The sequence below is a fragment of the Bowmanella denitrificans genome (genome assembly GCF_002887595.1).
GTDB classification, from domain to species: Bacteria; Pseudomonadota; Gammaproteobacteria; order Enterobacterales; family Alteromonadaceae; genus Bowmanella; species Bowmanella denitrificans.
This window is the reverse complement of record NZ_PEBU01000002.1, coordinates 461371-576713: the sequence shown is the minus strand read 5'-3', so window position 1 is coordinate 576713 and position 115343 is coordinate 461371. Positions and strand designations below refer to the sequence as shown.

At 49.4% G+C, this 115343-nt stretch carries 110 protein-coding genes, 1 tRNA gene and 2 pseudogenes (2 of these 113 only partly in view); 41 read left to right on the top strand and 72 right to left on the bottom strand.

Annotated elements, in window-relative coordinates:
- The 7 genes from proQ to acs all read right to left on the bottom strand — a co-directional run.
- A protein-coding gene (proQ, locus tag CSR04_RS06150) for an RNA chaperone ProQ (protein WP_102795366.1) crosses the window boundary here: on the bottom strand, positions 1 to 191 show its beginning. The gene continues 505 nt to the left of window position 1, outside the view; only the first 191 of its 696 coding nucleotides appear in the window; it begins with the start codon at positions 189 to 191; the stop codon falls past the left edge of the window.
- An 18-nt stretch (positions 192 to 209) separates the two neighbouring features.
- Positions 210 to 503, bottom strand: coding sequence for a hypothetical protein (locus CSR04_RS06145; RefSeq protein ID WP_102795365.1), 294 nt, complete (start codon positions 501 to 503; stop codon positions 210 to 212).
- On the bottom strand, positions 500 to 964 hold the full coding sequence (locus CSR04_RS06140) for a GAF domain-containing protein (protein ID WP_102795364.1): 465 nt from the start codon (positions 962 to 964) through the stop codon (positions 500 to 502). Before CSR04_RS06140 ends, CSR04_RS06145 begins: the two co-directional genes overlap by 4 nt.
- A 158-nt stretch (positions 965 to 1122) precedes the next feature.
- Positions 1123 to 1797, bottom strand: a complete 675-nt coding sequence (locus CSR04_RS06135) for an SIMPL domain-containing protein (RefSeq protein ID WP_102795363.1) — start codon at positions 1795 to 1797, stop codon at positions 1123 to 1125.
- A gap of 137 nt (positions 1798 to 1934) precedes the next feature.
- Positions 1935 to 2183, bottom strand: coding sequence for a hypothetical protein (locus CSR04_RS06130; RefSeq protein ID WP_102795362.1), 249 nt, complete (start codon positions 2181 to 2183; stop codon positions 1935 to 1937).
- A gap of 78 nt (positions 2184 to 2261) precedes the next feature.
- Positions 2262 to 2912: a response regulator gene (locus CSR04_RS06125; protein ID WP_102795361.1), complete on the bottom strand. Its 651-nt coding sequence runs from the start codon at positions 2910 to 2912 to the stop codon at positions 2262 to 2264.
- Between the two features lie 87 nt (positions 2913 to 2999).
- Positions 3000 to 4943, bottom strand: coding sequence for an acetate--CoA ligase (gene acs, locus CSR04_RS06120; RefSeq protein ID WP_102795360.1), 1944 nt, complete (start codon positions 4941 to 4943; stop codon positions 3000 to 3002).
- Between the two features lie 240 nt (positions 4944 to 5183).
- Here acs and CSR04_RS06115 point away from each other — a divergent pair, with 240 nt between their 5' ends.
- The gene (locus CSR04_RS06115; RefSeq protein ID WP_102795359.1) at positions 5184 to 6341 is read left to right on the top strand and encodes a DcaP family trimeric outer membrane transporter; all 1158 of its coding nucleotides are present in this window, start codon (positions 5184 to 5186) and stop codon (positions 6339 to 6341) included.
- Between the two features lie 96 nt (positions 6342 to 6437).
- On the opposite strand, the gene CSR04_RS06110 is transcribed toward CSR04_RS06115, so the two are convergent.
- From CSR04_RS06110 to thrS, 8 genes are all read right to left on the bottom strand, one after another.
- Entirely contained in the window at positions 6438 to 8813 is a 2376-nt protein-coding gene (locus CSR04_RS06110; protein ID WP_102795358.1) for a PKD domain-containing protein, read from the bottom strand.
- A 125-nt stretch (positions 8814 to 8938) separates the two neighbouring features.
- Positions 8939 to 11236, bottom strand: a complete 2298-nt coding sequence (locus CSR04_RS06105) for a TonB-dependent siderophore receptor (protein WP_172449248.1) — start codon at positions 11234 to 11236, stop codon at positions 8939 to 8941.
- A gap of 92 nt (positions 11237 to 11328) precedes the next feature.
- The gene (locus tag CSR04_RS06100; RefSeq protein WP_102795356.1) at positions 11329 to 12300 is read right to left on the bottom strand and encodes a FecR family protein; all 972 of its coding nucleotides are present in this window, start codon (positions 12298 to 12300) and stop codon (positions 11329 to 11331) included.
- Positions 12293 to 12796 (bottom strand): sigma-70 family RNA polymerase sigma factor, encoded by a 504-nt coding sequence (locus tag CSR04_RS06095; RefSeq protein ID WP_102795355.1) that lies wholly within the window; start codon positions 12794 to 12796, stop codon positions 12293 to 12295. Before CSR04_RS06095 ends, CSR04_RS06100 begins: the two co-directional genes overlap by 8 nt.
- A 172-nt stretch (positions 12797 to 12968) precedes the next feature.
- Positions 12969 to 13325: a 50S ribosomal protein L20 gene (gene rplT / locus CSR04_RS06090; protein WP_102795354.1), complete on the bottom strand. Its 357-nt coding sequence runs from the start codon at positions 13323 to 13325 to the stop codon at positions 12969 to 12971.
- A gap of 17 nt (positions 13326 to 13342) precedes the next feature.
- Positions 13343 to 13540 carry a 50S ribosomal protein L35 gene (rpmI, locus tag CSR04_RS06085; protein ID WP_102795353.1) on the bottom strand — a complete coding sequence of 66 codons (198 nt, stop codon included), beginning with the start codon at positions 13538 to 13540 and terminating at the stop codon, positions 13343 to 13345.
- Positions 13541 to 13625: 85 nt separating this feature from the next.
- Positions 13626 to 14183, bottom strand: coding sequence for a translation initiation factor IF-3 (gene infC / locus CSR04_RS06080; protein ID WP_102795507.1), 558 nt, complete (start codon positions 14181 to 14183; stop codon positions 13626 to 13628).
- On the bottom strand, positions 14164 to 16101 hold the full coding sequence (thrS, locus tag CSR04_RS06075; protein ID WP_102795352.1) for a threonine--tRNA ligase: 1938 nt from the start codon (positions 16099 to 16101) through the stop codon (positions 14164 to 14166). Before thrS ends, infC begins: the two co-directional genes overlap by 20 nt.
- Before the next feature lie 144 nt (positions 16102 to 16245).
- Here thrS and CSR04_RS24880 point away from each other — a divergent pair, with 144 nt between their 5' ends.
- The 5 genes from CSR04_RS24880 (at position 16246) to CSR04_RS06055 (ending at position 19468) form a co-directional block, all read left to right on the top strand.
- On the top strand, positions 16246 to 16419 hold the full coding sequence (locus CSR04_RS24880; protein ID WP_172449247.1) for a hypothetical protein: 174 nt from the start codon (positions 16246 to 16248) through the stop codon (positions 16417 to 16419).
- Between the two features lie 160 nt (positions 16420 to 16579).
- Entirely contained in the window at positions 16580 to 17440 is an 861-nt protein-coding gene (locus CSR04_RS06070; protein ID WP_102795351.1) for a fructosamine kinase family protein, read from the top strand.
- Positions 17441 to 17487: 47 nt separating this feature from the next.
- On the top strand, positions 17488 to 18219 hold the full coding sequence (locus CSR04_RS06065; RefSeq protein WP_102795350.1) for a pteridine reductase: 732 nt from the start codon (positions 17488 to 17490) through the stop codon (positions 18217 to 18219).
- 22 nt (positions 18220 to 18241) lie between these two features.
- Positions 18242 to 18442, top strand: a complete 201-nt coding sequence (locus tag CSR04_RS06060) for a CPXCG motif-containing cysteine-rich protein (RefSeq protein WP_102795349.1) — start codon at positions 18242 to 18244, stop codon at positions 18440 to 18442.
- Between the two features lie 6 nt (positions 18443 to 18448).
- Positions 18449 to 19468, top strand: a complete 1020-nt coding sequence (locus tag CSR04_RS06055; RefSeq protein ID WP_102795348.1) for a DUF3080 family protein — start codon at positions 18449 to 18451, stop codon at positions 19466 to 19468.
- Between the two features lie 583 nt (positions 19469 to 20051).
- Here CSR04_RS06055 and CSR04_RS06050 read toward each other — a convergent pair.
- Positions 20052 to 20143, bottom strand: a tRNA-Ser gene (locus CSR04_RS06050).
- Positions 20144 to 20364: 221 nt separating this feature from the next.
- Between CSR04_RS06050 and CSR04_RS06045 the strand changes: the two genes are divergently transcribed.
- Genes CSR04_RS06045 through CSR04_RS06025 form a run of 5 tightly spaced genes read left to right on the top strand, consistent with a single transcriptional unit; the run spans position 20365 to position 22436 of the window.
- A complete protein-coding gene (locus CSR04_RS06045) occupies positions 20365 to 21033 on the top strand; it encodes a Bax inhibitor-1/YccA family protein (RefSeq protein WP_102795347.1) in 669 nt (222 codons plus the stop codon).
- Between the two features lie 35 nt (positions 21034 to 21068).
- Positions 21069 to 21452 carry a sulfurtransferase complex subunit TusD gene (gene tusD, locus CSR04_RS06040; protein ID WP_102795346.1) on the top strand — a complete coding sequence of 128 codons (384 nt, stop codon included), beginning with the start codon at positions 21069 to 21071 and terminating at the stop codon, positions 21450 to 21452.
- Complete coding sequence (tusC, locus tag CSR04_RS06035; protein WP_102795345.1) at positions 21452 to 21808, top strand: sulfurtransferase complex subunit TusC; 357 nt, start codon at positions 21452 to 21454, stop codon at positions 21806 to 21808. Before tusD ends, tusC begins: the two co-directional genes overlap by 1 nt.
- Positions 21808 to 22098: a sulfurtransferase complex subunit TusB gene (gene tusB, locus CSR04_RS06030; RefSeq protein WP_102795344.1), complete on the top strand. Its 291-nt coding sequence runs from the start codon at positions 21808 to 21810 to the stop codon at positions 22096 to 22098. Before tusC ends, tusB begins: the two co-directional genes overlap by 1 nt.
- Positions 22098 to 22436, top strand: coding sequence for a TusE/DsrC/DsvC family sulfur relay protein (locus tag CSR04_RS06025; protein ID WP_102795343.1), 339 nt, complete (start codon positions 22098 to 22100; stop codon positions 22434 to 22436). The genes tusB and CSR04_RS06025 overlap by 1 nt, the downstream gene beginning before the upstream one ends.
- An 11-nt stretch (positions 22437 to 22447) precedes the next feature.
- On the opposite strand, the gene CSR04_RS25355 is transcribed toward CSR04_RS06025, so the two are convergent.
- From CSR04_RS25355 to lrp, 8 genes and pseudogenes are all read right to left on the bottom strand, one after another.
- Entirely contained in the window at positions 22448 to 22579 is a 132-nt protein-coding gene (locus CSR04_RS25355; protein ID WP_281259783.1) for a hypothetical protein, read from the bottom strand.
- Between the two features lie 121 nt (positions 22580 to 22700).
- Positions 22701 to 23990 (bottom strand): serine--tRNA ligase, encoded by a 1290-nt coding sequence (serS, locus tag CSR04_RS06020; RefSeq protein ID WP_102795342.1) that lies wholly within the window; start codon positions 23988 to 23990, stop codon positions 22701 to 22703.
- A 9-nt stretch (positions 23991 to 23999) separates the two neighbouring features.
- Positions 24000 to 24389 carry a fluoride efflux transporter CrcB gene (crcB, locus tag CSR04_RS06015; RefSeq protein ID WP_281259785.1) on the bottom strand — a complete coding sequence of 130 codons (390 nt, stop codon included), beginning with the start codon at positions 24387 to 24389 and terminating at the stop codon, positions 24000 to 24002.
- Entirely contained in the window at positions 24382 to 25701 is a 1320-nt protein-coding gene (locus tag CSR04_RS06010; protein WP_102795340.1) for a replication-associated recombination protein A, read from the bottom strand. Before CSR04_RS06010 ends, crcB begins: the two co-directional genes overlap by 8 nt.
- Positions 25698 to 26330 carry an outer membrane lipoprotein periplasmic chaperone LolA gene (gene lolA, locus CSR04_RS06005; RefSeq protein WP_102795339.1) on the bottom strand — a complete coding sequence of 211 codons (633 nt, stop codon included), beginning with the start codon at positions 26328 to 26330 and terminating at the stop codon, positions 25698 to 25700. The genes CSR04_RS06010 and lolA overlap by 4 nt, the downstream gene beginning before the upstream one ends.
- 100 nt (positions 26331 to 26430) lie before the next feature.
- Positions 26431 to 28335: pseudogene (locus CSR04_RS06000) on the bottom strand (DNA translocase FtsK); the annotation flags it as partial.
- A 3-nt stretch (positions 28336 to 28338) separates the two neighbouring features.
- A pseudogene (locus CSR04_RS25490) lies at positions 28339 to 28758 on the bottom strand (DNA translocase FtsK 4TM domain-containing protein); the annotation flags it as partial.
- Between the two features lie 236 nt (positions 28759 to 28994).
- Positions 28995 to 29480 (bottom strand): leucine-responsive transcriptional regulator Lrp, encoded by a 486-nt coding sequence (gene lrp, locus CSR04_RS05995; protein ID WP_102795338.1) that lies wholly within the window; start codon positions 29478 to 29480, stop codon positions 28995 to 28997.
- Positions 29481 to 29607: 127 nt separating this feature from the next.
- On the opposite strand from lrp, the gene ald reads away from it, so the two are divergent.
- Complete coding sequence (gene ald / locus CSR04_RS05990; protein WP_102795337.1) at positions 29608 to 30738, top strand: alanine dehydrogenase; 1131 nt, start codon at positions 29608 to 29610, stop codon at positions 30736 to 30738.
- A gap of 68 nt (positions 30739 to 30806) precedes the next feature.
- Here ald and CSR04_RS05985 read toward each other — a convergent pair whose 3' ends face one another.
- On the bottom strand, positions 30807 to 31460 hold the full coding sequence (locus tag CSR04_RS05985; protein ID WP_172449246.1) for a glutathione S-transferase family protein: 654 nt from the start codon (positions 31458 to 31460) through the stop codon (positions 30807 to 30809).
- A gap of 85 nt (positions 31461 to 31545) precedes the next feature.
- Here CSR04_RS05985 and CSR04_RS05980 point away from each other — a divergent pair, with 85 nt between their 5' ends.
- From CSR04_RS05980 to CSR04_RS05970, 3 genes are all read left to right on the top strand, one after another.
- Positions 31546 to 32070: a TetR/AcrR family transcriptional regulator gene (locus CSR04_RS05980; RefSeq protein WP_102795335.1), complete on the top strand. Its 525-nt coding sequence runs from the start codon at positions 31546 to 31548 to the stop codon at positions 32068 to 32070.
- Positions 32071 to 32135: 65 nt separating this feature from the next.
- Positions 32136 to 32417: a peptidylprolyl isomerase PpiC gene (ppiC, locus tag CSR04_RS05975; RefSeq protein WP_102795334.1), complete on the top strand. Its 282-nt coding sequence runs from the start codon at positions 32136 to 32138 to the stop codon at positions 32415 to 32417.
- A gap of 31 nt (positions 32418 to 32448) precedes the next feature.
- Positions 32449 to 33684 carry an APC family permease gene (locus tag CSR04_RS05970; RefSeq protein ID WP_102795333.1) on the top strand — a complete coding sequence of 412 codons (1236 nt, stop codon included), beginning with the start codon at positions 32449 to 32451 and terminating at the stop codon, positions 33682 to 33684.
- A 10-nt stretch (positions 33685 to 33694) separates the two neighbouring features.
- On the opposite strand, the gene CSR04_RS05965 is transcribed toward CSR04_RS05970, so the two are convergent.
- From CSR04_RS05965 to yceD, 22 genes are all read right to left on the bottom strand, one after another.
- Entirely contained in the window at positions 33695 to 34708 is a 1014-nt protein-coding gene (locus CSR04_RS05965) for a sensor domain-containing diguanylate cyclase (RefSeq protein WP_102795332.1), read from the bottom strand.
- 160 nt (positions 34709 to 34868) lie between these two features.
- Entirely contained in the window at positions 34869 to 35234 is a 366-nt protein-coding gene (locus tag CSR04_RS05960; RefSeq protein WP_102795331.1) for a DP-EP family protein, read from the bottom strand.
- 25 nt (positions 35235 to 35259) lie between these two features.
- Positions 35260 to 38550 (bottom strand): nSTAND1 domain-containing NTPase, encoded by a 3291-nt coding sequence (locus CSR04_RS05955; protein ID WP_102795330.1) that lies wholly within the window; start codon positions 38548 to 38550, stop codon positions 35260 to 35262.
- A 369-nt stretch (positions 38551 to 38919) separates the two neighbouring features.
- Positions 38920 to 39165 carry an EF-hand domain-containing protein gene (locus CSR04_RS05950; protein ID WP_102795329.1) on the bottom strand — a complete coding sequence of 82 codons (246 nt, stop codon included), beginning with the start codon at positions 39163 to 39165 and terminating at the stop codon, positions 38920 to 38922.
- A 69-nt stretch (positions 39166 to 39234) separates the two neighbouring features.
- Positions 39235 to 40242: an oxygen-dependent tRNA uridine(34) hydroxylase TrhO gene (gene trhO, locus CSR04_RS05945; protein WP_102795328.1), complete on the bottom strand. Its 1008-nt coding sequence runs from the start codon at positions 40240 to 40242 to the stop codon at positions 39235 to 39237.
- A 134-nt stretch (positions 40243 to 40376) separates the two neighbouring features.
- The gene (locus CSR04_RS05940; protein ID WP_102795327.1) at positions 40377 to 40850 is read right to left on the bottom strand and encodes a hypothetical protein; all 474 of its coding nucleotides are present in this window, start codon (positions 40848 to 40850) and stop codon (positions 40377 to 40379) included.
- A 110-nt stretch (positions 40851 to 40960) separates the two neighbouring features.
- Positions 40961 to 41566 (bottom strand): hypothetical protein, encoded by a 606-nt coding sequence (locus CSR04_RS05935; protein WP_102795326.1) that lies wholly within the window; start codon positions 41564 to 41566, stop codon positions 40961 to 40963.
- Complete coding sequence (locus CSR04_RS05930; RefSeq protein WP_102795325.1) at positions 41563 to 42159, bottom strand: sigma-70 family RNA polymerase sigma factor; 597 nt, start codon at positions 42157 to 42159, stop codon at positions 41563 to 41565. The genes CSR04_RS05935 and CSR04_RS05930 overlap by 4 nt, the downstream gene beginning before the upstream one ends.
- Before the next feature lie 9 nt (positions 42160 to 42168).
- Positions 42169 to 43782 carry a vWA domain-containing protein gene (locus CSR04_RS05925; RefSeq protein WP_245921396.1) on the bottom strand — a complete coding sequence of 538 codons (1614 nt, stop codon included), beginning with the start codon at positions 43780 to 43782 and terminating at the stop codon, positions 42169 to 42171.
- A 204-nt stretch (positions 43783 to 43986) separates the two neighbouring features.
- Positions 43987 to 44760, bottom strand: coding sequence for a TatD family hydrolase (locus CSR04_RS05920; RefSeq protein WP_102795323.1), 774 nt, complete (start codon positions 44758 to 44760; stop codon positions 43987 to 43989).
- Between the two features lie 2 nt (positions 44761 to 44762).
- Positions 44763 to 45653, bottom strand: coding sequence for a DNA polymerase III subunit delta' (holB, locus tag CSR04_RS05915; protein WP_102795322.1), 891 nt, complete (start codon positions 45651 to 45653; stop codon positions 44763 to 44765).
- Entirely contained in the window at positions 45650 to 46267 is a 618-nt protein-coding gene (tmk, locus tag CSR04_RS05910; RefSeq protein ID WP_102795321.1) for a dTMP kinase, read from the bottom strand. The genes holB and tmk overlap by 4 nt, the downstream gene beginning before the upstream one ends.
- A gap of 41 nt (positions 46268 to 46308) precedes the next feature.
- A complete protein-coding gene (gene mltG / locus CSR04_RS05905) occupies positions 46309 to 47298 on the bottom strand; it encodes an endolytic transglycosylase MltG (protein WP_102795505.1) in 990 nt (329 codons plus the stop codon).
- Positions 47294 to 48112 (bottom strand): aminodeoxychorismate lyase, encoded by an 819-nt coding sequence (pabC, locus tag CSR04_RS05900; protein ID WP_102795320.1) that lies wholly within the window; start codon positions 48110 to 48112, stop codon positions 47294 to 47296. The genes mltG and pabC overlap by 5 nt, the downstream gene beginning before the upstream one ends.
- Positions 48113 to 48185: 73 nt before the next feature.
- Entirely contained in the window at positions 48186 to 49424 is a 1239-nt protein-coding gene (gene fabF, locus CSR04_RS05895) for a beta-ketoacyl-ACP synthase II (protein ID WP_102795319.1), read from the bottom strand.
- Between the two features lie 78 nt (positions 49425 to 49502).
- Complete coding sequence (acpP, locus tag CSR04_RS05890; protein WP_102795318.1) at positions 49503 to 49742, bottom strand: acyl carrier protein; 240 nt, start codon at positions 49740 to 49742, stop codon at positions 49503 to 49505.
- Between the two features lie 192 nt (positions 49743 to 49934).
- Entirely contained in the window at positions 49935 to 50672 is a 738-nt protein-coding gene (gene fabG, locus CSR04_RS05885; protein WP_102795317.1) for a 3-oxoacyl-ACP reductase FabG, read from the bottom strand.
- A 13-nt stretch (positions 50673 to 50685) separates the two neighbouring features.
- Positions 50686 to 51609, bottom strand: coding sequence for an ACP S-malonyltransferase (fabD, locus tag CSR04_RS05880; protein ID WP_102795316.1), 924 nt, complete (start codon positions 51607 to 51609; stop codon positions 50686 to 50688).
- 133 nt (positions 51610 to 51742) lie between these two features.
- Entirely contained in the window at positions 51743 to 52702 is a 960-nt protein-coding gene (locus tag CSR04_RS05875) for a beta-ketoacyl-ACP synthase III (protein ID WP_102795315.1), read from the bottom strand.
- A 2-nt stretch (positions 52703 to 52704) separates the two neighbouring features.
- The gene (gene plsX / locus CSR04_RS05870) at positions 52705 to 53730 is read right to left on the bottom strand and encodes a phosphate acyltransferase PlsX (protein WP_102795314.1); all 1026 of its coding nucleotides are present in this window, start codon (positions 53728 to 53730) and stop codon (positions 52705 to 52707) included.
- 11 nt (positions 53731 to 53741) lie between these two features.
- On the bottom strand, positions 53742 to 53912 hold the full coding sequence (gene rpmF / locus CSR04_RS05865; protein ID WP_088328389.1) for a 50S ribosomal protein L32: 171 nt from the start codon (positions 53910 to 53912) through the stop codon (positions 53742 to 53744).
- A 3-nt stretch (positions 53913 to 53915) separates the two neighbouring features.
- Complete coding sequence (gene yceD / locus CSR04_RS05860) at positions 53916 to 54443, bottom strand: 23S rRNA accumulation protein YceD (protein WP_102795313.1); 528 nt, start codon at positions 54441 to 54443, stop codon at positions 53916 to 53918.
- 124 nt (positions 54444 to 54567) lie between these two features.
- Between yceD and CSR04_RS05855 the strand changes: the two genes are divergently transcribed.
- Positions 54568 to 55149: a Maf family protein gene (locus CSR04_RS05855; protein ID WP_281259782.1), complete on the top strand. Its 582-nt coding sequence runs from the start codon at positions 54568 to 54570 to the stop codon at positions 55147 to 55149.
- A 36-nt stretch (positions 55150 to 55185) separates the two neighbouring features.
- On the opposite strand, the gene CSR04_RS05850 is transcribed toward CSR04_RS05855, so the two are convergent.
- Positions 55186 to 55830, bottom strand: coding sequence for an HAD-IA family hydrolase (locus tag CSR04_RS05850; RefSeq protein WP_102795312.1), 645 nt, complete (start codon positions 55828 to 55830; stop codon positions 55186 to 55188).
- Positions 55830 to 56780, bottom strand: coding sequence for a 23S rRNA pseudouridine(955/2504/2580) synthase RluC (gene rluC / locus CSR04_RS05845; protein WP_102795311.1), 951 nt, complete (start codon positions 56778 to 56780; stop codon positions 55830 to 55832). Before rluC ends, CSR04_RS05850 begins: the two co-directional genes overlap by 1 nt.
- Positions 56781 to 57384: 604 nt before the next feature.
- On the opposite strand from rluC, the gene rne reads away from it, so the two are divergent.
- Positions 57385 to 60372, top strand: a complete 2988-nt coding sequence (gene rne, locus CSR04_RS05840; protein WP_172449245.1) for a ribonuclease E — start codon at positions 57385 to 57387, stop codon at positions 60370 to 60372.
- 147 nt (positions 60373 to 60519) lie between these two features.
- Here the strand turns inward: rne and pyrF are convergent, their stop codons facing one another.
- From pyrF to gyrA, 9 genes are all read right to left on the bottom strand, one after another.
- Complete coding sequence (gene pyrF, locus CSR04_RS05835; RefSeq protein ID WP_102795309.1) at positions 60520 to 61215, bottom strand: orotidine-5'-phosphate decarboxylase; 696 nt, start codon at positions 61213 to 61215, stop codon at positions 60520 to 60522.
- Positions 61216 to 62385 (bottom strand): lipopolysaccharide assembly protein LapB, encoded by a 1170-nt coding sequence (lapB, locus tag CSR04_RS05830; RefSeq protein WP_102795308.1) that lies wholly within the window; start codon positions 62383 to 62385, stop codon positions 61216 to 61218. It abuts the gene before it with no gap.
- Between the two features lie 5 nt (positions 62386 to 62390).
- A complete protein-coding gene (locus CSR04_RS05825) occupies positions 62391 to 62645 on the bottom strand; it encodes a lipopolysaccharide assembly protein LapA domain-containing protein (RefSeq protein ID WP_172449244.1) in 255 nt (84 codons plus the stop codon).
- Between the two features lie 151 nt (positions 62646 to 62796).
- Positions 62797 to 63087: an integration host factor subunit beta gene (ihfB, locus tag CSR04_RS05820; protein WP_102795306.1), complete on the bottom strand. Its 291-nt coding sequence runs from the start codon at positions 63085 to 63087 to the stop codon at positions 62797 to 62799.
- A 73-nt stretch (positions 63088 to 63160) separates the two neighbouring features.
- Positions 63161 to 64834 (bottom strand): 30S ribosomal protein S1, encoded by a 1674-nt coding sequence (gene rpsA / locus CSR04_RS05815; protein WP_102795305.1) that lies wholly within the window; start codon positions 64832 to 64834, stop codon positions 63161 to 63163.
- Between the two features lie 96 nt (positions 64835 to 64930).
- Positions 64931 to 65611, bottom strand: a complete 681-nt coding sequence (gene cmk, locus CSR04_RS05810; protein WP_102795304.1) for a (d)CMP kinase — start codon at positions 65609 to 65611, stop codon at positions 64931 to 64933.
- 156 nt (positions 65612 to 65767) lie between these two features.
- Entirely contained in the window at positions 65768 to 67051 is a 1284-nt protein-coding gene (gene aroA, locus CSR04_RS05805; protein WP_102795303.1) for a 3-phosphoshikimate 1-carboxyvinyltransferase, read from the bottom strand.
- A complete protein-coding gene (serC, locus tag CSR04_RS05800) occupies positions 67051 to 68136 on the bottom strand; it encodes a 3-phosphoserine/phosphohydroxythreonine transaminase (RefSeq protein WP_102795302.1) in 1086 nt (361 codons plus the stop codon). The genes aroA and serC overlap by 1 nt, the downstream gene beginning before the upstream one ends.
- A gap of 107 nt (positions 68137 to 68243) precedes the next feature.
- Entirely contained in the window at positions 68244 to 70919 is a 2676-nt protein-coding gene (gyrA, locus tag CSR04_RS05795) for a DNA topoisomerase (ATP-hydrolyzing) subunit A (protein ID WP_102795301.1), read from the bottom strand.
- Positions 70920 to 71187: 268 nt separating this feature from the next.
- Here gyrA and ubiG point away from each other — a divergent pair, with 268 nt between their 5' ends.
- The 5 genes from ubiG (at position 71188) to yfaE (ending at position 76723) form a co-directional block, all read left to right on the top strand.
- Complete coding sequence (ubiG, locus tag CSR04_RS05790; protein ID WP_102795300.1) at positions 71188 to 71928, top strand: bifunctional 2-polyprenyl-6-hydroxyphenol methylase/3-demethylubiquinol 3-O-methyltransferase UbiG; 741 nt, start codon at positions 71188 to 71190, stop codon at positions 71926 to 71928.
- Positions 71921 to 72589 (top strand): HAD family hydrolase, encoded by a 669-nt coding sequence (locus tag CSR04_RS05785; protein ID WP_102795299.1) that lies wholly within the window; start codon positions 71921 to 71923, stop codon positions 72587 to 72589. Before ubiG ends, CSR04_RS05785 begins: the two co-directional genes overlap by 8 nt.
- Before the next feature lie 348 nt (positions 72590 to 72937).
- Positions 72938 to 75253, top strand: coding sequence for a class 1a ribonucleoside-diphosphate reductase subunit alpha (gene nrdA / locus CSR04_RS05780; RefSeq protein ID WP_102795298.1), 2316 nt, complete (start codon positions 72938 to 72940; stop codon positions 75251 to 75253).
- A gap of 59 nt (positions 75254 to 75312) precedes the next feature.
- Positions 75313 to 76443 carry a class Ia ribonucleoside-diphosphate reductase subunit beta gene (gene nrdB / locus CSR04_RS05775; protein ID WP_102795297.1) on the top strand — a complete coding sequence of 377 codons (1131 nt, stop codon included), beginning with the start codon at positions 75313 to 75315 and terminating at the stop codon, positions 76441 to 76443.
- A gap of 16 nt (positions 76444 to 76459) precedes the next feature.
- Positions 76460 to 76723, top strand: coding sequence for a class I ribonucleotide reductase maintenance protein YfaE (yfaE, locus tag CSR04_RS05770; RefSeq protein ID WP_102795296.1), 264 nt, complete (start codon positions 76460 to 76462; stop codon positions 76721 to 76723).
- A 22-nt stretch (positions 76724 to 76745) separates the two neighbouring features.
- Here the strand turns inward: yfaE and CSR04_RS05765 are convergent, their stop codons facing one another.
- Together CSR04_RS05765 and CSR04_RS05760 are read right to left on the bottom strand one after the other, a co-directional pair.
- Positions 76746 to 77540: a DUF2189 domain-containing protein gene (locus CSR04_RS05765; protein ID WP_102795503.1), complete on the bottom strand. Its 795-nt coding sequence runs from the start codon at positions 77538 to 77540 to the stop codon at positions 76746 to 76748.
- A gap of 213 nt (positions 77541 to 77753) precedes the next feature.
- Positions 77754 to 78266 carry a hypothetical protein gene (locus tag CSR04_RS05760; RefSeq protein WP_102795295.1) on the bottom strand — a complete coding sequence of 171 codons (513 nt, stop codon included), beginning with the start codon at positions 78264 to 78266 and terminating at the stop codon, positions 77754 to 77756.
- Positions 78267 to 78466: 200 nt separating this feature from the next.
- On the opposite strand from CSR04_RS05760, the gene CSR04_RS05755 reads away from it, so the two are divergent.
- The 12 genes from CSR04_RS05755 to CSR04_RS05700 all read left to right on the top strand — a co-directional run bounded on the left by CSR04_RS05755 (position 78467) and on the right by CSR04_RS05700 (position 95650).
- A complete protein-coding gene (locus CSR04_RS05755; RefSeq protein WP_102795294.1) occupies positions 78467 to 79693 on the top strand; it encodes a pyridoxal phosphate-dependent aminotransferase in 1227 nt (408 codons plus the stop codon).
- Positions 79690 to 80286, top strand: coding sequence for a 5'-deoxynucleotidase (gene yfbR, locus CSR04_RS05750; protein ID WP_102795293.1), 597 nt, complete (start codon positions 79690 to 79692; stop codon positions 80284 to 80286). Before CSR04_RS05755 ends, yfbR begins: the two co-directional genes overlap by 4 nt.
- A 3-nt stretch (positions 80287 to 80289) precedes the next feature.
- The gene (locus tag CSR04_RS05745) at positions 80290 to 81573 is read left to right on the top strand and encodes an anti-phage deoxyguanosine triphosphatase (RefSeq protein WP_102795292.1); all 1284 of its coding nucleotides are present in this window, start codon (positions 80290 to 80292) and stop codon (positions 81571 to 81573) included.
- Between the two features lie 50 nt (positions 81574 to 81623).
- Positions 81624 to 84035, top strand: coding sequence for a hypothetical protein (locus tag CSR04_RS05740; RefSeq protein WP_102795291.1), 2412 nt, complete (start codon positions 81624 to 81626; stop codon positions 84033 to 84035).
- Between the two features lies 1 nt (position 84036).
- Positions 84037 to 85215, top strand: coding sequence for a CaiB/BaiF CoA transferase family protein (locus CSR04_RS05735; protein WP_102795290.1), 1179 nt, complete (start codon positions 84037 to 84039; stop codon positions 85213 to 85215).
- A 166-nt stretch (positions 85216 to 85381) separates the two neighbouring features.
- Positions 85382 to 85765, top strand: coding sequence for a hypothetical protein (locus CSR04_RS05730; protein WP_146027107.1), 384 nt, complete (start codon positions 85382 to 85384; stop codon positions 85763 to 85765).
- Complete coding sequence (locus tag CSR04_RS05725) at positions 85759 to 86271, top strand: YchJ family protein (RefSeq protein WP_342751350.1); 513 nt, start codon at positions 85759 to 85761, stop codon at positions 86269 to 86271. The genes CSR04_RS05730 and CSR04_RS05725 overlap by 7 nt, the downstream gene beginning before the upstream one ends.
- Before the next feature lie 331 nt (positions 86272 to 86602).
- On the top strand, positions 86603 to 87688 hold the full coding sequence (locus CSR04_RS05720) for an efflux RND transporter periplasmic adaptor subunit (protein WP_102795288.1): 1086 nt from the start codon (positions 86603 to 86605) through the stop codon (positions 87686 to 87688).
- Between the two features lie 17 nt (positions 87689 to 87705).
- On the top strand, positions 87706 to 91008 hold the full coding sequence (locus tag CSR04_RS05715) for an efflux RND transporter permease subunit (protein ID WP_102795287.1): 3303 nt from the start codon (positions 87706 to 87708) through the stop codon (positions 91006 to 91008).
- Positions 90992 to 94057: an efflux RND transporter permease subunit gene (locus tag CSR04_RS05710; protein ID WP_102795286.1), complete on the top strand. Its 3066-nt coding sequence runs from the start codon at positions 90992 to 90994 to the stop codon at positions 94055 to 94057. Before CSR04_RS05715 ends, CSR04_RS05710 begins: the two co-directional genes overlap by 17 nt.
- A 146-nt stretch (positions 94058 to 94203) precedes the next feature.
- Positions 94204 to 94989: a serine O-acetyltransferase gene (gene cysE / locus CSR04_RS05705; RefSeq protein ID WP_102795501.1), complete on the top strand. Its 786-nt coding sequence runs from the start codon at positions 94204 to 94206 to the stop codon at positions 94987 to 94989.
- Between the two features lie 103 nt (positions 94990 to 95092).
- Entirely contained in the window at positions 95093 to 95650 is a 558-nt protein-coding gene (locus tag CSR04_RS05700) for a DJ-1/PfpI family protein (protein WP_102795285.1), read from the top strand.
- A gap of 16 nt (positions 95651 to 95666) precedes the next feature.
- On the opposite strand, the gene CSR04_RS05695 is transcribed toward CSR04_RS05700, so the two are convergent.
- Positions 95667 to 96515: a PhzF family phenazine biosynthesis protein gene (locus tag CSR04_RS05695; protein ID WP_102795284.1), complete on the bottom strand. Its 849-nt coding sequence runs from the start codon at positions 96513 to 96515 to the stop codon at positions 95667 to 95669.
- 122 nt (positions 96516 to 96637) lie between these two features.
- Between CSR04_RS05695 and CSR04_RS05690 the strand changes: the two genes are divergently transcribed.
- Positions 96638 to 97558, top strand: coding sequence for a LysR substrate-binding domain-containing protein (locus CSR04_RS05690; protein ID WP_172449243.1), 921 nt, complete (start codon positions 96638 to 96640; stop codon positions 97556 to 97558).
- Between the two features lie 169 nt (positions 97559 to 97727).
- Positions 97728 to 98930: a bifunctional alpha/beta hydrolase/OsmC family protein gene (locus tag CSR04_RS05685; protein WP_102795282.1), complete on the top strand. Its 1203-nt coding sequence runs from the start codon at positions 97728 to 97730 to the stop codon at positions 98928 to 98930.
- A gap of 53 nt (positions 98931 to 98983) precedes the next feature.
- Here CSR04_RS05685 and CSR04_RS05680 read toward each other — a convergent pair whose 3' ends face one another.
- From CSR04_RS05680 to CSR04_RS05660, 5 genes are all read right to left on the bottom strand, one after another.
- Positions 98984 to 101224 carry a xanthine dehydrogenase family protein molybdopterin-binding subunit gene (locus CSR04_RS05680; protein WP_102795281.1) on the bottom strand — a complete coding sequence of 747 codons (2241 nt, stop codon included), beginning with the start codon at positions 101222 to 101224 and terminating at the stop codon, positions 98984 to 98986.
- Positions 101221 to 101682, bottom strand: a complete 462-nt coding sequence (locus tag CSR04_RS05675; RefSeq protein ID WP_102795280.1) for a (2Fe-2S)-binding protein — start codon at positions 101680 to 101682, stop codon at positions 101221 to 101223. Before CSR04_RS05675 ends, CSR04_RS05680 begins: the two co-directional genes overlap by 4 nt.
- The gene (locus tag CSR04_RS05670) at positions 101679 to 102269 is read right to left on the bottom strand and encodes a nucleotidyltransferase family protein (protein WP_102795279.1); all 591 of its coding nucleotides are present in this window, start codon (positions 102267 to 102269) and stop codon (positions 101679 to 101681) included. The genes CSR04_RS05675 and CSR04_RS05670 overlap by 4 nt, the downstream gene beginning before the upstream one ends.
- Complete coding sequence (locus tag CSR04_RS05665) at positions 102266 to 103276, bottom strand: XdhC family protein (protein ID WP_102795278.1); 1011 nt, start codon at positions 103274 to 103276, stop codon at positions 102266 to 102268. Before CSR04_RS05665 ends, CSR04_RS05670 begins: the two co-directional genes overlap by 4 nt.
- A gap of 101 nt (positions 103277 to 103377) precedes the next feature.
- Entirely contained in the window at positions 103378 to 103911 is a 534-nt protein-coding gene (locus CSR04_RS05660; RefSeq protein ID WP_102795277.1) for an SRPBCC family protein, read from the bottom strand.
- Between the two features lie 135 nt (positions 103912 to 104046).
- On the opposite strand from CSR04_RS05660, the gene CSR04_RS05655 reads away from it, so the two are divergent.
- Both CSR04_RS05655 and CSR04_RS05650 read left to right on the top strand, forming a co-directional pair.
- Positions 104047 to 105615 carry an amidohydrolase family protein gene (locus CSR04_RS05655; RefSeq protein ID WP_102795276.1) on the top strand — a complete coding sequence of 523 codons (1569 nt, stop codon included), beginning with the start codon at positions 104047 to 104049 and terminating at the stop codon, positions 105613 to 105615.
- 105 nt (positions 105616 to 105720) lie between these two features.
- Positions 105721 to 106578, top strand: a complete 858-nt coding sequence (locus CSR04_RS05650; RefSeq protein ID WP_102795275.1) for a hypothetical protein — start codon at positions 105721 to 105723, stop codon at positions 106576 to 106578.
- Positions 106579 to 106651: 73 nt separating this feature from the next.
- Here the strand turns inward: CSR04_RS05650 and CSR04_RS05645 are convergent, their stop codons facing one another.
- Positions 106652 to 106948, bottom strand: a complete 297-nt coding sequence (locus CSR04_RS05645; RefSeq protein WP_102795274.1) for a transcriptional regulator — start codon at positions 106946 to 106948, stop codon at positions 106652 to 106654.
- Positions 106949 to 107419 carry a hypothetical protein gene (locus CSR04_RS05640; RefSeq protein WP_102795273.1) on the bottom strand — a complete coding sequence of 157 codons (471 nt, stop codon included), beginning with the start codon at positions 107417 to 107419 and terminating at the stop codon, positions 106949 to 106951.
- Between the two features lie 198 nt (positions 107420 to 107617).
- Here CSR04_RS05640 and CSR04_RS05635 point away from each other — a divergent pair, with 198 nt between their 5' ends.
- Complete coding sequence (locus tag CSR04_RS05635) at positions 107618 to 107920, top strand: DUF2845 domain-containing protein (RefSeq protein ID WP_102795272.1); 303 nt, start codon at positions 107618 to 107620, stop codon at positions 107918 to 107920.
- Positions 107921 to 108257: 337 nt separating this feature from the next.
- Here the strand turns inward: CSR04_RS05635 and CSR04_RS05630 are convergent, their stop codons facing one another.
- From CSR04_RS05630 to CSR04_RS05615, 4 genes are all read right to left on the bottom strand, one after another.
- Entirely contained in the window at positions 108258 to 108719 is a 462-nt protein-coding gene (locus tag CSR04_RS05630) for a DUF6194 family protein (protein WP_102795271.1), read from the bottom strand.
- Between the two features lie 353 nt (positions 108720 to 109072).
- A complete protein-coding gene (locus CSR04_RS05625) occupies positions 109073 to 111586 on the bottom strand; it encodes an ABC transporter permease (protein WP_102795270.1) in 2514 nt (837 codons plus the stop codon).
- A 45-nt stretch (positions 111587 to 111631) separates the two neighbouring features.
- The gene (locus CSR04_RS05620) at positions 111632 to 112333 is read right to left on the bottom strand and encodes an ABC transporter ATP-binding protein (protein WP_102795269.1); all 702 of its coding nucleotides are present in this window, start codon (positions 112331 to 112333) and stop codon (positions 111632 to 111634) included.
- Between the two features lie 9 nt (positions 112334 to 112342).
- Entirely contained in the window at positions 112343 to 113599 is a 1257-nt protein-coding gene (locus CSR04_RS05615; RefSeq protein ID WP_102795268.1) for an efflux RND transporter periplasmic adaptor subunit, read from the bottom strand.
- 185 nt (positions 113600 to 113784) lie between these two features.
- Between CSR04_RS05615 and CSR04_RS05610 the strand changes: the two genes are divergently transcribed.
- Complete coding sequence (locus tag CSR04_RS05610; protein ID WP_172449242.1) at positions 113785 to 114480, top strand: response regulator transcription factor; 696 nt, start codon at positions 113785 to 113787, stop codon at positions 114478 to 114480.
- 9 nt (positions 114481 to 114489) lie between these two features.
- Positions 114490 to 115343 carry the start of a sensor histidine kinase gene (locus CSR04_RS05605; RefSeq protein ID WP_102795267.1) on the top strand. Its footprint extends 892 nt past the window's final position, so only the first 854 of its 1746 coding nucleotides appear in the window; its start codon is at positions 114490 to 114492; its stop codon lies off the right edge, out of view.

The following is a 115343-nucleotide window of genomic DNA, read 5'->3' as shown; positions in this document are numbered from 1 at the left end:
TAATGACGCAACGATGCGCGCAGCAGGGTTTTACTAACCCGCTCTTCATTCTCCAGGCGTTCGACCAGATCCTGAAATATACCAACTTTAAGGGGCTTTGCCTGACCTTCAATACTGAAGCAGGCGGGAAAGGTTTCAGCTAAAAAAGCAATCACTTCTTTGCTGTTTGAAAACTTCTGTGGGCTATCCATTCGCTTACGTTCTAAGGGTTAATCTAAGTGTGCACCAGAATGCTCATCATCCCAAGTTGCCACTAGTTGGTCAACCCAGTCATAGAGCTCCGGCTCGTCAATATCCAATAAATATTGGTCCTGATGCCAAGTTTCCCAGATATGTTGCAGCATCAGCTCTAACTGATGGCTGTCAATATCATCGTCAACACGGCTGTACAGATAATGTAAAAGTTCGTTGAGGCGATCTGCGGCATCCACCGCCTGATCTTCCCAAAATTCCATATCGGCTGGCGTCGCCAGTACAACATGGATATCAATACTGGACTTCACGCTAACGCTTCCTGAAGTACCGATATTAAATTTTGTAGTCCCTGCAGGTCTTCCTGATCGAAACGGGCCTGGCTTGGGCTGTCAATATCCAACACCCCCATTAATTGTGCTCCCTGATAAAATGGCAGGACAATTTCTGAATTGGATGCGGCATCACAGGCAATGTGCCCTTCAAACTGATGTACATCCTCGACTAATTGCGGTTGTCCAAGCTTTGCCGCAGTGCCGCAGACTCCTCGTCCCATCGGGATACGGACACAAGCAGGCTTACCCTGGAATGGACCCAGCACGAGTTCATCGTCTTTAAGCAGATAGAAGCCAGCCCAATTAATATCGGGTAAGTGCATCCACAACAACGCACTGATATTGGCCAGATTGGCAATCAAATCCTTTTCCCCTTCCATCAGCGCACTGGCTTGCTGAACGACTTCCCGGTAGAGCTCTGATTTGACTTTCGGCATGTAGGCTTGAAATCCTGTGACTAAAGGCGCACAAGGTACTGCTATTCCAGAAAAAATAAAACCCCTTTATGGGGTCATTTGTCTCATCAACTCAAATGGGCAAGGGTTTTGGTTATAAGTGGCCAGATTTTGTGCAAACCCAGCCACTTTATACATGATTACTGAACCAACTCGAACGTCACTTGCACTTGAGCATCAATATTCATTTGGCCAGCCATACTGCCAGATGCATCTTTCATCAGCATTCTCGATTCCATCGCCATGGCCATTGGGCGATAGGCCGAGGATTCACTAACCGACACCACTTTGCCCACTTTTGCCCCCAAACTCTTAGCCAGCTTTTCTGCGCGAAGCTGCGCGTTCTTTACCGCCAATTCCAGCGCACTTAGATATAAATCCTGTTGATTCTCAACATTGTGCTGGAAACCGTCGATGCGCGTGGCACCAAGTTTCAATACGCCATCCAAAACTTTGTCATATAGGGCCAGTTCCCTGAGACTGACTTGAATTTGCCTGGCCAGCACAAAGCCCTTTTGCTCAGACCCTGAGTCTCGGTGTTCATACCAGGGATAAAGCTGGACATGCATAGATTGAATGTCCCGTTCTTTAACCCCCTGTTTGAGCAAGAAGCTCACCAACTTATTGGTTTTGTCTGTCACGGTTTCGTTAAGCTTGGATACCACCGGGCCTTTTTCTTCTATGTACAAACTAAACTGGAACAGATCCGGCACGGCACTAACATTCGCCTGCCCCATCACATTAATGGTTTTGTCGTCAGCAACAGCCGTGAGTGACGCACCAACAAGCATGAACATAGCAATCAGTTTTCTCATAGAATTTCCTTAATGAATAAAGCTGCTGCCAGTATGCCGATGCTGACTGAACCTTTTATGAATCCTGGCTAACTGCCGTTGAACAGATAGGCGGACCTTATCTCGAGACCAGCCCAACTGGTACTTCTGCGGGGTAGCTACAAGCCCTGCTGGTTAAAATAAACCACGGCACCAGCAACAAAATTAACCTGAATATGACGCCCGTCTTTGTTGCCCCAGATACATTCCTGATTTGCCACACCGTCTTCGCATTGATCGGCGTTGCCCAAAACCTGAATCACTTCACGGTAACTCATACCGGTTTCCAACTGTTCGTAGTTACCCATATTGAGTTTTGAGCAAGCGCTCAAACAGAACAGAGCTATCATCAGAGACAGAAGTTTCATATCGCTTTCCTTGTTGTATTTAGGCTCCCATTTGATATAGCACAAAATATTCAGAGAGATACAACATGGTGCCAACGACTAACTTTTACCTGGCGGCTCCAGTTGCAGCTTCTCAGCCAATAATACCGCCTGAATACGACTGTATACGTCCAGTTTACGAAAGATGGCAGTGACATGGGCTTTTACAGTGGCTTCTGTAATGCCCAGCTCATAGGCGATTTGTTTGTTTAGCAGGCCATTGTGAATCAAATAAAGCACTTTGTATTGCTGCGGGGTAAGATCTGCCACCTTTTGGGCAAGGTCTCTGTCTTCATCACTGATTTTGTGTAATTTGTCTTTTAATGCATCAGGTACCCAGTTATCTCCTTCCAATATACTGTTAATCGCCGAAGCGATTTGTTCAGAAGATGACGACTTGGGAATAAAACCCAGTGCACCGAACCCCATTACCCGTGACACCACTTCCAGGCTATCGGTACCGGATATCACTGCCACGGGGACAGTGGGAAAATCCTGTCGGACGCGGATTAAGCCATACAGGTCACCAGACCCCGGCATATGCAAGTCCAGCAGGATGAGATCCACATCATCATGTTCCTGCAGTGCCTTTAAGGTGGAATCCAATGAGTCTGACTGAACCAATGTCAGTGCATCAAATTTCAATTGCAAAGCACCAGCCAGTGCTTCTCGGAATAAGGGATGGTCATCGGCAATCAGAAACTTAGCCATGGCGACTCCATTGTGACATTGACAAAAAGGCCGCCAGCAGGCGGCCTTTCACAGTGTCGGTCATTTTCTAGATCGACACCAGTTTTATCAGCGATTCAAACGCTTATCTATGAGTGAGTCGACGACCGAAGGGTCGGCCAGGGTAGAGGTATCACCCAGGCTTTCAAACTCATTGGCGGCAATCTTACGCAGAATACGGCGCATAATTTTGCCTGAGCGGGTTTTCGGCAAGCCATGGGTCCACTGGATAAAATCCGGTGTGGCAATGGGACTGAGATCATCACGAACCCATTGACGAACCTGCTTAGTTAACTCTTCAGTGATTTCAACCCCATCGGTTGGCAGCAGGTAAACGTAGATACCCTGCCCTTTGATATCATGGGGATAACCAACCACCGCAGCTTCAGCTACGGCAGGATGGCCGACCAGAGAACTTTCAATTTCGGCCGTTCCCAGACGGTGGCCTGACACGTTCAACACATCATCAACCCGGCCTGTGATCCAGTAGTAACCATCTTCATCACGTCTGGCACCATCACCGGTAAAATACAGGCTGTTGTAGGTACTGAAGTAGGTCTGTTCGAAACGCTCGTGATCGCCCCAGACGGTTCTGGCCTGGCCGGGCCAGGAGTCTTTAATTACCAGATTACCTTCTGTGGCACCATCCAGGAAGTTGCCTTCAGCATCCACCAGGGCCGGCTGTACACCGAAGAAGGGCCGGGTTGCAGAACCAGGCTTAAGGTCAGTGGCACCGGGAAGTGGTGTAATCATAATGCCGCCGGTTTCGGTCTGCCACCAAGTGTCAACAATCGGGCAACGGCTATCACCAATCTTATCGTGATACCACTGCCAGGCTTCCGGATTAATAGGTTCACCCACACTACCAAGCAGACGCAAGCTCTTGCGACTAGTGCCTTCGGCAGGAAAATCGCCTTTGGCCATCAGAGCACGGATAGCCGTCGGCGCTGTATAGAGAATGTTGACGTTATGCTTATCGACGACCTGTGCCATACGACGAACATCAGGATAAGTTGGCACCCCTTCAAACATCAGTGAAATAGCCCCATTGGCAAAGGGGCCATAAACAATATAGCTATGCCCGGTAATCCAGCCAACATCGGCGGCACACCAATACACATCACCAGGCTGATAATCAAATACGTACTGATGTGTCATGGCGGCGTATACCAGGTATCCACCGGTGGTATGTACAACCCCCTTGGGTTTGCCTGTTGAGCCAGAAGTATACAGCACGAAAAGAGGATCTTCTGCGCTCATTACCTCAGGTTCACAGTTGGCTGAACAATCTGCTGTGGCTTCATGCCACCAGGCGTCGCGTCCATCTTGCATGTGAGTAGGTTCATCCAGTAACTGATAAACAATCACACTTTGAATACAGGCGGTTGTATCTTTTTCCAAGGCCTTATCAACGTTGGCTTTAAGTGGCACTTTATTGCCACCACGACGGCCGTAGTTAGCGGTAATGACCAGTTTGGCCTGACAATCTTCTACCCTGTCGGCAATAGCATTGGGTGAAAAACCGCCAAAAATCACCGAATGCACTGCACCAATGCGGGCACAGGCAAGCATGGCATAGGCTGCTTCAGGAATCATCGGCATATAGATAATCACTCTGTCGCCTTTGCCTACGCCCTGTTTTTTCATGGCGTTGGCCAGACGGCATACTTCATCATGCATCTGCTGATAGCTGATAGTTTTGCTGACGTTTGGATCGTCACCTTCCCAGATAATGGCGGTGGCGTCAGGGTTGGTTTTCAGATGGCGGTCAATACAGTTATAACTGGCGTTAAGCTGACCGTCGGCAAACCATTTGATATCCACATTGCCACGGGCGAAGCTGGTTGACTTCACTTTGGTATATGGTGTTATCCAATCCAGTCTCTTGCCCTGTTCGGCCCAGAAGCCCTGCGGATCTTCCACCGACCATTGGTACAGGCGCAGATACTCGGCATTGTCGGCATGAGCAGCCCTAGGTGGATAAGATGAAACAGGATAAATTGCATGCGACATTGTCAGATCTCCATATAATTTTCGTTGCAATACTAAGGGGCCAGCCCGGCTAAAGTATTAGACCATGGTCGTAGCAGACCAGATTAACACCGAATTAAAACAGACTTTACACCCCTTTAACAATAAGCTTCCCGCCCCATTGAGGACAGGCTGCGACCTTGGTCGCTTAGACCATGGTCTGATTGAGCAGTTCGCGCCCCTGAACAATTGTTAAGCAGACTTTGAACATGAGGATCTGCAATGAGAACCATAACGAGAACCCCCCTTGCTTGTCTGATCGGCACCCTGCTGAGCGCCTCCGCTGCCAGCGCATCTGTACTGGATGACACCAAATTTAACTTTGGTGGTTATGTCAAACTCGATGCCATTGCCAGCAACTATTCAGATGGCACCCTGCCGTCGGGCAATATTGGCCGTGATTTTTATATTCCCGGACTCACTCCCGTTGGCGGTAATGACGAAGGCACGGCTTTTGATATGCATGCCCGACAAACCCGCTTTAATTTTTCCAGCAAAACCCAGTTGGAGAATGGCAAAAGCCTGGCAACTAAAATAGAGCTGGACTTTATGGCCACACCTAATGGCGATGAACGGGTCAGTAACTCATACAGTCCCAGGCTGCGCATCGCTACTATAGAGTATGATGGCTGGTTGTTTGGTCAGACCTGGACAACCTTCCAGGATGTTGCCGTGCTGCCGGACACCCTGGACTTCATTGGCGCCACTGATGGCACTATCTTCGTACGTCAGGCCATGATTCGTTATAGCAATGGTGGCTTCCAGATTGCCCTGGAAAACCCAGAGACTACCGTAACCCCTTATGGCGGCGGCGGTCGCATTGTTACTGACGACAACTCTGTACCGGATTTAGTGCTGCGTTATACCCATAAAGCCGACTGGGGGCATGTTTCTGGTGCGGCTCTGGTGCGTCAACTTGCATATGATGACGGTGGATTAATCGACAGTACCGAAACGGCTGCATCGTTCAGCATTTCAGCGAAGTTCAATATTGGCAAAGATGATATCAAGCTGATGTACAACGCAGGCGCTGGGATGGGACGTTACCTTGGTATCAACACTGCCAATGGTGCCGTGATCAATGCCAATGGCGAATTGGAAGCTATCGACTCCAGCGGTGGCCTGATAGCGTATCGACACCTTTGGAATGACCAATGGCGTTCCACCATCAGCTATTCCTGGTTTGAAGCTGATAACGAAGTGGCATTGACCGGAATGGGGGTTACCGAAACCACCAGTAGTGTCAGGGTGAATGCCATCTATTCCCCCACCAAAGCCTTAAGCTTTGGCCTGGAATATTCCCACGCCGAGCGCGAATTGGAAAATGGTAACGATGGTGATATGGACAGATTACAGTTTTCTGCCAAGTATGCGTTTTAGGCCCCCTCTCGCCTGAAGCGCCCTTGCCGGCGAAAGCCGGCGTTTTCTTTCTGATATAGCCGGATCTGCATCCGGCTTTTTCCACTGGGCAAGTGTTTACGGCTCACAAATATCTACATAGAAGGTATTCGTACCACTGGCATCTGGCTGATGCTCGAACTGCCTGCTGCCATTAAATGTAATGTGCGCATTGAGAGAAGCAAATATCGCTGGGGCCAACAATTTGGTTTGTACTTTGGGTAATGCCCGGCTGAAGGACAATAATGCCATTGCCTTAACACTAAAGTCAGTATTATCGGAATGCCCCCTCAAGATTGTCTTGTACTCTTTGTCTGACACGCTGTCGCAAAAACGCGCTTCAAATACCACATCCTGCAACGTAGCGATTTTCTTGGTTCCCAACTCAATTGAATTGCCTTCATCTAATTCCAGGGCCAAATCCTGATATCCATATCTTAGGTGTGCACCAACCCTTAAACCTGGTTCCCAATTTCCTTGCTGAGGGCGATCAAACGATAGAATAAATTGCCCTGATTCATCAGTGTAAGTTTCATAAAATCCGGTATAGCCTTGGCGGATTTTAATATAGCTGGTTGCCACGTTGATCCCGCTAACAGGCTGGTTTGTTGCATCCAGCAGAGTGCCGGTTAACCTTAGCTGTTCCTCCAGCTCAGTGGCGGCCTGAATTAAGTAGCTGGCTTCCCCCTTTTTGACCCCATCACTGACCGTTAGGTGCACACGATAGCTACCGGCGTACTTGGGACTAAAACTAAAATGCTCGGTGCCGGACTGAGTGGCAACCGTTTGCATATTTGCTTCCTCAAACACCCGCCATTTATAACTTAGCGGTTGCCCTTCTGGGTCATAGCTGATGGCAGCATTAAAATGCACGGTGTCCCCAACCAGAGCATTCCGCTTTGTCTGTCCAGCAACTCTGGCAATGGGAGACAGGTTACTGTCAGCCGTCAATATGATGGTAGCAGGCTCAGATTGCCCCTGAGGGTTTGTGCCTACCAATTGAATCAGGTACTCACCTTCTTTATCTGCCTTAAAAAGCACCGAACGTTGGTGGCTGCCATCCAGTTGGCCATCTGCGCCTTGCGGTTGCTTAATCAAGGACCAGGAGTAACTCACCGGCTCGGCTGCAGTATTACTATTCGCGGTTAGAGTTACCCATTGGTTGATAGAAATATTTGTCTCAAGGCTGGTGATCTGTACCTGGGGCAAGGTGACTTCAGTCAGAGATATGACTTTAGTAAAAGCTTCGGAATACAGCTTTTGGTCATACACTCTGAGTTGTAGCTGGTATTCGCCGGCCATATTGGCTTGAAATACTGGTGCTTTGCCATTTTTTGTGTCTAGCGTCCACTGGCTCCCCGTTGGCGCAGACAACACTTGCCACTCATACTCCAGCAGGTCTCCGTCTGGATCGCTGGCATCACTCAGCAATTCAATTTTGTTGTTTGGCCTGAGATCTCTGCTATCCACGCCAAGGGCCAAATCAAATGAGGCAACAGGCGCACGATTTTCCTTGATAACCTGAATATCTACACAGTCAGTGTCATGATATTTGCCATCTCTGACAGTTAAACACACCTGATAGGTTGCCAAATCAAGCGGCTCAAATTCAAAGGATTCAAGATTGTCAGGGTGTGCTTGCACATTCCCGCCTTTTACTAACCACTGATAACTCAAACTGTCATTGTCCGCATCGACGCTAAGGCTGGTCAGGGTTAAGCGATCACCTTTCCATAGCTGAGTAATATGACGCGTGTCTATGATTGCCTGCGGTGGCACATTGCCTGCTTTATGCGCGCTGATGACCTGTCTGACGTCCCGCCTGATAATATTGCCCAACTGCATCGACAATTGAATCTCATAGTCTCCCACCTCATCAGCCAGAAAATAGGTCTGGATCTGTTCTGGCGCTTGTATACTGGCTTGACTGGCCGTCGGTTTTGCAATCAGTGTCCAATGATATTTTGGCGTGACTTTTTCGCTGAGCATATGCGTAAACACCGCTTCCAGGGCAACCTTTTCCCCTACTTTCGCGGTTTTGGCGGTCTTAATAGACAAGGTATGACGCTGACTTTTAGTCACTTCAATCACTAACTTGGTGCTGCTTGTGGCTCCCTGACTATCCGTAACTGTCAGGCTAACCTGATAGCTGCCAGGCTGTTGCGGACTAAACTCAATGGTTTTACTACTGTTATCGCTCAGTGTCAGGGCCTGACCATTGGCATCGTCAATGCGCCACAGATAATTTAGTGCTGACTGTTCAGGATCTTTGCTACTACTGGCGTCGAAGCTGAGCAACTCCCCTACTTCAATGCTGTTTTGGCTGGCAACGAATTTAGCCATGGGAGGCTGATTGGGCTTTACATTGACGGTTGGGGCATCACTACCACCACCTCCACAACCAGATAGCGAGATAAATATGCAGGTGGCAATCACCTTTAACTGGGTATTCAATTGGATTTCCTTATTTTTAGGCACGCACTTCGCTTTTTAGCTGTTGTGTATGTTGCGAAGTTGCTGACAGCGGAATTGCTGATAATAAGGAAACGAATGAGGTTGGCTAAACAGCTAAAGTTTTTTTAAAAATGTTGATCAAAGGTCAGGGTAAGTTGTCTAGGAGCCCCGTAGGACGCCCAGCCCCGACTGACATCCACACCGTCGAAATAGCCTTTGTCCAACACATTCTTGAGACTAAAGGTCAAAGTAGTGTTTGGGCTGACTTGCCATTTGTAATAGGCATTAAGCCGCCAACTGGCAGGTTGAGACACCGGAATCTGATTCCTGTCAACATAAGACGGCAGCAGATAGTCTTGCCGGGATTCCCCTTCTACCGCTGCACCCAGCATCATATCGTATGATAAAAAAGCCAGGGAATAACCAAGAGTCAACCGATACAGGTTTTCAGGAAACTGCACATTGGTATTAATCAGCTCTGTCGAGTGCTGGCGGGCATAGGCCAGACTCAGTTGCAACGCATCCTTCTGATAGGTCAATTCTGCTTCCCACCCTGCTTGCTTGGCATAGCCCAGGTCGGTGGTAAAACCAAATCTTTTTGGCTGGCTCTGATAAGTACTGATGCTGAGCTGGCCCTGGCGCTGCCAAAGGTCGACTTTAATACCCAATTCTGTCGACACAAATCGGTTTGGTAACAAAATAATGTCCAACATAGAGATATATCCACTGCGAAAATCGACAATGTCAGCATAGTTGGCATAAAGCTGTGCATCACCTATGGACTGACTAATCCCTAGGTAGAGGTTGTTGTAACTACTGCTATCCCTTTCCACCAACAACGTACTGTCGACGTGGTAACGACTGCGGTTATGCCTGACCGATGCAGACAATTGGGTGGATTCGGTCAGACTGATACGACTGGCCAGTTTAACGCTATCAATCTGATAGCGCAGAACGTTGATATAGCGATCAAGAACAGTCTCTGGCGCGCTCTGATCACGTTCTTTCACCTTATAGCTGCCAGGCTCCATGCTTGACAGACCATCATATTCCATCAAGTCAATATGCTGTTGGCTGTGATTGGATGTGCTGCTCATGGCCACGCTGAGATCCATCGGCAATGTGTATAACAGTACCTTACCGGTCAGCGCCAATTCACTTTTGTCAGCTTGAAAATCCAGTATCTGACGATATGCCCCAAATGCTATGGTCAGGCTTTGCACATCAGGATAACCATAGGGTTCGGTAAACAACATACTAGAGTATTGTCGACCCTTGCTCAGAGCCAAGTTCGCCTGCCAGTTTGCCGAAAGTTGATGCTGAACAGCCACTTGTGAAAAGACCAGGTGCTGCTTTCTCCCCGACCAGCTTGGCCAGAAATTGGTTGATAATGGCCCATCATAAGGCGTTGTATCGGAATATAGTAATGGGCGAATTGTAGACTGCTGTCGCTGCGTATCGCGTTGCTCAATATGATAAAAATCCAGTTTTGTCATGTTCGCCAGTTGCCAGCCAAGTCTTGCAAATCCGCCCTGGCGTAACCGATTGGAATGCTCGGCAGCATCCTGTTTTTTTTGTTCAACCAACACCAGGCGTCCCTGAAGAGCACCACTGCTTATTAACGAACCTCCCAGATCGGCACTAAGTCGGTGACTGAGTAATTCACCATGGCTGGCCGATATATCGACCAGTGCCTTGTCTATGGCGGGTTTGGGCAGTAAGTTAACCGAGGCGGAATTGATACCGTTATCCTGTTGAATACCATTTGTTCCGCGGTTTACTTCAAACAGATGGAAGTATGCGGAGTCCAATTCAGATACCGCAAAGTTAGCGTCGGCAAAGGGCTGACCATCAATCAAAAACGGATTAAGTATATTACCCCGCGCGCGAAATTCGCGGTTACCAGTTCTGGAGCTACTAGTGCTATATATGCCTGGCGATAAGCGCAGCACCTCACCCAAATCGGTCTGGTTGAAGGATTGAAATACCTTGGGATTGAGCAAAGAGACAGTCTGTGGAGTCTGTTTAACACTTTGCCCGATACCTGATGATTGGCTTTTTACCTCTTGCCAATCAGGTAAAGGGGTAAAAAGCGTGGTGTTTTTATCCGGCAAAGAAAAGCTGACCCGAATTTCAGTTGGGCCAGGTTGCTCTTGAAATGCGCCATCCTCGCCCTTAACCACATAATGAGTGTCACCCATCTGTTGGTAGTAAAGCCCAGACTCGGATAGTACTCTTGCCAGGGCTTGCTCGGCACTGAGGCTCAACGAAAAGCCGGTACAGGCTTTGTTCGCAATAAGTCGGCTATCAACAGCGATATAGATATCAGCTGTCTGGGCAATCGTATTCAGGCACTGACTAAGACTGCCCTGTTGCAAATCGAACTGATAAAACGATGCTGCCCTTGTCTCAGGTGCTGCCAAGGTAAGCGCCAAAGTCACTGGCAACAGCAATACGACAAGCCTGCTTTTACGTAAGACTAAAGTCAAAATAGGTAAGCTCTGCAACGGTTCCGTCAAGCTGGTGCAATTTGCACCCACCATGGTCCCACTTTACTGACGGAAATTGGCAAGCTGAGGGCCAGCATTTCCAGCGTCTTATCACTGTCAAAAGCCGGAAATACACCGTCTATGCTCAGATTCTGCACCTCGGGGGCAACACGGATAAATCCCTGGCGGTAACGATTGAGTTCAATGCCGAAAGCTTGCAGTGACATGTCCTTTGCAATAAGTTTACCATCGCGCCAACCGGGTAAATCTGTCACCGTCCCAAGGGCCGAAAAGCCACCTGCCGTCCAGCTTATCTGCTGGCCAGCCTGCAAGGTTTTTGATTCTCCTGCCCCATGCAAAATCGCTTGCCCCTGAAAAATACAGAGTTCACAGCCAGCGTCCTGCTTATACAGGTTTAAATGGCCGAAAGAAGATTCGATAACAAACTCCTGTGCCTGCCAGTTCGTATTTATGCGCAATGCCTTTGACTGACCAAGCCCATTGTGCTCAACAAAAAGCTCGCCTTGTAGAAGGGTTATTTCGTGAATGGCACCGATTTGCCTGGTATCTATGGCAGTATTGGTATTCAACCATAACTGCAGATGCTCGGCTAATTGAATATGTTCGGATTGCCCCACCGGCACACTATGGTCTGCAGCCATCTGATACCAGGTGGACCTTGCAATTGGCGTCCTGGCGCTGAGATAAGTCATAAATGACACCCCGAACAGGGCCAGACATTTAATCACTGCACGTCTCGACATAACCGGTTGTTGCAATAGCTCATGCAAAGAAGGGTGCTGCTGTTGATGACGGCTAAACTGCTCAAAGGTGCTATGCATCTCCAGCAACTTCTGCCAGGCATGGCGATTAGCCGGGCTCGCCAGCCAAGCTTCAAACTTGATTCGGCTTGCCGTTGTCGGTGTTTGTTCCTGCATTTCCACAAACCAACTGGCAGCACTTTGCAGGCTGTTCGGATCAATCCTTGAACTACTCAAAATGGGTTTCCCTGAAAATAGTCATTCTGACAATGGCCTGAGCCAAATAGTTTTTAACACTGGCGACGGAGATGTTGTCGCGCTGCGCAACTTGTTGGTAGGTCAGGCCTTCGACCTGCACCGCAATAAAAGTGCGTTTGACCTTGCGTGGTAATCGGCTGAGCATTTGGTCAACTTTGACAATAATATCAACGATGGCTTGCTGTTCAGCGATGTCGGGTAAGTGCGCAGCATCCAGCTGTTTAAGGCTGTCCAGATAAGCCTGCTCGATTTGCCTTCTGCGCCATAAATCGATGCAAAGTGAGTGGGCAATACGGCTGAGGTAATGACGCCCCCCCAATAAACTGTCAAAACGCATGGGCTTTCTTAACAATCTCTCGAAAGCATCCTGTGCCAAATCGGCAGCATCTTCAGGGCAACCAAGCCTGCGTACCAGCAAGTTTCTCATCCAGCTATGATGACTACGATATAATTGTTGAACGTCTTGCCGATCCATTTAATACAACATCCCTAGACAGCGGGAACCAATCCGAAACGCTGAGCATTATGCGCTGACCCGAATCGATAAGACAAGTTTGATTAATTGAAGCAGTTTGTTAACGCATAAAAAAACGGGAAGCATCCGGCTTCCCGTTTCTCTGAAAGAACTCAAGCTTAATAGTTAAATATTAAGCCAATGCGCCTTTGGCAGCATTTACCAGTGCGCTGAAAGCTGCTTTGTCATGTACAGCGATGTCAGCCAGGATCTTACGATCGATTTCGACAGACGCTTTCTTCAGACCGTTGATAAAACGGCTGTATGACAAACCATTCTGACGGGCCGCAGCGTTGATACGTGCAATCCACAATTGACGGAATTGACGCTTACGCTGACGACGGTCGCGGTACGCATACTGGCCGGCTTTGGTAACCGCCTGTACGGCTACGCGATACACCCGTGAACGGGCTCCGTAGTAACCTTTGGCTTGCTTCAGTACCTTTTTATGACGGGCACGTGCAATAACACCACGTTTTACTCTTGCCATGTTTCAGTCTCCTTAGCTTAAGCGTACGGCAACATGCGTTGGATCAACGCAGTATCCGAGTCATGGGCCAGTTTCTTGCCACGCAGGTGGCGTTTACGCTTAGAGCTCTTCTTGGTCAGAATGTGACGCAAGTGAGACTGTTTGCTTTTAAAGCGACCGGAAGCAGATTTCTTAAAACGCTTCGCGGCACCGCTGTTGCTTTTCATTTTAGGCATTGCTAAAACTCCGCATTGTTTAAGTTACAACCAAGTAGTAAGGCGACTTTGATGCGCAGTCATCAAAGCACTTGATGAGCCTTACTTACCGTTTAGTGGGGGCCATCACCATGATCATCTGTCGGCCTTCCACCCTGTTGGGGAAAGACTCACAGTTGGCAATGTCTTCCAGCTCGCCTTTAATGCGGTTCAGAAGATCAATACCAATTTCCTGGTGAGCCATTTCACGTCCGCGGAAACGAACCGTGACTTTGGCTTTATCACCCCCTTCAAGAAAGCGACGCAGGTTGCGCAGTTTGACCTGGTAATCGCCTTCATCAGTGCCAGGGCGGAATTTAACCTCCTTGACCTGAATTTGCTTTTGCTTTTTCTTCTGCTCTTTTTGAGCCTTGCTCTTCTCGAATATGAACTTGCCGTAGTCCATTATTTTACAGACCGGCGGCTCTGCATTTGGGCTAATCTCAACCAGATCCAACTCTACCGCAGCAGCTGACTCCAATGCTTGGGCAAGAGGGACAACACCAAGTTGTTCACCCTCCACGCCAATCAAACGAACTTCTTTTTCTCTTATATCTTCGTTAATACGGGCTTTCGCTGAATCTTGGCCCCGAGTGTTAGCGCCTTTAATGTGTTCTTCCTCCAGAATTATCAATTACTTTGCTAATGACCTGCTCATTGGCTTTAGAAATAAACTCCTCAAGGGAGAATTTGCCCAGGTCTTCGCCTTTCCGAGTCCTTACTGCCACTTCACCGGCTTCCATTTCTTTGTCGCCGACAACCAACATGTAAGGAACACGCCTTAGAGTGTGCTCGCGGATTTTAAAGCCAATCTTCTCGTTTCTCAAGTCAGACTTTGCTCTAAAGCCGAATTCTTGTAACCTTTTTGCCACAGAGTTGGCATATTCTGCCTGATTGTCGGTAATATTCATCACCACCATCTGCATTGGTGCCAGCCAAAGTGGAAAATATCCGGCGTATTCTTCGGTCAGAATACCAATAAAGCGCTCCAATGATCCCAGCACCGCACGGTGAATCATAACAGGAACTCTGCGTTCACCATCTTCGGCCACATAGGTACTGCCTAAGCGACCCGGCATAGAGAAATCCAGCTGTACGGTACCGCACTGCCAGGCCCTGTCGAGGCAATCATGCAACGTGAATTCGATTTTCGGTCCGTAGAAGGCACCTTCACCAGGCAGGTACTGGAATTCTATACCTTTACTGTCCAGCGCTTCAGCCAGGGCTTTTTCCGCCTTATCCCACACTTCATCAGAACCTACACGCTTTTCCGGGCGGGTAGACAGCTTAACGACGATTTTGTCAAAACCAAAAGTCTTGTAAGTGTCGTAAATCATGTCGATACAACCGCCAACTTCACTGAGGATCTGCTCTTCAGTACAGAAGATATGCGCATCATCCTGGGTAAAGCCACGCACACGCATCAGGCCATGCAAGGCACCTGACGGCTCGTTACGGTGGCAGCAACCAAACTCCGCCATACGTAGCGGCAGGTCGCGGTATGATTTCAAGCCCTGATTGAAAATCTGCACATGGCCCGGGCAGTTCATAGGCTTAATGGCATACTCGCGTTTTTCCGACTCTGTGGTGAACATGGCGTCACCAAATTTATCCCAGTGACCGGATTTTTCCCACAAGGTGCGATCCATCATCAACGGCCCTTTCACTTCGCCGTAATCGTAACGACGCAGTTTGTCACGTACAAAGCGCTCCAGCTCTGTATAAATTGTCCAGCCGTCGTTATGCCAGAACACCATACCCGGTGCTTCTTCCTGCCAGTGGAACAGATCCAGCGCCTTACCAATTTTGCGGTGATCGCGCTTTTCGGCTTCTTCCAAACGCTGTAAATAGGCTTTGAGCTGCTTTTTATCTGCCCAGGCTGTGCCGTAAATACGTTGCAACATTTTATTGTCGCTATTACCACGCCAATACGCACCGGCCACTTTCATAATCTTAAAATGCTGACAGAAGCGCATATTCGGTACGTGCGGACCACGGCACATATCCACGTATTCTTCATGGTGATACAGGCCTGGACGATCATCACGGCTGATATTCTCGTCCAGGATTTCAATTTTGTATGACTCGCCACGTGCCGCAAAAGCATCGCGCGCTTCCTGCCAGCTCACCACCTTTTTCACAACGTCATAACTGGTGTTTGCCAGTTCCTGCATGCGCTTCTCTAATTTGTCCAGGTCATCCTGGCTCAGCGCATGTTCCATATCGACGTCATAGTAGAAGCCATTATCAATCACCGGCCCGATAGCCATCTTAGTATTTGGCCACAGCTGTTTGATGGCATGACCCAACAAATGCGCACAGGAGTGGCGCAAAATTTCCAGGCCTTCATCATCCTTGGCGGTGATAATCTGCAATGTCGCATCGGTACTGATAGTCTCACAGGCATCGACCAGACGACCGTCAATGCGGCCGGCAATGGTGGCTTTAGCTAAACCAGGGCCGATATCATTGGCAACGTCCATCACGGACACAGGATTATCAAATTGGCGTTGACTGCCGTCGGGAAGTGTAATAACAGGCATGAAAATTCCTTAACAGTGGTGACGCAAACCAAGCGCCACGTGTCTTTCAAAAACACAAAAAAACACCCTCAGTGGGTGTTCCGATAAAATTCGCTGGTCTGCTACCATCAGACCAAGGGCAACTATATCTATTTAAGCCAACAGATGCAATTTCCAATCCTGGGGTTAACCGCGCTGCTAAGCCAGGCTTTTGCGGCCAATGCCACAAACTGCGACAGTTTGGTTGATGGCTGGAGTTTAGCCAAAGAGCGTCAGCAAGTTCGACTTTATCAACGACAAAAGCCAGCAGAATGGATGGTACATTCTCCACATTTGTGAGACTGCGTCAGATACTACTGAAAGACCAATACCAGCAAGGGCAAGTTGTTGGCATCCAAGAGCCCAATACCGCGTTAAGCACAAAAATCAGCAACAACCCTTAACAAATCTCATTGCTGTTCCATACTAAGAAAAGTTTGCGGCAATCCATTCGTCTCTTATGTGGCATTTTATCAGCGAACAAATCAGTGAAAAGCTGGGCCAGGATTTCATCTGCGATGATATCCGCCAGGTCCACCAACAATTTCATACCCGCAGTTTTCGGATTTCAGATGGCCGTCATCGATTCTTTATCAAGGTGGCAGAGGCCAGTGAACTAACGAGGCTGGAGTGCGAAGCGCATGGTCTTGAACATCTAAAACTGGAACAGTGTATAAAGCTACCTGCCGTGGTTTGCTCGGGACGGGTATCCCAGCATAGCTTTTTAGTTCTTGAATATATTAATTTAGGCGAAGGTACCGCGCCGCTCTGGTTTAAGTTTGGCCAGGCACTGGCTAGATTGCATGCTGCCAACAACCAGGACATGTATGGCTGGCAAGAAGACAACTATATTGGAGCAACTTTGCAACCTAACAGCTGGCAGAAAAAGTGGTGTCAGTTTTTCGCCGAGCAGCGCATTGGTTATCTGTTGCAGCTTTTATGTGAGAAAGACATTCTGACGGTGCCCATTGATAAAGTCGTTTCATCTGTCAGCCAGTTATTATCCGGGCATAAGCCGCCGGCCTCGCCATTGCATGGCGACCTATGGCAGGGCAATACAGGTTTTTGGAAAGAGCAGCCGGTTGTATATGATCCGGCTTTCTACTTTGGTGACAGGGAAACGGATATTGCCATGACCGAACTGTTTGGCCGGTTTCCTGAACCTTTCTATCAGGGCTATCAAGAGGTATGGCCACTCAGCCAGGACTACCAGTATCGCAAGCCCATTTACCAACTCTACCATCTGCTCAATCATGCCTTGTTATTTGGTGGTCAGTACATTCAAACCGCAAAACTACACCTGCAACATCTGGATAGCTAGGAGTGAAAAAAGCATACTGGCAATAAGCATTATTAAATCGGTATGTTATGAATAAAGTGGCTTTTATCAGTGGCAGTGCCAAACGTCTAGGTGCCCACACGGCGACACATCTGCATTCCCTGGGATATCAGGTGGTGTTGCACTGTCACCAGTCAGCACAACAAGCTGCAGAATTGCTGGATTGTCTTAACAACAGACGCCCCGCCTCAGCGGCTTTGGTTCGGGGCGACTTAAGCAACACCAGCAATCTTTCTTCCATGGCTGCGGATATTATTAAGCAATTTGGCCGACTGGATGTACTGGTAAACAACGCCTCCAGTTTTTATCCCACGCCCTTGTCAAGCATCCACCTTGAGCAGTGGCGTGAATTGGTCGGTTCGAATTTGCAGGCACCACTGTTTCTCTGCCACTTTCTGGCTGATGAGCTAAGACGTCGTAAAGGGACTATCATCAATATGGTAGACATTCATGCATTTCGCCCTTTAGTCGGCCATAGCCTTTATTGTCTGGCCAAAGCCGGACTGGTCAGCATGACGCGATCACTGGCCATTGAACTGGCTCCTGATGTTCGGGTAAATGCCGTCGCCCCCGGTGCCATTTTATGGCCGGAACAGGATATGGAAACGAAGCAAAAACAGGAAATTCTGGCACAGATCCCATTGGCACGACTGGGCGAAAGCCAGGATATTGCCAATGCCATTGAGTACTTATTGCAAGCGAAGTATGTAACTGGACAAGTACTGACCGTCGATGGAGGGCGGAGTTTAACCGGCGCATAATCTCACAGCGCTAAGGAGAAATATGAAAGCCAAATCAGTTCAGGCCAATTGCCCCCAGTGTGGCCATTCCATGCATTTACTTTTAGATTACAGCTTGGGGGATCAGGACTACTACGAGGATTGCAGTAATTGCTGTCACCCAATGCGAATAAGTCTGCATGTGGATGAAGTAAATAAGAAACTGGTGTATAAAATTGGTGCCGATGACGAACAGTATTACTGAGACACTTTGTTTAGCCTGAAAAATATTCCAGCTATATTCTGGCTTTGTATTTTATTCCAGTTAACTGCCTGCCAGCCTTCTATTGATAATGATCTGGCCAATTATCAAGCCAGGCTAGCCAATGTACTCAATGTAAGTGCCCCAGCGACCCTATCCCCCACCGCATTAGGATTTCCTGCGTTATCAATCACCGGCGCTCCAGAGCTGAATATCAGTCTGACAGACTTCTATCAGTTAAGACATTGTACTTTGTATAACTTGGTTGCACAGCGCAACACCACCTTAGGTAAGTTACAGGGTCCATCACAACGCTATCTTTATGAGAGGCACTTTCTGTCAGCGCTGCAGCAGTGCATCCAAAATACCGAAAATGATGATTTACGCAGTCAAATGCAGGTTTGGCAAAATCAGAAGCGTATGGATTTACTTCTCGCCTGGCAAAAGCTGTTAGCCGGTGAAGAGATGCGTAGCGCTTTGGCTGGCCATCAAATCAAACTATCTGCGGATGAAAATGCACTATTTCAGGCTACCCGGGCTGCACTGACTTACTTGTCAGGTATTGGTCCTCAGGAGTCTGGAAACGGCGCCGAGCACCTGGAACAACATCTGCAAATATTGCATCAGGGGCAACTGCCTGCCAGAGTGTTCCGGACAAGAAAAAAGATAACGGTATTTTTTGCTCAGCTTACCCCATGGCTGGAGAAACAAGCGCTGGACTGCAACAAGGATGAACAAGAAATCACGTACCTTAGCAATGTATTCAGAATTTTTTTTATTGAAAAGATTCAACCATTGGCAGCAAATATCAACCGCTATCAATACGAGTTATTACCCTTGCTGACAGCTCTTTATTCAAGCGGTCCAGTGCCAGTGGTTGAATGGTTAGAACAGCAAGAATTGGAATTTGTTGCTTTTCAAACCAATCTGCGTCGCCATGTTAATTGGTGGCAACAGCTCTTTATGCGTTGCCAGATAAGCATACCTGCCTTACAACAGCCTCAAACAACCACAAAACCAGAATATTGATATATACGCCGCCCAAGACGGTTACGCATAACCCGGGTTTATGCGTTATACGCCAAACCCTGCGGTTATTTCTACCATGCTAACCCGGTTACGGCTCTCTCCGGCATAGAAGGTTAACATTAATATGGAGAGATTTAGAGGGGGTATGCTATGAGTGACTGCGGGCCATCGCTGTAGACAGGATGTTCACATTTGTCGACATGCAGTGCTTTTACTCATTTCCCATAAACTGATTTAAAGCCGTTATCTGAACAGATGTTTGGAGAAGAGCTGTATCTACGCAAGGGATTACCAAACACGTCCTGTGTTTCGCTCTGCAGGCCGGGGGCCATCTTAAAGGCTAAGCGCTTGAACGCTAATGACATCAAAGTGTACGTTTCCAGCACTATGGCTGGCGATACTCTATTCTGTTGGGGATGACTCCGGGCTTCCTGCCCTTCGCCCTGCGGGCCGCCGCTGACAACGCGACGTTCAAAAACGCTCCAGGCGTTTTTGTCGAACCCAAGGGGGTTTTCACCCCCTTATCACCAGGATATAAAGAAAAACGGCCCTGTTCTTTCGAACAGGGCCGTTTTTCTTTATATGGCGGAGAGCGAGGGATTCGAACCCCCGGAAGGTTTAACCCTTCGCCTGATTTCAAGTCAGGTGCATTCAACCGAGCTCTGCCAGCTCTCCGAGAAGTGGCGTGCATACTAATGAGGTTTTTGTACCTTGTAAAGGGTATTTTTCCTTTAAATTACTGAATGATGACAGATTGAGCAACTTGACGCTTTAACCAGCAATTTAGCGCAAACCATATCAGCGGCGAGCGGAATTCCTTGAAAACGGAACTAAAGCCCATAAAAATAGCCAAAGTAATCAGCTAGTGTTTAACTGGTTAAACTTCGGAGTGAAAAATGGACCAAAGAACCCTTTATAGCAGTTCGTCACAAACCTCGGTATTGGAGACAAACAAAGTACTGCGCAACACTTATATGTTGCTAGCCATGACCTTGGTATTCAGTGCATTGTGTGCAGGTGTGACCATGGCCGTCGGTATTGGCCCTGTTGCCGCTATCTCCATGAGCATCGGTGCCCTGGTGCTGCTGTTTGTTGTCAACAAAAAAGCTGAAAGTGCATCCGGCATTTTCTGGGTGTTTGCCTTCACCGGCTTACTGGGCGGCTCTCTGGGTTACACCCTGAACTTTTACGCTGGTTTGCAAAATGGCCCTGAACTGATAATGCAGGCTTTCGGCGCCACCGCACTGGTGTTTTTTGGTTTGTCGGCCTATGCGCTAACCACCAAGAAAGACTTCTCTTTTATGGGCGGTTTTTTAATGATTGGTATGATAGTCGCACTGGTTGCTGCCATTGCTAATATTTTCCTGCAAATCCCGGCCATGAGCCTGGCTATCAGCGCAGGTATTGTACTGATTATGTCTGGATTTATTCTGTTTGATACCAGCCGCATCATCAATGGCGGTGAAACCAACTATATTCGTGCGACCGTTGGACTGTATTTGAGTATCTACAACCTGTTCACGTCGATATTGCATCTGTTGGGTGCGTTTGGAAGCGACGACTGATACACTAAGGCCCTGCTAAAGCAGGGCTTTTTTTCATGGCAACATTTTCCATTCTGGTGACCTCTGCCCCATTTGACAGTCAAGGCAGCAACAGTGCATTGCAATTTATTCGCGCTGCAATTGAATCAGGTCACAGCATTTCAGGCGTTTTCTTTTATCAATCCGCGATCACTAACGCCAGTGCTTGGCAATCACCACCGGCCGATGAACTGCAGTTACACCAGGAATGGCTTGCCTTGCATCAGGCTGGCGTGCCATTACATGTTTGTGCAACCGCAGCAGCAAGGCGGGGTATTCTCGGCGCCGATGAAGCCCAGGCAAAGAACCTCAGTGGCACAAACCTTCAAGAGCCGGTGCTGGCCAGTGGTCTGGGGCAGTTAATGGTGCTGCTAAATAGCGATCGTTTGGTGCAGTTCTGATGCAAAGTATTGCCATCATTAATCGCCATGCGCCACACGGCAGCAGCCACGGACAGGAAGCCCTGGATCTGGCGCTGGTAGCAGGCAGTTTCGGCCAGGAAGTCGGACTGTTTTTTATCGGCGATGGAGTATTTCAGTTGCTTCGGCAACAACAGCCTGAAACCATTCTGCGCAAAAACTATAGCAAGACTTTCGCTGCCTTGGAGTTCTACGATATCAACACCATTATTGTCTGCCAGGATAGCTTAAAGGAGCGTGGATTAGGGGAAGATGATTTGTCGGTTGCAGTGGAGTTACTTTCCCCCACAGCCCTTACAACCAGATTGAAACAGTTTCAGCATATAGTGAGCTTTTAATGATTCTGCATCTGTTACGCAGCAGCCCTTTTAGCGCGCTCGACATAGCTCAAAGCCTTGCGCTGATGGACCAAGATGACGGCTTACTGTTAATGCAAGACGCCGTCTATGCCTTGCAGGGACAAGATCAGCCCTGGTTTGAACAACTCCAACAGCGCCAGGGCATTTATATCCTTAAAGAAGACATGCAGGCGCGCGGTCTTTCACATTGTCCTAGCTTTATAGAGCAGGTTGATTACAGCAAATTTGTCACCCTAACCCTCACATTCGACCAAGTGGTAACCTGGTAATGCAACATTCTTTTGAATTTAACGGCCGTGACATAGTCACAGATTCAGCCGGCTATCTACTCAATCATATGGACTGGGATGAGACCATGGTGTCTTTTCTTGCGCAGCGTGAAGGCATAGAACTGACAGAAGCGCACTGGGAAGTGGTACTGTTTGTTCGTCATTTTTATCTGGATTTTAATACCAGCCCGGCAATACGGGCACTGGTGAAAGCCATGGAAAAGAAGTTTGGCCCTGAGAAAGGTAACAGCCGTTATCTGCAACGTTTGTTTCCGGACGGTCCGGCAAAGCAAGCTACTAAGCTGGCCGGGCTACCCAAGCCTGCCAAATGTTTGTAGAAAAACAACATTTATCCTATCAGGCCTTCATACACCGTCAGAAACGTCAGCCAGAACAGATAGGCCACCATCCCCAGTGTAATCACCAGAGTAACATAGTAGAGCACCTTCATCAGCAGGCGCACATCGGCTGTAGCTTTCATACGCAGCGAAAATCAGCTTAACTTTTGAAAGTAAAGCACAAATTTCTGTTTATGAAAGTTTCAGGTCAGAATTGGCCAATAAAAACGGGCCTTGGCGGCCCGCTTGCTTTACAACTGTCGCTTAGCTGATGCGATCTAAGCCATTCATGTAGGGTCGCAAGGCATCCGGGATCTCCACACTACCGTCGGCCTGTTGATAGTTTTCCAAAATCGCAACCAGGGTACGCCCCACTGCCAGCCCTGAACCGTTTAAGGTATGCAGCAACTCTGGCTTACCGGTCTCAGGATTACGATAACGGGCCTGCATACGACGGGCCTGGAAATCCAGCATATTCGAACAAGAAGAAATTTCGCGGTAGGTATTCTGTGCCGGCAGCCAAACTTCCAGATCGTAAGTTTTACATGAACCAAAGCCCATATCACCAGTACAGAGCAACATCTTACGGTAAGGCAAGCCAAGTAGGCGCAGCACTTTCTCTGCATGTTCCGTCAATTCTTCCAGTGCCTCAAATGACGCCTCTGGCTTCACCAGTTGCACCAGTTCAACCTTATCAAACTGATGTTGACGGATCAGCCCACGAGTATCCCGGCCATAAGAGCCCGCTTCACTGCGAAAACAAGGTGTATGGGCGGTCATCTTAACAGGCAGTTGGTCAGCAGCGAATATTTCATCTCGCCCCAGGTTAGTTAGCGGCACTTCCGCAGTCGGGATCAGACTAAGCCCCTGCCCCTCTTCGGTGGCGGGTTTGGTATGGAACAGATCCTCACCAAACTTAGGCAGTTGTCCGGTGCCAAACAAGCAGTCTGCATTAACCAGATAAGGCACATACATTTCCTGGTAGCCATGTTCATTGGTATGCAGGTCCAGCATAAATTGGGTCAATGCCCGGTGCAGTCTGGCAATTTTGCCGCGCATCACCACAAAACGCGCACCACTGAGCTTGACGCCGGCTTCGAAATCCAGGCCTTTATCCAGAGCAGCAGAGACGTCAACGTGGTCCTTTACTTCAAAATCAAACTGGCGGGGTGTCCCCCAGCGACTGATCTCTTTATTTTCTTCTTCATCCCGGCCGACAGGCACGGATTCATGTGGCAGATTAGGTAAGACCTGAGACAGCTGGCTGATTTCTTCTAACAATGCATCCAGTTCCGCTTTAGCAGCGTCCAGTTCATCACCCAACTTGCCAACCTCGGCCAACAGAGGTGCGATATCTTCACCCGATGCTTTCGCTTTACCTATGTTCTTAGAGCGCACGTTACGCTCATTCTGCAATTCCTGTGTGCGAACTTGCAGCGCTTTGCGTTTTTCCTCCAATGACTTGAAGGTCGCCACATCCAGGGTAAAACCGCGTGAGGCCAGGCGCTCGGCCGTTGTTTCAATGTCGCTGCGCAAAAAATTCGGGTCTAGCATGCTGTGTGATTAACCTTTGTTCAAAATCAATTTAATTCCCAGCCAGGCTGCCAATAGACAACACAGCAGGTTCAACAAAATATTGGCAATTGCTTTCAGCCAGGCACCTTGCTGAATCAGCAACAAGGTATCCAGGGAAAACGTAGAAAAGGTGGTCAGGGCACCAATAAAACCTATGCTCAGAAAGGTTCGCCAGGGATGGCCAGCCACATACTCGCTCTCTATCAAACCATACACTATGCCGATCATCAAAGAGCCGAGAATATTCACCGCCAGTGTACCAAAGGGAAACCCTTTGCCAAACCATTGCATCGCCAATTGCGAGATAAAATACCGCAAGCAGGCTCCCATTGCGCCGCCTGCGGCAATTGTGGCATACAAGGCCAGGCCGTTACTTATAACGTTTGCGGTCACTTTGTTGGTCCAATTGGCTGAGGTACTCAAGCTTGGCCTGGATTTGCTTTTCCAGACCGCGTTCATTGGGTTGATAATACCGCTGTTCTGCCAGCTCTGGTGGCAAGTAGCTTTCCCCTGCGGCATAGGCGCCAGGTTCATCGTGAGCATAACGGTAGTCCTGGCCAAAGCCCTGCTCTTTCATCAGCTTGGTGGGTGCATTACGCAAATGTACCGGCACCGCAAAGTTGGCCAGTTCCCTGGCATCGCGCCTGGCTTGTTTAAACGCCACATACACTGCATTACTTTTTGCTGCGCAGGCACAATAAACCAGCGCCTGAGCAATCGCCCGCTCACCTTCGGCAGGCCCGACACGATGAAAAATATCCCAGGCGTTAAGACACACCTGCAAGGCCCGCGGGTCTGCATTGCCAATATCCTCTGAGGCGATGGCCAACAAGCGTCTGGCTGCCACCAGGGGATCACAACCAGCTTCCAACATGCGGGCAAACCAATACAAAGCGCCATCCGGTGAAGAGCCACGTACCGACTTATGCAGCGCCGACAGCATATCGTAAAACTGATCTCCCCCCTTATCAAAGGCCGCCACTTTACCGCCCACCGCTTCCTGTACAGTGCTGTATAAAATAACGCCCTGCTCAGCAAAATCTGCGGAAAGCTCCAAATAGTTCAACAGCCTGCGCCCGTCACCATCAGCCATTTGGGTGAGTAAAGCTCTGGCTTCTGGCGCCAGGGATATATCAGCAAAACGGGTATCACGCAAAGCCCGCTCCAGCATCCATTCAAGGTCGGCCTGTTCAAGCTTTTTCAGTACATATACCCTAGCCCTCGACAGTAACGCACCGTTTAGTTCAAAAGATGGGTTTTCTGTCGTGGCACCGATAAAAATCACCGTACCGTCTTCTATATGGGGTAAAAAGGCGTCCTGCTGGCTCTTATTAAATCTGTGCACCTCATCCACAAATAACAGGGTCTTTTGCCCCCGGGACTGGGCCTGATGACGGGCATTATCAATGGCCTGGCGAATGTCTTTAACACCGGATGTTACTGCGGATATACGCTCCACATGCGCATCACAGTAATTGGCAATTAATTCGGCCAGTGTGGTTTTACCTGTTCCGGGCGGGCCCCATAAAATCATCGAATGAGCTTTGCCCTGCTCAATGGCTCGTCTTAATGGCTTATTGGGGGCAAGAATATGTTGCTGACCGGCATAGTCTTCAAGACGACGCGGTCTGAGCAAAGCAGCCAGCGGTTGATAGGGGTTATCCTGACCGAAATCCAGCTGCTGGGTCATGGTTTTTGCAGGTTACCTGTTTGCACCTGACGCTGATCATCCAGCTCATAACCTTCAGGTAAGGTGAACTTAAACAATGCTGCTGGCAGGTCGATGTTTTGCTTAATATCTCTGAAATTCAGCACGCTTTTTTGCTGCTGCCGGTCGAGCAAACTCAGTGATAAAAGTGTTTGACCGTCAAAAGTCAAAGTCAGAGTATCAATCTGGCTATTGTCAGACTTACTGCGGATAAGATAGCCACTGCTTTCCTGACTCACCGTAAAATCCTGCCATAGGTGACTATCTGGTTGCGCCAATAAAATGAGCGGGTTGTTTTCAATAGCGCCTTGTTGGTCAAGTGCAATGGCCTGGCTGACAAAAGGATCCACATGCCAAACCGTTTGCCCATCGGCTATCAACAAGGCTTCATCCGGCGTTTTCAACTCCCAGCGCAATTTGTCAGGCTGTTGCAGATGTAAAGTGCCCTGTGCATGTTGAACGGCTTGTCCTTGTCCGTCGGTCACCTGTTGCTCAAAATCAGCCTGAAAACTATGCAACTGGCTAAGTTTGCTCTTCAGACTATTCGCAGCCTCGTTGGCCAAAGTGGGAAACGCCAATACACAAAAACCAATGGTAAGAAGTCTCTTCATAACATCCTAAGAAATAATAAACACCCAAATCAGTCTGCTGATCCTGGTTGAGCTTAAACTGAACAGGTCATTAATCGGGTCCTGACAGGTTTAAATTGGTTCATACTGGCGGTGGTGCCAATACTTCCCGGTTGCCATTGTGCCCCTGGGCACTGACCACACCACTCATTTCCATTTGTTCGACGATACGGGCAGCCCGGTTATAGCCTATTCTGAACTGCCGTTGCACACTGGATACCGAAGCCCGGCGACTTTGCGTCACAAAAGATACCGCATCGTCATACAAGGGGTCGGATTCTGCATCTTCGCCTTCGGCCTGCTCACCGGGTAACAGCACTTCGGTACTGCCTTCGCCACTTAAAATCTCATCAATGTAATTAGGCTTACCGCGCTTCTTCCAGTCTGCCACTACGGCATGCACTTCATGATCATCCACAAAGGCGCCATGTACGCGGGTCGGTACGCCGGTTCCGGGGGGCAGATACAGCATATCGCCCTGCCCTAACAGGGCTTCGGCACCTTGCTGGTCCAAAATGGTGCGGGAATCAATTTTAGATGAAACCTGAAATGCAATACGGGTGGGAATATTGGCTTTAATTAAACCGGTAATCACATCCACTGACGGGCGCTGTGTTGCCAACACCAGATGAATCCCCGCAGCCCTGGCTTTTTGCGCTATCCGGGCAATCAGTTCTTCGACTTTCTTACCCACGATCATCATCATGTCGGCAAATTCGTCTACCACCACCACAATGCTGGGCAGCTTTTCTAAATCCGGCGCTTCAGGCTCCATACTCTGCTCGGGTTTCCAGAGCGGGTCTTTGATGGGCTCGCCTGCTTCAATGGCATCAGCGATCTTAGTGTTATAGCCCTTAAGGTTACGCACCCCTAATGCAGACATCAGGCGGTAACGCCGCTCCATTTCCCCTACACACCAGCGCAAGGCGTTGGCCGCTTCTTTCATATCCGTGACCACTTCGGCCAGTAAATGAGGAATGCCTTCATATACAGACAGTTCTAGCATCTTCGGGTCGATCATAATCATCCGCACGTCTTCGGGGCTGGATTTATACAGCAACGACAGAATCATGACGTTTACCCCAACAGACTTACCTGAGCCTGTGGTACCTGCCACCAGCAGGTGTGGCATCTTGGCCAGGTCCACCACCACAGGTTTACCGGCAATATCTTTGCCCAGCACCATGGTCAGATTGGACGTGGAGTTTTGAAACACATCACACTCGATTACTTCGGATAATCGCACCATTTCACGATGCTTATTCGGCAGCTCAAGACCAATAACAGACTTACCCGGAATCACCTCCACCACGCGCACAGAAATAGCGGAAAGCTCCCTGGCCAGGTCTTTGGCCAGGGAAGAGATTTTGGCAACCTTCACCCCTGGCGCTAAATCCAATTCAAATCGGGTAATCACCGGGCCGGGATACACCCCAACCACCTTAGCTTCAATGCTGAAGTTCTGCAGTTTGGCTTCCACCAACCGGGATGCCGCTTCCAACTCTTCCGGAGAAATGGGATTTTTCACCTTGTCCGGGCGATCGAGCAGCATAAAAGACGGCCTTTCCCCCTCCACAGCGAATTCTTCTTCCAGCTCAGCCAGGGTTTTGGGCTTAGTTTTATCGCTCTTGGTTTTCACTGGAGCGGGCTTGGGTGCAGGAGCCGGCTCGTCAAACAATGGCACCTCCCCCATATCAAAGTCTTCGTCATTATCCAGACTGAATACCGGTTCAATAACCGGCTCACGTCGCGGGACCGGTGTCGCTCCCCAGGGAGGCGCTTCTTCAGCAACAGACTCAGATTTAGGCTTGTCCGCCATCTCCACCATATCGTTATCGTTGTGTTTACGTTTAGGCAGTGTTGGCACCTGCATGCCCTGCAGTATGGAGGGCAGTCTGCCCAGCCATTTGACCCCGCTTATCGCCCAGTCACCCAAGTGATCAATCAGCAGTAACCAGGAAATACCCGTCATCAACGTCAGGCCGGTGCATAAAAAACACAACAACAACAGAGTTGTACCCGCCAGGTTAAAGTAAGGGAGCAAGCGACCGCTAATAGCATCACCCACAAAACCACCGGCAGAAAACACGTAAATATCGTCGGCATTCAGGCTGAACAGCGCGGTAGCGCCAACAATGGAAAGAATAAAACCAATCAGTCTTAAGCCGATGGTGAGATAGTCCAGCTCGAGCAAGTTCTTGGTTTGCTGGAACAAAAACCAGCCCAATAGCGCAATACCGAAGGGAAACACATAGGCAATATAGCCAAAACTGTTGAGCAGAATATCAGCAAACCAGGCACCAATGGCTCCGGCTGCATTTTGTACGTCATCGCGAAACCCTGCCTGGCTCCAGCTAGGGTCAGCAGGGTCGAACGAAGCCAAAGCGAGCAACAGGTAGAGTGCAAACATACTGCACACTATCATGCCCACTTCCATGATCCTTTGGATACCAGAGAGTCGCGCCATCATCATCTATTTATTATAAAAATTGCCACTGCAAACACTGTGCAAAGATACCAGCCACGTTGCTAAAATCCTAGCTTGGCAGTACATAAACCCTGTTTTTATTGCCAGTATTTTTATTTGCTGCGCAAATCTTGTTCAAGATGTCGTCAGATACCAACAAGTACTGGCAGATACAGCCATTACTTCAGGTTAATTTTAATCGCACCGGTATGTTTCACTTCTTCCATCACCACATAGGTACGTGACTCACTAACGCCAGGCAGCCCCAGCAAGGTATCTCCCAACAACTTTCGATAACTGGACATATCTGCCACCCGGGCTTTTAACAAAAAATCAAAATCTCCTGCCACCAGATGACATTCCTGAATATCGTCCAACTTACGAACCGCAGAAGAAAATTCTGCAAAGATATCGGTGGATGTTTTCGTCAGGGTAATCTCCACAAACACCAACATGGCAGCGCCCAGCTTGGTGGGATCCACCCTGGCATGGTAGCCACTAATATAGCCTTGTTGCTCCAAACGCCTTACCCTCTCTAAACAGGGGGTGGCACTTAAACCGACCCGGCGGGATAGTTCAATGTTGGAAAGTCGGCCATCTTTTTGCAACTCAACCAGTATATTACGGTCGATACGATCCAGGTGTTTGGGGGTTTTTACCAGCATACGATTATCTTCTCACTGCACTTTTCGCAGCATTATATCCTGCCGTTAACAATTCTTCAGCACACTCTTCTGTAAATCTTTGCATATACTTCACAACCTATTTTTCCCGCAAAGGTTGAACAGAATTATGTTGATCGGTGTACCTAAAGAAATAAAAAACCATGAATACCGTGTTGGCCTGACGCCAGCCGCAGTGAAAGAATTTGTTACCCACGGCCATGCTGTGCTGGTGCAGAAAGATGCGGGCACCGCCATTGGCTTTACCGACGATCAGTATATTGCCGCAGGCGCAACCATCAGCGATAGCGCAGAGAGTATCTTCGACAAAGCCGAGATGATCGTAAAGGTCAAAGAGCCTCAGCCCAACGAATGTAAAATGCTGAGCAAAGGGCAAACGCTATACACTTATCTGCACCTGGCACCTGATCCAACGCAAACAGAACTGCTGATTGCCTCCGGTGCCACCTGTATCGCCTATGAAACCGTAACCGATTCACGCAATGGCTTGCCATTGCTGGCGCCTATGTCTGAAGTTGCTGGCCGAATGTCTATTCAGGCCGGTGCCCATTATCTGGAAAAAGCCCACGGCGGCAGCGGTACGCTACTTGGTGGTGTACCAGGTGTTGCCCCGGGTAAGGTGTTGATTGTAGGTGGCGGCGTGGTTGGTACTAATGCTGCCAAGATGGCGATCGGCCTGGGTGCCGATGTGACTATACTGGATCGCTCTTTACCGCGTCTGCGTGAGTTGGACGATATCTTCCGTGGTCAGTTAAAAACCGTATTCTCCACCGTCGATGCCATTGAGCATTATTCATCTAAGGCCGATCTGGTGATTGGTGCCGTGCTTATTCCTGGTGCCGCTGCGCCTAAATTGCTGACGGCCGAGCATATTCGCAATATGAAAGAAGGCTCAGTCGTAGTAGATGTGGCGATTGACCAAGGCGGCTGCTTCGAGACCGCCCGTGCCACTACCCACCAGGATCCCGTCTATGTCGTTGACGGTGTTGTGCACTATTGTGTGGCCAACATGCCAGGCGGTGTTGCGCGTACATCCACCATGGCACTGAACAATGCGACCCTGCCGTTTGGTCTGGCACTGGCCAACAAAGGTCCTAAGCAAGCCATGCTGGACGATGTGCACCTGCTTAACGGCCTGAATGTGCATGAAGGCAAAGTCACTTATAAAGCGGTGGTTGATGCCCTGGGTAGTAAATTGGGACTGACCTATACCGATGCCCGCACCGCGTTAGGTGCATAATGTCAGTTAAATACTGATAAAAAGGGCGCTCAATGAGCGCCTTTTTTGTTGCTGGAAGTACAGCTGAATTAGGATGGCTGCTTCGGCACCAACACTTTTTGACAAGCAGGGTATTTATCTTTCATACGTTGCACATAGGGCCCTATCACACTGTCGGCAGATAGTAGATTGAACGGCTCCTGCAACTGCGTTACATAGTACAGCGACGGCAGTGCCATGGCGTCAGCCAAGCTGAAACTGTTGCCAAACAGATAGTCGCCCTCCGCCAACCAGCTTTCCAGCAAAGATAGTGCCTTTAATGCTGCAGGTTTGTTGGCTGCCATTACATCCAATCTGGGTGCACCGTCCTGCCCTTTGGGGAAAATCAGTTCCAAAATATAGTCTTTGATCAGGGCATGATTTATGTAGGTAGACAGCAGTTGCACCTTCTCATCCAGTTTCGCTCGTAGCCAGGGGTCAGTGGGCTGCAATTCGGGACCGGGATAGGCATTATCAAGATAACGTATGATGGTGGCGGATTCGCACAACACCTGATCGCCAATCAGTAGTACCGGCATCTTGCTATAAGGGTGCCAATTAGCATGTTGCTCACCCTTAAACTCTACATTCATACCTGCCACTTCCAACCCCATGCTGTAGGAAATGCCTTTTTGCTCGCAGACCAATTGTACGACACGGCCAAAACTACTGAATGGCACAGAATAAATATGTACGGGTGTCATGAAGATTCCTTGTTGTTGATTACCTTGCATCAGCTTAGAAAACCCATAAATATGTTCAAGAACATATTTATGGCAAGGAATCACTATGGCCTGGCAACCAACGCATAAGCAGCAAACACGAGAGCGCATTTTGAGCAGCGCAGCAAAACTCTTTACCACAGAGGGCTTTGACAAGGTCAGCATTGACCAGATCATGCACAATGCCAATCTGACCAGAGGCGCCTTTTACGCCCATTTCACCTCCAAGTCAGCGCTTTACAGCGAGGCAATTCTTGCCTCAGCCAGAAACAGCGTTCGCAGTTTGCCCAATGGTTTTAGTACCTGTGAGTTAACCAGTGCGTATTTATCTGAGGAACATGTAAAAGGACTTAATCGTCGCTGCCCGCTGGCGTTTCTGGTCACAGATATTGGCAAACAAGACGAACAAATTAAAAATACCTATACCCGCATTTTCCAGGGCATGATCAATATGCTGGAATCATCGGGCTTAGATCGTGAGAAGGCACTGCAGCAAGCCGTACTGATGGTCGGTGGTGTTGCCATTGGCCGTGCGCTGAATGACGATTCACTGCTGGCGGAGCTGCTGCAGAGTTGTAAGAATCTAGCCTGACATTTGAATCTGCTATCCACCTTAATAGATAATCGCCGCCACAGCTTAAATAAAAGAGAAACAGCATGCCAAGAAAAGCCGCCGCATTGCATATTCTGGTCAAAACTGAGCAGGAATGCCTGGCTTTAAAAAAGCAACTGGCACAAGGTGCCAACTTTCAACAATTAGCCAAGAAACACTCACTTTGCCCTTCGGCCAAGCGTGGCGGCGACCTGGGAGAATTTAACCAGGGTCAAATGGCCCCAACTTTTGATAAAGCGGTTTTTAATGGTCCTGAGCTGGAGGTACAAGGTCCGGTAAAAACCAAGTTTGGTTACCATCTCATTAAAGTACTATACAAGCGTTAACCTTTCCCCCACTAGTTCCAGGGAGTGCGGCATGCCAAGCATCCAGCCCAGAGATTTCAGTTTACTGGACGCTGTGTTGATTGTACTGACAGCCATATTGTTGTACCTGATGTTTCGCCCTAACGTCAGACAATCCACTTTCTGGCAAGCCACCGTCACACCTCTGGCTTCTATTATTGGTAGTGGCTTTTTGGTGGTCGTACCCTTGCTGGCCAATATTGCTGGCCATTGGGCCTGGTTGGCCATCCTTGTCATCTGTTTGCTGTCACTGTGGCTGGGCCATGCCATGCGCTTTACGATGGAATGGGAGGAAACACAAAGTCAGGCTCAACCGCCCGACCCTTTGCGTATGGGTCTGGACCGTTTTGCCGATGTTGCCCTGGCATTTGCATATGTTATTTCCATCACCTTTTATATTCGCCTGATGGCGGGCTTTGTGCTCACCGGCCTGGATATCTACAGCGAATTTAATGCCGATGTGTTGGCCACTTTGGTGCTTGCCGGGATTGGCATATACGGTCTGTTTAAAGGCTTGCACGGCCTGGAGAAGTTAGAAACCTATTCAGTGAGTATCAAGCTGGCCATTATTGTTGCCCTGCTGGCTGGACTAATCTGGCATGATATTGGCCAGGGGTACAGCCTGGCAGGGCTTACTGCGCCCAATCAAAACCTGGCTCAGTCCCTCGCGCAGTTAGGTGGTATGCTATTGATTGTGCAAGGGTTTGAAACATCAAAGTATCTTGGTTCCGAGTATCCTGCCAAGGTTCGCATGCAGTCCATGATTTTAGCCCAGCGACTGGCGGCAGCCATTTACATTAGTTTTGTGGTATTGGCGATGCCGCTTATGAGCCAGTTTGTTGGCAGCGAACCCAACGAAACCGCCATTATAGCGCTGTCAGGTCAAATAACCCTGATCCTGCCAGTACTATTAGTGATTGCTGCAGCCATGAGTCAGTTCAGTGCCGCTATTGCTGATACTATTGGTGCCGGCGGCGTGGTGGAGAAAGAAAGCCGCCACCATCTACCCGCCCGACGTCTCTACCCGGTTATTACGGCCTTGTCGATTGCATTACTATGGAGCAGTAACATATTCCAACTAGTTACCTATGCGTCAAAGGCTTTTGCATTTTATTATATGCTACAGGCACTGATTGCCGCCCGCTTGGCAAGCCACGAAACCAAAAAAGCCAATCAAGCATTGGCGTTTCTTTGTTTGGCGGTTTTAATGCTTTTAGTGGTATTGTTTGCCGTGCCGGTGGAGGCTTAAGTCAGACACATCAGAAACATAAGCTAATACGGTTACGTCCCTCATTTTTTGCTCTGTAAAGCGCGGTATCTGCAGCACACAACAATGCTTCCGCAGTGCGGAATTGGCCATTAAACTCACAAGCTACCCCCTGGCTTACAGTCACCTGGGTTGATGCGGGAAGCCCCAACCGGGCAAACTCAAGTCGGCTCACGGCACTTTGTATGTTCTTTGCCAGCAACTCAGCATCCTGCAAATGACAGCGTGGCATCAGTACAACAAACTCTTCACCGCCGTACCTTGCTGCCAGACAGTCTCTCGCTGGAAGTTGCGCTTTTATTACCTGAGCGATGCTTTTCAAACAGCGGTCACCATTAACATGTCCATATTTGTCGTTAAAAGCTTTGAAATAATCAATATCTATGATGATAAGACTTAGTGGCTGTTGGTTTGAGACACTTTCGCCCCAGATTAGCGCAAGGCTTTCCTGCAGATGGTGGCGATTTGCCAAGCCGGTCAGACAATCAGTGTAAGCCTGCTTTCTAAGAGCTTGATATTGTGCCTTATAATGCGAAAGATTATGCACCACCCCAAGAATTAAACGCTCACCAGCACAGATTTCCGTTGGCAGTACGGAGAGTGATAAATCAATCTCAATGCAACCTCCTGTCGCCCGATTTAACACAACTTCTGCCGGACCGTGCGTAATTGGTAGTGTATTTCTTCCCTGCCAACTATTCGTAAGTTGTTGATACTGGGAACGATAGTTTTCATGCAACAAATGATGCCATTTCTGGCCAATAAGATTCTGCTTAGGCTGGGCCAAGACGGAAGCCATCTGAGGATTGAGCATCTCAATTACGCCTTGGTTATTAATCACAAATACCGCCTCAGCAATGGCATTAACAAACTGATGCAGATTGAGTAGATTCCGCTCAAGTGACTGAATATCGGTTTGTGTTGAGAAACGAGAATTCGTCTGCTGCGGGGTCTGATGATCAGACTTGACTGACAATCCCTGATTTACATTTCTGATATCGGACATGACATTTCATTTATCAGTTTAGGTTTTGAACACCTTAACGAAAAATAGAAATCCCATCCTTCCGACAACCTTACCAATATAACCCTTTGTAAAATAAGATATTTATTACAACCAGGTAAAGGAAGCCTCCATTCAGGCAGAGAACAGAGGCTCATACGTGTTATCTGTGGCGATTTTTAATCTGTGGATCAGGGCTGATAAAGGTTGTAGTAGGATCGTCTTGTTTGGCTACCACCAGACGTAAGCATATATCTTCATCGTCAGCATCAGTGTCGGTGATCATTATCTTGCGTTTGTCTTCGGTAAGTTGCCAGGTTAGATCGCCATCTTCGTCATTGGTAATTTCTGGCGCAGTAAAGACGAAACCATTGCTGTTAATTAACTCATAATCTATTTGGGTATTGGGAATGGTCACAACAACAGAGCCATCGCTGGGCTGTCCACCTTCATCAAAAAATGAAAATGTAGCATTGTTATCCTCAACGGTAACTTCCAGTGTAAACACAAATTTCGGTGCTGAAGGCATACTCGGTATTTCCTTGATGTTTTGGTTAAAAAAGATATTTTCTATTACTCATTTCATTAAACTCTGAGACTTTATCTGCAATCTGGTCAAGGCTATTTAAACAAGCGTGCGCTTGAACATATGGCCATAAAAGACTGGTTTGATTGCTACTACTAACCAGTGGAGTTAACAGCTTTAACGCGTCATCACAGGCCACTTTCTGCATGTTTATTTGCCCGAAATGCTTGTGCTGACTGGCTTTTAACAGTGCCAACTTGGCGACATCCTGAAGGGTTGACGCCTTCTCTATGTTTTGTTCCGTGACAACCAAAACGCTGGCTTTCTCAATCAGTTTTCCACTTTCTGACCAAAAACCCGAAAGCTGCATAAATTGTATTGCCTCTAACCAAGTGGTTAATCTCATTGCAACTGGCTCTGTGTCAGAAGCTGCAGCCTCTTGTAAAGAGCGAGCGAATACCTGCGCACTGGCATTTCGTATCTGAAAATTCCCTTCAGCTGCATTTCTGAGTTGCATAGCCAATAAATATTGCCTCTCTTGTTGCCAAAGCATATTTTCAGAATCTTGCTCAATCATCAGCTCGACATAATGCAGGGCCTTGTCACCAAACTGGTATGATGCTAATAAGTCCCCCTTAAAGGACTGCAACTCAGCTTGCTTGAGATTACCATATAGCAAACCTTCCATGACTGCGGCATCATCAGGCCTTGAGGTTAATACCAAGTTGAGGGTTTGCTGCGCCATCTCCAGTAGTTCGATAGCATTTTCAATTTTACCGAGGTGTTCTTGGGTGGTTGCCAACCAGGACAGTGTATCGGCCCGGTCAATCAATATTGTTGCATCATCAGGTAACAGCTTCAGAGCACGCTCTTTCAGCTTTAAGGACTGTTCAAAATGTGTCTGAGCTTGTTTGTAGTCGTGTCGCTCCAGCAATAAAGATCCAAGTGAGTTATGTGCATAAGACAGTTCCAACCAGGCATCCGGGTCTCCGGGGGACAGCGCCTGCATATCCTGGCTGTATTGCAGATATTGCATAAAATGCTGCTCGGCTTGTTGCCATTCGCCAGCATCATAGGCTAGTTGACCGAGCCAAAATGCGTTCGCTCCAGCTTGCTTTAGCAAATGAACATCTTTAGCTTGTTCCAATAAGCTCACAAAGAGTTTTTGTGCCGAACTAAAAGCCTGTCTGGCTTCTTCTTCCTTAGCCCGGTAATAGGCCACTTCCCCCATTGCCATCAGGGTTTTTGCATATTGCAAACTGGCTGTGCTGTGCTGGGATACAGGCAGGCGCAGCCAGGGAGTATCAGATAATGGTATGTCCGCCTGCAGACTAAAGTACTCCAGGGCCTTATTGCTGATACCGTCCAACAGGTCCATACGTTTTACACTGCGCAGTTTGTCGGCAAATTCGCCCACCATAAAACCCAGCAGATTCTCGGCCTCTAGCCGTCTTTGCATGGCCAACTCTTCGGCTCTATGGCTTTTTACGCTTAGCCACAAGGATGTCAGAGTTAACAGACAAAACATCGCCAACGTTGCCCGTACCATCCACAGACCACGGGTTTGACGTTTTTTCGAAGCCCTGATCAGGGCCTTACTTGGTTCATCCAGTTTAAACAAGCTATTGGCTTGCAAAGCTAACGCTTCATCCAGGGGCTTGCCGGAAGGGAGAAGGAAAGCTGGGTTTTGATGCTCTTTATGCCAACGACTTGCCTGTAATTGCAAACGCGAAAACACAACCAGGCTGTCGGTATGCGCAGCAATCCATTCCTTTGCTCTTGTCCAACCGCGCAACAACGCCTCATGAGCCAGGCTGAAACTGGGTTGTTGATGCAGTAAGTGGGAAACAAACAGACGGCTTTCTACCATAGCCTGGACTAGGGCCTTTTGATGCCCATTGGCTAACTGCCCCCACAACGCCGCGCGGCTGGTGACGGTCTTGGCATCTTGTCCGAGACTAATCAGTTGCCACAGCACAAATCCCAGTGCCTGTTGTTGGTCTTGGGGCAGACTTTGATAAACTTCCTCCGCTTTGCGGCCAATAGCGCCTTCGATACCGCCCAACTCCCGATACACCGAAAGCAACATACAGTCTTTATTATCCCGATGAAGATACAATTCCTGCAAACTATACTGAAGCATAGGCAGGGAATCAGGGTGGGACGCCGCATCATTACAGAGCATTTCGTCCAGAGACATTGCACTTCCTGCGTCAGTTTGCCATTTCAATCCAGCCACCATGGCAGGCATTCTGATCATTTGCATCAGCTCAGAGCGGGTGGGAGGTAACAAATCAAAATGGCCGCCTGACGCTTTCACCGACATCAATACAGGTTGATTTGCCAGTAAAGGATAGAAATCGTTGCGGCAGGCACAGATGACAATAAGTTGTCCTGAGCATGCCAACCAATTAACCACATCAAAAAATTGCTGCCGTAACGATTCGAATTCCGGCCGTGACAGCAATACTTCAATACGGTCAAGAAACAAAAGCAGACGCTTTTTGTCAGTTTGGATCTCAGAAGCCGTCAATACCTGCTGACATTCCTTAAGAAATTCAGAGGAATGCAACACTAAACTTTCAGCCAGACACTGTGCACTTTTATCATACAGTACTGGTTTGTCGTCTATTTCCCAGTCCAGCATCGCACTAGCTATATCGAGAAACAGTCTTGAGGCAGAGGTTTCGGCAAAATCCAGAGTGGCAGAGGACATTACCCGAATCCCCTGATACCCATGGTCTCGCTGCAATACTGGTATCACTCCGGCATTAATCAGAGATGACTTCCCTGTACCGCTGGCCCCTAAAATGACACAAAGAGATTTGTTAAGTGCGACTTGACGTGAAACACTGTCAAGTACTGCGGCAGTCTGCCTGGTGCGGCCAAAAAATATGCTGCTTTCAGTTGTAGAATATGCACCCAGTCCAGGATATGGGCAGCCCCCCTGCCAGGCTTCCGGCTTAGGTGCATTAGCGACATGCTGCTCTGAACGAACCTCAGCCAGTATACGATAGCCCCGTTTGCGAATTGTCTCTATAAATCTGGGAGCACTGGCACTATCATCCAATGCTCGACGCAACTGGTTAATCACTTTATGTAGCGAGTTGTCGCCAATTTCGTTGCTACCCCAACAATTAACCACTATTTGTTGGGCACTTATCACCTGGCCTTGTGCCTTGCAGAGACAAAGAAGAACATCCATGGCTTTGGGCTCTAACTGCACCAAACGTTCTTGCTGACTAATACAGTTTGTCGTAGGGTCAACTAACCAAGGTCCCAGGAAAAAAGCCAGTTGACTCACCACCAAACCATCCATTTAGTGCTCGTAGCAATAAACGAATGGGCCAAACTCGTCAGCCAGGGTATTAACGGAATAGCTAATTTGTTTGAATGTTGAACAGATGATTGACGCTTTACTGCCTTTTCCATGCCTAACATCTTTCCCAAATGACTCAATAGATAGGGGGCGTTGCCAGTATCTTAACTAAGCTAACGTCATCCACCAAGGTCTTATGCCGATTCCCTGATTTACCAGAGAGTGTTTCTGCAGGCAGATCGATACTCCAACCAGGCTTTTAGCGCCCTCTGTCAAAAAACGCGTTAAGAATCTATTTGCTAAGCTTCATTCTGTCAGGCATAAAAAAGGCGCATCAAGCGCCTTTATCAGTGTTAATCAGTTAAGGGATTAGTATTCCCACCACCCCTGCTGCCACCAGGCAAGAAATTCATCAAAATCAATATGGCCGTCTGCATTCTCGTCAATCAAACTGAATGCCTCTTCCACAACCTTGACCTTAGTTTTGGGGGAAAGCACGGTAAGTAATTCGATAAATTCACCCAAATCAATCATGCCGTTATGATCGTTGTCAAAAAAATCGAACTCCTTGCGGACTTCGGCAATCTGGGTTTCGGTTAAGGCTTGTCCTGACATTTCACTTCCTCGGTTTAGGACCATATCGGCCTAGTTTACCCTTGTAATTGCTTTTGCCACAACCAGACTTTATGCCTGTTCGGCTTTCCTGGCAGCATTGGCAGCTAATGCCCTGGCCCGGCGTTCATCGGCCTTTTGTTTGCGGCGCTGCTCCATCGCCAGACGCGCTTCAGAACCAACGTGCTCCTCCTCGCGGGCCCTGGCCAGATTCACCTGCTTCTCGCGCTCACGAAAACGTTCGAGCTGCTCTTCACTGTGCTTACCATAACATTTAGGGCAGCTGACACCTGACTCGTACAGGTCACTTTGTTTATCCTGCTCAGTAATCGGTAGCCTGCAGGCATAACATTGATCATAGTGGGAGCGTTCAAGATCATGATTTACCGCCACACGGTTATCAAATACAAAGCAGTCACCTTCCCACAGGCTCTGTTCTTTGGGGACTTCTTCAAGGTATTTAAGAATGCCGCCTTCCAGGTGATACACTTCTTCGAAGCCTTGTTCCTTAAGGTAGGCCGTGGATTTTTCGCAGCGAATACCGCCGGTACAGAACATCGCCACTTTTTTATGTTTAGACGGGTCCAGATGCTCTTTTACATACTGTGGAAACTCGCGAAAAGTCTCAGTGTTGGGATTAACCGCATGCTTGAACGTGCCAATCTCAATCTCATAGTCGTTGCGAGTATCAATAGTGATAACATCAGGATCGCTAATCAGTGCATTCCACTCTGACGGCTTTACATAGGTGCCCACCGTATGGCGAGGATCGATACCTTCTACGCCCATGGTGACGATTTCGTTTTTTAACTTAACCTTGGTTCGATGAAACGGTTGGCTGCTATCAAAGGATTCTTTATAACTGATAGGGTTCAAACGCTCATCGGCGTTTAGCCAGCTCAGCAAGTTATCAATGGCTTCCCGGCTACCGGATACCGTACCATTAATGCCCTCGTGAGCGAGTAATAAGGTGCCTTTGATCCCCTGACTTTCCATAAACTGATACAGGGGTTGGCGAATTTCTTGGTAGTTTTCCAGGCTGACAAACTTATACAGCGCGCAGACAACGACTTGAGACATGTAACTTTTCTCCAGCGAGCCGGAACGTAAATCCGGAGCTTAAACCAATAGCATCCGTTGATGCTCTGAACGGCGCGCATTGTAAAAAAAATACCCCTGAAATAAAAGGGGTATTCTGAGCCTTCAGCTTATGGTCACTTCAGAGCGGATAAGGACGCAATCAAGTTACGATATACAGGTTTGTCAATATCGGTGTCGCCCACTTGAAACAAAATAAGGGTCATAAGTTTGTCATGCAAAACATAAACTCTATGATCTACCCCGCCTTCTGCGCTTATCACCGTTTTCAGCATCTGCAACTCTTGCCCATTAACCATTAACTTATGATCGGTATATTCTGCACCTTGTGCCTTAAAGCTATCACGCATGCCATTGAGCATCTGATGCAACTTGCCAGGGTCAACATTGCTGGGCAGCGTCATAAAGGTAATGACTTTCTCACCAGTATCATCTAGCAACACATCTGAACGACCAAATACCGGACCTAAATCCATTTCATAGTGTTGCCAAACACCTGGGTTGTCGACAAGTAGTTGGCTATTGGGCAACTGCTGGGGGGCGGCACTAAGAGACGCAGTAAAGAAAACCGTCAGGAATAATTTCTTCATAAGTGTTTCTATCCTTTTAAACAATTGAATTTCAGCAAATCATCATCAACTTATCAGTCAAATATTACAAACGTTATCCCGTGCTGTGCATAAATACATACGTAGATCCGTTATCTTGGCCTATCAAGTAGCTGAAGATGCCTGTCTGACAAATGTGCTGCAACAGACGGCGATTGCGAGACAAGCTTGGTTAACGCTGTTCTGGCCTCCTCGGTTTTTCCATCAGATAGCAGTTTGTCGATTGCTTGTAATTGAATCCGCCATTGTGCGGCGTTTTGGATTATCTCGACCTTATTAGCATGCATATCCTCATGAAAATTCACGTCCCCTGCACTTTGCGCCTCTGCTTCAACGTCGCTAAATCTTTGCCGTTTTGACTCAACCGGATCTTGTTCCCTTATCAAGGCAGGCATTTGCATGAAACCTGGGCTGGCTGGTTGAGCCGACTCCATATGCGGCGGTATTTTTTGCAAAGGAGAAAAGTATTGGTGAACCATTATTACGCTCACCAACAAAACCGTTACCAGACCTGACAGGGGCCAGCGCCACTTGCGTCCAAATGTAGGCCTGTTTGTAATGTTCATTTGGGTGTCAGAGCGGTCAGATAGATTCGCTTCGGCCATGGCCAGAATTTTACTGTCCAGTTTAGCGGGGGAGCTTTCTTTGCCTAACATCTGATATAAAGCAGTCAGCTGTTTTTCATCCTGCACTGTCATGATTTTTCACCGTGTTTTCCCAGACATGCAATCAAGTTTGCCACGGCATAGCGCATTCTGCTCTTACAAGCCTCTACTGCAGAGTCCATCACCTGGGCTATTTGGTCTAATTTCAGTCCTGCTTCTTCTTTCAGCAAGAAGGTATCCAATTGCAAGGCGGGTAACTTAGCCAAGCATTTTCTAAGCATTTGGGCCTGCCTGGCGCTTTGTACCAACTGTTCAGGTTCATTGGCGGAACAGTCCTCGTCGTCAAAATGTTCGGTGACCAATTTGAACTGGCGATGCGCCAAGCGATGCTTATCGATAAGTAGATTACGCGCAATCTGATAAAGCCAGGTCGTAAAACGTGCATTGGCCTGATAATGGGCAGCAGATTGAATCACCCGCTGCCATACTTCCTGCATTAACTCCTCGGCGCAGTCTGTAGGCATACCACGACGTATAAAAAAACGCCAAAGAGGGTCTTTGTGTTTGGCATAAAGCTGACTAAAAGCCTGTATTTCCCCCTGCCCGTAGGCCAGCATAAGTTGCTCATCGGACTGAACCTGAATCGGCGTCGGATTGTGACTGGCAGTACTACGGGCGAATTGCATATCTTGTCTCTATAAAGTGCCAGCCTGAGATGTCGTCAGAGCGTCGGCACTGCGTACCAGACGGATAAACTCACTGCGGTAACCGTGGCTATCCTGCCCTTTTCCCCGCTCAGCAAGCTGCAGAATATCGGCAAAACCGGTGTGCTGCATATATTTGCCACCTTTTAACAGTTGGGCAAAACCCGCCGCCGCGGCGGCAAAGGCAAAATCGCCATCGACTTCGCGACTGTGGTCTTGCAGAGAGACAATAGTGCTTTGCAGTTGGCTGGCATTATTGCCGGGCTGCTTATATCTGAGTTTAATCTGTGCCAGCTCATTGGAAAAGGATGTCGCCTGATTGTTTTCTGCATAGCGAAGCGGGTCAACCTGGCGGATATCTGACGTGGTCAGCGCCAGCTCATATAAAGCGGTGACTCTGTGACCAGCCCCCACCTCTCCGGCATCAACATGATCATTATTGAAATCTTCCCTGGCCAACATACGATTCTGATAGCCCACCAGGCGATACTCTGCGACGACGGCAGGGTTAAATTCCACCTGGATTTTTACGTCACTGGCGATGATTTCCATACTGGCAGACAGCTCATCTATCAGCACTTTGCGGGCTTCATTAATGTTATCGATATAGGCATGCTGACCATTGCCCAAGTTGGATAAGCTCTCCATCAGGGCATCGTTATAATTGCCGCTGCCAAAGCCTAGTGTGGTAAGGGCCACACCACTTTGTCGTTGCTGACGAATCAGGTCTTTAAGCTGCTCAAGATCCGATATTCCCACATTGAAGTCGCCGTCGGTGGCTAATATCACTCGGTTAACACCCTCCTGGATAAAGTTGGCTCTGGCCAGGTGATAGGCCTGACGAATACCACCTTCACCGTTGGTCGAACCGCCAGCACTAAGGCTGTCCAACGCTTGCATAATCTGCAGCTGTTGGTCGCCCGAAGCCGACGCCAGCAAGGTATTACTCTGCCCTGCGTAGGTCACAATGCTGACCTTATCTTGTTTGTCCAATTGGCTGGTCAGCAGGCGCAGACTCTGGATCAGCAACGGCAATTTATCCGGAGCCTTCATTGAACCGGAAACATCCACCAGAAAGACCAGATTAGCAGGCTTTTGCCATTGCGCTTCGGGTTGACTGCCCATCAGACTGATTTTCAGCAAATGCCGCCCGTTGTTCCAGGGTGACAAGGCCAATTGCGTGTCCAGATTAAAGGTCTGCCCTGATGCGGCCGGGGCGTAGTGGTAATCAAAGTAATTGATAAAATCTTCGACACGCACAGCATCAGCTGGTGGCAACAGGCCGTGATTGAGCATTCTTCTGATATTGGTGTAGCTACCGGTATCTACATCAATGGAAAAGGTCGAAACTGGCTGTTCATTGGTAACGAACAGACCGTTTTCCGGTGTTTCAAGGTATTTCTCAGTAATGACATTATTCGGTGGCAAGTAAAGATGTTGTGACAGTGCCATGTCATGCATCATTGCTCCGGCTACCGCCATTTTCTGTTCAGCACGATGCCTGGACTGCAGTGGCACTTTGGTTGGCTGAGCCAGCTCTGTTTGGTTAACTTGTTCTGGCTGCTCTGGTTCATTGGCACAAGCACTAATTAACAGAATTGCCATTGCACAAGATACTGGGGAAACTCTCATCATTGATGTCCTTTAACATGGGTTTTCCCCCTATAAACGACATGATTTAAATTTCGGGTTATTTATTTTTAATCAGCACAAGAAAAATAACTTTATGGTCTTGTGGCTAAAAGAGCAGGAACAAAAACCAACCGCCATCCATGGCTAAGATGCATATGGTGTGTTGCTGTGCGCTTATCAAGTGGCCGAAATACGCTCAAACAATTGATAGAAGTTGTAGGTAGTGGCATCTGCCAATGTCTGCACAGGAATTTCTTTAAGATCGGCAATAAACTGGGCAACTTCTTTTACATACGCTGGCTCGTTGGGTTTGCCTCGATAAGGCACAGGTGCCAGCCAGGGTGAATCTGTTTCAATCAGCAATCGCTCCATCGGTATTTGTCTGACCACGTCCTGCAGTTCAGTGGCGGCTTTAAAGGTGACTATCCCGGAAATCGATATATACAAGCCCAATTCTATTGCTTGCCGGGCCATGGCTAGATCTTCGGTAAAACAATGTAACACCCCTTTGGTATGCGGCGCTTTGTATTGTTTTAGCAATGCGATGGTGTCTTGCCTGGCATCACGGGTATGAATAATCAGCGGCTTGTTCAGCTTGTTTGCTACCTTGATGTGGTCAATAAAAGACTGTTGCTGAATCGCCTTAGTATCCGGGCTGTAATGGTAGTCCAGGCCGGTTTCACCAATGGCCACCACCTCTTCGCGACTGGCCATACTCAGTAACTCTTCGTAACTGCAAACGTCTTCCTGATGCAGCGGGTGCACTCCACATGATACCGACACATCAGAAAAATCCTTCACCGTCTCTAGCATGGTTTCATACTCATTGACGGCCACACAAACGCATAAAAAATGCTTAACACCGCGGTCCCTGGCACGCTGCACCAGTTCTTGTAATTGCTGTGGTGACTTATCCAGTCTGTCCAGATGACAGTGGGAATCGATAAACAACGTTAACTCCTCAGAATTCGAAATGCGCTCAGCAGTTCAGACAACATTAATACTTTGTTCAAACCTGCGTTGGAAACAGCGCGGCAGGCAGCTAAGCACCGGCTATTCAAAGTCCAGGCAGCGTCCTGCGGTATCTTGCCGTTTTTCAATGTTTCTAACAGCCAGTGCTGCAGCCACTCCAGCAATCTGCCCGGATTTTCCTGCCATTGCTGAGCCATCTCCAGGCTACTCTGCTGGCTCTCTATAACCTGTTGTAAATTGTCAATAAATTCGCCATACCTGTTGCCCCCTTGCTCGTTTAACAATTCAAGCAAGGTTAACGGGCAGGCACCATACATGGCTAACAATTGTGGTTCTATCTCGCCCTGATACTGACTGGACATCCATTGACTGGTCTGTTGATGCGTCGCTTGTGGTAAAAGCAATTTTTCACAGCGACTTTTAATCGTTGGTAACAGACGCTGGGCACTGCTGGCCGTCAGCAGCATATAAGTTTGTGGGGTTGGCTCTTCCAGTGTTTTCAGTAAAGCATTGGCGGCAGACTCGGTCATACTGTCAGCCTGATGAATGACCAGGACTTTGGCACCACGCAGTTGCGATTTTCCGCTGAGCTTCTCTATTGCACTGCGGATATCATCAACGCCGATTTGTTTTTCACTCTGAATTTGGTGTAAATCCGGGTGGCTGCCAGCATCAACCAAATGGCATGCCTGACACTGGCCACAGCGTTCTGACTGCGGGTTTTGGCAAAGCAAATAAGCGCCAAAATCTCTGGCCAGCGCGGTTTTACCCAAGCCTTTGGGGCCCAGCATCAACAGAGCATGGTGCAAACGTGCATGCCTCGCTCTGTCGGTTAGCTGCTGAAAAAGTGTGTCAAACCAGGGATAGCTCATGATAAAAAGCCAGTTACGGCCTGTCGAATATCATCATGCACTTTGGCCATCGCTTGCATGGCATCTATGACAATAATACTGTTGTCCAAAGAGGCCAGTTGCAAATACTTAGCCCGGGTACGGGTAAAAAATTCCAGTCCGGACTGTTCGATGCGATCCAACTCGCCCCGCCCGCGGGCTCTTTGCAAGCCAATGGCTGGATCAACATCCAGATACAGGGTCAATGCAGGCTTAAAGTCTTTCAGGCTGATGGCGCGCAGGTTTTGCAGCAAACTGTCTGGAATTTGTCGTCCGCCGCCCTGATAGGCCTGGGATGATAAATCATGGCGATCTCCTAACACCCAGCGCCCCTCATTAAGCGCCGGCTTAATTACATTTTCCAGCAATTGCACCCTGGCAGCATACATCAGCAATAGCTCAGCCTCTGTGGTGACATGTTCCTGCCAGTCATGTTTTACCACTTCACGAATGGCTTCCGCCATGGGCGTACCACCTGGCTCCCTGGTACAAACAAGGGAATGGCCAGCCTGCTCAATACACTGCTTGACCACCTTGATGGCCGAACTTTTACCAGCCCCTTCCAGGCCTTCAATAACAATAAATTTCCCTGACATGGGCTCTCATTTGGTTTGTAGGTAGTCAGCTTATGCTCAACCTATTGGTTCAGTTGGTATTGTCGCACTGCTGCATTATGATCGGCAAGGTTGGTAGAGAACACATGACTACCATCATTGCGTGACACGAAGTACAACTCCTCGCTTTCTATTGGGTTCAGCGCAGCGATCAGGGCTTCACGACTGACCATGGCAATAGGTGTAGGTGGCAGGCCCTTAATCACATAAGTGTTGTAAGGGGTGGCCGTGCGTAAATCTTCGCGGCGGATATTGCCATCAAATTGATCTCCCATACCATAAATTACCGTTGGGTCTGTCTGCAGGCGCATATTGCGCTTTAACCTATTAACAAACACCGCTGCGATTCTGGGGCGCTCGGCAGCAAGCCCGGTTTCCTTTTCCACGATGGACGCCATTATCAGGGCTTCATAAGGGCTGGCATATGGCAAATCTGCCTTGCGGTTTTGCCATTGCTGTTGCAGGAAATCCTGCATGTGCTGGTACGCTCGTTTGACCAGCGTAGTCGCATCCGTACCATGGGTGAAATGATAGGTATCAGGCATCAGCCAACCCTCCAGGCTAGCGCCCTGAGGCGATAACCGCTCGGTTAACTTATCTATGTTATCGCTATACAAATGCGGGTGCTGTTGGATCTGTTGCTGCCAGTCCCGCCAGCGAAAGCCTTCCACCAGACGCAGCTCAAACTGCTTTTCCTTGCCACTGGCCAACAGTTGTAACACCTGATGCAAACTCATGCCGGGCAGCAACTCGTAAGTGCCCGCTTTAATATTGGCCAATTCTGGTTGCAGTTTAACTAACACTTTGACCGGCCATTGCTGCTCCAGTCCATATTGCTGAAGTTGATTCACCAAGTGGTTAAGATGCTGCCCACGCTTAAGCTGATACAGACTTGGCTGACTGATATTAAGCGGTTGGTGGACGGTTTGGATAAATTGCTGATATCCCCAATAGCCGCAGACTACCGCCACAAAGACGACAGATAAAACAACGGCCTTGGTAAAAATGCTAATTCTGCTCACCGAAGCATTCCTTATTTAGCTGCCTGGCGGTATCCATTGGATATACTTGCTCACCAATTTGCCTGACGGGCACAATCCCCATCAAACTATTGCATATCAACACAGAAGAGGCTTGCATCAGTACCTGAGATGTTGCGCGAACCTGGTGAACCTGATGCCCTTTATGTTGCAGATGGTCAATCAGGAGTCGGCGTATCACGCCCTCCACGCCGGCAAACTGCAGATCCGGCGTATACCAGCAATGACCAAGCTGCCAGAACAGGTTGGCAACTGAGGTTTCCACCAACATGTTATCTGTGTCGCACACTAGTGCGTCATCCCATCCCTGTTGATGTACATGCTGGCGAATCAGCACCTGCTCCAGACGATTTAAGTGTTTGATGCCAGCCAGAAGTGGCTGTCTCGCCAGTTGGATCTCAGACTGGCCCAAGCTAATACCTTGTAAGCGCCAATCAGCGTAATGTTCGGGCAAAGGATGCTGGCTGACTATCCAATTTGCCTGCATCTGCTGTGGCGGCAGATAGCCGCGTCCTCCCTCTCCGCGACTGATCAGCACTTTCACCACAGCACCGACATGAGTGCTCGCCAGGTCATGCACAGATTGACTCACTTGCTGCCATTGACTAAATACCATACCCAAACGCTCAAGCCCCTGCTGCAGGCGCTGTTTATGCAGTGGCCAGAATTCAGGCATGCCTTCTTTTACCCTTATGGTGGTAAAAACGCCGTCTCCATATTGAAAGGCGCGATCGGCAGCGGGTAAGTGGGTATGTGGCTGACCGTTAATCAGCATGTTGGCTGTCATAGCGGGATCAATTACCTGTAGCAAAAAAAAAGCCTGTCAGAAACTAACAGGCTTTGTTTAACTTGTTAAGCGCTTAGATTTTCTTAAACAGCAAAGAGCCGTTTGTACCGCCAAAGCCAAATGAGTTACACAAGGCATAATCCATCTGCACATCTCTTGCGGTATGAGGTACAAAATCTAAATCACAGCCTTCATCCGGGTTATCCAGGTTGATGGTTGGTGGCACCACCTGGTGCGCCAGGGACAAAGTAGTAAATATCGCTTCTACTGCGCCCGCTGCGCCTAACAGGTGGCCGGTCATGGACTTGGTAGAGCTCACCAGAACCTTGTTGGCTGCAGCACCAAACACTGACTTAACCGCTTTGGCTTCTGCCACATCGCCTGCCGGTGTCGAGGTGCCATGAGCATTGATATAGCCAACCTGTTCGGCATTGACACCGGCGTCAGCTAATGCATGCACCATGGCAGCCGCAGCGCCCTGGCCTTCCTCAGGTGGTGAGGTCATATGGTAAGCATCGCCACTCATTCCAAAACCAACCAGTTCGGCATAAATTTTTGCACCACGGGCTTTGGCGTGCTCATATTCTTCTAGCATCACCACGCCGGCACCATCTCCCATAACAAAACCATCCCGGTCTTTATCCCACGGACGACTGGCGGCCTTGGGATCATCATTTCTGGACGACAGTGCCCTGGCTGCAGCAAAGCCACCTAATCCCAGTGGCGTGATGGCCGCTTCGGCGCCACCGGCCAACATGGCATCGGCGTCACCATAAGCGATAGTGCGAAAGGCAATACCAATATTATGTACGCCTGTGGTACAGGCAGTCACAATATTCAGATTGGGGCCCTTCAGACCTTCCATAATAGACAGAAAGCCCGAAATCATATTAGTGATGGTAGATGGCACAAAAAAGGGTGATATTTTGCGCGGCCCGGATGCCAGCAGTTTACTGTGATTTTCCTCAATCAATCCCAGTCCACCAATGCCTGAGCCCACCGCAACCCCTACCCGACCAGCATTGGCCTCGGTAATTTGCAAGCCTGAATCCTTGAGCGCCTGCATTCCTGCAGCGACTCCATACTGGATAAACAGATCCATCTTCTTGCTTTCTTTTTTGGGCATGTACTGCTCAACATCGAATCCTTTCACCGCCCCGGCAAAACGGGTGGAGAAACTGCTTACATCGAAGCTTTCGATATTGCCGATACCACTTTCACCCCGAAGCAGGGCATTCCAGGTAGAAGTGCTATCCAGACCCAAAGGAGAAAGCATGCCAAGACCTGTTACTACAACACGACGTTTTGACACTATGGCCTCCGCAGGGGATATAGTCTTTATATGGTAGGAAAAGAAACGGCTCTGAACGAGCCGTTGATTTCAATTTACTTACGCGTCTTTGTGAGCGTTGATGTAATCGATAGCAGATTGAACAGTAGTGATCTTCTCAGCTTCTTCATCTGGAATCTCAGTATCAAACTCTTCTTCCAGTGCCATCACCAGCTCAACGGTATCAAGAGAATCCGCACCCAGATCATCAACGAAGGACGCTTCAGGCTTAACTTCTTCTTCTTTAACGCCCAATTGTTCTACGATGATTTTAATTACGCGTTCTTCGATATTACTCATAATTCTAGTTTTCCCTTAAAGTGAGGCTAGATGTGAATTTGGCAGTAGTTTATTTTGCAACTTCAGGCCTTGCAAGCAAGAGTATGAAGTTTTTTTCTGGTCAAACCACAAATGCGCTCAATTAACAAACATTAACAGGTACAGGAAAGTTACCTGCACAAATACGTAAGATTACTGCAGTTGGCTACATAATCAAGCCATAAACATGCCACCATTGACATGAATTGTTTCACCTGTGATATACGCAGCGCCATCTGACACCAGAAACGCTACCGTAGCCGCAATTTCTTCCGGACTTCCCAGACGATTGGCCGGAATATCCTTGAAGATGGCTTCACGTTGTTCATCCGTCAAGGCTTTAGTCATATCTGTGTCGATAAAGCCGGGCGACACGGTGTTGACTGTAATACCTCTGGACGCCACTTCACGGGCCAGGGACTTGGAAAAACCGATAACACCGGCTTTTGCCGCTGCATAGTTAGCTTGACCAGGATTACCAGAGCTACCCACTACCGAACCAATATTCACGATCCGCCCGGCCCGCTTTTTCATCATACCGCGCATTACGGCTTTGGATAACCTGAATATAGAGGTCAGGTTGGTTTCCATAATATCCAGCCATTCATCGTCTTTCATGCGCATCAGCAGATTGTCGCGTGTGATACCGGCATTATTGACAAGAATATCAATCTCACCGAATTCGCTGCGAATTTGTTCCAGACAGGCGTCCAGTTGGGCAGTGTCAGTGACATTTAACGCCAGCCCCTTGCCGCTGCTGCCCAGATACTCGCTGATGGCTGCCGCACCACTTTCAGAGGTGGCCGTTCCGATCACTGTAGCCCCTTGGGCCGCCAGTTTTTCGGCAATGGCTTTACCTATACCACGGCTGGCGCCCGTTACTAATGCAACTTTGCCTTGTAATTCAGACATTTGATCATCCTTCTTATACGAATGCTTTAATTGAATCCGGCGTGTTAATAGCATCAACCTGCAGGTTCTTATCAATACGTTTAATTAGCCCGGCAAGCACCTTTCCAGGTCCGGCTTCCAATACAGTTTCAGCCCCCATTTCAGCCAACTTTTGTACCGATTCGGTCCAACGTACCGGACTGTAGAGTTGTCGCACTAAGGCATCACGAATCAGTTCTGGTTCGGTGGGCATAGCCACATCGACATTATTTACTACCGGAATGACAGGTGTATTAAGCTCAAGATTTGCCAACGCCACAGCCAGCTTCTCTGCCGCGGGTTTCATCAGGGCGCAATGAGACGGCACACTGACAGCCAGTGGCAGCGCGCGCTTAGCACCCGCGGCTTTGCAAGCTTCACCGGCTCTGGCCACTGCCTCAGTTTCACCGGCAATCACGACCTGTCCGGGACTGTTGAAATTCACCGCAGAAACTACATTCCCTTGCGCCGCCTGCTCACAAGCCTGAATAACCTTATCATCATCCAGGCCAATAATCGCGTACATGGCTCCGGTACCGGCGGGGACGGCTTGCTGCATCAATTCGCCACGCAGTTGTACCAGTTTGATAGCATCGGCAAAATCCATCACACCGGCACACACCAATGCTGAATACTCTCCCAGACTATGACCAGCCAAAATAGCGGGTTGTTGCCCCCCTAACGACTGCCATACCCGCCAGATGGCTACGCTGGCGGCCAGTAGTGCAGGTTGGGTACGATGAGTGGCATTCAGGTCAGCTTCCGGACCTTCCTGCACCAGTTTCCATAAGTCATAACCGAGTGCATCAGTGGCTTCGGCGAAAGTTTGCTGTACTTGAGGATAGCTGGCCGCCAACTCAGCCAACATGCCAACAGTTTGCGATCCCTGTCCCGGAAATACAAAAGCCAATTTAGTCATTAGAAATTCTCCGCTTGGGAAAAGTCAGTATTTACAGATACTCACTGAGATAACTATGTAAGTCAGACAGCATTCCGACAACCTGACCTAGGTTGTCGGAATGACATACGATCTACAATGGTAGATAGAATAATCAGTAACGGACCAAGGCTGAAGCCCAGGCAAAGCCGCCACCAAAAGCTTCCAGCAGAAGGTTGTGGCCGCGTTGGATTCGTCCGTCACGAATGGCCGTATCCAATGCAGTCGGCACTGTGGCCGCCGATGTGTTGCCGTAGTCTTGCAAAGTCAGCACTACCCGCTCCATTGGCATTTCCAACTTTTTCGCGGTGGCCTTGATAATCCGAAAGTTTGCCTGGTGTGGCACCAGCCAATCCAAGTCAGACTTTTTCATATTGTTCGCTTCAAGGGTCTGCTCAACCAATTCACTCAGTTTGGTCACGGCCACCTTAAAAACTTCGTTGCCTTTCATCACGCCCCAGTTGTCGTGCACGGATTGCTCCTTTCCGCGTGTAGGGTTGCCAACATAGAGCAAGTCATTATATGAACCTGCAGCGTGAATATGGGTGGATAAAATCCCGGGTTCTTCACTGGCTTCCAAAATGGTGGCACCTGCGGCATCACCAAACAAAATCACCATAGTGCGATCAGAGGGAGCTACCAGTCGGCTTAAACAATCTGAGCCCACCACCAGAATACGTTTCGCCATGCCAGATTTAATGTACTGATCTGCCACACTCAAGGCATAACAATAGCCCGCGCAAGCGGCCGCTACATCAAAGGCCGGGATGCCATCCAGTCCCAGAATTTTCTGGATATCACAGGCGGCACTTGGCAGCGCTTTGTCGTGACTGGTGGTTGCACAGACAATCATATCGATGCTTTGCGGATCAATAGCCGCCATTTCAATAGCTTTCAGCGATGCTTCGGCTCCCATTGTGGCAACTGTTTCGTTGTCACCTATGATGCGTCTTTCCTTGATGCCAGTTCGGTCAGTAATCCATTCGTCGTTGGTGTCGACCATTTGCTCCAGATCGGCGTTGGTACGAATTTGGCTGGGGTAGTAGCTGCCGGTGCCGATGATTCTCGAATACATGGTTAAGGCCTTTCCATTAGAAGTGTTTCTATTTTATGTTTTATTTTGTGCGGAACCTGTCTGGTAACTTCCTGCATCGCTTCTCTGATAGCATACAAAAAGGCTTCACTTGAGGCATTACCGTGGCTCTTGACGACAATTCCGCGCAATCCTATCAGACTCGCGCCATTGTACTGGTCGGGGTTCACTCTGGCGTAGATCTTTTTCAGGATCGGCAACGCCATACGAGCCATTACACGGGTAAGAAGATTTTTACCTGAGACGCGTTTTACTTCTGTAATGATCAGCTTGCCCAGGCCCTCACATGCCTTAAGCGCAATATTGCCAACGAAGCCATCTGTGACAACAACATCAGCCTTGTCGGCAAAAATATCATTTCCTTCGATATAGCCAATGTAATTGATCCCCGGAACGGATGAGAGAATCTGCGCCGTATGTTTGACCTGATCATTACCTTTAATTTGTTCCTCTCCCACATTCAGGAGCGCCACTCTGGGTCTATCCAGGCCTTCCACTTGTTCGGCTAATACCGACCCCATAACAGCGTACTGAAACAGGATCTCAGAGTCACAATTGACGTTAGCGCCTAAATCAAGCAAGTACACTTTCTGATGGCTGACAGTAGGCAAGGAAGAAATCAATGCCGGTCGGTCAATCCCTGGCAAGGTTTTTAGCACATAGTAAGCCATGGCTAATAAAGCACCAGTATTACCGGCACTGACACAGGCATCAGCACGCCCTTGTTCAACCAGTTCCAGCGCTCTGCGCATGGAAGATTTGGCCTTGCTACGTAATGCCGCACTAGGACGCTCATCCATACCCACCACTTGCTCAGTCGCCTCGACCTGAAGTCGGTCAGAAGGCGCCTGGGGGTACTTAGCCAGCCCATCGCTCAACTGCTTAGGATCGCCACAAAGTATTAAGTGAAGATGAGGAAATTCAGATACCGCATGAACTGCGGCTTCAATAGTAACAGGGGGGCCATGATCGCCCCCCATCATATCTAACGCGATGGTTAGATTAGTCAAAGTCAGCTCGCTTAGTTAGCGATGACTTTTTTGCCTTTGTAGTAACCGTCAGCTGTTACATGATGACGACGATGCGTCTCACCTGACGTGGAATCTACAGACAAAGTTTCCGCAGTCAAAGCATCATGCGAACGACGCATACCACGCTTAGAACGGGTTTTACGATTCTGTTGTACCGCCATTACCTACTCCTGATCTCGCTTAAGTTCTTTCAACACCGCAAAGGGGTTTGGACGCTCAGCAACCGGTTCAATCACCCCAAAACTTAATTCTTCCTCACCTACTTTGCAGTCTTTTTCTGCGTGAAAAGCCACAATTGGTAAGGCTAAAATAAGTTCATCCTCAAAGAGTTGAAGTAAATTGACTTCTCCATGGTCATCGACCTCTACCGGCTCATAAGCCTCCGGTATCTCATCTGTGTCTTGTTCAGGCTTTATGGGACTGAAACAAAATGACACATCCAAATGATGAGCAAAGGTTTCATTGCACCTTTGGCAGACGAGCGATACATCGGTAGCCAGTGTTCCTTCGAAAAAAGTCAGACCCTGCGCGTCTTTATTAAATCTGACCTCAATCTCAATATCCTGACTTGCCTCAGCGACTGCCTGTTGCAAACGAACCATATCCTTGGCCATCATCACTCCAATATACTCGGAGCGCTTCATGGCGCTTTTGGCTGGATCCAGTTGCTTGGGCAATTTCACTTTCTGCATAGGGCGCGCATGATATAGCCACGGACAAGCTTAGTCAAAGAAAATCTATGCTGACAAGGCCTTGGGTTCGTGCTCAAGACTTGGTTACAATCCCTTCCTTTTTAGAAAGACAGGAATAACCATTATGCAGTTGGTCCTTGGCTCCACCTCCCCTTACCGGAAAGCCTTGTTGGAAAAACTGGGATTAGAGTTTATCTGCATTGCACCGGATACTGACGAAACCGCTATGGCGGGCGAAACACCAGACATGTTGGTCAGTCGCTTAGCAAGAGCGAAAGCCGAATCTGTTGCTCATCAGTGCAGTACCCCGAGTCTGGTAATAGGGTCTGATCAAGTTGCCTGTTTGGACGGCCAAATCATTGGTAAGCCACTGACACATGCAAAGGCATTTGCTCAGTTGCAACAAGCGAGTGGCAGATTAGTGCGATTTTATACCGGGCTTTGCCTGTATAACAGTCAAAGCATGGAGAGTCAGATTCAAGTAGAAACCTTTGATGTGCAATTCAGACCATTAACTGACCAACAGATTGAAGCCTATTTAACCAAGGAAACGCCATACCAGTGCTCTGGCAGTTTTAAAAGCGAAGGCCTTGGCATATGTCTGTTTGAACAGTTGACAGGGCGAGATCCAAATAGCCTGGTTGGGCTACCTCTGATTGCCCTGGTGGATATGCTGCACCAGGCAGGCCTGGACCCGCTGGCCTGAGCATAAATAAAGCCCATTTGCCAAGCCTATCTTCCCTTAACGGACTAAGTAGGCTTGCAGCTCTTTTAGCGAGTCCATCATGGCTACCGGCTGGTGAGTTAACAATCTGGCCCGGTCATGCACGCCATGACTGACGGCGATGCGGTCCATGCCAAGCTGCTCTGCCATCTGCATATCATAAACCGTATCACCAACCATGACTGCTTGTGATGGTTGTATGTGTAATTCCTGCAATATTTGTCGCAACATATCAGCAGAAGGCTTGGATTCTGCTTCATCTCCACAACGCGAAGTATGAAAAAAGTGCTCTGTAGCGGTTTCCTGCCAGACTCGCTTTAAACCACGCCGGGCTTTGCCCGTGGCCACGGCGAGTAGCCGTCGGTCCTCTCGCAATGCACTAAGTAGACTTAACGCCCCCTCAAACATGGGGGTTGGAGTCAGATCTCGTTCTACATATTCTTGCTTGTAAAATGTCAACAGGGCCTGTTCAGTTTCAGTGTCCATGTCCCCAAACAAGATCTGCATGGCAGGCAATAAACTGATACCAATAATATCCTTTACTGCTTCATCACTGGGTACCAGCAATCCAGCACGCTGGGCTGCTGTCTGCATAGCTGAGACAATTCTGGCCCCGGAGTCCATCAAGGTACCGTCCCAATCAAATATTACCAACTTATACATCAACGCTCCCGCATTTTGACCAGCGCGGCGTGCAATTCAGGGGCTAACGGCGCTTCAATGCGCATAGTCTGCTCTGTTTTAGGATGCACAAAAGACAAAGTAAAAGCATGTAGAAACAGGCGTTTCAAACCGATTCCAGTTGTCAGTTGGTTAAACTCTTCATCGCCGTATTTGTCATCGCCGGCGATAGCATGGCCCGCATGCAAACAATGCACACGGATTTGGTGGGTTCGTCCAGTCACCGGAAATGCCTCGACCAAGGTCGCATTTTGAAAGCGTTCAAGAATTTGGTAGCGGGTTTCTGATTCCTTGCCATCTGGTGACACCGATACCATTCTCTCGCCGGACTTAAGGATATTTTTCTTAAGCGGCGCTCTGACCTTATTGCGACTGTCTGGCCAATGCCCTGCAACTAACGCCTGATAGCGCTTATCTACCGTTTTGTCACGCAACTGCTCATGCAAGGCTTTAAGGCTGGAACGACGCTTGGCAACCAACAGACAGCCCGACGTGTCTCTGTCCAGGCGATGTACCAGTTCCAAGAATTTCTGCTGCGGTCGCAACGCTCGTAAGGCCTCAATGACCCCAAAGCTTAATCCGCTGCCACCATGTACCGCCATACCGGATGGCTTGTTGATAGCAATAAGCAGCTCGTCTTCATATAAGATATGTTGTTCAAGACCTGCGACTTTATCCAGCTTAACCGATGGTGCATCGCTTTTTTCTGCTACTTTTAGCGGCGGAATTCGCACCAGGTCATCGGCTTGCAGTTTATAATCCGGCTTAACGCGCTTTTTATTAACCCGTACCTCGCCCTTACGTAAAACACGATAAATAAGGCTTTTAGGAACACCTTTAAGCTGAGTGCGCAAAAAGTTATCAATTCTTTGCCCTTCCAGCTCAGGATCCACTTGGATGAGTTGTACTTTTAGTGAAGTTTGTTCTGTCATAGGAGTGCTATTTTACCCTAAATAGATAAAACAGGATTGATTATTTCAGATGAAAATTTCTAACTTAGTCATATTTGAAATGTCAGTTAGGCCGCAACGGTAAGATAGCGAGAGCCCTTTTAACCTCGATCTAATCTTGGTAAGGATTGGCAAACCGCTGAAAATATGCCTCTAACATAAAAAATGAATTGCCTTGCCTGTAAAGTTGCTTTAGTGCGATAATCAAAGGGCTTTTGATCTAACTAAAAAATATGGTCAAATCTGCCTAAATGCAGATAGGGTTCTGAACGCTAAGAACAGATCCTCATCAAAATGATGAGTAAGCGGACCTGTCCGGCACGAAGAGTGTAAAAGTTCGTGTTTAACGGATACGGAAGAACCTGGGCAAAGAAACAAATTTTTAAGATCCAGATTGCTATCGAAGCAAAGTATTAGACCAGTTTGAATGCCTGTCAGGCCAATATATCAGCCTGACAAGCCAGTCAGTTATTGAGAACATACACAATTTGATTTGGCTTGAGCCACCATCCAGTCGGGAGACTGTGCCTTTAAGAACTGGGGGTTCTTGTCTTTCGATAGTGATCGATACCTATCGAGTCACAAAATGAAAAGAATGTTGATTAACGCAACTCAACACGAGGAGTTGCGTGTTGCCCTGGTAGACGGGCAAAAGCTGTATGATTTGGATATTGAAAGTCCAGGACACGAACAAAAGAAAGCCAATATCTATAAAGGTCGCATCACCCGGGTAGAACCAAGCCTAGAGGCCGCCTTTGTCGATTATGGTGCAGAACGCCACGGTTTCCTTCCGCTAAAAGAAATTGCCCGCACCTACTTCCCAAAAGGTTACAACTTTGAAGGCCGTCCCAACATCAAAGATGCGATTAAGGAAGGCCAGGAAGTTATTGTACAAATAGATAAAGAAGAGCGTGGACAAAAAGGTGCTGCCTTAACGACTTTTATCAGTCTGGCTGGCAGCTACTTAGTGCTAATGCCAAATAACCCCAGAGCAGGTGGTATTTCCAGGCGTATTGAAGGCGATGAGCGTACCGATCTTAAACAGTCCCTGAATAAACTGGACTTGCCCGATGGTATGGGATTGATTGTGCGTACCGCAGGGGTAGGTAAATCTTTTGAAGAGCTGGAGTGGGACTTAGGCGTATTGCTGACCCATTGGCAAGCCATCGAAGAAGCGTCTAAATCCCGCCCTGCCCCATTCCTGATTCACCAGGAATCTAACGTTATCGTTCGGGCAATCCGGGATTACCTGCGTCGTGATATCGGAGAAATACTGATAGATGACCAGGGTATTTTTGATGAAGCCAAACAACACATTGAATTGGTTCGTCCAGACTTTTTGAATCGAATCAAGCTGTACAAAGGCGATGTACCGCTATTTAGTCATTATCAAATTGAAACCCAGATTGAATCAGCCTTCCAGCGTGAAGTACGGTTACCTTCTGGTGGTTCCATCGTTATTGACCAAACCGAAGCACTAACGTCGGTGGATATCAACTCATCCAGAGCAACCAAAGGTGGTGACATTGAGGAAACAGCCCTCAATACCAACCTGGAAGCTGCAGATGAGATTGCCAGACAGTTGCGCTTACGCGATCTGGGTGGTTTGTTCGTTATTGATTTTATCGACATGACACCGGTTCGTCATCAACGAGAGGTGGAAAAGCGTCTGGCCGACGCAGTCAAATCTGACCGTGCACGTGTCCAGTTAGGCCGTATCTCCCGTTTTGGCTTACTCGAAATGTCCCGTCAGCGTTTGCGCCCTTCCCTAGGTGAATCTGCGCACCATGTATGCCCGCGTTGTGATGGTGTAGGTACAGTGCGTGGCACGGAGTCGCTGGCGCTGTCTGTGCTTAGGATCATGGAAGAGGAGGCCATCAAGGACAACACCGGACAGATCGAAGCACAAGTTCCAGTTAGCGTAGCAACCTATTTGCTGAACGAAAAACGCAGTTCGGTGCGCAGTATCGAACAACGTCATCAGGTCAGTTTGCTGATCATTCCCAATCCTAATATGGAGACCCCACATTACCGCGTAACGCGGCACAGGGTTGATGATGTTATCAGTGATGTAAGTTACAACGTTACGTTGGATGAAGCCAAGAGCATTGACACTCCCAAAGTTGGGCAGGAACAACCCAGCCGAGAAGAGCCGGCCCTGAAGACATTGGTTGCCCCGCCTAAAGCAGCACCGGTCAGTAAAGTAACCGAGACACCAGCTCCGTCGTTGTTCGAAAAACTGGGCAATTGGTTTGCCAAGCTGTTTAAAACTGAACAGCCGCAAACGAAGCAGAACGAAAACAACAACCGCGGTAACCGCCAACAGCGTAGCAGAAAGCCACGCCATGAGCGTGGAAATCGTCAGGATGACGGTCGCCGCGATAATAAGCGTGCCCGTCCGGATGATAAACGCGATGAGCGCCGTGAAGACCAGCGTAATCGTGATGATGCCCGCAAGGATAGCCGTCGTGACGAGCAACGCGATCAACGTAAGCAAGCTCGTGGTAATCGCAACAGAAATGACGAAGCGGATACTCAGGCCTTAGAAAGTAAGCAAGGTAAAGAACAGCAAACACCTCGCCAGCCTAAGCAGGAGCAAATAGCAGAGCGCCGTCAACGTCGTGACAAACGTCGCTCAGTGCGAGTTCAGTCAACTGAAGGTCAGGATCTCGAACTGCAAGCCAACCAACAGGTTGCACATGAGGTAGCAGTTACAGAAGAGGTGAAAGTCACTGAACCGGTTAAGCAGGAAGTTACTAAGCCCATTGCTAAGCAGCCAGAGCAAACTGAGGAAACTCAAGTAGAAGCGCAGGACAGGACAGAAGGTGACGAGTCCAAGGTAGATAAAGAATTAAATAAAGAGGAAGGAACTCGCAATCGCAGTCGCCGTTCTCCACGTCATATTCGTGCTGCCGGACAAAAACGTCGTAAAGAGCAGGACAGTGAAAGTGCGGCCCCCGAACAGGACCAGTTGGCACTTGAGGTGGAAGAGTCCGAAGTTGGAAACGACCTTAGTACTGATGTACAAAATAATGACGTTGAGACCAAAGCGAAAGCATCTGAGCAATCTGAATCAAACGCTGAGAATGATGCAAGTGATTCACAGCAGACAGATGAAGCCCATGTGGAAGAGGTTAAGAGCGAGAAGCCTAAACGCAGAACACGTCGTACCAAAGCACCGCAGCAGGTGGAAATTGCCTTAGAGGAAGGTCATGTTGATGGCTCAGAGGCCAAAGCAGAATCGACTAAACCTGAAGTAAAAGAGTCTGCTGAAGTAGCTGAAGTAGCTGAAGTAGCTGAAGTAGCTGAAGTAGCTGAAGTAAAAAATGTTAAACCTGTGACCCAGAAAGCCAAGGCGCTTACGCCGCTGGCCAAAGGGCCAAAGTTTCACTTTACCTCGTCGCCCATGGCTACGCCCGTGAGCCTGCCTGCAGAATTTACCGAAATTCAAATCCAGGCGCTGGCGGTAACAAACCGTCCTGAACTTAAAACCTCAGGTAAAGCGGCGGCACGCTCAAGCTTCAGTACGAAGGCAGATGCGCCGACAACTAAGCCCGAAAGCCTGGCTGACTGACCATTATCAGATTGCCGACGTGAGCTTGTAGCACGTCGGCATAACAAGTCAGCAAATAGCGATTCAGCTAAAGGTATCTAAACCAAACTAAAAAGCCGCTCATTGAAGCGGCTTTCTTATTTCGATTTGCAAACAGGGACAAGCTAACTAAGCAAGCGAGTGGTTAATGCTGTTAAGTGCTGTGACCGGATCGTTGGCCTGGGTGATAGGACGTCCGATCACCATATAGTCCACCCCTGCCTTGATGGCCTGCTCCGGGGTCATTACCCGGTGCTGATCCCCTATATCTGCTCCAGCCGGACGAATTCCCGGGGTGATTAACTTGAACTCACTGCCTAATGCTTGTTTCAACATCTGTGCTTCCTGAGCAGAGCATACCACGCCATCCAGCCCCGCATGCTTGGTCAGCTTAGCCAGATGCAATACCTGCTCTGCGGGGCTCTTATCTACCCCCGTTGCACGCAATTCAGTCTCAGACATACTGGTCAATACGGTTACCGCAATCAGTAACGGTCTTTCGTTGCCAAATTGTTCCAGCGCCTGTCGACTGGTCTCCATCATTTTTGTACCACCACTGGCATGTAGATTAACCATCCACACACCAAGTTCTGCAGCGGCGACACAGGCCTTAGCGACAGTATTGGGAATATCATGGAACTTAAGATCCAGAAACACATCAAAATCGCGCTGAATCAACTGCTTAACAAAGTCCGGACCAAAATAGGTAAACATTTCTTTGCCGACTTTCAGGCGACAACTACCTGGATCTATCTGATCAACAAACTGAAGTGCATGCTTTTGATTGTCGAAATCCAGGGCGACGACAACTTTAGGATCTTTCATCTATTCTCCATCCAACCCTTTAATGGGTTTAACCAACCCCCACTTTTTACAGGAAGGGCATAACCAGTGCAATTGCCGCCCGGAAAAGCCACAGGCAGTACAGCGATACTTTGGTCTTTGCTTAATTTGTTCCTGCACCAGTTCCTGTAACATAGCTAAGCTGTCTCCAACCTGCTTCTCATTGCTATGCTGTTGATACAGATGCATTAATGTTTCAAAGCCTTTCATTGTGGGCTTCTTGCGCAGTTGCTGTAGCAGAAATTCGGCCGCCTGAATGCCCCTGCCCTGATTGGCCATTAATTTCACTTTGGCCAGATAGGCCGTCGCACATTGCTGGTGATATTCGTCCAAAAGCGACTCTAAAATACTGTTGTCTTGCAATTTGTCCGCACATTCCTGTAATAAGGGAACAGCTTCACTTAACCAGGTAACGTCTCTGACCGGAACCTGCTGCAGGTATTCCTGTGCCTGACGGTAATCTTGTTGTGCGATGGCCATCTGACCTAGCATCAACCAGGGACGTACCGCATGTTCATCAGACAGTACCGCCTTTTGCAGACTTTTCTCTGCTAATTCAAATTCTTGCTTCTTCAGATGAATTGCAGCCTGCTCACAATAGAAATGTGCGACCCGTTCACATAATTCCAGGCTGTCACCATGACAGTTGACCATGCGTTCTGCCAATTCTATGGCCCGGTCCCACTCTTTGGTATTCTGATAAATATTAAATAACTGCTGCTGAGCATCGAGAAAATACTTGTCACTGTCCAGCAACTGTAAAAATACCGCTTCAGCCCTTTCCAAAAAGCCCGCCAACATATAATCCCGACCTAGTTCTTTCAGGGCTTGTTGCTTTAGCGAGTCATTCACCTGCTCTTTGTCGACCAGGTTTTGATGGATACGTATCGCTCTGTCCAATTCCCCACGATGACGAAAAAAATTGCCCATAGCAATGTGCGTTTCCACCGTATCACTGTCAACGTTAATCATTTTGATCAGGGTATCAACAGCTTTATCGGGCTGATCAGACAGCAGGAAATTCAGCCCTTTATAATAATGTTTGGAAAGAATACTGGATTGCTTACGTTGCGCTTGACGAAGGCTGTTGCGGCCCATTATCCATCCATAACCGGCTGCGACAGGGAGCAGAAGAAAAAGCAGCTCTAACATGGAGTTCAGCTATCTCTTGGCTTGGTGGCCTGACTATTACGCTGACGACCACGCCAACGGAATCCGATAAACCAGAGAACACAAAGCAGCAAACAAGATAACGCCCCGGCAACAAACATGACCGCCATCAAACTAGACAGCCGCAGCTGTGACTGCGCAATAAGATAATTAACCTGAACAAGTTGATCATTTTGTGCGCCAATGGCCAGGGCCAGCAGAAACAGTGCCAATGCCAATAGCAGGCTCAAAATCAGTTTCAAGTCGCTCTCCCAAGCAATGAATTGGACCATTGTAATAGATAAGGGACCGCTGTGAACAGTCTTAACATGCCCATTTGGGACAAAGGAATAGTATGCAGGTGGCTGATACGACAAGACAAAAAAGGCATCCGATGTGGATGCCTTTATATAATCAGTGAGTCATCCCGTCATTCACCCTTTCACGCAACTCCTTGCCAGGTTTGAAATGGGGGACGTATTTACCGTCCAGCTTTACCGTTTCACCTGTCTTGGGATTACGTCCAACCCTGGGAGCACGATAATGCAGTGAAAAACTGCCGAATCCGCGGATCTCGATACGCTCCCCTTTTTGCAGGGTCTGCGCCATCTGTTCCAGCATTTCTTTTATCGCCGCTTCCATTTCCTTGGCGGGAATGTGACGGGCCTTATCAGCAAGTCTGTCGATTAGTTCCGATTTGGTCATATTAACCTCGTGATCATGGACAAATCATACAGTTACCGATCTGTTGAGGAGGCCAGTCGGCCTCCCCGACTCCTTACTCTTCGCCTTTCGCTGCTTTGAAAGCTTCAGCCATAGCGTTGACGAAACCAGTTTCTTCCTGCTGGTTTACTTTGTCGATCGCTTCTTTCTCTTCCGCTTCGTCTTTCGCCTTCACAGACAGATTCACGATACGGTTCTTACGATCAACACCAACATACTTGGCTTCGATTTCTTCGCCGACCTTGACGACTTCAGAAGCATCTTCAACGCGGTCGCGCATCAGATCAGTGGCACGAATGTAACCTTCAACTTCTTCGGCCAGCTCAACAGTCACGCCTTTAGCGTCAACAGCGGTAACCTTACCGACAACGATAGCACCTTTCTTGTTATCTGTCAGATACTTATTGAAAGGATCTTCTTCGATTTGCTTCACGCCCAGGCTGATACGCTCACGCTCAGGGTCGACTTGCAGTACAACTGCAGAGATCTCGTCACCTTTCTTGTAATCGCGTACGGCTTCTTCGCCAGCTTTATTCCAAGAAATATCAGACAAGTGAACCAGACCGTCGATGCCGCCGTCCAGACCAATAAAGATACCGAAATCAGTGATTGACTTGATCTTACCAGTGACTTTGTCACCCTTGTTGTGAGTCTTGGCAAACTCTTCCCAAGGATTGGCTTTACACTGTTTCAGACCCAGAGAAATACGACGACGCTCTTCGTCGATTTCCAGTACCATCACTTCAACCACATCACCCAGGTTAACAACCTTAGATGGGTGGATGTTTTTGTTGGTCCAATCCATTTCAGAAACGTGTACCAGACCTTCAACGCCATCTTCGATTTCTACGAAGCAGCCGTAGTCAGTCAGGTTAGTCACCTGGCCAGACAGTCTAGTGCCTTCTGGGTAACGCTGAGCGATTTCGCTCCAAGGATCGCTGCCCATTTGCTTCATGCCAAGCGATACGCGAGACTTCTCACGGTCGAACTTCAGAACTTTAACCTGAATTTCGTCACCAACATTGACGATTTCACTTGGGTGCTTAACACGCTTCCAAGCCATATCAGTGATGTGCAGCAGGCCGTCAACACCGCCCAGATCTACGAATGCACCGTAGTCAGTCAGGTTCTTAACGATACCTTTCACTTCCAAACCTTCTTCCAGGTTGGCCAGCAACTGTTCGCGCTCTGCACTGTTTTCAGCTTCGATAACGGCGCGACGTGATACCACTACGTTGTTACGTTTGGCATCCAGTTTGATAACTTTGAATTCCAGCTCTTTGCCTTCCAGGTGAATAGTGTCACGCACTGGACGTACATCAACCAAAGAACCAGGTAAGAAAGCGCGTACAGAGTTAACTTCAACCGTAAAGCCACCTTTGACTTTACCATTGATGATACCCTTAATGGTCGCTTTCTCTTCGTATGCTTTTTCCAACTCAACCCAGGCTTCATGACGCTTGGCTTTTTCACGGGACAGGATGGTTTCACCGAAGCCATCTTCCACAGCGTCCAGTGCTACATCCACAGTGTCGCCTACTGCGATTTCCAGTACGCCTTCAGCATTTTTGAACTGTTCGGCAGGGATGGCACTTTCAGACTTGAGACCCGCATCAACCAGAACGATGTCTTTATCGATGGCAACAACAGTACCTTTAACGATAGCGCCTGGGCGAGTTTCAAGCTGTTTTAAACTTTCTTCGAAAAGTTGAGCAAAATTTTCAGTCATAGTGTGATTATTCAAGTATTGACATCCACTCAGCAGTCCCGCTAATGTGGGGTTGTTCCAATTGGCTCGCAGCATCCTTACTTTCGAGCAGTTTCATCAATTATTTTGCAATCTGTCTTCAACAAATTGCATAACGGTTTCAAGCACTTGGGTGATACTCAACTGCGTTGAGTCCAACACCAATGCATCCTCTGCCGGTACCAGTGGCGCAACCGAACGATTAATGTCTCGTTCATCACGCGCCTGTATATCGGTCAAAAGGCGCTCAATGCTAACATCGAGCCCCTTATCTTTCAACTGCTTATAACGGCGCATCGCCCGCTCTTCAGCGCTGGCAGTAAGGAAGATTTTTGCTTGTGCACCGGGGAAAACCACGGTGCCCATATCTCTTCCGTCGGCGACCAACCCGGGTTCTTCCCGAAACGCTCGCTGCCTTCTGAGTAAGGCTTCACGAATCCTCGGCAGTGACGCCACCTGAGAAGCAACGGCACCGACTTCTTCGGTACGAATACTTTCCGTGACATCTTCACCTTCGAGGATAATTCTTGTCCCACCAGATTGCGTTTCAAAGCTAACGTCCAGACTGGACGCCAATGGCACCAACCCCATCTCGTCCAATGCATCAATTTGATGATGCAGAGACGCTACGGCCAATACACGATATATGGCACCGCTATCAAGAAAATGCCAGCCCAGCTTTTCAGCCAACATGGCGCTGATGGTGCCCTTTCCTGCTCCACTCGGTCCGTCGATGGTAATGACAGGCGCTACTTGCATCGCTTCTCCAAAACTGTCTTCATATAAAAAAACGCGCGCAATTATACGCTTTAGGCAGGGATAAGCAACGAAAGCCCTATGCCGGCGGAGGGACTTAAGCTTAGTGTAGCCCTGCAACCTACGCCAATATAAGGGCCTGCTGCCCTATGTGATAAATTAACGATGGCTGATATCCGCCAAACGCAAAAAATAATCCGGGAATGTCTTCGCCGTGCAACCTGGGTCATTAATAACAACCTGAGTATCGCCAAGCGCTACCAGAGAGAAGCACATTGCCATGCGGTGATCATTGTAGGTATCAATGGCAGCTCGCTGCAATTTTGCCGGTGGCGTGACTTCAATAAAGTCATCGCCTTCCACAACATGCGCCCCTACTTTACGAAGCTCAGTTGCCATAGCATGTAAGCGATCGGTCTCTTTCACCCGCCAATTGTAAATATTGCGAATGGCCGTTGTGCCTTTTGCAAAGAGTGCGGTGGTGGCAATCGTCATGGCAGCATCAGGAATATGATTCATATCCATATCCACCGCGTTAAGTGGACTTCCTTCCACTTCAACGAAGTCGGCTCCCCAATTAACTTTTGCTCCCATAGCTTGCAGTACCAGGGCAAAGTCTTTGTCGCCCTGAATACTATCTCTGCCAATGCCGGTCACCCTGACTGTACCGCCTTTAATTGCAGCAGCAGCCAGGAAATAGGACGCAGATGATGCATCCCCTTCCACCAGAAAGGAACCGGGGGAACGATAATGCTGCCCGGCGGTCACTACAAATTTCTGATATTGATGGTTTTCCACCATGACACCAAACTTGGCCATGGTATCCAGAGTGATATCAATATAGGGTTTTGATACCAGCTCACCAACAATTTCAATATGTGTATCACCATCAAACAGCGGTGCCGCCATTAGCACGGCGGTTAAGAATTGGCTGGATACACTGCCATCCACCTGAATGGTACCACCGGATAACCTTTGGCCTTTAATCAGCAGTGGCGGAAACCCTTGGTTCTTCAGATACTGAATATCTGCCCCAGCTTGTTTGAGGGCATCAACCAGAGCTCCGATAGGACGCTCTTCCATGCGTGTTTCACCAGTCAGTTCAAACTCACCCTGAGAGAGCGCCAGCGCGGCACACAAAGGACGCATGGCCGTACCGGCATTACCCAAAAATAATGTCTGCCTGGCCGCCACGTTAAAAGCTTGCCCCAGTCCCTCTACCGTGCAGCGGGTTTTATCTGCACTCAATTGGTAGCTCACCCCAAGTTGAGTTAAGGCACTGAGCATATGCCGGATATCTTCACTGTCCAGTAAATTGGTCAGCTCGGTTCTGCCTTGCGCCATCGCCGCCAATAGCAAAGCGCGATTCGACAGGCTTTTGGAGCCGGGCAGGTTCACCTCTCCATCAATACGACTGATAGGTTCCAGTACAAGTTGTTCCATTAACCCTTTCTCCTGGCAAAGTCAGCCATAAAGTCAACCAAAGCTTTTACCCCTTCAATGGGCATAGCGTTATAAATACTGGCGCGCATGCCCCCGACACTGCGATGTCCTGCCAACGCTTTAAATCCCGCCTGTTCAGATTCCATCAGGAATACTTTGTCCAGCGCCGAATTTGCCAGTTGAAAAGGCACATTCATACGTGACCGGAATGCAGGTGCAATGCGGTTATGATAAAAATCACTGCTATCAATATAGCTATACAGCAACGCGGCCTTATCGGCATTGCGCTTCGCCATGGACTCCACCCCACCCTGCGCTTTAAGCCATTTAAACACCAGCCCGGCCAGATACCATGCGTAAGTAGGTGGCGTATTAAACATAGAGCCCTGCTGCGCCAGGATGTTGTAGTCCAGAATCGAAGGAGTGTGAGCCATAGATTGGTTCAGCAAGTCTTCCCGCACGATCACCACTGACAAACCCGATGGACCAATATTTTTCTGTGCGCCAGCGTAAATCACACCAAAACGCGACACATCAACAGGTTTAGACAAGATATTGGATGACATATCAGCAACCAAAGGGACCGCGCCAATATCTGGGATGTCTGACATTTCGACACCATCCACTGTCTCATTGGGACAATAATGCAAATAGGCTGCCTCGGGATTTAATTGCCACTCTTCTTGTCCCGGAACAACTAAAAGCCCGTCCTCCCAGCGGCTGCTGGCCACCACATTGGCCTTTAGGTATCGTTTGGCTTCATCCACTGCTGCGGATGACCAGGAACCACTGACCAGATAATCGGCCTGGTCTCGTTGGCCACCTAAATTCAGTGGCACGGCCGAAAACTGTCCCCGTCCTCCACCATGGGTAAAAAGCACTTTGTAATTAGCTGGCACGCTCAGCAGTTCCCGCAAATCCGCTTCGGCTTGCTCTGCCACCTGAATAAATTCCTTACTGCGATGACTCAGCTCCATTACTGAGCATCCCTGCCCCTGCCAATCGACAAATTCAGCCTGCGCCTGCTGCATTACCTCCACCGGTAACATGGCGGGACCAGCACAAAAGTTATACACCTTATTCATTTTTACACTCTTCAAAAGCAAACGAGCGGCTTAAGGTTTATCTCAGGCCGCTCGTCGCTGTACAGACTATAAGAGACATTGCTGTCTCTCGACTGGATTTCTGTCGTTTATTCGTCGTCGCCCGGCACCTGGCCTTCGTCCGAACTTGCCTGTAACGCGGGTTCTTGCCCGTCTTCTAGCATATAGTCGTCTTCAGCTTCCACCTCTTCGATGCGCTGCAGTCCAACTACATGTTCATTTTCTGTGGTGCGGATCAAGCGAACACCCTGAGTGTTTCGGCCAATAACCGATACTTCACTCACACGAGTGCGTACCAGCGTGCCCTGATCACTGATAAGCATGATTTCATCATTCTCATCGACCTGAACAGCGCCTACCACTGCGCCATTACGTTCGGATACCTTGATAGATACCACACCTTGCGTGGCACGGCTCTTAGCCGGGTAATCCTCCAGCGGCGTACGCTTGCCGAAACCATTTTCGGTGACGGTCAGTATCGCGCCATCCCCTTGTGGAACAATCAAGGACACCACTCTTTGCTCATCCTGCAAACGGATACCGCGCACACCCGTGGCCGTGCGGCCCATGGGGCGTAGTGACAGCATCTCTTCACCGGTTTCCGGATCAAGTTTCACTTCACCGGTTTCTGCGTCGCGCTGTTTCTCATTAAAACGCACAACTTTACCCGCATCAGAGAACAGCATGATGTCGCTTTGACCGTCGGTTAGCGCAACACCAATCAGCTCATCACCGTCATTAAGATTCACAGCGATAATACCGTTGGCTCTTGGGCGCGAATACTGAGTTAAGTCAGTTTTCTTCACCGTACCAAATGCGGTCGCCATCAATACAAATTTGTCTTCCACAAATTCTGCAATCGGCAGCATGGCAGTAATCCGCTCACCTTCTTCCAAAGGCAGTATATTGACAATAGGTCGACCTCTGGCGTTGCGGCTGGCCAGCGGCAACTGATAGGTCTTAATCCAGTACAGTCGGCCACGGGTAGAGAAGCACAGAATATAATCATGGGTATTGGCAACCAGCAGCTTCTCAATAAAGTCTTCGTCCTTCATTTTGGTGGCTGACTTACCTTTACCACCACGGCGCTGGGCTTCGTATTCCTTGAGTTTCTGGTACTTAACATAGCCTTCGTGTGACAGTGTGACGACCACGTCTTCCTGCTCAATCAAATCTTCTATATCAATATCGTGGCTGGCCGCAGTGATTTCAGTACGACGCTCATCACCGTACTCGGCCTGGATTTTCTCCAGTTCTTCACGAATCACTTCCATCAAGCGCTCTGGACTGGCCAGGATATGCATCAGCTCTGCGATCAGCTCCAGTAGTTCTTTATATTCGGCCAGAATCTTGTCATGTTCAAGGCCTGTCAGCTTGTGCAGGCGCAGGTCCAAAATGGCCTGAGCTTGCGCTTCGGTGAGATAGTATTTGCCGTCGCGGATGCCAAATTGCGGCTCCAACCAGTCTGGGCGCGCTGCATCGACACCGGCTCTTTCCAGCATGTCAGACACATCACCCAACAACCAGCCTTGTGCCACCAAACCGGCCTTGGCTTCGGCCGGGCTGGGTGAAGCCTTGATCAGCTCAATGATCGGGTCAATGTTGGCCAGCGCCACGGCCAGGCCTTCCAGGATGTGCGCGCGGTCACGAGCCTTACGAAGTTCAAATACGGTTCTGCGTGTCACCACTTCGCGGCGGTGCAACACAAAGGCTTCAAGCATTTCCTTTAAGTTGAAGACCTTCGGCTGGTTGTTATCCAGTGCCACCATATTAATACCAAACACCGTTTGTAATTGGGTTTGGGCATACAAATGGTTGAGCAATACTTCGGCAGATTCGTTACGTTTCACTTCGATAACGATGCGCATACCGTCTTTGTCAGATTCATCACGTAGCGCAGAGATGCCTTCAACTTTCTTTTCTTTAACCAGCTCGGCAATCTTCTCGATTAATCTGGCTTTGTTAACCTGATAAGGAATTTCGCTGACGATAATGGTTTCTTTACCGTTATCTTCTGTCTCGATGTCAGCTTTGGCACGCAGATAAATCTTTCCGCGCCCCGTGCGGTAGGCTTCTTCTATTCCCTTACGGCCGCTAATCATTGCCGCTGTAGGGAAGTCCGGCCCAGGAATAAACTCAATCAGTTCTTCAATACTGATGTCAGGGTTGTTGATCAGCGCAATACAGCCGCTGATCACCTCAGTCAGGTTATGCGGGGGAATATTGGTGGCCATGCCCACGGCAATACCAGAAGAACCATTTACCAACAGGTTAGGCACTTTGGTAGGCAGTACTTCGGGTATTTGTTCCGTGCCATCATAGTTAGGCACAAAATTAACCGTTTCTTTTTCCAGGTCAGCCAACAGCTCATGGGCAATTTTGGCCATACGTACTTCGGTATAACGCATCGCAGCTGCAGAATCGCCATCGACCGAACCGAAGTTACCTTGTCCATCAACCAGCATATAACGTAATGAGAAGGGCTGGGCCATCCTGACGATGGTGTCATACACGGCAGAATCACCATGCGGGTGGTACTTACCTATGACATCACCCACCACACGGGCAGATTTTTTGTAGGGCTTGTTGAAGTCGTTCTTCAACTCGTTCATCGCAAACAGCACACGCCTGTGTACCGGTTTGAGGCCGTCGCGCACATCTGGCAGGGCACGGCCCACAATGACGCTCATGGCATAATCGAGGTATGAGTTTTTCAACTCTTCCTCAATATTAATGGGGAGAATTTCTTTGGCGCGGTCGGTCATATACAGCCCTGTTCCCTTCTTTAATCTACGTCTTCCCATTCGGGTTTACACTGAACATCAAAAAATCAGTCAGAACCCGGGAATTCAAGCTTTATTAGAGGTTTATTAACCGCACAATCCTACCACTTAAATAAACAAATAAACAGCCGCAGCTTGCTCATATAAACGGCATTCGCACCAGCCTGAGGCCATTGTTATAAAACAGCGTTGGTGTTCGGCAATGAGCTGATTATACTAGGCCGCAGTTTTTCAAAACAAAGCCATACTCATGTCACAAACACTCATCCAGCAAAACCACCACGACAATGTAGATGAACAGGAAATTGCCAAGTTTTCTGCCCTGGCCAGTCGATGGTGGGATCTGGAGGGCGAATTTAAACCTCTGCATCAAATCAATCCCTTGCGTCTGGATTTTATCGCCCAGCATTGCCAGGGATTATTTGGTAAGAATGTTTTAGATGTCGGCTGTGGTGGCGGTATTTTGGCTGAAAGCATGGCAAAAATGGGGGCCAATGTCACCGGTATCGATATGGCCAAAGACTCACTGGAAGTAGCCAGATTACATGGTTTGGAGTCTGGCATTAATGTTGACTATCAGCTAATCACGGTTGAAGCTTTCAGCGAGGCACGGGCGGGTCAGTTTGATGTAGTGACTTGCATGGAAATGCTGGAGCATGTGCCGGATCCCGAGTCCATCGTGCGCTCGTGTGCGAAACTGGTTAAGCCTGGTGGGCAGATATTCTTCTCGACCTTGAACCGCAACCTTAAGTCTTACTTGATGGCCATTGTGGGAGCTGAATACGTGTTGGGTCTGGTGCCCAAAGGCACGCATCAACACAGTAAATTCATCCGCCCTTCTGAACTGATGCAATGGATAGATAACACCCCCCTGCTGTGCCGTCATATTCAAGGACTGCACCTTAACCCGCTTAGCGGTCAGTACTATTTATCTAATAGCAATGTGGATGTGAATTACCTGCTGCATTGCCACCGGCCGGAAAATGACTAAACCCCGGGCAGGATTGCTGTTTGATCTGGACGGTACTCTGCTGGATACCGCCAGAGATATGGGCAATGCATTAAATATGTTGCTTGCTGAAGAAGGTCGTGTCCAGCAAAGCTATCAGTCATATCGGCCTATTGCTTCTCATGGCGCTATGGGCATGCTGAAATTGGGTTTCGCAATTTGTCGCAATGATGGCGAGTTCGAAGCACTGCGCCAACGCTTTTTACACCATTACCGTAACACCTTGTGCCAGCATACCTGCTTGTTTGACGGCATTGAGGCATTGCTATTATGGCTCAATGACAACAATATCCCCTGGGGTATTGTGACCAACAAGCCAACACACCTGACACTGCCCCTGTTAGAACAGTTTCCACTATTACAAAAAGCCGCTGTACTGGTATGTGGGGATACGCTGACAGATAGAAAACCCAGCCCCAAACCGCTCTTCCATGCCGCCAATCAGCTAAACCTGGCGTTGCCGCATAGCTGGTATGTGGGTGACGCAGAACGTGACATGCTGGCAGCCAAATCCGCTGGTATGCAGGCTGTACTGGCCGAATATGGCTATATCTGCCCCAGTGAACAACCGCAACATTGGCAGGTAGACCAACGCATCGCTCACCCAGTTGAAATATCCAACAGGTTCAAACACAAGATCTAGTATTTTTTGTGCAACACAAACACCATATGTCGTTAAATAATAACGGCGCCACATTTAAGAAATAAAAAATTTATCTGCTTTAAAATGATCTAAATTTTCCTTGCATTCCTATCACCGAAGTCTTGATGGTGACTCTTCGGTGAGTCGACACTAACCTCATTATCCAGCGCCTTCTGTTCGGCCATTAAACCACCAGATATTGGGTTGCATAAAGGCTAAAACCTCACTATCTTGTGCCAAAGCGAACGGCTTGCTAAGGCAAAGATTCGCAGTTTTTCTGTCCCGCAGACAAGGGCTTGTTTGCGGGCAATTTGCGCTAATTTTGATAACAATAAGACGGCTATCGGCATGAACAATACGCTTCTCGTTACCAAACGCTCCGGCGAAAAAGAGCCTATCGATCTCGACAAGATCCATAAAGTCATTACCTGGGCTGCCAAGGGCCTGAACAATGTATCTGTGTCCCAGGTGGAGATAAAGGCTCACATCCAGTTTTACGACGGCATCAAAACCTCTGATATCCACGAGACTTTGATTAAATCTGCCGCAGACCTGATCTCCAAGGACAGTCCAGATTATCAATACCTGGCCGCCCGACTGGCCATTTTCCATTTGCGTAAAAAAGCGTACGGACAGTTTGAGCCGCCGGCTTTATATAGCCATGTTGCACGCATGGTGGACATGGGCAAGTACGATAAGCATCTACTGGAAGACTACAGCCAGGCTGAATTTGAACAAATGGACGCCTATCTTGATCACTGGCGTGATATGGATTTCAGCTATGCTGCCGTGAAGCAACTGGAAGGTAAATATCTGGTTCAAAACCGGGTTACCGGCGAGATTTATGAAAGCGCGCAGTTCCTGTATATGCTGGTTGCCGCCTGCTTGTTTGCCAATTATCCAAAACAAACACGCATGGATTATATCCAGCGTTTTTATGATGCCGTCTCCAAATTTAAGATTTCGTTGCCGACCCCGATCATGTCCGGGGTGCGCACGCCGACGCGTCAGTTCAGCTCCTGCGTATTAATCGAGTGTGGCGACAGCCTGGATTCTATCAACGCCACCGCCAGCGCCATCGTTAAGTATGTGAGCCAACGTGCAGGCATTGGCATTAATGCCGGCCGTATTCGAGCTTTGGGGAGCCCCATCCGGGGTGGCGAAGCCTTCCACACCGGTTGCTTGCCGTTCTATAAATATTTCCAGACCGCGGTAAAGAGTTGCTCGCAAGGCGGTGTGCGTGGTGGTGCAGCAACCTTGTTCTACCCGTTGTGGCATTTGGAAGTCGAGTCCCTGCTGGTATTGAAAAATAACCGTGGTGTGGAAGAAAACCGAGTCCGTCACCTGGACTATGGAGTGCAGTTTAACAAGCTGATGTATCAGCGCCTGATTAAAGATGAGCACATCACCCTGTTCAGCCCCTCGGATGTACCGGGCTTGTATGATGCTTTCTTTGCTGATCAGGACAAGTTTGAAACGCTTTATACCCAGTACGAGCAGGACCCTGCCATACGTAAGAAGCAGGTCAAAGCCATCGAGCTTTTCAGTCTGTTTATGCAAGAGCGTGCCAGTACTGGCCGCATCTATCTGCAAAACGTTGACCACTGCAATACCCACAGCCCATTTGACCCGACTGTGGCCCCGGTACGTCAAAGCAATTTGTGTCTTGAAATCGCCTTGCCAACCAAGCCATTGGAGCATGTGAACGACGAAAATGGCGAAATTGCGCTATGTACCCTGTCGGCCTTTAATCTGGGTGCCATCGAAAACCTGGATGAGCTGGGTGAGCTATCGGATTTAGCCGTACGCGCACTGGACAGTTTGCTGGATTATCAGGACTACCCAGTACCTGCAGCATATAACGCCACCATGGGCCGCCGTACACTGGGTGTAGGGGTCATCAACTTTGCCTACTATCTGGCCAAGCACGGAGTGCGATATTCCGACGGCAGCGCCAATGGCCTAGTGCACAGAGCCTTTGAAGCGATTCAGTACTACCTGCTTAAGGCTTCAGTGGGACTGGCGAAGGAAAAAGGCGCATGTCCGAAGTTTAACGAAACCACTTATGCCAAAGGCATCCTGCCTATCGACAGCTACAAAAAGGATTTGGATGCAGTGTGCAATGAGCCGCTGCAATACGACTGGGAAGCGCTGCGTGCGGATATCAAGGAGTTCGGCCTGCGTAACAGCACATTGTCAGCCCTGATGCCCTCTGAGACTTCTTCGCAGATTTCCAATGCGACGAACGGCATTGAGCCGCCTCGTGGTCATATCAGCGTTAAATCCAGTAAAGACGGTGTACTTAAGCAAGTGGTACCGGAATACGAACGCTTGCGTGAACAGTATGAGCTGCTGTGGGACATCCCCTCCAACGACGGTTATTTGCAACTGGTCGCCATTATGCAGAAATTTGTCGATCAGACCATCTCTGCCAATACCAGCTATGACCCAGGCAAATACGAAGGTGGCAAAGTTCCAATGAAACTGTTGCTTAAAGATCTTCTTACTGCTTACAAACTGGGGGTTAAGACGCTTTACTATCATAATACCCGTGATGGTGCTGCAGACACCCAGGAAGAGCTGACTGTCAGCAAACGGCAACCTGTAGTGGAAGCCGTGGTCGAAGAAGATGACGACTGCGCCGGCGGCGCCTGCAAAATATAATCATAATAGGCCGGTCCCAGACCGGCCTTTGCGCTAAACAACCGTTGAAACTTGAGCCAATGAAATACACCACCTTTAACCAGCAAAGTACCAATCCCCTTGTCGAGCCGATGTTTTTTGGCAATCCGGTGAATGTGGCGCGCTACGACCAGCAAAAACACCAGATCTTCGAAAAATTGATTGAGAAACAAATCAGCTTTTTCTGGCGCCCAGAAGAAGTGGACGTCAGCAAAGACAGGGTGGATTTCCAGAAGCTCAGCGAGCCGGAAAAGCATATTTTCATCTCCAACCTTAAATACCAGACCCTGCTGGATTCTGTTCAAGGTCGCAGCCCGAATATTGCGTTTTTGCCTATCGTCTCGTTACCAGAGTTGGAAACCTGGGTTGAAACCTGGTCTTTCTTTGAGACCATTCATTCACGCTCATATACCCATATATTGCGTAACCTGTTTGCCGACCCCAGTGCCGTGTTTGAGGACATCGTGCTGAATGAGGAAATCAAACGTCGGGCTACCGATATTTCCAAATACTATGATGATCTGATCTTTGCCACTCAGGTCTGGCAAACCCAGGGAGAAGGTGTGCATTTGGTAGATGGCCAGACGGTGACCATTAACCAGCGCGAATTAAAGAAAAAGTTATTCCTGTGTATGAATTCGGTCAATGCATTGGAAGCTATCCGCTTTTACGTATCTTTCGCCTGCACTTTTGCCTTCGCCGAGCGGGAGCTGATGGAAGGCAACTCGAAGATCATCCGCCTGATTGCCAGAGACGAAGCGCTGCACTTAAGTTCAACCCAGCACATTCTGAATCTGTGGGCTAAGGGCAAAGACGACCCGGAAATGGCCAGCATTGCCGAAGAGTGCCACGACGAGGCCAGGGCAATCTTTATGAATGCGGTGGAGCAGGAGAAACAGTGGGCAACCTATCTGTTCCAGCATGGTTCCATGATTGGCCTGAATAAAGATATTCTTTGTCAGTATGTGGAGTTTATTGCCAACCACCGTATGGCCGCCATTGGTCTGGATACACCATTTGAAGTGAAGTCCAACCCCCTGCCCTGGATGAACAATTACCTTAATTCAGATAACGTGCAAGTGGCGCCTCAGGAATCAGAAATCAGTTCATATTTGGTTGGACAAATCGACTCGGAAGTCAGCGGCGATGACTTCGGAGATTTCGACCTCTGATGTTCTGCCAATGAAAATGGACGATCTGTTTATAATCCATTTGGATGATCAGACCCGCCTGGCCTGCCTTAAAGACAAAACGCTGTTAGAGAGTCTTGAAGCACATCAGGTGGAGGTTCATTTTCAATGCCGAGAAGGCTTCTGCGGCGCATGTCGCACTAAATTGATTGAAGGCCAGGTGGATTACCTTACCGATCCCCTGGCCTTTATTGATGACGATGAAATACTGCCTTGCTGCTGCGTGGCTAAGTCCGACCTGAAACTGAAACTAGGCGGCTGATTGGCCAGTGCACAGTGCTGCCTTATTCGTAATGGCGCTCTCGCTTTAACTCAATACTATCGATATAACCATGCCAGGTGGCGTAGCCAATCAGCGGCATTAAAATCACAAAAGCGGCAAAACCGGTCACAAAACCTATGCCAACCGCTGTGGCGATAATCAACCCCCAAATCATCATTGGCAACTTGTTGGTCCAGACTACATTCATGCTGGTCAGTACCGCAGATGCCAGGTCTATGCGCCTTTCCATCAGCACGGGTTGGGTAAATACGCTGATAAAAAATACCAGCATGGTAAAGCCAGCTCCCACCACGGTACCTAAGGCTAGAAAAGGTAACAGGTTTTCCAGATTGTCCTCCAGATAAGGGGGATACAGAGCATGAATAATAGATGCCACCCTGAGCCAGAAGATCATCAGTACCAGCAGCAAGATACCAAACGCCCATTCATTTACAGCATTACGCTTGATGGCTTTAATGCTGTGCCACAACGACGGTTTATGGCCCTTCTCAAGCTCCCAACTGACATCATATAAACCTGCCGCCAGAAAGGGACCAATCAGCATAAAGCATACGATGGACGGCAGTATCACCAGGTGCCAGCCAGTCAGGTTGACCAAATAAGTAATCAGCCAGGGAATGGCTGCAAAGATCAATCCGTAGAATGCGGTGAGTAACGGTGCCCTGACCAAATCCCGCCAGCCCAGGGCCAGCCATTTGAGCGGGTCGCCCAAATCCAGCTCCTTACAAGGAATGACCCTGGCAATACCACTGTCGGTAATCGCATTGTGGGGAGTTTCTTTAAATGAATGAGACATAACACCTCCGGGGATGGCTTTTTCTTCTGCGCACAAAGTGGACCTGACCTTAATAATCGGCAAGCGGCCCATCTTTAGCTTATGCAGACATAATCCAATCTGCCCGTAGTTATATAAAACTAGTCTCAGAAAATATTTTTTAGAACTTATACCTATGAGGCTTGTTGATGTTTTGAGGGTTGATTCTATCAAGCTCAACCTGTTTCCGACGTGTTATATTAAGGCTGGGCGCCAGCTTATCTGGCGTGCATAGTGGCGGGTCAGATTTTGATTCAACTCACTAAATAAGGTGATGTGCTCAGCCAAAGGATCACAGCACGACAGCACAAAGCGGTGGCAGTTGTTACGCAAAAGATGGTAGTCAGCATACTCAAAAACTCTGGCAACGGCTCTGCTGGCGGTTTGTTCGTCCCCTAACACAGTGCCATCGTCAGCGCAGGCTACGTAAATCAGGTCACCACTGCGATTTTCTAAAAAACGCTGCGGTGAAATAGCCCTTACTAGGCCGTTACCATTTAGTTCGATGATGCTGCCATCCATCCAGATACCGGTGTGGTCAAAAATACCGAAGACGCCGCAGCACACCACCGCGCCGTTTTGGGGTATCACCGTCTGGGTAAAATCACCAGGGTGGTGCAGTACTGATTGCTGTGACGCTTTATGCAAACTCCGCCCGGCCGCCAGCGCTCCAAGTCCGAGACCAAGCCAAACCAAAGGTATCGGCATACTTATACTCCCAGTGCCTGAACAAGCTTTTCAGATAATAATTATCAGGCTGTGGCGATTTCGCCAATCGCGGCAATGTAAAGGGATGTGTCATAACTTCAAGGTCAGGATATTTTTAGCAAAATATCTCCTTAGCCATGCAGACAAGACGGTGGTGACTGTATTACCCTGTAGGGCCGTTTTTCAAACCCCAGCAGTGCATGAAACAGATTGTAAAATCCAGCAAACTCAACGACGTATGTTATGACATCCGCGGCCCCGTATTGGCCGAGGCAAAAAGGCTGGAGGATGAGGGACACAGGGTGTTAAAGCTGAATATCGGCAACCCTGCGCCCTTCGGCTTTGAAGCGCCGGACGATATTCTTAAAGACGTCATCCACAATTTACCTACGGCACAGGGTTATGCCGATGCTAAAGGCCTATATTCTGCCCGCGTGGCGGTGATGCAGTATTATCAGCAGCAGAATATCAAAAACATTGATATTGAAGATGTGTTTATCGGTAATGGCGTCAGCGAACTGATTGTGATGGCCATGCAGGCTTTGCTGAATGTCGGCGATGAAGTTCTGCTGCCTTCTCCGGATTATCCACTTTGGACGGCCGCTGTAACGCTTTCTTCCGGCACACCAGTACATTATCGCTGCGACGAGCAGGCCGGCTGGTTTCCGGATATTCAGGATATAAAGAGTAAAATCACACCGAATACCCGGGCTATCGTCATGATCAACCCGAATAATCCTACCGGTGCGGTATACAGCAAAGAACTGCTGCTGGAAGTGATTGAACTGGCCCGTACGCACGGTCTGGTGATTTTCAGCGACGAGATCTATGACAAGATCCTTTACGACGAAGCCAGACATACCTGCATTGCCTCCTTAGCGGACGATTTATTGTTTGTGACCTTCAGCGGCCTGTCGAAAAATTATCGGGTGGCCGGTTTTCGCGCCGGCTGGATGCTGTTAAGTGGCAATAAAAAGCTAGGGCGCAGTTATATGGAAGGCCTGAACTTGCTGGCCTCTATGCGGATGTGTGCCAATGTGCCGTGCCAGCACGCCATACAAACTGCCCTTGGCGGATATCAGAGTATTAATGACCTGGTACAGGCCGACGGCCGTTTACGTCTGCAAAGGGACACGGCCTGGCGCTTACTGGAGCAGATCCCCGGCATATCCTGTGTGAAACCCAAGGGGGCCATGTACTGCTTCGCCAGGGTGGATGCCACGCGTTTTAATATCAGCAATGATGAATTAATGATTCTTGACCTGCTGCGCCAGGAAAAAGTATTGCTGGTGCACGGCAGCGCCTTTAACCTTAAAGAGGGCTGCTACTTCCGGCTGGTCTTTTTACCTCACGCCGACCAGTTGCAAACGGCCCTTGGCAAGGTGGAACGCTTCTTCGCTGGTTATCGTCAGGAAAATGGTCAATGAGTGTGCCGCAAAGTCACTTCTTCGCCCATTTAGCACGCATGAAACTGATTAACCGCTGGCCGCTGATGCGCAATGTCAGTACCGAAAATGTGCAGGAGCACAGCTTGCAGGTGGCCATGGTTGCCCACGCCCTGGCCATGATCCGCAATAAGTTTTATGGCGGCCAGTTGGACCCTTTTCGCATTGCCACCCTGGCCATGTTCCACGATGTATCGGAGGTTCTGACCGGTGACTTACCTACCCCGGTGAAATATTACAATCCGGCGATTCAGCAGGAATACAAAAAGATTGAGCAAATCGCCGAGCAAAAGCTGATAGAAATGGCCCCCGATGCATTCCGCCAGGATTACGCGCAGTTAATTGACGGGCAATATCACACCGACGATGAGCGATTTATTATTAAGGCCGCCGATATTATTTGCGCCTACCTTAAAACCCTTGAAGAGCTATCCGCCGGCAACCATGAGTTTGAACTGGCAAAACGACGGTTGGATAAAATTCTGCAGGAATACCAATCAGAGGAAGTTAATTATTTCCTTGAGGCCTATGTACCCAGTTTCTCTTTGAGTCTGGACGAAATCACGCAGGAGTAATCTATGTCCCCCTGGCTTGCAAGACAGCAGATGCAACCCGAACGACAGGGGGACCACCGCTCAGCCTTCCAGCGCGATAAAGCCCGGGTGTTGCACTCTGCCGCTTTTCGCCGTTTGCAGGCCAAAACGCAGGTACTTGGCGTGGGTGTGAATGATTTTCATCGCACCCGCTTAACACATTCGCTGGAGGCCGCACAAATTGGCCATGGCATTGCATCCCAACTGCGGCAGAAGTACCCACAGCAAAGTCATGCGTTGGACCTTAACGATAATCTGATCGAAACACTCTGTCTGGCCCATGATATAGGTCACCCGCCCTTCGGCCACGGGGGCGAAATGGCACTGAACTATATGATGCGCAAGCATGGGGGTTTTGAAGGCAATGGGCAGACTTTTCGCATTGTCACCAAGCTTGAGCCCTATACACCCGACGCAGGTATGAACTTATGCCGCCGAACTTTGTTGGGCCTGGTGAAATACCCGAACTATCAAAGTCAGTTATTAATCACCCGTCCGACAACAGAGCGTTTACAGGATTGGCAACCGGCTAAAGGTTTGTTTGATGACGACAAAGACGTATTTGACTGGTTGCTGTCACCATTGGAAGCCGAAGACAAAGCGCTATTTTGTAGCTTTGCCCCACACAATGCGCAGCTTGCCAAAACCCGTTTTAAGTCCTTTGATTGCTCTATTATGGAGCTTGCCGACGACATTGCTTACAGCATTCACGATCTGGAAGATGCCATAGTGACAGGTATTGTCAGTCAGGATAGTTTTATTGAAGAAGTCGCCAACCCCATCAGCCAACTCGACATTGTCTGGCTTAGCCAGAACATACAGCACCTTGCGATCAAATTGTTCAGCCAGGCCCACTATGATCGTAAAGACGCCATTGGTGCTCTGGTTAACGCCTTTATTACTGCCGTTGAAATTGGCACTACGGATAACCAATTCAAACACCCTCTGCTCGCCAATAACGCCCAGCTTCCATCAGGCTTTAGTCAGGCCCTGGACGAATTTAAAGCTTATGTATACCGATGGGTCATTCGTCAAAGCGACGTACAGCGTATGGAGTTTAAAGGCCAGCAACTGGTGATGGCCTTATTTGAAGCATTCAGTTCCGACCCTATGCGTTTGTTACCGGAAAACACCAAGCAGCGCTGGCTGAAAGGACAGGCTCAGGGGCAGGAACAACGGGTTATCGCTGATTATATCTCAGGGATGACGGACGAATTTGCTTCCAGACTGTATGGACAACTATTCCTTCCACGCAATATTCAGACTTGAACCAGTGGCTAAAATACGGACAATCAATAATTCATCAAAGGGATACATCTATGTATTGTCCAGGGATCGGTATCGTCAGCAAAGACCCTGCGTTAACCTCTGCAATTGTTTTTGGAATACAGCAGCTTTTTCAACCTTTGTCGGTAACCACCCTGCGTATTCGCAATGAATCGGCGATACCTCTCAGTCCGGTTTCTGTGTTGCCACTGCATCAGCAATTGCTTAACAAAGCCGTCAACCAGATAGGGCGACTGGAAAAGACGTTTAATGTCAGCCTGTATGTGGCTGACAGTCTTGAACAACTCTGTCATCAACTCACTGAGCAGCAACAAGATTCACTGGATCTGCTGTTCTATGACAATCAGCTTGGCATATCGGCACAGCAATTACAGGAACGTCTCGACAGTTTTTACTCAGCTCTGTCAAAGCGCAAAATTAGCGGACTTCGCAGTCCATTATCTTTGGTTTACTTCACCTCACCACCAAGCCATGGCTTAGTGTTTAGCCTTGCCAATAGTGTCGAACACTATGTGCACAAACAACAAAGCCATTGGCAGGCCATCATCGCCAGCCAATCCATAGTGGACACCATGGAGTTTCTGCTGCGTTATTACTGCAATCCGCTACTGGCAAGAAAACTACGTTCGCTACCACATGCCGGCCGTATTCAGGGCGTTACAGAGTACGGCAGGCGGTTTATCAGTCTTGCCACCTTTATGCTGGAATTTTTCACGGCGCGTGCGGATGATAACTGGCTATTTGGCTATTACACAGGGTCGGTCATTGCACCGTTCATTGATGCCTTAGAGCAGGGATTGGCGCAGCGCCAGATCACAATCATCAATGGTTGTAATGAGCACAGTCTGGCTTGCAGTGCACTGGCCAACTGGCAGTTATATCGGTCACCATTTCTGCTCACTGTCACCTGCGGCATGATGCTGGAGTTCAAAGGGACGCTGCTCAACCTCAAACGCAGTCGCGCCAGAGGCTTTATCGTCTGTGGCGAAGGTGAACCGAACCACTGGTTTGCCGCACAGGGCATGATGAATGCTGAGGAAGATATCCGCCGCATTCTTGATGGCATGGCTATAGCCTGGGTGTATATGTGTGATCCACAACAGATGGAGCATGACCTGATTGAGGCCCAAAACCTGTATGACAGAGATCAAGGCCCGGTGGTGCTATTAGCGACGCCCAGAGTATTGGATAGCTGCCGTTCATTACCCAGTGCAGTCATTGCGCCCATACCGGTTAAAAAATCCGCTTCACAAGCCATACCGTCACTACCGGATAATATTATGGCGCTGTTAAACCAACACAGTCGCAAACTCCTTTGGGTAGTAGACAGCCCGTTGTCGGCGCAGGAGCGTACCCTGCTGATGGATATTGCCAGGCAAGCAGGAATCGCACTGGCAGATTCGGTACAACGCCCAGGCTGTGTGAGTGCCTATCCTGAGGGTAACTACAATGCACAATATCTGGGGACGCTTGGAGTATATGGTACCAGTCGGGAACTACTGAGTTATCTTTACCAGGACGGCGAGCTTAACCCGAAACAAGATCAGGTTATCTTTTTTTTAAAAAGCCGACTTGGGCAACCTTCCAGCCCATTTCCACCTGGTAATTTCAAACACCGGCTCGAAACCATACAAGTTACAGAAAATGCCGCGCATATCGCTCCCCATGCCAGCCAGGGGCTGTGTATGAAGCTGGTTGATTTTCTACTGCAGATAAAAGCAAAGTTAGCCGTCGATCCTCAAGTACTGGCATACCGCCAAACACAAATTGCCAGGGCCAAATCACTGTCGGCGGGATTGTTAAGTCAATTGCCAAGCTGTCCAATGAGTCCGGATTATTTTTTCTACCGCTTCAGCGAATTGCTCAAAGCCCTGATCCAAAAACAGGCATACCGCTACACCGGGTTATTTGATGCTGGGCGGTGCGGATTTAGCGCTCTGGGTAGCCTGCCTCGCACCGGCCCAGGTTTTTCCAGCATCTATGGCCGAGGTTGCATGGGGGATGCGCTTATGGCCTTTCCTTTAGTGGCACTGAAAAATCCAGGCAACACAGTGGCCTTTGTTGGCGATGGAGCCCGTAATCTGGCACCGGATATATTGCCTTTTCTACTTAAAAACCTACGTGGCGTCAAATCCACCGTACGCGGCAGTGCCACATTGTTTATCTTCGTCAATAACAGCCTGTCCATGGTGCGTACTTATCAGGAACGAGCCTTGTTGGGTCATGCCGGTGAACAAATGAATAGCCTGAGCCTTTATCAGTCACCGGCTGTTTTTTACCATGCTGGTGTAAAGATCACCCAGCACAGCATCATAGAGTTCGACCCGGAGCAAATGCATGAATGGCTCACAAGCAAAAATAGCATCAATATTATTCAGGTTATGACAGCGCATAATAATCAAGGAGATATGTATCGCCACTTCAGCACCGATTGGTATTACTGACATGCAAAAATTCCCGATACTTAAGGACATACTGGTTATTGAACTGGCCTTTATGGGCAGCGGGCCTTTTTGCGGTGCTCTACTGGCAAGCCTTGGCGCCAACGTGATTAAGATAGAGCCGATTAAAGGCGGCGATATGTTCAGGTTTATGCCCCCATTTGGTCAGACCGAAGAACAGGGTGAGAAGGTCAATGCCGCATTCCAGGCCATCAACAATAATAAACGCTCGCTGGCTATGAATTTTCGCAAAGGATTAGGCAAAAGTGCTTTGTTAGACATGCTTAAACAGGCCGATGTATTGATTGAAGGATTTAAGCCTGGCCGCATGGACTCGTGGGGGCTGGGCTATGCCGACTTACACAAAATCAATCCACGGCTTATCTATTGTCACATATCCGGATATGGCCTGACGGGACCGCGTGCCAGCCAGATGCAACATGAAGGCAATATTGGCGCACTCAGCGGTCTGCTGGACAGCTTTAGTACAGAAAACAACCGACCCTCACTGGCACCCGGACTATCATTGGTTGGCGGTTATACCGCACTTAGTGGCATCTTGGCTGCGCTGTATCACAGGCAACAAAGTCAACAAGGGCAATTGGTTGATGTAGCTGTACTGGATGCCTTAATGGCCATGCAAGCGCCAAGTGCTGGTGAGTTGCTAGATACCACGTTACCCAGACAAGGACAGGCATTTTTACAGGGTAATTGGCCAAGAAACCGTATCTATGCCTGTGCCTGTGGCAACTTCCTGTACTTTGGCGCAGGTGAGCAACGCTACTTTCAGGCTTTTTTGCATAAGACCGGGCACGGCTTTATCGCTGAGCTAGTTAACTACCAGGATCAATGTAAAGCGCTGGAAACGTTATTTTTAAGCCGAAGCAGAAGTGCCTGGCTTCAGGAGTTTGACCAACAGGAATATTGTCTTAGCGCGGTAAACAGTCTGCAACAAGCATTGGAAGACCCGCAAGTCATGGCCAGAGGCGCACTAAAAAAAGATACTTCGGCCGATCACAAGCAACATGTTCATTTAGGGCAAGTGATTAAAATGAGTGCCCATCTCCCCCCGCCTTTTAGCTCCGCACCTGGCTTAGGCCAACACAGCCGTGACGTGCTTATAGAGTTTGGTCTGCAACCCGAACAGATTCAGGCCATGATAGCGGCAAACCTGTTGCGCTAGGAAAGGAACCAGACATAAAGCAAAAGCAGTAACGAACAAGGGTTAACTAAAGTCAGCATGCTAAACAGATGCATCCACTAAAAATTGTTTAAAAAAAACACTTGCATGTTTATTTATACAGTACTACTGTTTGCATAACTACTGTATAAATAAACAAGGTTTTGTTATGGCCGTTAACGCATTGCTTCCGTCTCGCCACCAACCAGGCTTAATGGAATTGTCCATTTACCAGGGGTCGCAACTTCGCAGCCTGATGCAACACTTTACGCAACAGAATAAATGGATTTATTTGCTGGCCAACAACCTGCGATTTAAGCGGACAGAACACCATAGCCAGCAGTTACCTCGTCCTGAAGCAGAACAGACTCTGGAATGGCTGGAAAAGCTGATGAGTGCCGGAAAAACCTGCGCACTGTTTGTAGAAGAGTTAGTACTGGATGAATTAAACCGTAAGCGCCTGGAACAGCTCTGTCGTCAGTTTGGCGTTACAGTGGTAAGCTTAAGTAAAGAAAAAGGCCTGGACAACAATCTTGTCTTTGGGCCATGGTAATGGGCTTACTGCTGCCGATCTCGACTTTTTCCATGACAACACTTTGTTATTGCGATAGTAAACTTGCCTTCGCACGCTGCTGTGAGCCACTGCTTAAAGGTAAGCTTTTGGCCCCAACCGCCGAAGCCTTGATGCGTTCACGTTATTGCGCCTATGTATTGGGTGATTTCCAATATATTTTGAACACTTATAGTCAGGCTAAACGCCGGGACTTGTCTTTGGCAGTGTTGCAACAAGATGCCAATGAAACACAATGGCTGGCATTGCAGGTAGAGTCTCATCAGCTAACCGAGCCAGGGGCCACCGTACAATTTAGTGCCTTTTATCGTTACGATGGCCAATTGTATAAACTACATGAGCTATCCCGCTTTATTATTGAAGAAGGTCATTGGCGTTATGTGGATGGGCAGATGTTAGATGACTGTGGCAAACTCAGGTTAGGTCGGAATGACAGCTGTTTTTGCGGTAGTAATAAAAAGTTTAAGCAATGCTGCGGTAAAAATTGATCTGCTACTTTTGTATCCCCCTCCCTTTCAAGCCTACCCGCATGGTTCTCTTTTCAAACAACCTCAGCACACTTACTTACAAATTTCATCTCGGTAGCCTTTGCTAAACCACTAACATTAAGTGATCAGGGTTGACGCAACATTAACTTTTGACACAAGTAACCAACAATTGGTCGAAATCGCCAACTTATACGCAAACCAACAAACCTCGAACATAAGAAAAAAGATATCTATTTGTTTTTATTGAACTTATTACACTGGCACGGTGAGTGCTTCATAGTGCAATAACACAGGACATTGTGACCACACGATAAACTTCCGGGGAAAATCCATGCAATCCAGGTTCGTAAAAACACTCATCGCCAGTTCCATATTCGCTGCCAGCGCTCTGTTAAGTGGCTGTGGCGGTGCCGAAGCAACCGTTGATAGCGCGCAAAAAAAAGCCGAGGTTATCGCCATTCCGGTTGAAGTCGCCGCATTGAGTCAGGGAGATATTTCTTCTAATTACGCCACCACAGCCATTCTCGAAGCCAAAGAAGAAGCGTTTGTGGTAGCCAGAGCATCCGGCATTATTCATGAGATCCTGGTGGAAGAAGGCGATTATGTGGAAAAAGGCCAGGTTCTGGCCAGATTGGAAACCGAACGCTATATCCTTAACCTCAGACGCGCAGAAGCCAATCTGACCGGAATAGAAAAGGAACTGAATAAAGTTCGTGACATGTACGCCAAGAAATTGGTCAGCGATGATGCATTTGACAAACTCAGCGCCTCTTATGATGCAGCCAAAGCGGAGTTGGAGCTCGCTAAGCTGGACCTGGCAGAAACCACCATCAAAGCGCCCATTGCCGGCTTTATCGCTGAACGTAATGCCAAAGTAGGTAACCTGACAGAGTCATTCCAGCGTGAACGCATGTTCCATATTGTGCAACAGAAACAACTTTACGGTGTTGTGCACCTGCCTGAAAAAGAGCTGTCCAAAGTGCATGTCGACCAAGCTGCACAGTTGGATATTACCGCAGCCAATGACAACCAGGTGAAAGCCTTTGTGGAACGCATCAGCCCGGTTATAGATGCCAAAACCGGTACTTTCAAAGTTACCTTGCGTGTACCCAATGAAGATAACCGCTTAAAAACCGGGATGTTTGCTCAGGTGAAACTCAACTACGACACGCATCAAAATGCCACTCTTCTACCCCGTCAGGCCATTATCAATATTGACGATACAAGCAGCGTATTTGTGGTTCGCGATGGTGTGGCAGAAAAAATCAAGGTGCAAACCGGCTATACCGAAGGCGATAAGGTAGAAGTGCTTAACGGGCTCTCTGGCACCGAACAGGTGGTCGTCACAGGCCATCACAATTTAAAAGACAAGGCACCAGTAGAAATCGTCAATACCCTCGAACTGGCCAAGCGCTAAGCAGAAGGAAGATTATCATGAGCTTAGTTGATGTGGCTGTTAAAAGGCCGGTTACTGTGTGGATGTTCACCTTTGCCATTATCTTATTTGGCATGGTGTCACTGTCTCGACTGGCACTCAATCTGCTACCCGAGTTGTCCTACCCTACCCTGACCATTCGCACCGACTATCCCGGTGCAGCCCCAGGTGAAGTCGAGCAGCTGGTGAGTAAACCGGTAGAAGAAGCCGTTGGTGTGGTGAAGGGTGTACGCACCGTGACATCTACCTCAAAAGCCGGTCAGTCTGATGTGGTGCTGGAATTTGAATGGGGCACCAGAATGGATCTGGCCAGCCTGGATGTACGCGAAAAGCTGGATGTGATCTGGTTACCACTGGATGTGAAAAAGCCGCTACTGCTGCGTTTTAACCCCAATATGGATCCCATACTGCGCATGGGGCTGGGGGCTACACAGGGTAATATGGATGCCAATGCAACCAAACGACTGCGGACCTATGCCGAGGAGGAATTCAAACGTAAGCTGGAGTCCGTGCAAGGTGTTGCTTCAGTCAAAGTCGGCGGTGGCCTGGAAAATGAAATCCAGGTTCTGATCAATCAGGACAAAGCCAGTCAGCTTAATATTAAACTGGAAGAAGTGATCGCCCGTCTTAAGGCTGAAAACGTGAATACCTCAGGAGGCCGGGTGGAAGACGGCAGTCGTGAGTATCTGGTGCGCACACTCAATCAATTTCAGAATCTTGAGCAAATGCGCGATCTCTTTATTGCCAGTCGAGAAGGCCGCAATATCCGATTAGGCGACATCGCTGAGGTGCTGGACAGCCATAAGGAAAGAGATGCTATTACCCGCTTCGCCGGTTTGGAAGGCGTGGAAGTCGCCATTTACAAAGAAGGTGACGCCAATACCGTACAAGTCGCGCAGAATGTTAAACGACGTCTGGAGCAGATCAAAAAAGACATTCCCGCCCAGTATCAGTTACAACTGGTGTATGACCAATCTCTGTTTATCGCCAGCGCCATTGACGAAGTCAAATCAGCGGCCATTATTGGCGGTATTCTGGCCATGTTGGTACTCTATCTGTTCCTCAAAAACATTTGGCCCACCCTGATTATTTCCATCAGCATTCCGGTGTCCATCATTGCCACTTTTAACCTTATGTATGGTAACGACATCAGTCTGAATATCATGAGTTTGGGTGGCATCGCACTGGCCATCGGCTTGTTAGTGGATAACAGTATTGTGGTGCTGGAAAACATTGACCGCCACAAAAAACTGGGCAGCCATCCTCACGATGCGGCCGCTAAAGGCACCAAAGAAGTGAGTAACGCCATCATCGCCTCGACGTTGACCACCATGGCAGTCTTCTTCCCGCTGGTTTTTGTTGAAGGCATAGCCGGTCAGTTGTTCAGCGACCAGGCCCTGACCGTGACGTTTGCTCTGGCGGCTTCATTGGTTGTCGCACTGACACTGATCCCTATGTTGGCGGCCAGAGAAAAGCAGCCGGGTCAGACTTCGCCGTCTATGGAGCTTGATTCGGCACCGGATGATGCTGTTGCACCGCCCAGCGGCATAGCGGCTAGAACGCTGTATGTCTTGGCCTGGCCGTTCAGGATGCTGATCAAAGCAGTCGGTAAGCTGATCTATGCGCTGTCGCTGTTCATTAGTAGTGCGGTCGTGATGTTGACCCGTTTGCTACGCAGACTGTTCGGTTTGCTGCTGCGACCTTTTCTGTGGGGCTTTGAGAAGGGTTTTAATATCCTTGAACATGCTTATCAGGTGATGCTACGCGCGGCCATGCGGCAACGAATGCTGACCTTAAGTGGAATCCTGGCTGTGTCGCTGCTTTCACTGGCGCTGATCCCACGTCTGGGGATGGAGCTGATTCCACCTATGTCCCAGGGCGAATTCCATGTGGAAGTAAACCTCTCTACCGGGGCGCGTTTGGAAGATACAGACCAGGTACTGGAAAAGCTGGCCCTGTTCACCCAGCAATTACCCAACGTGCAACGCACCTATTCACTGGCGGGCACCGGTAGCTTAATGAACGCATCCCCCAGCCAGGGAGGCGATTACTGGGGCAAACTGAATGTGGTGATGAAACCTGGCAGCAGCGCCACTGACGAGTCCAACACCATGGACGCCATGCGTGACTACCTGCGTACCCAGGCAGGTATCACCGCCAAATTTGGCAAACCCGAAATGTTTAGTTTCTCTACACCAATGGAGATCCAGCTTAGCGGTTATGATCTGAGTCTGCTGAGCCGTTATGCCAATGAGTTGGTGAGTTTACTTGAGGCAAATAACCGATTCGCTGATGTTAAATCCACCTTGCGTGCCGGTCACCCCGAACTGAAAATCTACTTTAACCATGCCAAGTTAGCACAGCTGGGGCTGAGTGCCGCCGACGTATCAAAACTGATAGCGGCCAAAATTGGTGGTGAAGTGGCAAGCCGTTATGCCATTGATGATCGCAAAGTCGACATTCTGGTGCGCACCCAGGAGCAACAGCGCGATTCAGTACAGGATATTGCCGGTATCACAGTCAACCCAGGGGGCAGTCCGGCGATTCCCCTGGAAGCGGTTGCCGATATCCAGATGTCGGTTGGCCCAAGTGAGATTACCCGGGTAGGTCAGGAGCGTGTGGCCCTGATAAGTGCTAACCTGGCCTATGGTGACTTAGGCGAAGCCGTGACTGACGTTAAACAGCTGCTGGCTAAACTGGATTTACCGCTCAGCATGCAGGCCCGTATTGCTGGTCAAAATGAAGAAATGCAGGTTTCCTTTGATTCGCTGAAGTTTGCTCTGCTACTGGCGGTGTTTATGGTGTACCTGGTCATGGCTTCCCAGTTTGAATCGCTGCTGCATCCCTTCCTGATCCTGTTCACCGTCCCCCTGGCTTGTGCCGGCTCTATTTACGGGCTGTATATTACCGGCACCAATATCAGCGTAGTGGTGTTTATCGGCCTGATTATGCTGGCAGGTATCGTCGTTAACAACGCCATCGTATTGGTGGACCGTATAAACCAATTGCGTGAAAGCGGCAGTGACAAACATGACGCCATATTTGCCGCAGCAAGCAGCCGCCTGCGCCCGATTTTGATGACGACATTAACCACCACCCTAGGTTTATTGCCAATGGCCATTGGCCTGGGTGAAGGGGCGGAAATCCGTACTCCCATGGCTGTCACTGTTATCTGTGGATTATTGTTTGCCACCGTACTGACTTTGCTGCTGATCCCGGTGCTGTATAGCCTGTTTGATCGTAAGCAGTTTACTCAAACCAGTCAGACAGCGTTGGAGGTGGGTCATGAACAAGCTCGATAATATGAGCGTGGCCCTGACGGACTTTGCCATTCGCAAACCGGTTACCGTTTGCATGCTGTTTTTTTCCATGTTGCTGCTTGGCCTGATGGCCAGCCGGTTGCTGCCCCTGGAGAAATTTCCGGGTATCGACATCCCACAAATGGTGGTAGTGGTGCCCTATCAGGATGCCACGCCCGCCGAAGTGGAAAAGATGATCACCAAGCCAGTGGAAGAAGCGCTCGCCACTATGTCAGACGTTAAACGCCTGTCATCGCGTTCCAACGAGGACAGCGCGGAGATAGAGCTGGAATTTAACTGGGGTGAAAACTTAAACGCCAAAAGCATCGAAGCCAGAGAGAAAATCGATGCCATCCGCCACCTGCTGCCTTCGGATGTGCAGCGCATTATGGTGTATCAGTTTAATACCGCCGATTTACCCATTTTTCAGTTGCGGGTTTCCAGTGATCGGGATTTGTCTAATGCCTATGATCTTCTGGAACGTAATCTGAAGATGCCCATAGAACGGGTCGCCGGCGTGTCCAAGGTAGAGCTTTATGGGGTGATGAAAAAACAGATTGCCATTCGCCTGGATGCACAACGTATCGCTGCACTGCATATCGACCTGACCAAACTGTACAATGTGCTGCAAGACGCTAACTTTTCCATGACAGCCGGTCATTTCTTTGAGCTGGACCAGAAAATCACCGTGAACCCGCAAGGGGAATTTCGTAGCAAAGAGGAAATAGAAGATCTGATCGTTCAGCAAGGTATTCGCCTGAAGGATTTAGCCGAGGTTCGCTATGAAACACCCAGACGCACTGAAGGCCGTCATCTGGATAGAACTTACGCAGTTGGGTTGAATATTTATCGTGAATCCGGCAGTAATCTGGTGGAAGTCTCCCAGGCGGTGCTAAAGGTAGTGGACGAAGCTAATGAAAGCCCGGCATTCAATGGTATTAATCTGTATATCATGCAGGATGAGGCCACCAGCGTAACTCAATCACTGAGTGACCTGCTCAGCGCCGGTATGCTGGGGGCACTGCTGTCGGTTATTGTGCTTTATGCGTTTTTGCGCCAATGGGCCCCTACCCTGATTGTGGTGTTGTCTGTGCCCTTTGCCATCTGCATTACCTTAGGCTTCATGTACTTTATGGGATATAGCCTGAATATTCTGTCCATGATGGGCTTAATGCTCGCCATTGGCATGTTGGTGGACAATGCCGTGGTAGTCACCGAAAGTATCAGCCACGAGCGTGAAACCCAGCCGGATGCGATCAAAGCCACTAAAGCCGGTGTCAGTAAGGTCAGTCTGGCAGTTATAGCCGGTACGGCCACCACCGCCATTGTGTTTTTACCTAACATTGTTGGCGAAAAACAGGAAGTCACGGTGTTCCTTGAGCATGTGGCCATCGCCATCTGCATTTCACTGTTTGCCTCACTATTGATTGCCCAGACGCTGATCCCGTTACTGACCACTCGTCTTAAATACCAGGCCAGCAAACCCAGGAGCCAAGCTGGTAAGTTTGCCAACTGGTATCAGCGTGTGCTGAGCTGGACCCTGGCTCATCAGGGCAAAACCGCGTTAATTGCCATCCTTATCCTGCTGTCCACTGCGATTCCTATGGGTGTGGTAACCAATGACGGGGACAACGACAACCCAAACAATCAACTTTGGCTTAACTACAATATTGACGGTAATTACAGCCTTGATGAGGTTGAAAAAGAAGTCAATCGGATGGAGCAGTATTTGTATGCCAATCAGGAGCGCTTCCACATTAAACAGGTGTACAGCTATTACAACCCCGGTCATGCCGTGTCCGGGCTGACCCTGAATGAAGACCTGCCCATCAGCCAGGCAGAACTGAAAGACATGATTAAAAAGGATATGCCCAGCTTTGTACGCAGCCAGCCCAGCTTTCGCTGGAACGAGAGTAAAGGTGGTGTGCGCCTGACCTTGCTTGGGCAATCGTCAGAGACATTGATGCGTATTGCCGATCAAATTGTTCCGGTGCTGGAACGGGTCGAAGGACTGACCGACGTCAGAGCAGATATCAATGGCCAGAAGGAAGAGTTGCAAATCCGCGTAGACAGACAAAAAGCCTTCCGCTTTGGCTTGTCTGCCGAAACCGTTGCCAATACCGTTGCAACCGCATTGCGAGGCGCCAATTTGCGTACCTTCCGCCACGGGGATAGCGGTGAAATGGATATTCGCCTGATGTTTGACGAATCATTGCAACATTCACTGGACGAGTTGAAACGGTTGACCATCAAGCGCGATGACAAACAGAATATCACTCTGGATATGGTGGCCGACATCAGCATTAAACCGCGTTTGTCGCAGATCCGTCGCTATTACCGGCAAACGGCATTGGGCGTGGGAGCTAACCTGCAAGAAGGCACCACTCTGGAGCAGGCCCGCGAGCGGATAGAAACGGTCATGGCCAATATCGCGCTACCGAGCGGCTACAGCTGGACACTGGATGGCAGTTTCCGTAACCAAAATGAATCAGAAGCCGTCATGCAAATTAATATGCTATTGGCGGTATGCATGATTTATCTGGTCATGGCTGCACTGTTTGAATCCCTGCTGCTGCCTACCGCCGTTATCACGTCACTGCTATTTTCCTTCACGGGCGTATTCTGGGCCTTTTTGGTCACCGGCACCAATATGTCAGTGATTGGTATGATTGGCATGTTGATTCTGATGGGGATAGTGGTCAACAACGGTATCGTACTGGTTGACAGAATTAATCAGCTTATTGGCGAGGGGGAAAGCGTTCATCAGGCCATACTGGATGGTTGTTTAAGCCGTGCCCGGCCGATACTGATGACCGTCGCCACCACGGTACTGGGACTGATTCCCCTGGCGCTGGGCGGCACCCAAATTGGCGGTGACGGCCCGCCTTATGCTCCGATGGCCATTGCCATCATTGGCGGCCTGCTGTTTTCCACCCTGACCAGCTTATTCTTATTACCCCTGACATACTTAGGGCTGCTTAAGTTGCGCCGTGCCACGGTTAATATGATTACTGACAGTAAACGCCTGGTCGGCCGCATTATCCCTGAATAATCACATCGCCCCGAAAGGGGCGTTTTTCAAAGGTCAGTATTAAATCGGTTAATACGCTTTTGCAATGAGCCATTCCCCTTAATTACAAGACCTTTAGGGCGTTGATGCGTACAATAGCCGGCACCCTTGAATATCCGGGCTTTTTCATGCGTCACCAAATCTGGCAACAACTTCGACTGGAAGCGGAAGATCTGATCCGCACTGAACCCCTGCTGGCGAGTCATGTCTACTCGTGCATTTTAAATCACAGCTGTCTGGGTAGTGCGTTGAGCTTTATTGTTGCTAACAAGCTGACGGATGGTGTGGTGTCTGCCTTTACCTTTCGGGAGCTGTTCGATCAGGCTTTTGTTAATTGTGACAATATGCTCACCCATGTCAGTTGCGACATTAAAGCGGTGATTGACCGCGACCCCGCCGTTGATAAATACCTGACCGTGCTACTTAACCTCAAAGGTTTTCAGGCCATTCAGGTACACCGTCTGGCCCATTGTTTGTGGCAACAGAATCGTCGCGATCTGGCCCGCTTTATTCAAAGTCGCAACTCCGAAGTGTTTGGTATCGATATCCATCCCGCCTGTAAAATTGGCAAAGGAGTCATGTTTGACCACGCCACCGGGATTGTGATTGGTGAAACAGCCGTGATTGAAGACAATGTGTCAATTCTTCAGGGCGTCACCCTGGGTGGCACAGGTAATGAAAGTGGCGACCGCCATCCCAAGATCCGTGAAGGCGTGATGATAGGCGCGGGCGCCAAGGTACTGGGCAATATCGAAGTGGGCAAAGGTGCTAAGATAGGGGCTGGCTCTGTGGTACTGCACGCCGTCCCAGAGCATACCACAGTGGTGGGTGTACCTGCCAAAGTAGTGGGCCGCACCAACTGCGAATGCCCAGCTGAAACCATGGATCAATCCTTTGCCGAGGAACAATCCTGAACCGATAGAATGTCTGGTTTTCTATCAGGTTAGGCAAAGAGACTTTTCAGTTGGTGGATAGCAGCGTACTCTTAGCTTATTAATCGCACTCCAGGAGGAACTGATGGCTAAGATACTGATGATTACCGGTGACTTTGTCGAAGATTACGAAAATATGGTACCGTTTCAAGCACTGTTGGCTATGGGCCATGAAGTGGATGCTGTGTGCCCGGGTAAGCGCAAAAATGAAACGATTGCCACCTGTATTCACGATTTTGAAGGTCAGCAAACTTACACCGAGAAACGCGGCCATAACTTTACCTTGAATGCCAACTTCGACGATGTGGCTGCCTCAGATTATGACGCTCTGTATTTACCGGGGGGCCGTGCGCCAGAGTATTTACGACTGGATAGCAAGGTACTGGCCATTGTCAAAGCCTTTATGGCCAGCAACAAGCCAGTGGCAGCAATCTGTCATGGTGCCCAGCTGTTAACCGCCGCCAATGTGATTGAAGGTAAAAAGGTGTCGGCTTATCCAGCCTGCGCACCAGAAGTCAGACTGGCAGGTGCCGAGTATGTAGAATTACAGATGGATGAAGCCATCACCGATGGCAAGCTGGTTACCGCCCCGGCATGGCCCGCTCATCCTGCCATGCTGAAACAACTGGTAGCACTGCTATAACAGGTCAATGGCCGGTTTAATCCCCGGCCAATTCCACCGCGGTGCCGGTAACCGACACCCCTCCGGTAACCGGAACACTGACATTAAGCTGGCTGGGACGCCCCATCCTAACCCCCTGCTGAATTTCAAATTGCATGGGCGCCTTAATCAGTCCGTGATCGCGCAAATAGCCCCCCAGCGCCGCTGCTGCTGCACCTGTGGCGGGATCTTCCACCACCCCACCAACCGGAAAAGGATTCCGACTGTGGTATAAGCCACTGTGTTCACGCCAGATCAATTGCAGGGTAGCCAAACCATCTTCCAGCATCAGGGTCTGTAAGCGATTAAAATCATAAGCTAGATTGTCCAGTCTGCTCTGGCTTTGACATGCCAGGACCAGATGCCAGGCCCCAGCAAAAGCGAAGATTGCAGGAAGCGACATATCCAACTCATCAGAATGCCAACCGATAACATCCAGATATTGTGCAAGCCTGGCCGCTGGAATCGGCCGCTGCTCTGTGGCGACCGAGGTTAATTTGGCGAAGCCCTTACCATCCCGTTCCTCGGTTTCCAAGGTGACCTCTCCAACTGAGGTATGCAGTCTGTAGGTTCCTGCTCCGCTGGTTTTTGCCAGCACCACGCCAGTGGCAATCGTAGCATGACCACAAAATGATACCTCGGCCAACGGGCTGTAGTAACGAATCTGTCGCTCTGCCCCTGTGCCTGGCGCAATAAAGGCTGTTTCCGAATAGCCCACTTCAGCGGCAATGCGCTGCATGGTTTCGGCATCAGGTAATTGTTCACCTATCCAGACGCCGGCCGGATTGCCCCCGTGCGGACTATCGCTGAATGCGCTAAGACGAAATAATTGCTCTGCTTTATACATGGGACATCCCCCTGTTGCTTTGAAGTGTCCAGTATGAGCAGTAGAATAATTTGTCACAACGGAGTTATTCTTAGCCTATGACCAAAAAATATTAAGCCAATATGTCACAGCGTCTTCCTCCAATGAATAGTTTACGAGCCTTTGAGGCCGCTGCCCGTCACGGTAGTTTTGTAAAAGCCGCTGCAGAATTGCACGTTACCGCTGCCGCCATTAGTCATCAGGTACGTGAGTTAGAACAAACGCTCAATCTAAAATTGTTCTTACGTCGACCCAGAGGGGTCATATTGAGTGAAACGGGTAACCGCTACTATAAAGATGTGGCAGAAGTGTTCAGGCTACTTGGGCAGGCAACACTTTCATTGCAAAACGTTGATATCGCCGGTCCCCTTGAATTGTCAGCACCGCACGCATTTTGTCAATTCTGGTTGGCGCCAAGATTGCAAAAACTGCGGGCGGCAATGCCGCAGCTGCGCTTGACGGTTAAGGCAGACAATAATATTTGCGATATGCGTACAGACAAAGCACAGGTCGCCGTGCGATTTGGGATGGGGCAATATCCCGGACTGCACAGTGTTTTTTTAATGTCAGATGCTGCCGCGCCACTAGTGTCCACCAGCAAACTTGAGTATGCCGCTGTTGATCGCAAAACCTTGCTACAAACTGAACTGCTGCTTGCCGAGCATAATTTGAATCCGGACGAACCCTGGATGGGTTGGTCGCCATGGTTACGAGAAGCCAGAGTCAATAAGGCAAAGCACAATACCCTATCGGTATCAGACAGTGCACTAGCGCTATCGGCTTGTTTAGCCGGAAATGGTCTGTGTATTGGACGTTTGAGCCTTGCATTTGAGGCAATTAAGCGGCAGCAGCTGAGTATTCTTATGCCTTGGCGCATTACTGACTACGGCTATTACCTGCTGTGCAGCAACGTCAACATTAGCAATCCCAGGATCCAAGCCTTCAGCCAATGGCTACAGGAGGAAATCAGGGAGTTTACAAGCAGTACAAAAGTTCTCTGTGACATTGCCCTGAACAACAATTAAAGGTCATCTCAAAAAACTCGTATATGCCACCGGGTTGACCCAATGGGAGTTTATTGCACTAAGTGTCATTCACTTGTAACGTTTATTCACCGTATCGGTGAATCGCTGCCAGTTTCGGCCCGGCACAACTGACCATGCATGGTTAAGGATGAATACACTGGAGTCTGTTATGCGAGAAGAAATTAATTTTCCGGGACTGGGACATCAGCTCAGGGGGCTAATGGAATGGCCAGAGCAGCCCATTCGCTGTTTTGCCTTGTTCGCCCATTGTTTTTCCTGCGCAAACAACAACGTGGCCGCATCCAGCATTGCATCGGCCTTAACGGCTAGCGGCATTGCCGTGCTCAGGTTTGACTTTACCGGACTTGGCAGCAATGACGGTGATTTAACCAACCATCACTTTTGCGCCAATCTGGATGACTTACTGGCGGCCGCCAGTTTTTTGCGCCAAAGGTATCAGGCCCCCGCCCTGCTGATTGGCCATAGTCTTGGCGCTGCGGCAGTACTGGCCATGGCCGGGCAGGTTAAAGAGGCTAAAGCCGTCATCACCATTGGTGCGCCGCACAGTGCCGCCCATGTAGTGCAGCACTTTGGCAGCTCGCTGCTGGATATACATCAGCAGGGTCAGGCCAGTGTGAGTTTGGGCGAACGAGAGTTCCTGATTAAGAAGCAGTTTCTGGATGATATCAATGCCTATCAGGGCGCCTATCTAAGTGAACTGAATAAAGCCTTGCTGATTATGCATGCACCGCTGGATAGCACGGTGGCCATAAACGAGGCAGAAAAGATTTATCAGGATGCCCGTCATCCTAAAAGTTTTATCAGTCTGGACCAGGCTGACCATCTGCTCACAGCGCACTGCGATGCTCAGTATGTGGCAGAGACCATTGCTGGTTGGGCAAGCCGTTACCTGCCGGAAGTGGATAAACAACCTGGGGCACCGGCCGGACAGATTTGGGTGGAGGAACATAATCACAGGTTTACCGTCAGGATCAGTAGCGCCCATCACCATTGGCTGGCCGATGAACCCAAAAACCTGGGCGGTGACGATCTGGGGCCCGATCCTTACCAGCATTTACTGGCGGCGCTGGGCGCTTGCACTGCCATCACACTGCGTATGTACGCAACGCGTAAAGCGCTGCCACTGGACCATATCAAGGTTGCCCTTTCTCTGCATCGCGAGTCTGACAATCATGGGGCAAATCACACCCAGCAGGAAACAATTCAGCGACGCATTGAGCTGAGCGGCAATTTAACCGACGCACAGCGCCAGCGTTTGCTGGAGATTGCCAACAAATGCCCCCTGCATCGCACCATAAGTGGCCCGGTCGTTATTCAATCTGAACTGGTTGAGCACACTCCGCCCACCTGATCTTGCTTCACATTATCTGCGCATAAAAAAGGCGGCCTGAGCCGCCCTGTCATCTACACCTGCATATGCTTGCTTATAGGCAAGTCGCGAATGCGTTTGCCGCCTGCGCGAAATATAGCGTTGCACAGGCTGGCAGCCACCGGCGGTACACCGGGCTCACCCACCCCACCAGGCGCTTGGCTGGACTCGACAATATAACTGTGAATTTGCGGTGACTGATTAATGCGTAGCAGCGGGTAGTCATGGAAGTTAGACTGCACCACCGCACCGTCTTTTACGCTGATTTCCCCCATCATCGCCAGCGACAGACCAAAGATCATGGCCCCTTCCATTTGCGACCTGACCCTGTCGGGGTTCACCACGGTGCCAGCATCAATGGCGCTGTGCATTTCCAGTACCTGCACTTTATTTCCATCCACCCGGACTTTGGTGGCCACCGCCACATAGCTGACAAAACTGCGATGCACACTCAGTCCCCAGGCTTCATTTTTAGCCGTGGGTTTGTCGACCCCGGCTTTATCCGCCACCAGATTCAGTACCCCTTTAATGCGGGCCGTATCAATGGGGAAAACCGCTTTGGATTCGCCATAATTGCCGTATTTAAAGCCTTCAGGCTCAGGGTCGACCAGGCGATCACTGCCCAGCAGCTCCAGCCACAGTTCCCGTGGTCGGCGGTCTAGTTTATGCGCCAGTTCATCCACAAAAGAACCAATGGCGAAGCCATGCTGGATATTGCTGACCGAACGCACCCAACCGATACGCAAATGCGCTTCCGCCTTTTGGACCTCACAGGACAAATTATCCAGCGCAAAAGGCAAGTCACCAAAGCCCAAATCCAGCTCCGAGCCGGATGGCTCATCTGAGGTGCCATTAAAGGTCCAGCTGATACTGGGAAACGCGGTACGCTGTAACCAACTGACCACCCGGCCGGTGTCGTCCATGCCCGCCGCAAAATGCATCGCGGCGGCGGCGTGATAGTAGCCGTGACGAATTTCATCCTCACGGCTCCAACTGACCTTAACCGGCTTACCTGTCTGCTTAGCCAGAATAGCCGCTTCTACCGAGAAATCCGGTTTGGATTTACGGCCAAAGCCACCGCCCAGCAAGGTCACATTGACTTTGACTTTGTCAGGCTCAATGCCAAGCGCGCCCGCCACATTTTGCTGGGTGCTTTGTGGTGTCTGGGTACAAGCCCAGATTTCACAGGTGCCGTCTTTAAATACTGCCGTTGCTGCAGGCGGCTCCATCGGGGCATGAATCAGATAAGGTACGCTGTAGCCCGCTTCAAAAGTGTCCACCGCGTTCATCATACCGGCATAGGCATCACCGATACTGCGTATCACTTTACCTTGTTGTTTTACCCGGCCTTTCAGCACGTCCAGGTAGGCGTCCGAGTCGTGCTGGCTGTGGGTACTGTCGGTCCATTCAATACGCAGTTGCTTACGCCCCTGCATCGCTGCCCAGCTATTGGTCGCCAGTACGGCAACGCCGGGTAAAGGTTTAAACAGCACAGGTTCACTTTGCTCTGGCATCACAAAGGTGTCGACCACGCCTTTAACTTTCAATGCCGCGCTGTTGTCTACTGATTTGACATTGGCCCCCACCACCGGAGTACGCTCAATACTGGCGTATAACATGTCAGGCAGTTGCACGTCCTGACCAAATACCGTCTGGCCACTCAGAATGGCGGGCATATCCACAATCGGAACGTCTTTACCTATGTAGTTAAAGTCATCAGGGGACTTAAGCTTAAGCTGGTCTTTGGCCGGTGGGGTTAACCCGGCGGCCGCTTCTGCCAGCTCGCCAAAACGCAAACTGCGGCCCGACTTCTGGTGCCAGACCTGATGATCCCTGGCCTGTACTTCTTCCAGTGGGACCTGCCACTGATTGGCGGCAGCCTGTTCCAGCATCGCCCGGGCTGACGCCCCCATTTCGCGCATAATCTGGTAAAAACGTCTGACCGAGCGCGAGCCGTCGGTATTCTGGCTGCCGTATTCGGCATTGGCCAGCCCCTGCACCACCTGCACTTTTTGCCAGTCAGCCATCAGCTCATCGGCCACCACTTGTGGCAAGCCGGTGCGGATCCCCTGACCCATTTCACTGCGATGGCAAATGATATGCACCAGATCATCACTGCCGATACTAACAAACAAATTCAGTTCACTAACGGCATCCCCGGCCTTGGCCCAGGCCGGTCTGAATCCGGGCAGCAATCCACCCAGCACCAGGCCGGTGGCACCCATGCCGGTTATTTTTAAAAACTGTCTGCGGCTGACGTTGGCTATCTGGCTCATGATTTGCCCCCTAGCTTAGCGGCCGTTTTAATCGCGGCCTTAATCCGCGGATAAGTACCACAGCGGCAGATATTGCCCTGCATCTGCTCATCAATGGTGTTGTCATCAGGATTAGGGTGTTTAGCCAGAAGGGCCGCTGCGCTCATCATCTGCCCGGACTGACAATAGCCGCACTGCGGCACATTATGCTCTTTCCAGGCCTGCTGCACCGGATGAGATGCATCCACCGCCAGGCCTTCAATGGTGGTCACTTTTTTGCCCTGCACTAACGACATGGGCAAGGTACAGGCTCTTACCGCCTGGCCGTCAAGATGCACGGTACAGGCGCCACATAAGGCCATCCCACAACCGTACTTAGTGCCGGTCATGCCCAGCATATCCCGCAATGCCCATAACAGCGGCATGTCGCCCTCGGCATCCACTGACACGACCTTGCCGTTTAAGGTGAAATTCATCATGGTCTTTTTCCCCTGGCTTGTTGCCATTGTTTTAATTCATCTTGGGTATCAATATCTGTTGCAGCCTGCACCATTGGCAGGGTTTTGAGTCGGGACGGTTCTGCCAATAGCAGTGCTTTTGCCCCCTTGTCACCGTTAAGTTTTGCCAGCGCAGCAAAATCAATGCTTGGAAATATCGCTGGCACACCAGGTCCTTGAGCATACTCTGCGGCAATACGACAATCTTTGTACTGTTTGGCCCGTTTTAATAACGCCGCCAGTTGCAAGGCGCTAATATCGGGCTGATCAGCCAGCCCCACCAACACATGGCTGATATCTGAATGCAGCCACTTTATGGCACTGGCCAGACTGCTGCCCATGCCCTGTTGCCAATCCGGATTCACCACCATATCCACCCAATCAGGCATGATGGGTTCAATTTTGTCTGCATAAGCACCCAGCACCACCACGGTCTGTGCCAGACCAAGGTCTTGATAAGCAGACAAGCAATGCAATAGCATCGGCCGCCCATCAAGGGCAGCAAGCTGTTTAATACCGCCATAGCGACTGGCGTTGCCAGCCGCTAAGATCACGCCCGCCACTTTCATTGAGCCAGTTCACCACTGATGGACAGACCATCTTTGCCTTCCAGCACCGCATGGATCTCTGCCAGCGTGGCCAGCGCAATGGACTCTGGCAGTTCACCGCCAAGGCGTAGTCCTATAGGGCTGAATAGCGGAGCAACAATGTCTCGCTGACTTAAGCCGGCAACTTTCAATACCCGCTCGGTGCGATGTGCAGGTCCGAGGATGCCCAGATACTTCAGAGGCAAATTCCGACACACAGACAGCGCCTGGGCGTCCAGCTCCACATGATGAGCCATTAACACCACGGCATCCAGACTATCCAGCCAGGGCTGTTGATCAAGCTGGCTAATGGGTTCACGTATACAGTTGGCCGCAGGAAACCACTCAGCCCTGGCATTGGCTGGACGCGGGTCCACCAAACTGATACGCCAGCCCAGTTCATTGGCCATCGCCACCAGCGGTTTGGCGTCCAGGCCACCACCGAATACACCAATATGCGGAGCGGGTTTTATATACTGGGTAAAGATCCGCCCCTGGGGTAGATCAAACTGGCCGCAGCAAGCCTTGTCATCTAACCATTGGGGGCGCGCTGTGAGCAATTGATTATCGGGCCGCCCATCGTCCAAAGACTGTGAATAATACCCGCCGCGCTGCTGGTTCAGTTCATCCAGCAAGGCATCCAGGTGCAAGTACTGATTTTGTGCATCAATGGGCTGAAGCAGTATGCGCACCATACCGCCACAGCCGATGCCCAGTTGCCAGGCCCAGTCGTCCTCGTCCCGCTGGTCATATTGAATAATCCGACTATGGCCGCTGTCCCAGCAGCGCCTGGCCTGACGCAGAATATCCGCTTCCAGGCAACCGCCGCTGAGCAGACCACGATACTGGCCCAGACTGTTGATTAGCATCATGGCACCGGCTTTACGATAGCTGGAGCCCGCGGTTTCAATAATGGTGGCCAGCACCCATTGCATTTGGTCTTTTTGTGCCTGCCAATGGGCCAGCATTCGACTTAACTGATTCGACATAGATGTTAACTCGCTGTAACTTCCGCTAGTGCATCAGTCATAGTGCAACGAATCAACCGGCACGGGACCAAATTCTATTTTCATAAGACCAACGGACCCCACTAACGGCTGTTCTCAACCAGGGTCTTAAGGTTGGCCAGGCCCATTTCAAAATCCGGCCCGACCATGGAGTCCATCATCACCGCAAAATAATGATTGATGGGATTGCTGCCCACATCACCATAATCCACCCATTGCACACGGGTTTTGCCTTCTTCGTCGGTCAAAATAATTTCACCGGTGCTACCCATTTCAAATTCGGGGAAATACAGGCTGTACACCAGGCGCTTGTCCGGATCGGCGGCGATAATCTCCATCACACCGCTGCCTTCCTGTGCACTTATCCACTCTGAACGCATTCCCACCTCAGCTGTAGGGCCATCGTAATGGACTTGCATGGCGGGATCGCGCTTAAACCACACGCCCCAGTCCTGCCACTTTTGTAAGTCCGCCACCTGGGGGTAAATTTTTTCAGCGGGGGCGTCAATGGTAATAGAGCGCTCCACCCTGAACTCAGAGGGCAACATAAAGCCCACCGCAAAAAACAGTACAACCAGCAACACCAACCCAAGAGCAATTTTTTTTATGATTCCCATGTTGTTCTCCCTAAATTCCAACGCCACAAAGTATTTTTATAACATATGCTTAACTTTTCACAGGGCTTTTACTGCAGGCTGCTGACCTTTTTGCCCGGGCAACTGCGCGCCACGAAAATAAGTAAAGGAAAAATAATGAAAATACGCCAATTCCAAGCATTGCTGTTAGGCACCTTGTTGAGTTTGCATACCTGGGCCAAACCCGGTGCCAGTGCCCCCGAGCGGGCCGCAGATGAAGGCCAAGGCCCGTACTCCCGCTTGATTTTGCGCGGTGTTACTCTGATCAATGGCGAAGGCGCGCCAGCCCGTGGTCCGGTTGACATTGTTATCGAAAAAAATCGCATCGCCGGCATCTACAATGTCGGCAATCCCGGTGTGCCGATTCTGGCCGAAGGGCGTCCCAAAGCACAGCCAGGTGACCAGCAACTAGCTCTTGAAGGCCATTACGTGTTGCCCGGTTTTATTGATTTGCACGGCCATATTGGTGGCTCGGCTGACAATATTCCAGCCGAGTACGTATTTAAGCTATGGCTGGCTCATGGCATTACCACTGTGCGCGAACCCGGCAGCTTTAACGGCGTGGACTGGGTACTGGACCATGTCAGGCGCAGCGACAAGAACCAGGTGGTTGCGCCCCGAATCATCCCTTATTTTGGTTTTGGTCTGGGCAGTGAATCCCCCATTTATACCGCCGAGCAGGCACGGGACTGGGTAAAATGGGCGGCAAAACACGGTGCCAAAGGCATTAAGTTCTTTGGTGCGGCGCCAAAAATCATGCAGGCCGCATTGCAAGAAGCCAAAAAACAAGGGCTTGGCAGCGCCATGCACCATGCCCAGCTCAACGTAATGAGCATGAATGTACTGGACTCCGCCCGACTGGGTCTGACCACCATGGAACACTGGTATGGTTTACCCGAAGCACTGTTTGAAGGACAGCGAATTCAGAACTACCCGGCCAACTACAATTACAATAATGAGCAGCATCGTTTTGCCGAAGCCGGTCGCTTATGGCAACAGGCCGCCAAACCCGGCAGCGAAAAATGGCGTCAGGTGCGCGACGAATTACTTGCACTGGATTTTACCCTCAACCCCACCCTGACCATCTACGAAGCCAGCCGCGACCTGATGCGCGAACAGCAGGCTATCTGGCATCAGGATTACACGCTGCCGACCCTGTGGGAATTTTTTCAGCCCAATCGCTATGCCCATGGCAGTTATTGGTTTGACTGGACCACAGACGATGAAATTGCCTGGAAACAAAACTACCAGCTGTGGATGGCGTTTTTAAACGACTATAAAAACCAGGGCGGCCGGGTGACTACCGGCTCAGACTCAGGCTACATCTATAAAATCTACGGTTTTGGTTATATCCGCGAGTTGGAACTGTTGCGCGAAGCCGGTTTTAACGCCCTGGAAGTGATTCAAGCCGCCACCTTAAATGGTGCACAGGCACTGGGGTTGGAAGACGAGATAGGCTCCGTCAGCGTTGGTAAACTGGCCGATTTGGTGATTGTAGAGGAAAACCCACTGGCCAACTTTAAAGTATTGTATGGCACCGGCCATTTTAAGCTGGACGACAATAATCGTCCCACCCGTGTCGGTGGGGTAAAATACAGCATTAAAGACGGCATTGTGTATGACGCCAAAGCCTTGCTGGCTGATGTACGTGAAATGGTCGTTGCTGCCAAAGCGGCGCAGCAATAGTATGACAGCATGATAAACTGCGGGCGGTTTTTGCCGATGGTCAGGCGAGTACAGAAGGCAACAACACATAGCATCTGGTTGTTCCTAAGTGGCTGGCTACTGTGCTTGGTACTTTTCCCAGCCCAAGCACAGCCGCCACAAAAGATCATCTGGGCTAACTTTGACTTTCCGCCTTTATATATCCTTAAAGGCGAGCTTCAGGGCCAGGGTTACACCGACAAATTAATTGATTACCAGGAATCCGCACTGCCGACCTATCAGCATCAGCGAGTGGTGTTTCCCAACTATTTAAGAATGGAGCGCGAAGCGGCCAATGGTGTCCCTATCTGCGATGCGGCAGCATTCTATCAACCACCAGAGCTGCGCGAAGATACACCGTGGCTGCTAAGTGCCCCGCATACGGTGTTTTTTATGCACAGTCTGGTGGTTGCCAAACATAGCAAATATGCCTTTGCCGAACAGGAGTCCCTGGCGGAACTGTTGCAACAGCCACAACTGAAACTCGGTATTCAGGCCGGCCGGCCGCTGGGGCAAAAGCTCGATCAGTTATTGCAAGAGCATCATAAAAACAGCGCATTCAGAGGAAAAAACGGTCAACCGGTGAACTTCATTGAACGCTCAGCCGAGAATTTTAATGGCCTGTACAGCATGTTGCAGCGAGGCAACCTGGACTATCTGATTGACTATTACCCGCAAATGGCCTTCGCCACAAAAACCCTGGGCTTAGCGCACGACAGTTTCCGTATGCTGTCATTATCTGAAACCGCCGGACAATATGGCCTGGCGGCCATTCGCTGCCAGCAAGCGATGCAGAAAGTCATAGCCGATATCAATCACTTGTTAATAAGAGACCGGCCCAAGCCCTTTTTTCAGACGCTGACCAAACGCTGGGGCGTACGTAACCCCTACCCGGAACTAGCCGATGATATATATCAGAACGAGGTGCTGAAGATAATGGATTAAAGACCCACGCCTTAGCGACTGCCGTTTGCTTAACCGCCTATAGCCACTAAGGCAGCTTTGCTGCCAACAAAGCTTAATCAGCTTGCCCCGCCGTATTGATAATGGCTTCTAACGCCTGCACATGGTGTTCAAATGCTTGTTGGCCCTGACGGGTTAAGGCAATCCAGGTGCGGGGGCGGCCATTGTGATTGCGCTTTCTCAACTGAATATACTGCGCATTCTCCAGCGCTTTAAGGTGCTTGGACAGCACCGAGTCAGTCACCCCCAGTTGTTCGCGAATCAGCCTGAAATCCAGCTCTGCGCTGGTCGCCAGCATGGCACAAATCTGTAGCCTGTTGGGTGCATGAATAACAAGATCCAGCTCAGCCATTTAAACGCCCTTAATCCCGACTTCTCCTGTTGGGAATCGTCTTTGTAGCCAGAAAAACAACACAGCCGCAGCAGTGGCGCATAGATAAGGCCCAAACTCCATACCCAGTTCGGTGCGCAAAAAGCGGCTGCCAAAGCCCAGCGTGGCAAAACCAACACCGGTGTAAATATGGATTTTTTCAGACTGATAAAAGCGCGGAAAAAATCGAATTCGGATCCCTTGTAACCGATAAGTATAGGCGTACAGGGCCGATGACAAGCCAAAGCCTAACGCGCCAACCCAGATGGCCAGCGCCCAGTTATTTTCATGTTCCGTCATACCATAGCCAAAGAGTATCGCCCCCAGGCTTAGACTCATAACCAGTCTTATCCACACTGACGGCACAAAACCTTCCAGCAGAGCCTGTTGACTGCTGCGCATTGTATCCAACGCCCCTTTCGCGCTGGCCGTAGACGTATTTCGTTGTTTCATTTCTCATCCTTACTTTCCACCATGGAAAGTAAGTTTAGACAGTAACTTTCCAATATGGCAAGTTATTATTTTCCACAATGGAAAGTTAATAGGATTATCAGAAATGTCATCAGCACATAGATAAGGCCAATGATATTCGTGGCCTATTGGCATAAGCTGTTACTGGTGGATGGCAACTGGACTCATTAGGGAAATGCAATGGAACGTAAATCTAATTCGAAAGCACTGGCGCTGGTATGCTTCTTACTATCCGGTACTCCAGCAAAAGCAGATAGTTTTAGATGCAATCAAAAGTTAGTTATGGAGGGTGACACTACCCTGGAAGTGAAACAAAAGTGTGGGGGGCCCGATGAAGAAGAAACCGTTGGATATGTAAAGATTGATGACGCCTACATTAATGTTGTGCGGTATATGTATGACCCGGGTGAAGGTAGGTTTTTAAAAATCCTGGAATTTCACAACGGCGTACTTAACAAAATTATTACCGGTCCCCGCAGTTAATCGATATCGGTATAAAAAGACTGGGAAACCTTATAATCCTTACTGGGAATAAAGGCTTTGATATCGGTCACATCCATGGTCATATCCTTATAAACGCAGGCCATCTACGCAGTTCTTGGCCAAAATGGTTCGTTCTTAGTCGATGCGATGCTGCATAGCTATACTGAAGGCCATCGCCAGAAAGCGATGACCAGCCCTTTGTATTAAATCTCTACCTTGTCTTAAAACAGAACCCTGTCTGGCAAATTAATCTCGATCTGACGTTTTCAAACCTCAGGCCACGTTCAACAACATGAGCCATGACAGACACAGGTATGAAAGCTATGCAAGCGCAACGTTATACTGCCGTATCAGCGCCAGCCCGGTGTAATGAATAGTCTAAAAGTGATTTCACCATGGCAACCGAGCCAGGCCGAGGGCTAATCACCGATGCCCATCCATATTCCCCATACACTGGGTGAGGAAACAATACATCGCTGGCGGAGAAATCAAATTTACTGCGATTTGCGCTGAACTCTTTGGGAGTGAAGCCAAAGAGTTCAGCAAATTTTTCCCTGCCAACATCCATATTAAGGCGAAAGATATCCGGACGATCAAGATTTGATTCGTAGTCAAATCCTTCGTAGTCACTGGTCACTATGGTGATAAAAGGCATTTTGCCTAGTTCGCCATTCTTGCGCTTTAAAAAGACAAAGGTGTCTCCCCATGCTGCTTCAGGCGAGCCGTCTTGTAGACTTGCCACCTGAATATACACAGATTGATTAGCACTTAAGTAATTGCGAATGTCGTCTTGAGTCATAGTGACACCTCTTTGTTTGGTCTGGCGTTAGCGTGGGATGAAAAGTGGCTGACCGGCGATTGTTGCTGGTATTGCTTTGCAGTACACCTGGAGAGATTTTTGAGGAAGGGCCTCGATTCTACCGCCGTTTTTTATCAGGTAAGCAGGCGATTGTGCCGCCTGAGCATTGTCATGACAAGGCCAACAATTGGAACAATATTGATCTAAATGTAACAACTGACTCTGATGCCTGCCTTAACCGGCAATCTGATACGTTGTGTTAGCACAGTTTCCGCCTCCTACTGGTAACAATGGCAAGGCCACTGCCACCAGTATGGGATATACCTATAAACCAACAATCCTCGCTAAAAAGCTCACACCTGATGCAGCGCCGCAGCCGGTTCATCTTGCAATAGCTTGCGGGTTGGCAAATAGGTGGCAAGCAGTACCAGCATGGCAATAAATGCCGGGATCCCCAATAAACCCATCAGGTAACTGTTGCCCAGTAACACAATGGACTGAGTAATCTGGCCGACCAGCCAAAGCGATATCAGCAGCCCTGCGCTAACACCCAGCAGTAATTGCCCTGCAGCTTGCTTTAAAAACAGCGCGACAATTTGACCGTTGCGTGCTCCTAACGCCCGGCGCGTAGCAATCTCTTGGCTTTGCAGCATAATGGTATTGGCCGACACCGCATAAATCCCGGAACCGGCCAGCACCAGGGCCACCAATCCCGCTAACAGGAAGATGCGGTTCACTGCATCCACCAGTTTCATGGGTTGTTTAACCAGATTGTCGTAACTTTGCACATTGTGCGGCGTTACATCTGCATCGATACGATTAATCGCTTGTCGCAGCGCCGCTTCAGCCTGTCCCTGCGGGCCTGAATAATGAATGATTATGGTCATCAGCCAGGGACGCAGGTCCATCAACCCATAGCCGGTATGCCGGGCACTGGTGGCCTGCATAGTCGGGCCGTGTACGGTATCTGACACCACCCCGATAATAGTGCGCCACTCACTGTGCCAATCCTCTGTCACCGTGCGCACCTGCTGGCCGATGGCATCGCCGTCAGGAAACAAATCTCTGGCGATGGCGGCATTAATCACCACCGGCGGCGTCTGTTCACCCGCTTCAACCCGCTCGATGGCCGCATCATCAAGAGTAAAACTGCGCCCGTCAATCAGGGTGATGCCCACTGTATGCCAGGCATCTCTGCTAACGGTTTCAAAATTCCACTGCGGATTTTCGTTATATACCTGTGCGGCGCGGCCCCGGATCTCAAAGTGAGAAACCCCGCCGCCGGTACCCGGTGGGCTGGTGAAATACGCCACACTGTGAATATGCGGCAAGGCTTCCAGCTCGTCTTTCAGCCGATAGTAAAAGTGATTGCGCTTTAGCTTGCTTTCTAAATCACCTGCCTGCCAGGGATAGGTGCCCGACGGCAGTACAATATCTGCGGTGATGCGCTTGTCGGTGGTGACGCCATAATCTGCCTGCTGCGATGCATAACTGGTACTGAGCAACATGGTAGCCACGCTTAATACCACACAGGACAGACTGATTTCAGCCACCACCAGGGCTTTGTTGGTCCACTGGGCTCTTTTACTCAGCGCTCCGCGGGTACCATCCCTAAGCAGCGCATTAACATCACTGCTCAGGGCACGTAAGGCAGGGATTAAACCGGTGACAATGACCATTACCACCAGCATAGCCAGCAGCAGCAAAATCGCCTCAAGGTCGAGCTGCACATACCACCAGAAAGGCCGTTGCTGAGTTACCGCAAAAATCTCTTCAAACACCAGGTTGGTCAGATGCACGCCGCCGCCCGCCAGGGCAAGTGCCACAAGCCCGCCCAAGGCGCATATCAAGGTGCTTTCCAGCAGCATTTGCACAATCAGGCGCTTTCTTGGCACGCCCAGAGAAATACGGATGGCCACTTCCTTGATACGTTCATTTACCCGTACCAGCAACAAATTACCCACATTGATGCCGGTTAACAGCAGGATCAACAGCACCACCATCAGCATGGCCATAAACACCGCATAATGCTGCGCAACGCTGTCGTGACTCAGCTTAAAAGGAAAGGCCCGGATATGCCCGCCGGGTGATGCGGCCCGCCAGGCTAACTCTGCAGGTAAGGCCTGAAAGTGACGCTGCAGTATGTGTTTTAATTCCTGCTGAAATTGCGCTAAAGATACCTCAGGCTTAAGGCGTGCAACCGCATACAAACTGTCGGCATACGCCGTGGAAGGCTCGCTAGGCGATAACCCTGTAAGGGGAATGGGCTGCCAAATCTGGGCCGTGACAGGGAACGCAAAGCCCGCCGGCATCACCCCAATAATAGTGCGGGACTGACCATCAATACGCACAGCTTTGCCTATGATCTGCGGATCAGCAGCAAAATGCTTCTGCCACAGTGCATGGCTAATCACGCTGACCGGCGGTGCGCCCTGGTCCTGATCCTGCGGACCAAAGCCACGCCCCAGCACAGGCTGAACGCCCAATACTTCAAACAGATTCCATTGGCTGTGGGCAGCACTGAGCATCTTGGCATTGCCCAGTTCCCCTACCCCAGCAATAGTCTGAACACCCGGCCTGTACAGGCTCATGCCCTGCAACAGTCGCGAATCGGCACTTATCTGATTAAGGTGATAAATATCGGCGCGTTGCCCACGCCCTTGGCTGGTTTGAAACTCCCCCTCAATGGCCACCAGCGGGGTATCACCGTTAAGGGTCATGGGCTTAAAAATCAGCTGATTAAGTAGCAAGAAGGTGTAAATGGTCAGCCCCAAGCCCACCGCCACAATCAACATGGCGGTCACACTGAATAAGGGCTTGCTAAGCAGCAGCCGGGCTGCATATTTGATTTCAATGGCGTAAGACATATGCGTTCCTTAATATCAGGCAGTCATGCCGCAAAGCGGGGTAACCTACCTATCGGCAACGATCTGCCCGTCAAACACTTCCACGATACGTTTGGTACGGGCCGCCGAAGCGCTGTCGTGGGTCACCATGCAGATGGTGGTACCGCCCCGGTTTAACTGCTCCAGCAGCGCCATAACGGCTTCGGCATTTTTAGAGTCCAGATTACCGGTCGGCTCATCGGCCAGAATAATGGCCGGGTTGCCGGCAATGGCACGGGCCACCGCCACACGCTGCTGCTGACCACCAGAAAGCTGGGCAGGGTAATGCTGTTGCCTATGGGCCATATCCACCTGTGCAAGGGCAGAGAGCGTCATACTGTGCCGCTCGGCTTTGCTTAAATTCCCCCGGTAGGTCAGTGGCAGTTCAATATTTTCCGCTACGGTTAAATTGCTGATCAGGTTAAAAGACTGAAACACAAAGCCGATTTCCTTGTTTCTGATCCTGGCCCTTTCATCAGTATCAATGCTGGAAGCGTCGTGACCGGCCAGCCGATATTGGCCACTGCTTGGCGCATCCAGTAAGCCTAGTAACGACAGCAGAGTGGATTTACCACAGCCCGAAGGGCCGGTAATGGCAACAAATTCGCCTGGATAAATGCGCAGTCCGATGTGATTCAGTGCATGGGTTTGTACCTTATCGGTAGCAAACACCTTGCTCAGCCCCTGTAGTTCGATAATGGCGTTTTTATGGTTATTTGTTGGTTGCATAGTGGCTTCCTAGTTAATGCCGATCTGTTGATGCTGCGCCCAGCCAGAGGCATCCGACACAATAATGCTGTCCCCTTCGTTTAAGCCCGCTTGCACCTGAATAAACTGGCTGGACATATGGCCAAAGGTCACCGGTTGTTGGTTAGCGTTTTGGCCCTGTGGGTCGAGCCGATAGACGGTGGATTGGCTGAAACTGCTGGCGTACATGGGGCGGCGTACAAATAAGGTGTCGGGTATGGTGGCAATGTTTATTTCACCGTCTACGGTCAGTTCCGGGCGCACTTCTTTGGGTAGCTCGCCCGATAACTCAACATCAATCTGCACTGAGCTATTGACCACTGCCGGGTCGATACGCAGTACCTTGCCCTGAATTTGGCTGGTGCGGGTATCCAGGGTGACGGGCTGGCCGATAAGCACATCTTTGATTTGTTTTTCCGGGATCCTGAGCTGGGCAATAAACAGATCGCTTCTGGCCAGCAGCGCCAGATTACTGCCTGCGCTGACCTGCTGGCCCAGCTCCAGCGGCATATCCTGCACTATGCTGTCCATACTGGCTTTAACCCGTAAGCCGTCTACCTGTTCCTGAATACGTTGCACCACCTTGCGCATTCTGCTCAGCCTGGCTTCGTTGGCCAGCATATGCGCCTGCAGGTTTTCCTGACGCTTTTGCAGCCGTTTCTGTTCCAACTCCCACTGTTGCTTGTATTGCGCCACATTGATCCTGACTTCTTCGTAGTCAATTTTAGAAATGGCCACAATCCCCTGCCCTAACAGCGCTTCCTGCGCTTCCAGAGTTAAGCGAGCACGCTGGTGATTCAGGCTTTCATTAACGACGGCAATTTCCTGATCGAGCAAGTCCGACTCCAGCGACACTCTGCGCGCCAGAGTTTCAGCCTCAAGCGCCTGCAGCTCCCACTGCGCTTCCAGCAATTGCTGTTGCAGTTGTGGGTTAGCCAGTTCCATCAATACGTCACCTTGCTGCACCTTAGCGCCGGCTCTCTTTACTATCCGCTCCACCCGTGCCGGCACATCGGTGGTGATCCAACGAATATCTTTGGGTACCAGCACGCCGTTACCCCGCACCCTTACATGCAAATCACCGCGCTGCACGGTATCAATCAACAGGCTGTTCCGATCGGCAAGGTAGGCGGCGCTGTCGGTATTAAACAGCAGCAGCGCAGCTGCCACCAATGCCGATAAGGCCACCAGACTTAAGGTGGTTTTGCGACTCATACGCCGGGCTTTTTTTGACTGAACAATATCCATACACAACCTGATAAATGCGCAGACTTGCTGCGGGTGAATATGGCGATACTGTAAAAGTGGCTGGCGGCTGCAAACAGACAGGCAAGGTAAAAATGCCAGGGGTAAAACTTTACAAAAGTTTGCATTTCCCTGGCTGAGGTTGTTGGTATAGTGCCACGTCTGGTTTAGTGGCCTGAAGGAAGCCTGTGAGTATTAAGCCAAAACTACTGATAGTGGAAGATGAACCCGGTATTTTGCGTGGTTTAACCGATTTGTTTGTGTTTCATGGCTATGAGGTGGAAAGCGAAAGTGACGGCCAGCAAGGCCTGAATCGCGCCCTTGAAGGCCAGTTTGCCTGTATTATTCTGGACGTGATGCTGCCTTCTGTCAGTGGTTTTGATATCTGCAGCACGCTTAGGCAACGCTCCCGCACCCAGCCCATCTTGATGCTGACCGCCAAAAACAGCGAACTGGATATTATCAACGGTTTAACCCTGGGCGCAGATGATTACCTGGGCAAACCCTTTTCCACTTCAGAACTGGTGTTGCGGGTTAATGCACTAGTGCGTCGCGCTGGCTGGATTGGCACCGATCTGAGTATCATCCTAAGTAGTCAGGTAACGATTTGCAGCAAAACCCTGACCGGCATCTCCTATCAACAAGAGGTAAAATACACCCGCCGCGAGGTACAGATACTGAGCTACCTGCACAGGCAAAACCAGCCGGTCTCCCGCGAGGAACTGCTAAGAGAAGTCTGGGGGTATAAAACCACCGATGAGGTAGACACCCGCACCGTGGATATTCATATTGCCAAGATACGTAAGAAGATTGAGCGCGATCCTAAATCACCTCAGCATTTAACCACGCATCGTGGTGAAGGCTACCAGCTGTATTGTCAGTAAAAGTACATTATGCTGTTTTCCACCAAGCCGCTGCTGAATTACCAGCAAAGACTGCACCGTTTACGTATGGTGGCCATGCTCGGCCTCTTGGCCCTGCTGATTCCCGTGGGTATTTTACTGGCCTTGGCGTATCAGCAGCTAGATCGTCAGCATTTGGCTGATTATCAGCGCGACGCCACGGAGTTGATGCAATCCATTAACCGCAAATTGTTTAAAAAGCTCACCTTAACCAACACTCTGGACAAAGGCGCCTTTGACTATTATCAGCAGGTTTATAACCCGCTGACCAACTCGCCCCAGCAGTTGTTGTCGCCCCTTGCACAGTTGCAAAGCCTGCAGGACAGCCCAGGCCTGGTAGGCTATTTTCAACTGGATCAGCAGGGCCGCTTCAACAGCCCTATCTGGCCCTACAGGCTGCCCCAAGCGCCTGAACCGTCAGACAACACGCAACTATCCGCAGAACTTATCACCCGCAAAAACATCGCCAGCCATATCTTTGACATTCTTAGCGCCTCAGACAGCTTCAGCACGCTGGAGCGGGCACATCAAAACAACGAGAGTGGGTTATTTACTCTTAGCCTGCACAGCCCGGACTATTTTATTTTTTCCCGCCGCGTGGATATAGCCGGGCAAAAGCGTATTCAGGGTTACCTGGTCAAACGCCAAGCCTATCTGCAACAGGCATTTAGCGACATTCTGGAGCTGAAATCATTTAGAAGCTCAGTGTTGATTGAGATAACTGACACCCAGCAGCCTGACAACGCCCTGCATCTTTTGTATGAAAAATTAGCCAATGGTCAGTCACAGGTCAGCTACCCGGGCGCGGCGAACCCGCGCTTTATACAGCAACCCATCTTAACCAG

Coding starts and splice junctions, on each gene's coding strand:
- CSR04_RS06140 (WP_102795364.1), bottom strand. CDS start 964: ATGCCGAAAGTCAAATCAGAGCTCTACCGGGAAGTCGTTCAGCAAGCC.
- CSR04_RS06135 (WP_102795363.1), bottom strand. CDS start 1,797: ATGAGAAAACTGATTGCTATGTTCATGCTTGTTGGTGCGTCACTCACG.
- CSR04_RS06130 (WP_102795362.1), bottom strand. CDS start 2,183: ATGAAACTTCTGTCTCTGATGATAGCTCTGTTCTGTTTGAGCGCTTGC.
- CSR04_RS06125 (WP_102795361.1), bottom strand. CDS start 2,912: ATGGCTAAGTTTCTGATTGCCGATGACCATCCCTTATTCCGAGAAGCA.
- acs (WP_102795360.1), bottom strand. CDS start 4,943: ATGTCGCATGCAATTTATCCTGTTTCATCTTATCCACCTAGGGCTGCT.
- CSR04_RS06115 (WP_102795359.1), top strand. CDS start 5,184: ATGAGAACCATAACGAGAACCCCCCTTGCTTGTCTGATCGGCACCCTG.
- CSR04_RS06095 (WP_102795355.1), bottom strand. CDS start 12,796: ATGGATCGGCAAGACGTTCAACAATTATATCGTAGTCATCATAGCTGG.
- rplT (WP_102795354.1), bottom strand. CDS start 13,325: ATGGCAAGAGTAAAACGTGGTGTTATTGCACGTGCCCGTCATAAAAAG.
- rpmI (WP_102795353.1), bottom strand. CDS start 13,540: ATGCCTAAAATGAAAAGCAACAGCGGTGCCGCGAAGCGTTTTAAGAAA.
- thrS (WP_102795352.1), bottom strand. CDS start 16,101: ATGCCTGTTATTACACTTCCCGACGGCAGTCAACGCCAATTTGATAAT.
- CSR04_RS24880 (WP_172449247.1), top strand. CDS start 16,246: ATGCAATTTCCAATCCTGGGGTTAACCGCGCTGCTAAGCCAGGCTTTT.
- CSR04_RS06070 (WP_102795351.1), top strand. CDS start 16,580: ATGTGGCATTTTATCAGCGAACAAATCAGTGAAAAGCTGGGCCAGGAT.
- CSR04_RS06065 (WP_102795350.1), top strand. CDS start 17,488: ATGAATAAAGTGGCTTTTATCAGTGGCAGTGCCAAACGTCTAGGTGCC.
- CSR04_RS06060 (WP_102795349.1), top strand. CDS start 18,242: ATGAAAGCCAAATCAGTTCAGGCCAATTGCCCCCAGTGTGGCCATTCC.
- CSR04_RS06045 (WP_102795347.1), top strand. CDS start 20,365: ATGGACCAAAGAACCCTTTATAGCAGTTCGTCACAAACCTCGGTATTG.
- tusD (WP_102795346.1), top strand. CDS start 21,069: ATGGCAACATTTTCCATTCTGGTGACCTCTGCCCCATTTGACAGTCAA.
- tusC (WP_102795345.1), top strand. CDS start 21,452: ATGCAAAGTATTGCCATCATTAATCGCCATGCGCCACACGGCAGCAGC.
- tusB (WP_102795344.1), top strand. CDS start 21,808: ATGATTCTGCATCTGTTACGCAGCAGCCCTTTTAGCGCGCTCGACATA.
- CSR04_RS06025 (WP_102795343.1), top strand. CDS start 22,098: ATGCAACATTCTTTTGAATTTAACGGCCGTGACATAGTCACAGATTCA.
- CSR04_RS25355 (WP_281259783.1), bottom strand. CDS start 22,579: ATGAAAGCTACAGCCGATGTGCGCCTGCTGATGAAGGTGCTCTACTAT.
- serS (WP_102795342.1), bottom strand. CDS start 23,990: ATGCTAGACCCGAATTTTTTGCGCAGCGACATTGAAACAACGGCCGAG.
- CSR04_RS06010 (WP_102795340.1), bottom strand. CDS start 25,701: ATGACCCAGCAGCTGGATTTCGGTCAGGATAACCCCTATCAACCGCTG.
- lolA (WP_102795339.1), bottom strand. CDS start 26,330: ATGAAGAGACTTCTTACCATTGGTTTTTGTGTATTGGCGTTTCCCACT.
- lrp (WP_102795338.1), bottom strand. CDS start 29,480: ATGCTGGTAAAAACCCCCAAACACCTGGATCGTATCGACCGTAATATA.
- ald (WP_102795337.1), top strand. CDS start 29,608: ATGTTGATCGGTGTACCTAAAGAAATAAAAAACCATGAATACCGTGTT.
- CSR04_RS05985 (WP_172449246.1), bottom strand. CDS start 31,460: ATGACACCCGTACATATTTATTCTGTGCCATTCAGTAGTTTTGGCCGT.
- CSR04_RS05980 (WP_102795335.1), top strand. CDS start 31,546: ATGGCCTGGCAACCAACGCATAAGCAGCAAACACGAGAGCGCATTTTG.
- ppiC (WP_102795334.1), top strand. CDS start 32,136: ATGCCAAGAAAAGCCGCCGCATTGCATATTCTGGTCAAAACTGAGCAG.
- CSR04_RS05970 (WP_102795333.1), top strand. CDS start 32,449: ATGCCAAGCATCCAGCCCAGAGATTTCAGTTTACTGGACGCTGTGTTG.
- CSR04_RS05965 (WP_102795332.1), bottom strand. CDS start 34,708: ATGTCCGATATCAGAAATGTAAATCAGGGATTGTCAGTCAAGTCTGAT.
- CSR04_RS05960 (WP_102795331.1), bottom strand. CDS start 35,234: ATGCCTTCAGCACCGAAATTTGTGTTTACACTGGAAGTTACCGTTGAG.
- CSR04_RS05955 (WP_102795330.1), bottom strand. CDS start 38,550: ATGGATGGTTTGGTGGTGAGTCAACTGGCTTTTTTCCTGGGACCTTGG.
- CSR04_RS05950 (WP_102795329.1), bottom strand. CDS start 39,165: ATGTCAGGACAAGCCTTAACCGAAACCCAGATTGCCGAAGTCCGCAAG.
- trhO (WP_102795328.1), bottom strand. CDS start 40,242: ATGTCTCAAGTCGTTGTCTGCGCGCTGTATAAGTTTGTCAGCCTGGAA.
- CSR04_RS05940 (WP_102795327.1), bottom strand. CDS start 40,850: ATGAAGAAATTATTCCTGACGGTTTTCTTTACTGCGTCTCTTAGTGCC.
- CSR04_RS05935 (WP_102795326.1), bottom strand. CDS start 41,566: ATGACAGTGCAGGATGAAAAACAGCTGACTGCTTTATATCAGATGTTA.
- CSR04_RS05930 (WP_102795325.1), bottom strand. CDS start 42,159: ATGCAATTCGCCCGTAGTACTGCCAGTCACAATCCGACGCCGATTCAG.
- CSR04_RS05925 (WP_245921396.1), bottom strand. CDS start 43,782: ATGGCAATTCTGTTAATTAGTGCTTGTGCCAATGAACCAGAGCAGCCA.
- holB (WP_102795322.1), bottom strand. CDS start 45,653: ATGAGCTATCCCTGGTTTGACACACTTTTTCAGCAGCTAACCGACAGA.
- tmk (WP_102795321.1), bottom strand. CDS start 46,267: ATGTCAGGGAAATTTATTGTTATTGAAGGCCTGGAAGGGGCTGGTAAA.
- pabC (WP_102795320.1), bottom strand. CDS start 48,112: ATGACAGCCAACATGCTGATTAACGGTCAGCCACATACCCACTTACCC.
- acpP (WP_102795318.1), bottom strand. CDS start 49,742: ATGAGTAATATCGAAGAACGCGTAATTAAAATCATCGTAGAACAATTG.
- fabG (WP_102795317.1), bottom strand. CDS start 50,672: ATGTCTGAATTACAAGGCAAAGTTGCATTAGTAACGGGCGCCAGCCGT.
- fabD (WP_102795316.1), bottom strand. CDS start 51,609: ATGACTAAATTGGCTTTTGTATTTCCGGGACAGGGATCGCAAACTGTT.
- CSR04_RS05875 (WP_102795315.1), bottom strand. CDS start 52,702: ATGTATTCGAGAATCATCGGCACCGGCAGCTACTACCCCAGCCAAATT.
- rpmF (WP_088328389.1), bottom strand. CDS start 53,912: ATGGCGGTACAACAGAATCGTAAAACCCGTTCTAAGCGTGGTATGCGT.
- yceD (WP_102795313.1), bottom strand. CDS start 54,443: ATGCAGAAAGTGAAATTGCCCAAGCAACTGGATCCAGCCAAAAGCGCC.
- CSR04_RS05855 (WP_281259782.1), top strand. CDS start 54,568: ATGCAGTTGGTCCTTGGCTCCACCTCCCCTTACCGGAAAGCCTTGTTG.
- CSR04_RS05850 (WP_102795312.1), bottom strand. CDS start 55,830: ATGTATAAGTTGGTAATATTTGATTGGGACGGTACCTTGATGGACTCC.
- rluC (WP_102795311.1), bottom strand. CDS start 56,780: ATGACAGAACAAACTTCACTAAAAGTACAACTCATCCAAGTGGATCCT.
- rne (WP_172449245.1), top strand. CDS start 57,385: ATGAAAAGAATGTTGATTAACGCAACTCAACACGAGGAGTTGCGTGTT.
- pyrF (WP_102795309.1), bottom strand. CDS start 61,215: ATGAAAGATCCTAAAGTTGTCGTCGCCCTGGATTTCGACAATCAAAAG.
- lapB (WP_102795308.1), bottom strand. CDS start 62,385: ATGTTAGAGCTGCTTTTTCTTCTGCTCCCTGTCGCAGCCGGTTATGGA.
- ihfB (WP_102795306.1), bottom strand. CDS start 63,087: ATGACCAAATCGGAACTAATCGACAGACTTGCTGATAAGGCCCGTCAC.
- rpsA (WP_102795305.1), bottom strand. CDS start 64,834: ATGACTGAAAATTTTGCTCAACTTTTCGAAGAAAGTTTAAAACAGCTT.
- cmk (WP_102795304.1), bottom strand. CDS start 65,611: ATGCAAGTAGCGCCTGTCATTACCATCGACGGACCGAGTGGAGCAGGA.
- aroA (WP_102795303.1), bottom strand. CDS start 67,051: ATGGAACAACTTGTACTGGAACCTATCAGTCGTATTGATGGAGAGGTG.
- serC (WP_102795302.1), bottom strand. CDS start 68,136: ATGAATAAGGTGTATAACTTTTGTGCTGGTCCCGCCATGTTACCGGTG.
- gyrA (WP_102795301.1), bottom strand. CDS start 70,919: ATGACCGACCGCGCCAAAGAAATTCTCCCCATTAATATTGAGGAAGAG.
- ubiG (WP_102795300.1), top strand. CDS start 71,188: ATGTCACAAACACTCATCCAGCAAAACCACCACGACAATGTAGATGAA.
- CSR04_RS05785 (WP_102795299.1), top strand. CDS start 71,921: ATGACTAAACCCCGGGCAGGATTGCTGTTTGATCTGGACGGTACTCTG.
- nrdA (WP_102795298.1), top strand. CDS start 72,938: ATGAACAATACGCTTCTCGTTACCAAACGCTCCGGCGAAAAAGAGCCT.
- nrdB (WP_102795297.1), top strand. CDS start 75,313: ATGAAATACACCACCTTTAACCAGCAAAGTACCAATCCCCTTGTCGAG.
- yfaE (WP_102795296.1), top strand. CDS start 76,460: ATGGACGATCTGTTTATAATCCATTTGGATGATCAGACCCGCCTGGCC.
- CSR04_RS05765 (WP_102795503.1), bottom strand. CDS start 77,540: ATGTCTCATTCATTTAAAGAAACTCCCCACAATGCGATTACCGACAGT.
- CSR04_RS05760 (WP_102795295.1), bottom strand. CDS start 78,266: ATGCCGATACCTTTGGTTTGGCTTGGTCTCGGACTTGGAGCGCTGGCG.
- CSR04_RS05755 (WP_102795294.1), top strand. CDS start 78,467: ATGAAACAGATTGTAAAATCCAGCAAACTCAACGACGTATGTTATGAC.
- yfbR (WP_102795293.1), top strand. CDS start 79,690: ATGAGTGTGCCGCAAAGTCACTTCTTCGCCCATTTAGCACGCATGAAA.
- CSR04_RS05745 (WP_102795292.1), top strand. CDS start 80,290: ATGTCCCCCTGGCTTGCAAGACAGCAGATGCAACCCGAACGACAGGGG.
- CSR04_RS05740 (WP_102795291.1), top strand. CDS start 81,624: ATGTATTGTCCAGGGATCGGTATCGTCAGCAAAGACCCTGCGTTAACC.
- CSR04_RS05735 (WP_102795290.1), top strand. CDS start 84,037: ATGCAAAAATTCCCGATACTTAAGGACATACTGGTTATTGAACTGGCC.
- CSR04_RS05730 (WP_146027107.1), top strand. CDS start 85,382: ATGGCCGTTAACGCATTGCTTCCGTCTCGCCACCAACCAGGCTTAATG.
- CSR04_RS05725 (WP_342751350.1), top strand. CDS start 85,759: ATGGTAATGGGCTTACTGCTGCCGATCTCGACTTTTTCCATGACAACA.
- CSR04_RS05720 (WP_102795288.1), top strand. CDS start 86,603: ATGCAATCCAGGTTCGTAAAAACACTCATCGCCAGTTCCATATTCGCT.
- CSR04_RS05715 (WP_102795287.1), top strand. CDS start 87,706: ATGAGCTTAGTTGATGTGGCTGTTAAAAGGCCGGTTACTGTGTGGATG.
- CSR04_RS05710 (WP_102795286.1), top strand. CDS start 90,992: ATGAACAAGCTCGATAATATGAGCGTGGCCCTGACGGACTTTGCCATT.
- cysE (WP_102795501.1), top strand. CDS start 94,204: ATGCGTCACCAAATCTGGCAACAACTTCGACTGGAAGCGGAAGATCTG.
- CSR04_RS05700 (WP_102795285.1), top strand. CDS start 95,093: ATGGCTAAGATACTGATGATTACCGGTGACTTTGTCGAAGATTACGAA.
- CSR04_RS05695 (WP_102795284.1), bottom strand. CDS start 96,515: ATGTATAAAGCAGAGCAATTATTTCGTCTTAGCGCATTCAGCGATAGT.
- CSR04_RS05690 (WP_172449243.1), top strand. CDS start 96,638: ATGAATAGTTTACGAGCCTTTGAGGCCGCTGCCCGTCACGGTAGTTTT.
- CSR04_RS05685 (WP_102795282.1), top strand. CDS start 97,728: ATGCGAGAAGAAATTAATTTTCCGGGACTGGGACATCAGCTCAGGGGG.
- CSR04_RS05680 (WP_102795281.1), bottom strand. CDS start 101,224: ATGAGCCAGATAGCCAACGTCAGCCGCAGACAGTTTTTAAAAATAACC.
- CSR04_RS05675 (WP_102795280.1), bottom strand. CDS start 101,682: ATGATGAATTTCACCTTAAACGGCAAGGTCGTGTCAGTGGATGCCGAG.
- CSR04_RS05670 (WP_102795279.1), bottom strand. CDS start 102,269: ATGAAAGTGGCGGGCGTGATCTTAGCGGCTGGCAACGCCAGTCGCTAT.
- CSR04_RS05665 (WP_102795278.1), bottom strand. CDS start 103,276: ATGTCGAATCAGTTAAGTCGAATGCTGGCCCATTGGCAGGCACAAAAA.
- CSR04_RS05660 (WP_102795277.1), bottom strand. CDS start 103,911: ATGGGAATCATAAAAAAAATTGCTCTTGGGTTGGTGTTGCTGGTTGTA.
- CSR04_RS05655 (WP_102795276.1), top strand. CDS start 104,047: ATGAAAATACGCCAATTCCAAGCATTGCTGTTAGGCACCTTGTTGAGT.
- CSR04_RS05645 (WP_102795274.1), bottom strand. CDS start 106,948: ATGGCTGAGCTGGATCTTGTTATTCATGCACCCAACAGGCTACAGATT.
- CSR04_RS05640 (WP_102795273.1), bottom strand. CDS start 107,419: ATGAAACAACGAAATACGTCTACGGCCAGCGCGAAAGGGGCGTTGGAT.
- CSR04_RS05635 (WP_102795272.1), top strand. CDS start 107,618: ATGGAACGTAAATCTAATTCGAAAGCACTGGCGCTGGTATGCTTCTTA.
- CSR04_RS05630 (WP_102795271.1), bottom strand. CDS start 108,719: ATGACTCAAGACGACATTCGCAATTACTTAAGTGCTAATCAATCTGTG.
- CSR04_RS05625 (WP_102795270.1), bottom strand. CDS start 111,586: ATGTCTTACGCCATTGAAATCAAATATGCAGCCCGGCTGCTGCTTAGC.
- CSR04_RS05620 (WP_102795269.1), bottom strand. CDS start 112,333: ATGCAACCAACAAATAACCATAAAAACGCCATTATCGAACTACAGGGG.
- CSR04_RS05615 (WP_102795268.1), bottom strand. CDS start 113,599: ATGGATATTGTTCAGTCAAAAAAAGCCCGGCGTATGAGTCGCAAAACC.